Source organism: Rhodococcus sp. WS1 (assembly GCF_003797745.1).
Classification (GTDB): domain Bacteria; phylum Actinomycetota; class Actinomycetes; order Mycobacteriales; family Mycobacteriaceae; genus Rhodococcus_F; species Rhodococcus_F erythropolis.
Genome location: NZ_RKLZ01000002.1, coordinates 248,681 through 364,023, shown reverse-complemented (window position 1 = coordinate 364,023; position 115,343 = coordinate 248,681). Strand labels below are relative to the sequence as shown.

Here is a 115,343-nt window from a genome sequence, read left to right as displayed (position 1 = left end):
ATCGTGCTTGCCGTCAAGACCGATCCCAAGGCGGGCGCCAAGGGTGTCTCGCTCCTGATCGTGGATCTGCGTGACTGCGAAGGCTTTGCGGTCGGCCGCGTCCTCGACAAAGTCGGTCAGCACGGCGCCGATACGTCGGAGCTGTCCTTCACCGATGTTCGCGTTCCTGTCTCGAACCTCCTCGGCGAGTCCGAGGGGCTCGGTTTCGGTCAGTTGATGGCGCAGCTGGTGCAGGAACGCCTCATCATCGGCGCACAGGCCATCGGCACCATCGAGCGTGCCGTCGAGGAGACCGTCGCGTACACCAAGGCGCGTCAAGCGTTCGGGCACAGCCTCTTCGAGTTCCAGAACACCGCCTTCGAGCTGGCCGAGTGCCAGACGATCGCACGCACCTGCCGTGTCTTCCTCGACAACTGCATCGAGGATCACCTCAACGGCGAGCTGGACGGCGCAGACGCCGCGATGGTCAAGTACTGGCTCACCGAACAGCAGTGCGCCGTCGTCGACCGGTGCGTGCAGCTCTACGGCGGATACGGCTACATGCGTGAATACCCGATCGCGCGCATGTACGAGGACTCCCGCGTCCAGAAGATCTACGCCGGCGCCAACGAAGTGATGAAGGGCATCATCGCGAAGAGTCTTTGATCACCGGCGTCGAAAACCATTGACACCGACCAGGCACCCACCGAGCATTTCGGTGGGTGCCTTTGTGTGTGCCTACAAGCGGGATCGAGCTGTTCGGAAGGCAATCACTGATGAGCTTCACCATCGACGTCGGATCGGCGCGCGTCACCCAACTGACGGAGCTGGCGCACTGGCCGTTTCCGCCGCGAGAGCTTTTTCCGCACGCGGGTGATGCGGAGATCGAGGACGCGTCGGCGCGGCTGACACCGGAGTTCTTCGACGCGGGTAGCGGTGACCTCGTACTTGCCATCCACACCTACCTGGTGGAGATCGGCGGCAAGGCCATCGTCGTCGACACCGGCAACGGGAACAGCAAGCACCGGCCGAACCTCCTGCCGCACCACATGTTCGGTACCGACTACCTCTCGCGCTTCGCCGACACCGGCGTCGACGTTGGCGACGTCGATCTGGTGGTCAGCACACATCTGCACCCCGATCATTGTGGTTGGAACACCAACCTCGAGGCCGAAACCTGGCGGCCCACCTTTCCCCGCGCGACCTACATTTTCGACCGCACCGAACTGGCCGCGCTCGAACAACTCGCCGCCGACGGTCCACACGAAGGAGTGGTCTCGGATCTGGCGCAGACCTTCGAGGACAGCGTCCGTCCCGTTCTGGACGGGGCGAAGTGGGAGGCGGTCGACGACGGCCACGTTCTGGCCGAGTCCGAAGGCACACGCGTCGTCGTGCGCGGCGCGCCCGGTCACACGCCGGGTCACGTCGTGATCGAGATCCGCATTGCCGACGGCGGCGCCGTCATCGCCGGCGACGTGATCCACCATCCGATCCAGTTTCTGTACCCGGACCTCAGCCAGGGCGGCGACGCGGATCCCGAGATCGCCAGGGTCACCCGCCGCGAACTTCTCGAGCGCTGCGCGTCGGAGGGACTGCTTCTACTTCCCGCACACTTCCCCGTCGACGAACCGATCACGGTTCGGTTAAACGAGGACGATCGCCCGATGGCACCTTCGATATATGTTGCGAGGCCTGCATAGAATGGGCCAATGCCTGCGACCGAATCGACGCCATCGCTCTCCGGCAGGCCGCTTTCGAGTCGGATCGGATACGGCTTGGTCAAAGCCGCACTCCGCGTGAGGCAGTCGTACGCGGAGGCTTTGTCTCGCGTCGGACTGTTGCCCAATCATCACGCCATTCTCAGCACACTCGATGAACTCGGCCCATGCCATCAAAAGGAACTTGCTTCCCGAGTGGTGGTCGACCCCGGTGACATCGTTGCCTATCTCGACAGTCTGCAGGAGTCGGGATACGTTGTGCGCGAACGCGATCAATCTGATCGGCGTAGGCAGGTCGTATCGATCACGGACTCCGGAGTAGCGAAGTTGATCGAGGGCGATGCGGCCCTCGACGCCGTCGAGCAAGAGGTCTTCGAGTCGTTGACCGATCAGGAACGTGAGACATTGACGGTCGTATCCGCCAAGCTCACGGGGCCGACGGCGCGGCCGTCAGAGGCCTGATGATTCCGGGTACTCTTTTGCTCGTCTCAGCTGGACGCTTGTGGCCCCAGTAACTCGGTTGGTTGTAAGTTCTTGCCACCCAACTCAGATCGTCGACGGTGAGACCACCGAACCCGTACTCGATCTGCAGACCGGACGGGCTGCCGATGTAGATCGACGTCATCAGGTCATTGGTGTGGCGCCCCAGCGTTTGCATGACCTCGGTGTCGTGGCTGTCGAGAAGATCGATCAGGCGTCCGAGATCGTCCATGCATTCGACTTCGAGCATGAGGTGGTTGAAGCCGACGTGGCCGGGATATTCGGCCAGCGCAAGTGAATGATGACGCCCGTTGACGTGATAGAAGCGCACGGTGAATTGGTCGTTGGTGATCCGGTCCGAGAGTCGGAAACCCAGCACATCCACGTAAAACTTGTTGGCTTCCTCGATATTCGGTACCTGTAAAACGATGTGGCCCAGGCCTTGATCTCCGGTCACGAATCCACCGCGCATGACACGACCCGGTGTGAACGACAGTGGCGTCGATGCCTTTCCCCACGAGATTTCGTGTCGAGTTCCCCATGGGTCGGTGAACCACACGAGTTCGGCGACTTGCCGCTCGGCGAGCAGGTCGGGATTGCCGTCGTGCAGCGTGATGCCGTTCCGGTCGAGGTGTGCGGCAAACGAGTGAAGATCGGATTCATTGGCCATTGCCCAGCCGGCGTAAAGGAATTCGTCTACCTTGCCGGGGTGGACGGCAATTCGATAGTTGACGTCGTCTACTGCGAGCCGGATTGTGCCATCCGGTCCGTCTGGTGACAGTTTCGCGCCCAGAAGTCCCGTTCCGTACTTTCTCCAGTCCTCAGCCCTGGGTGACGCGACTCCGATATACGACAGTTCCTGAATCACGATGATCTCCTTCGAATGCACTTGATGGTCACTGTTCCCAAAATATAAGCAGTGTTGCCAATGATTGGCAAGACAATCGTTGGTATTGCCAAGTAATTCATGAGTAGTAGCCGCCAGGGATGCTGAAATCAGGAAACAAGGGCCATAGTCCCTGGTGACGCATCCAACCCTCGGCGTCCGAACAGGTCCGATACCCTGGTTCATCGTGACCGCTGCAAATTCAGAGACCGCCCGTGCCCAGTACGACCTGATCGTCGTCGGTTCGGGATTCTTCGGGCTGACCATCGCCGAGCGTGCCGCTACCCAGCTGGGTAAGCGTGTGCTGGTGTTGGACCGCCGTCACCACCTGGGGGGGAACGCATACTCGGAGGCTGAGCCGGAGACCGGCATCGAGGTCCACAAGTACGGTGCCCACCTGTTCCACACCTCCAACAAGAAGGTCTGGGACTACGTCACCCAGTTCACGGAGTTCACGAACTACCAGCACCGCGTCTTCGCGCTGCACAAGGGACAGGCGTACCAGTTCCCGATGGGCCTCGGCCTCGTGTCGCAGTTCTTCGGTCGGTACTTCACTCCCGAAGAGGCGCGCGCCCTCATCGCCGAGCAGTCCAGCGAGATCGACTCGAAGGAGGCCTCCAACTTCGAAGAGAAGGCGATCTCCCTGATCGGGCGCCCGCTCTACGAAGCATTCATGCGTGACTACACGGCAAAGCAGTGGCAGACCGACCCCACCGAGCTGCCCGCGGCGAACATCAGCCGCCTGCCGGTCCGCTACAACTTCGACAACCGCTACTTCAACGACACGTACGAGGGCCTGCCCGTCGACGGGTACACGGCGTGGCTCGAGAACATGGCGAAGGATCCGAAGATCGAGGTCCGCCTCGACACCGATTACTTCGACGTTCGCGACGAACTGCACACCGCGAGCCCCGACGCGCCTGTTGTCTACACGGGCCCGCTCGACCGCTACTTCGACTACTCCGAAGGCGCACTGGGATGGCGCACCCTCGACTTCGAGACCGAGGTTCTGCCCACCGGAGACTTCCAGGGCACCCCGGTCATGAACTACAACGACGCGGACGTCCCGTTCACCCGCATCCACGAGTTCCGTCACTTCCACCCGGAGCGCGAGTACCCGACCGACAAGACCGTCATCATGCGTGAGTTCTCACGTGCAGCGGAGGCGAAGGACGAGCCGTACTACCCGATCAACACGCCCGAGGATCGCGAGAAGCTCTCCGCGTACCGCTCCCGCGCCAAGAAGGAGACGGCGGAGAACAAGGTCCTCTTCGGCGGACGTCTCGGCACCTACCAGTACCTGGACATGCACATGGCGATCGCCAGCGCACTGACGATGTTCGAGAACACCCTGCGCCCGCATCTCGAAACGGGTGCGGAATTGGCAGGGGAGAGCGAATGAACGCACGTCATCTACTCGAAGGCGAAGACGCCGTCAGCGGCGACGAGGTGACCTACCTCGGCAAGTCCCTGCTCCAGCGGATCATCCTGCCCCGTGCCGGTGAGCCGCTCGACGTCCGCACGTTGTACTTGGAAGAGTCCTGGTCCAACAGTCGGCGGGCGCACTCGACCTCGCGCACGTCGGTAGCGCTCGGCGCCGAGACCGAGGTCTCGTTCGCGACCTACTTCAACGCGTTCCCCGCCAGCTACTGGCGGCGCTGGTCCATCCTGAAATCGGTGGTCCTTCGACTCGAACTGTCCGGACACGGCCGCGTCGACATCTACCGTTCCAAGGCCGATTCCTCGCGAATTCACGTGGAAGGTAAGGAATTTGCCGACGGCGATGCCGCGGTCGAGTTCGAGGTGGAACTGGCGCCGTTCGAGGACGGTGGCTGGATCTGGTTCGACATCACCACTGATACGGCCGTCGTCGTCGAGAGTGGCGGCTGGTACGCGCCCGTCGAGGCTCCCGGCGAAGCGACTGTCGCCGTTGGTATTCCGACGTTCAACCGTCCGACCGACGCGGTCAAGGCTCTCGCTGCACTTGCTTCCGATCCCCTGGTGTCGGACGTGATCAAGGCCGTCATCATGCCGGATCAGGGCACGCGCAAGGTGCGCGACGAACCCGGATTTGCCGAAGCTGCTGCAGCACTCGGTGATCGGCTCGCCATTCACGATCAGGGCAACCTCGGTGGTTCGGGCGGATACAGCCGAATCATGTACGAGGCACTCAAGACGACGCAGTGCCAGCACATCCTGTTCATGGACGACGACATCGAGATCGAACCCGACTCGATTCTGCGTGCGCTTTCGTTCTCACGTTTCGCGAAGTCGCCGATGCTGGTGGGTGGGCAGATGCTCAACCTGCAGGAACGAAGCCACCTCCACGTGATGGGTGAAGTGGTCAACCGCGGCATCTTCATGTGGACCGCGGCACCGAACGTCGAATACGACCACGACTTCTCGAAGAAGCCGCTGCGCGAATCGAAACTCCTGCACCGCCGCATCGACGTCGACTTCAACGGCTGGTGGATGTGCATGATCCCGCGCCAGGTCGCCGAAGAAATCAAGCAGCCGCTACCGCTCTTCATCAAGTGGGACGACTGCGAATACGGTTTGCGCGCAAAGAAAGCCGGATACCCGACCGTCACGCTGCCCGGTGCCGCGATCTGGCACATGGCGTGGAGCGACAAGGACGACGCCATCGACTGGCAGGCGTACTTCCACCTCCGTAACCGCCTGGTGGTGGCAGCGCTCCACATGCCGGGCAACGGCCGTGGCCTCGTGGTCAACACGGTGAAGGCAACGCTCAAGCACCTGCTGTGCCTCGAGTACTCCACCGTTGCGATCCAGAACAAGGCCATCGCAGACTTCCTTGCCGGACCCGAGCACGTCGCGAACATGCTGCCGACAGCACTCGGTGAGGTCCACGCCCAGCGCAAGGAATTCTCCGACGCCGTCGTACTGCCTTCGTCGACTGCGCTTCCGCTGCCCTCGGGTGCAGATGTCGGGGACGTGAGCCTGCCGTTGTCGACCGTCGCGAAGATCACCCGGGTTCTCAAGGCCGGAGTGCACAACGTGAAGCCGGCCAAGCCGGAACACCTCGAGCGCCCTCAGCTCAACGTGCCGACCATCGACGCCCGTTGGTTCCTGCTCTCACAGGTCGACGGCGTCACGGTCACCACCGCTGACGGTCGCGGCGTCGTCTACCGCAAGCGAAACCCCAAGCTTGCACTCGAACTGCTCAAGGAAGCCACACGGTTGCGCCGCGAACTCGCCGCGCGTTTCCCCGAGCTCAAGAAGCAGTACCAGGACGCCGTTCCTTCACTGACCAGCACGGAAAGGTGGGAACGTGTCTTCGGCATCTCCTGAAGTACAGATTCTGGCCGGTATTCAATCGACCGTCGGGCAGCTGCCGGGGGCCGTCAAGGTCGCGCGCGGTATGTCTCACTTCGGTGAGCACTCCCTCGGGTGGATCGCGATCGCTGCCGTCGGAGCTGCCGTGGACAAGCCGCGTCGACGTGAATGGGCCGGAGCAGCCGTCGGAGCATTCGGTGCACACGCCGCCTCCGTGGTGATCAAACGAGTCGTCAGGCGCAAGCGACCTTCCGATCCTTCGGTGCAGGTCAACGTCTCGACACCGAGCAAGCTCAGCTTCCCGTCATCCCACGCGACGTCGACGACGGCGGCGGCTGTGCTGATCGGTCGACTCACCGGGCTACCCTTACCGGCGTTGCTGGTGCCCCCGATGATGCTCTCGCGTCTGGTCCTGGGAGTTCACTACCCGACCGACGTACTCGCCGGAGCGGCACTGGGAGCCGCATCCGCGGCGGTAGTTCGCCGGGTCGAAGAAGCCAGAGCCGAACAGAAATGTGGAGATAAATGAGCGAGGAACCGGCTACGGTCAGCGGACCCCCGAAGTCCCTGCCCGCCGGCATCGTCAAGGCGCTTCGCCCACGTCAGTGGGTCAAGAACGTCCTTGTGCTGGCAGCGCCCATCGCGGCCGGAACCGCCACCGAAGCCGACGTGCTCCTACCCGTCGCGCTGGCGTTCGTCGTGTTCTGCATGGCGGCATCGGGCATCTACCTCGTCAACGACGCGATGGACGTCGAAGCCGACCGTGCTCACCCCACGAAGCGATTCCGTCCCATCGCGGCCGGAGTTCTACCCGTCAACATCGCGTACGGAATGGCAGTCGTGCTGCTTGCCGGTGCGATCGGGCTGTCCTTCCTGGCCAACTGGCAACTCGCCGTGGTCATGGGCGTGTACATCGTCATCCAGCTCGCCTACTGCTTCGGTCTCAAGCATCAGGCCGTCATCGACATCTGCATCGTCTCGTCCGGCTTCCTGCTTCGAGCGATCGCCGGTGGCGTTGCCGCCGAGATCGATCTCTCGCAGTGGTTCCTGCTGATGATGGCGTTCGGTTCACTCTTCATGGCGGCTGGCAAGCGCTACGCCGAACTGCAGTTGGCCGAGAAGACCGGCGCGAAGATCCGTAAGTCCCTCGAGAGCTACACCATGACGTACCTGCGTTTCGTGTGGACGATGGCAGCGACGACGCTGGTCCTCTGCTACGGACTGTGGGCGTTCCAACAGGACGCCATCAAGGGCACCAACTGGTATGCCATCTCGATGGTGCCTTTCACCATCGCGGTGCTGCGATACGCGGTGGACGTCGACGGCGGCGAAGCCGGAGAGCCTGAGGAGATCGCGCTCGGTGACCGGGTGCTGCAACTCCTCGCGATTGCGTGGATCGGAGTAGTGGGTGTCGCTGTCTACCTCGTCTGAGCCACGCACCGAGGCCGACCCGCACGTCGACACTGCGGCGAACCGCACCACCCTCAGTCGAGGAGTTTTTCTCGGCGGGGTGGTGCTTGCTGCTGCCCTCATGTTCTGGGGGGCGTGGGAGCGTCGCTGGATCGCCGACGACGGACTCATCGTCTTGCGAACCGTCCGCAACCTGCTCGCGGGGAACGGCCCGGTCTTCAATGCGGGTGAGCGTGTCGAGGCGAACACGAGTACCGCGTGGACGTACATCGTCTACGCGTTCAGCTGGCTCACGCAGATCCGCCTCGAATACGTCGTTCTGACGATCGCGCTCGTGCTATCGACTGCTGCCGTCGTGCTGGCGATGCTCGGCACCGGTCGTCTGTACCGAGGCGTTCGGCCGTCGGCGGGCGGAACGATCCTGCTGGTACCGGCAGGTGTTCTCGTCTACATCGCGGTTCCGCCTGCGCGAGATTTCGCCACTTCCGGGCTCGAGACTTGCTTGGTGATCTTCTGGATCGCGCTCCTGTGGCTACTGCTCGTTCGGTGGGCGCAGGCGTCGAAGCCGTCCACGGCGTCGATCCTGACTCTCTCGTTCGTGGCAGGCCTCGGACCATTGGTTCGACCCGAGATGGCAATTCCCGGTGCCGCCGCGTTGATGATGATCGTTCTCTCCGCAGGCCTGACCTGGAAGATTCGCGCACTGATCGTGGTCGTCGCCGGACTTGTGCCGGTGGGCTATCAGATCTGGCGAATGGGCTATTACGCCCTGCCGTACCCGAACACCGCGGTGTCGAAGGACGCCGGTGGCGCGAAGTGGGCGCAGGGTTTTGCGTACCTGTGGAACCTCGTCGGGCCGTACCTGCTCTGGCTGCCGCTGCTGTTCCTGCTCATCGGCGCGCTGCTGCTCGTGTGGCGAAGCCGAGCGGACGCACCTGCTACCGCCACCGATCAACCCGCACGCTCGCTGTGGCAGCGCTTTCAGCAGTTTCTGCGCACGCCGCGGGCCGTCGTCACGTTCATCCTCGGCAGCGGGCTGATCCTCGGGATCTACTCTCTGCGCGTCGGCGGCGACTTCATGCACGGCCGCGTCCTGTTGCCGGTGTTGTTCTGCCTGCTCATCCCGGTCGCCGTCATTCCGCTGCGGGTTCCGGCGCGGGCAGCGTTCGGCAGTAACCGCGACACCGCGATCTTCGGAGCCTCGGCGGTGCTGTGGATCGGGACGATCATCTGGGCCTTCTTCGCCGCCAACACGACGGGCATGCCGGAAGGCTCCGTGGTGGGTCGCTCGGGAATCGTCGACGAGCGTGCGTTCTATGCACTCAACACCGGTCACAAGCACCCGATTCTTGCCGAGGACTACCTCGACTATCCGCGAATGCGTGCCATGGTGGAGACCATCGCGCGGACTCCGGAGGGTGGGCTGCTGTTGCCGTCGGCGAGTTACGACTCCTGGTTCGTCGTCCCACCGCCAGGGCCGCTCGAGGAGCCTGCCGAGCACGTCGTCTTCTTCCTCAACCTCGGAATGACGAGCATGAACGTGGGCCTCGACGTTCGGGTGCTCGATCAGATGGGGCTGGCGTACCCCCTGGCAGCACACACCGAGCGCCTCGAAGACGGCCGGATCGGGCACGACAAGAACCTTTACCCGGACTGGGTGGTCGCGGATACCGGAATGATCGACGTTCGCCCGTGGCTGCCGTTCTTCCTCGACGAGGACTGGGTTGCCGACGCGAAGCTGGCGATCACGTGCCCGGAAACGCAGGAGTTGCTCACGTCGTACCGCTCCGAGCTGACCTGGGCCAGATTCAAACAGAACTTCCAGCAGGCTTTCGACTTCGCGAAGTACCGATTCGACCGGGTTCCGGCCTACGAATTGGAACGCTGCGGGCTCGTTCCGCCGGAGCCGCCGAAGTGATGTGATCAGCATCACCGACGGTTGAAGGTTTGAATATTTCGATTCAGTAACACCGAATCGATTGGCCACGATGTACTCGAAGACGATTCACCTAACCTGAATCACTCCCTGCGGGTGATGACGGCGTCGCCCGCGGACTGAGACGTAACGGTCTGTCTATTTGTCACAGCTGAACCTGTGACATAAAGTCCAGCGAGCGCAGTGTGACTTGGAAGAGGTCCGCTGCCGACCCGAACTTGTTCGGGCTGGCAGAAAAGCCTGTTCCCCGACGGAATCCGCCGGAGCCACTCCACCGAGTGAGTGCCGCAGACGAAGAGAGAGAGCAGTATCCATGCGTTTTGCCAGAAAGAGGCTGACCCAGCGCCTCAAGCACCGAGCGTTGGCCATCGGTGCCGCAGCACTTGTGCTACCCCTTGCTGCAGGAGTTGCCGGTAGTGCTGTCGCCTCTGCTGCGCCCGCGCACACTGCTCCCAGCCACACCGCCCCCTCGGGCGGATACGACGAGCTGTGGGTGCCCTCCTCGATGGGCAACATCAAGGTCCAGGTCCAGTGGGCCGCACGCGGCGGAAACGCTGCCCTCTACCTCCTCGACGGCCTGCGTGCGCGCAACGACGCCAACGCGTGGAGCTTCGAGACCAACGCGATGGACCAGTACCGCAACGACAACATCACCCTCGTGATGCCCGTCGGCGGCGAGTCCAGCTTCTACAGCGACTGGTATGCACCGTCGAACTTCAACGGTCAGCAGATCACGTACAAGTGGGAAACGTTCCTCACGCAGGAACTCCCCAACTTCCTCGCGAACTACGGCGTCTCGCCGAACAACAACGCGGTTCTCGGTCTCTCGATGGGTGGCAGCGCTGCTCTGACGCTGGCTGCTTACCACCGCGACCAGTTCAAGTTCGCCGGCTCGCTGTCGGGCTACCTGAACATCTCGGCTCCCGGCATGCGCGAGGCAATCCGCGTCGCAATGCTCGATGCCGGTCGCTTCAACGTCGACTCCATGTGGGGACCGCCGTGGAGCCCGTCCTGGCTGCGCAACGACCCGTTCGTCTTCGCACCGCGTCTGCAGGGCCTGTCGATGTACATCTCGTCGGCAAGCGGCCTGCCCGGTGAATACGACCACCCGCGCGCACCGATCGATTACTACAACACGGCTAACGGCATGGGCCTCGAAGCACTCGCCCTGGTCAACACCCGTGCATTCCAGATCCGCATGAACTCGCTGGGTATCCCGGCCACCTACAGCTTCCCGTCCAACGGCACGCACTCGTGGCCGTACTGGTCGGCAGAGCTGTGGAAGGCTCGCGGCCAGATCCTCGACACCATGAACGCTTGGTGATCGTGCGCCATCCCGTGACCTAGTCACTTCACCAGTGCCGTTCCGGACTCCCTCCAAGGGAAACCGGGACGGCACTTGTGTATTCAGGCGCTGCACGATCGCCAGAGGTCAGTAACAATTGCACCACCAGTAACAGCGCGGCTACCCCAAGCGGGGATCGTTTGCGTGTAGAAATAGTTTCAACGGGGGTCTGGCTGCTCAGGCGGCTACACGATCGACGCGCGGACCGAACGTAAGGAAAGAGAGTGAGCTCATGCGAGTAGGCCTTGCCACGGAGGACCGTCGCCGGTCCCGGGCAACCTTCCGGACAAAGGTCGTCGGCGCACTGGCAGCGATGCTGGTACTGCCGATCGCCGCGGGCTTGACGACGGCCGGAACCGCGGCAGCCGCGCCGGCACCTGCTCAGGCCGCACCGGCCGTGACCCAGAACCCCACCGGCGCAGCGGTCACGAAGGTCGACTGGCTCAGTGAGCGTCGCGTCGCGCTGTGGGTGAACTCTCCCGCGATGGGCACCCCGATTCAGGTGCAGATCCTCTTGGCTCGCGATTGGAACGTCAATCCGTCGGCCAGCTTCCCCTCGGTCTGGATGCTCGACGGTCTTCGCGCGACCGACAACGAGAACGCCTGGACCTACGAAACCGACGCCGAGTCCTTCTACGCGGACAAGAACGTCAACGTCATTCTTCCCGTCGGCGGTCAGTCCAGCTTCTACTCCGACTGGCTCGAGCCCGACAACGGCAAGAACTACCAGTGGGAGACGTTCCTGACCAAGGAACTGCCCCCGATCCTCGAAAAGGACTGGCGGACCACGCAGACGCGCGGTGTCGTCGGACTGTCGATGGGCGGAACGTCCGCGATGTTCCTCACGGCGCGTAACCCCGGCTTCTTCAAGTTCGCGGCTTCGCTGTCCGGCATCCTCACCACCACTTCGCTCGGCATGCCTCAGGCAATCCAGTTCGCGATGACCGACGCCGGTGGATACAACTCCGCCGCGATGTGGGGACCGCCGTCCAACGCGCAGTGGGCTGCACACGATCCGTATGCGCTCGCCGAGAAGCTCAAGGGCGTCAGCCTGTACGTCTCGAGTGGTAGCGGTACGACCGGCCCGTACGACCAGCCGTCGGGAATTCCCGGCGTCAGCACCAACTACGCAGGTATGGGCCTCGAGATCCTCGCTCGCCTGACCTCGCAGACCTTCGCGACCAAGCTCAACCAGCTCGGCATCCCCGCGCAGGTCAATTACCGCCCGTCAGGAACCCACTCGTGGCCGTACTGGCAGTTCGAGCTTCATCAGCTGTGGCCGCAGTTGGCCAACGCCATCGGCGTCGAGGTCGAGAAGCCGGCTTGCGGCACTTCGGGTGAGATCGGTGCGACGGCCGCAGCCAACGGTTGGATCGGCGACTGCATCACCCCCGAGTACACCGTCGCGGGTGGCCTGGCACAGGACTTCCGCAACGGTCGCATCTACTTCACCAGTGGAACGGGCGCCCAGCCTGTCGCCGGTCGTATCGCCGGCGCGTACATGAACACCGGAGCAGCGGCCGGCCCGCTCGGCTTCCCGCGTACTCCCGAACTCGGTACCCCCGACGGACGCGGACGCTTCAACCACTTCCAGAACGGCTCCATCTACTGGACCCCGCAGACCGGCGCTCACCCCGTCAGCGGCGACATCCTCGCCGAGTGGTCCGCACAGGGATGGGAAGGTGGCCCGCTCGGCTACCCGACCGCCGACGAGATCGCGACGCCCGGCAAGCCGGGCAAGGTTCAGGGATTCGAGATCGGCGCGATGTACAGCAGCGCCAACGGAACTCACGCGGTTCTCGGAATGATCATGGGCAAGTACGGCGAACTCGGTTGGGAAAACGGCTGGCTCGGATTCCCGAAGTCGAACGAGGTTCCGATCAAGGACAACGGACGCTTCACCGAGTTCGAGGGCGGCAACATCTACTGGAGCCCCGGCACCGGTGCATGGTCCGTCGAGAACGGCCCGCTCTTCGACGGCTGGAAGAGCGTCGGATACGAGGGCGGCCGCCTCGGATTCCCGATCAGTGACAAATTCGACATCCCCGGTGGTGTCCAGCAGAACTTCCAGTTCGGCTACATCACGGTGATCGGTGACAAGACAGAAGTTCACTAACTCACAGTGGTGCACGACGGGCGGGCCCGATCACGGATCGGTGCCCGCCCGCGTGCGTTGCGTAACCTGTTGATGGACTTTCGACTGAAGGCAAGGACGGACATTGATGTCGCTTTTCTCGGGTAACCGAAACACTTGTGCACGCGCGATCGCGGTCGGCGCCTTGGCGCTCGCCGCGGGCGGCGCGCTTGTCGCGTGCGGTAGTGACGACTCCACTGCAACCTCCAATCCGGTCACCACGACGTCCGCTGCGGCTTCGTCCTCGAGCGGTTCGGCGTCTGCGTCCGCCTCTGCGACCACGACGGCGTCGGCTGCGCCCACCAGTCCAGGAGCAGCAGCCACTGCGCCGCCGGAGCAGCCGCAGAGCATCGAAGGCTTCCCAGGCCCCACAGTCGTCGAGGTCAGTCCAGAGGCACAGAAGTTCCTCGACGGACTGAAGGCGAAGGGCATCACCCCAGCCGGTGACGGAAGCATCGCCGTCAACACGGCCAATTACATCTGCGCTGCCGGTCCTCAGACCGACGACGAGGTCCTGACCTTCGTGACTGCCTTCGTCGGCCAGGAAGCGTCGGCGGAAGGCAAGCAGATCACTCCCGAGCAGGCAGGTGCGAACGCTCAGATCTATATCGACGTCGCCAACACCACCTACTGCAAGTAGGCGCGGGTCATGGCGAGGTCTGGAAAGCGTCGTGGGTGCCTGATCCCGCTGCTGATCATTCTTGTGGTCGCAGCGGTCGTGATCGGCGGTTGGTACATCCTGGCCGGGCGGGTGCCTTCGCCGACTCCGATCCCGCCGAGTCCGGAGCCGCCGGTGTCTCAGCCGGCCAGTTGCCCCGATGTCCAGGTAGTAGCCATACCGGGTACGTGGGAGTCGAGCGCTACCGACGACCCGTACAACCCGACGGCCAATCCGGCGTCGTTGATGCTGAACGTGACCCGTCCTCTTCAGGAGAAGTTCGATAGTTCGAGGGCCGACGTCTACACCGTTCCTTACGTCGCACAGTTTTCGAATCCGGTTGCGATCCCGCCGGACGGACAGCAGTCCTACAACAACAGCCGGGCTGCGGGAACTGCTGCCACTAACGACTTTCTGATGAAGCGGCACGCCGAGTGCCCGCTCACGAGCTACGTCCTGACCGGATTTTCCCAGGGCGCGGTGATCGCGGGTGACGTCGCCGCGAGTATCGGCGACGGTACCGGCGCGGTGCCTGCCGATCTGGTTCTGGGCGTGGGCTTGATTGCCGACGGTCGGCGCGATCCGGCGTTCGGGAACACGGTTGGCCCGAGCGTTGCCGGTGTCGGCGCCGAGCTGTCGCTGAACGGGCTGAAGCTTCCCGGTCTCACGATGACCGGCCCGAGGCCAGGCGGATTCGGCGACCTCAACGACCGGACTTATCAGATATGCGCGCCGAGCGACGGTATCTGCGACGCTCCGGCCGCCGCTCTCAATCCGACCAACTGGTTGAGTTCGGCGCCGCGGCTTCTCGAGTACTACAACAACCCTGTGCACGCGATGTACAACTCCTTCCAAGTCGATCCGAACGGCACGACGGCCACCCAATGGATGGCACAGTGGGCTGCGGAGAAGATCGACGCCGCACCGACACCGCCCCACAGTTGAGTCACCGCCGCACTGTTGATTCGTCACAATCGGGCGTCTCGGGAGTTCGCTCGCGGGTAATCTGCTCGTTTGGTCCCGGTAGAGTGCTGCACGGTCCGGGGGCGTCCTCTACAGTGCTGTCACGTAAGTGACTGGCGAGTAGGTTCGATTTGTCCGGTTTCGAAGTCCGAGTACGACGTACGTGTCCATCACAGGAGAATCGCTATATGAGTTCCACCCACGGCAGCGATGCCCTACGCAAATTCCGGTTTGCGGCCGGTGGCGAGGGCAACGCCGAAGAGGGTGGTGCGCGACGTTTCGTCAAGCTTGCGCAGAAGGCCGAGGAACTCGGCTACGACTCGTTCATGATTCCGGACCACCTGGGTAATCAGGTCGGACCGATCGCCGCTCTGGGAGCGCTCGCAGTGGCCACGGACAAGATCCGTCTGGGCACTGCCGTGTTGGCCAACGGCTTCCGTCATCCTGCTGTGCTCGCGAAGGACGCGGCGACTATCGACGTGCTGTCCGGTGGTCGACTCGAACTCGGTATCGGCGCAGGCTGGATGAAGGAAGAGTTCGACAAGGGCGGCATCGCATACGAAAGCCCCGGCGTTCGCATCGAGAAACTCGAGGAGTCTCTGCAGATTCTCGACACACTGCTGCGCGGGCAGGAATGCACTTTCGAAGGCAAGCACTATCAGGTGCGTGGCCTCAAGGGCAGCCCGCGACCGCGGCAGGGCCCGCGGCCGCCGATCATCGTCGGTGGCGGCGGACCGAAGATGCTCGCTCTCGCCGCGAAGTACGCGGACATCATCTCGGTCGCCACACCGACCAACCGTGACGGGCGGCTTCTGCTCTCCGGAATCACGATGGAAAAGACCATCGAACGTGTCGAGCGGATCCGCGAAGCTGCCGGCGAGCGTTTCGATGAGATCGAACTCAACTGGACCATCACCATGATCATGATCACCGACGATCGAGAGCAGGCTGCCGAGATGGCAATCGCCGCTCTGGACCAAGGTTTTCCGCCGAACATCGAAGTGGATCGTAAGCTGAGCGTGGAGGAGTTGCTGAACTCTCCATACCTGGCTGTGGGCACTTTCGAGGAAATCGCAGACCAGATTCGACTGGTCCGTGAGAAGACGTCGATGTCGTACGTCGGGGTCTTCCCGACGCAGATGGAAGCGTTCGCCCCGATCATCCCGTTACTGGCGGGCGAGTAGGCCGGAGAATACGGACGATGCGAATCTGTAACATATCGATGGTTTGGGATCGATGAAGTGATTCAGGTGAGTTGCGCACAAAGTGCGATTCGATTGATCGAAGATGGACCCGAGAGAGCGAAGGAAGTCTGGGGCGCAGGCATGAAAGACAGTGCTTGTGTGATCGCTTCGGAGGAGATGGAATGAACGCGCTGTTCGATGGCTTTCTCGACGAGAAGGGCCAGATCCGCCTGCAACCAGGCTTCACGCTGGTCGACTACGTCGAGCAACACTCGCGTGTCAACGCGGACGAGCTCGCGTATCGGTACATCGATTACTCACGCGAGCGTGACGGTGAAGCCCTGGAGCTGACCTGGGAGCAGTTCGGTGTGCGTCTGCGCGCTGTTGCAGCCCGTTTGCAGCAGGTCACCAAGCGTGGCGACCGTGTCGCGATTCTTGCGCCGCAGGGGCTCGACTACGTCATTTCGTTCTTTGCCGCCATTCAGGCAGGTTCCATCGCGGTGCCGCTCTTCGATCCGGACGAGCCCGGCCACACCGACCGTCTTCACGCTGTTCTCGGTGACTGCAAGCCGACTGCGATTCTGACTGCCGCTTCGTCGGCTGCCGGTGTTCGTCAGTTGTTCCGCTCGCTTCCCGCTGCCGAGCGTCCGCGCATCATCGCCGTCGACGCGATTCCCGACACCGTCGGTGAAACGTGGGTTCGTCCCGACATCGAACTCGACGACATCGCGTACCTGCAGTACACCTCCGGTTCGACCCGAGTTCCCGCCGGCGTGGAGATCACCCACCGCGCTGTCGGAACGAACGCGCTGCAGATGGTCGACTCCATCGAACTCAACGAGGACTCACGCGGCGTCACGTGGCTGCCGCTGTTCCACGACATGGGCCTGCTGACGGTCATCCTGCCTGCTCTGGGCGGCAAGTACATCACCATCATGAGCCCGCGCGCTTTCGTGCAGCGGCCGTACCGGTGGATCAAGGAACTGGCTGCGGTTTCCGACGGCGCAGGCACCTTCGCCGCCGCTCCCAACTTCGCTTTCGAGCACGCTGCCGCGCGCGGCCTGCCGAAGGACGGCGAGACCCTGGACCTGAGCAACGTCATCGGCCTGATCAACGGCAGTGAGCCGGTCACGACGTCGTCGATGCGCAAGTTCAACGACGCTTTTGCTCAGTACGGTCTGCCCAAGACTGCGATCAAGCCGTCGTACGGCATGGCCGAAGCGACGCTCTTCGTCTCCTCGACCAAGCATTCCGACGAGGCCAAGGTCATCTACGTCGACCGCACGGAACTCAACAAGGGCCGCATGGTCATCGTCGACCAGTACTCCGAGAACGCCATCGCACAGGTCTCCTGTGGGTACGTCTCGCGCAGTCAGTGGGCGGCGATCGTCGATCCCGAAACTCTGACCGAGGTCCCCGACAATCACGTCGGCGAGATCTGGTTGCACGGCGAGAACATCGGCATCGGCTACTGGGGTCGCCCCGACGAGACGGCGGAGACCTTCCACAACAAGCTGGACAATCGGTTGAGTGAAGACAGCCACACCGAGGGCACGCCGGCGGATGCCAACTGGATGCGTACCGGCGACTTCGGCGTCTACGTCGACGGCGAGCTGTACATCACCGGCCGCGTCAAGGACCTCGTGATCGTCGACGGTCGCAATCATTACCCGCAGGACCTCGAGGCTTCGGCTCAGGAAGCCAGCCCCGCCCTGCGCCCCGGCTTCATCGCTGCGTTTGCCGTGCCGGCCAACCAGCTGCCTTCTGTCGTGTTCTCCAACACACACTCGGGTCTGAAGTTCGACGACGACGATTCCTCGGAGCAGTTGGTCATCGTGGCCGAGCGTGCTCCCGGCGCAGGCAAGGCCGATCCGCAGCCGATCGCGGACACTGTGCGTGCGGCGATTTCTTCCCGTCACGGTGTTACGGCCCGAGACATCCTGCTCGTCCCCGCGGGTTCGATTCCGCGTACGTCAAGCGGCAAGATCGCTCGCCGCGCGTGTAAGGCGAGTTATATCGAGGGAACGTTGCGAGGCGGCTATCAGCAGACCGCATTCCCCGATAGCGTTTGAGGAGCAGTCCCTTCATGATCGGTGGCTTGGTGAGTTGATGGTTGAACAAGATGGTGCGCAGAGCAAAGACGTTGTGAGCGAGATGAGTGTCGCGCAGTTGCGTGAGTGGCTTCGCAACTGGATCGCCGACGCGACCGGTCAGCCGGTGTCGACGATTGTGGACGACCGGCCGCTGGACGAGTTCGGACTCGCCTCGCGGGACGCAGTTGCTCTGAGCGGAGACATCGAGGATCTGCTCGGTGTCACGCTGACCGCCACGATCGTCTACCAACACCCCACCATCGCCTCGCTGGCTACTCGGATCATCGAAGGTGAGCCCGAGGCGCCGGAGGAGACCGTCGACGCGTCGTACTACGTCTCAGGCGCCACGACGGACGCCCACGACATCGCCATCGTCGGACTGTCCACACGATTCCCCGGTGCCGGGCACACGCCTTCGGACATGTGGGAAATGCTGGCGGCCGGACGCGACGGCATCAGCGACCTCCCCGAGGACCGCTGGGCCGAGTTCATGTCGGATCCCGCCATCAAGGCCGCGGTCGAGAACGCCAACACCAAGGGCGGGTACCTCGACGACGTCAAGGGCTTCGACGCCGAGTTCTTCGCGATGTCTCCGCTCGAGGTCGTCAACGTCGATCCGCAGCAGCGCCTCGCCCTGGAACTCGCGTGGGAAGCGCTCGAGCACGCGCGCATTCCGGCCAGCGGGCTCAAGGGCAAGCAGGTCGGTGTTTTCATCGGCAGTTCCGCCAACGATTACCAGTTGCTCGCGGTCAGTGATCCGACGACGGCGCACCCGTACGCACTGACCGGAACGTCGACGGCCATCGTCGCGAACCGGGTTTCGTACTTCTTCGACTTCCGTGGACCGTCCATCGCTCTGGACACCGCGTGCTCGTCTTCGCTGGTTGCCGTTCACGAGGCTGTGCGTTCGCTGCGCAGTGGTGATTCCAACATCGCGCTGGCCGGTGGCGTCAACATGCTGCTGGCCCCTCCCGGAACCCTCGGTTTCGATCAGACCGGGATGCTCGCTCCCGACGGAAAACTGCGTGCATTTTCCGCACACGCTCAGGGCATCGTTCGCAGTGAGGGTGGCGGACTCGTCGTGCTCAAGCGTCTCGAAGACGCCGAGCGTGACGGCGATTCCATCCTCGCGGTGATCGCCGGATCCGCGGTCAACCAGGACGGCCGTTCCAACGGTCTGCTCGCGCCCAACCCTGACGCCCAGGCCGACGTGTTGCGTTTCGCGTACCGCGACGCCGGAATCTTGCCGACCACAGTCGACTACATCGAGGCGCACGGAACGGGTACCGATCTCGGTGATCCCATCGAGGCCGACGCGCTCAGCCGTGTCGTCGGTCGTGGCCGTGACGACGACAAGCCGGCTCTGCTCGGTAGTGCGAAGACCAACTTCGGGCACCTGGAAGCAGCTGCGGGCGCCGCCGGCCTGATCAAGGTCGTTCTGGCGATGCAGGAAAACAAGATTCCCGCGACGATCAACTACCTGGGCCCGAACCCGCACATCGACTTCGAGAAGTCGCACCTGCAGGTGACGCCCGAGGCCACCGACTGGCCGCGTTACACCGGCAAGGCCGTCGCCGGTGTTTCCGGTTTCGGTTTCGGCGGAACCAACGCGCACGTCGTGGTCAAGGAATACGTGCCCGCCGACGTGGCAGTCGATGAACCAGTCGTGGATGCCCCGGTAGTTGACGAACCGGCAGCAGAGGACGAGAGCACCGTTGTGCTGGCTGTGTCCGGTGCGCTGCCTTCGCGTCGTCGCCGCGCAGCTGCAGATCTGGCCGACTGGCTCGAAACCGAAGAGGGAAGCAAGACGCCCCTCGCCGACGTTGCCCGCACACTCGCGCGTCGCAACCACGGACGCTCGCGCGCCGCTGTTCTGGCGAAGACGCGGTCCGAGGCCATCAGCTCGCTGCGCGCCGTCGCCGCAGGCAAGCCGGCTCAAGGAGTCTTCTCGGCCGACTCGCCGTCGCCCAAGGGCGCGGTGTGGGTGTTCTCGGGCTTCGGCTCGCAGCACCGCAAGATGGCCAAGCAGCTCTACACGGAGAACGCGGCTTTCAAGGCAGCCGTCGACGAGGTCGATGCGCTGATCCAGGACGAGGCCGGCTACTCGATGGTCGAGATGTTCCTCGACGATGCGATCGAGTACAACGTCGAGACCGCACAGGTGGGAATCTTCACCATCCAGGTCGGTCTGGCCGCATTGCTGCGTCACCACGGCGCTGAAGCCGAAGCCGTGGTTCCGCACTCGATGGGTGAGGCCGCTGCCGCATACGTGTCCGGTGGTCTGAACCTGGAAGACGCTGTGCGCGTGATCTGTTCACGTTCACGGCTGATGGGTGAGGCCGAGGGCGCACTCGTCGGTGACGACATCCGTCTGATGGCACTGCTCGAGTACAGCGCATCCGAGATCGAGGCGCTGCTGCCCACGTATCCCAAGCTCGAGGTCTGCGTTTACGCAGCTCCGACGCACACGGTGATCGGTGGACCGCAGCCGGACATCGAGGCGATCGTCGCGGCCGCCGAGGCCGACGGCAAGATGGCGCGTGTCCTGCAGACCAAGGGTGCCAGCCATACTTCACAGGTGGATCCGCTGCTCGGCGAGCTTGCCGCGGAGTTGGCCGGTATCGAGCCGACCACGTTGAAGCTCGGCGTCTACTCGTCCGTCGACAAGGACACCTTCTACCGTCCCGGTCACGAGCCGATCCATCAAGAGGCGTACTGGGTCAAGGGCCTTCGCCACAGCGTGTACTTCACCAATGCGGTACGCGGTGCAGTTGCCCACGGCCACACCACTTTTGTCGAGCTTGCACCCAACCCGGTGACGCTGATGTCGGTGGCGGCTACCGCGTTCGATTCGGGCCTGCACGACATGGAACTCATCCAGACGCTCAAGCGTAAGGAAGACGAGTCCGCGGGTGTGCTTGCCGCTCTCGCACAGCTGTACGTGCACGGCCATGCCGTGAACCTCGAGTCCTTGCTTCCTGCAGGCGATTTCGCCTCGGTTCCGCGTACTGCATTCCTGCGTAAGCCGTACTGGCTCGACATTCGCGTCAGTGCCGGCGGTTCGGCTCGCGTACCCGGTTCGCACGTCGCTCTGCCCGACGGCCGCCACGTGTGGGAGGTCGACGCATCCGCCGTCACCGATTTGGCTGTGCTCGTGAGCGCTGCTGCCGGACAGGTGCTCTCGGATGTCGCTCTCACCGCTGCCGTTCCGCACGGTGAACTGGCCGGCGCTGCGACCCTGACGACAACTCTCAACCCGCACCCGGGTGGAGCGTCGGTGCAGGTGCATGCTCGTGAGGGCGCTACGTTCCGTTTGCTGTTCGACGCCGTCGTCACGTCCGGTGAGCCGCTGCCCGAGCTGGTCGTCAGCGCGCCGGTCAAGACCAGCGCGCCGATGGAAACCCTGGCCGAGGTCGTCGAAGACGCCGGAGACAAGTGGGATCCGAACGGTTCGCAGAGCCTCGACGATCGCCTCAAGATCGTTGTGGCCGAGTCGATGGGGTACTCGCCGGAAGATCTTCCGGCCGAGGTTCCGCTCATCGAACTGGGTCTCGATTCGCTCATGGCGATGCGTATCAAGAACCGCGTCGAGTACGAGTTCGACATTCCGCAGCTCCAGCTCCAGGCAGTCAAGGACGCGAGCCTCAACGAGGTCAACAAGTACCTGCGCTACGCGATCGACAATCGCGAAGAGGTTCAGGCGATGGCCGACAAGCAGGCTGCCGAGAAGTTGGCGGCCGATGCGGCTGACGAGGACGCTGCTCCCGCTGAGGAGTCGGTGGAACTGCCGGCGACTGCTCCGGTTGCTGCTGCGCCTTCCGATCCTTCTCGAGCCGGAACTGCCGACGATGCCGGCTCCGATGTTCCGCCGCGAGATGCGGCCGAGCGCTTGACGTTTGCGACGTGGGCCGTCGTCACCGGGAAGTCCGCCAAGGGTATTTTCAACGATCTGCCGATCGTCGGTGACGAGGTCGCCGAGAAGCTTGCTGCTCGGCTTTCCGAGCGTGCGGGCGGCGAGATCACTCTCGACGACGTTCTCGATTCCACCACCATCGAAGAGCTCGCGGACGTCGTGCGCCAGTACCTCGAGGACGACGGCAAGATCGACGGACTCGTACGCACTCTGCGTGCCCGTCCCGAAGGTTCCACTGCCGTACCGGTATTCGTCTTCCATGCTGCCGGTGGTTCGACGGTGACGTACGAGCCTTTGCTCAAGCGCCTGCCCGCCGGCACGCCGATGTACGGGTTCGAGCGGGTCGAGGGCTCGATCGAAACCCGTGCTGCTGCTTACGTTCCGCTGCTGCGTGAGATCCAGGGCGACGGACCGTACGTACTGTGTGGCTGGTCGTTCGGCGGCGTGATGTCGTATGCGGTCGCGAAGTTGCTGCGTGAGCAGGGCGCCGACGTGCGTGTGGTCGGACTTCTCGACACCGTCATGGCCGGCGAGGTCGTGCCGGACACCGAGGCGGAACGACGCAAGCGTTGGGAGCGCTACGGCAAGTTCGCCAAGCGCACCTACAACCTGGATGTTCCGCTGCCGCTTGACGTTCTGGCCTCCACCGAAGCGGACGAAGATCAGATCCAGATCTTGATGGACATGATCAAGATGAGCGGCGCCAAGATTCCCGGCGGCATCATCGAGCATCAGCGGACGTCGTGGTTGGACAACCGCGCCATCCAGACGGCCGAGTTCAGCAGCTACGACGGCGACGTCGTGCTCTACATGGCCGACAAGTACCACGACGAGTTGATGACGCTCGAGCCTGCATTCAAGACCCGCAAGGCAGATGGTGGTTGGGGTGACTACGTGAAGAACCTCGAGGTCGTCTACATCGGCGGGGACCACCTGCAGATCGTCGACGAGCCGTACATCGCGAAGGTTGCGGCAGACCTCACCACCAAGCTGGCCCAGATCGAGACAGCTCAGACCAAAGCAGCGGAAACCGGAGTTCAGAAGTGACGACAACCACCGCGGAGAAGCTCGCTGAACTCCGCGAAAAGTTGGAGAAGGCAAAGGAACCCGGCTCGGCTCGGGCCATTGCGAAGCGCGATGCAGCAGGGCACAGTACGCCGCGCCAGCGCATCGACATGTTGCTCGATCCCGGTAGCTTCGTCGAGGTCGGCGCCCTGGTGAAGATGGCGGGCGAGGACAACCCGTACAGCGACGGCGTCATGACCGGTCACGGAACTGTCGACGGGCGTCCGGTTGCCGTGTTCGCGCACGATCAGACTGTGTTCGGCGGTGCCGCCGGAGAGATGTTCGGCCGTAAGGTCGCAGCCGTCAACGATTTTGCACTGAAGGTGGGCTGCCCGGTCGTCGGTATCAACGATTCCGGTGGAGCTCGAATCCAGGATGCCGTTTCCTCATTGGCCTGGTACGCCAACATGGGTTCACGTCAGGAGCCCTTGTCCGGCGTCTGCCCACAGATCTCGGTCATCCTCGGTAAGTGCGCCGGCGGTGCCGTGTACGCACCGATCAACACCGACGTCGTGGTCGCGACCGAAGAGTCGTACATGTTCGTCACCGGACCCGACGTCATCAAGTCGGTCACCGGCGAAGAGGTCAGCCTCGAGGATCTGGGCGGAGCGCGGAAGCAGGCGGAGTACGGAAACATCCATCACGTCGCTCCCGACGAGAAGGCTGCATTCGACTGGGTGCGTGAGTACCTGAGCTTCATGCCGTCCTCGTGCACGGAGAAGGCGCCGCTGATCAACCCGGGTCTCGAACCCGAGATCACCGAGTCGGATCTCGAACTCAACGCCTTCATGCCGGATGCCGACAATGCCGGCTACGACATGCACGACATCATTCTGCGGATCTTCGACGACGGAACCTTCCATGAAATCGGAGCCCAGGTCGCGCACAACGTGATAACCGGGTTCTCCCGCGTCGACGGCCTGCCCGTCGGTGTCGTGGCCAACCAGCCCACGTACCTCAGTGGCGCCCTCGATGCGGACAGCTCCGACAAGGCTGCCCATTTTGTGCGCCTGTGCGACGCTTTCAGCATCCCGCTCGTTTTTGTCGTCGACACACCAGGCTTTCTTCCCGGCGTCGATCAGGAAAAGGTCGGTGTCATCAAGCGCGGCGGGCGTTTCCTGTTCGCGTACATCGAAGCCACTGTCCCGAAGGTGACTGTGGTGGTTCGTAAGGCGTACGGCGGCGGTTATGCCGTCATGGGTTGCAAGCAGCTCGGTGCCGACATCAACCTCGCGTGGCCGACCGCTCGTATCGCCGTGATGGGTGCCGAGGGTGCCGTCAACATCATGGGACGTCGTCAGCTCGCCGAGGCGGGAGAGAACGCACCCGCGGTGCGTGCTCAGTTGATCAACTTCTACAACGAGTTCGTCGCGACGCCGTACATCGCGGCTGAGCGCGGATACATCGACGCGGTGATCGAGCCTTCGCAGACGCGTCTCGAAATCCGCAAGGCTCTGAAGTTGCTCAAGGACAAGACGATCTTCAAGAACCCGCGCAAGCACAACTTGATGCCGCTTTAGTACCTGAGGGGTACGGCCTCGAGGGTTCGGTCGGGGGTTGGCTCAATAGATGAGGTTGAGTTCTACCCCCGAATCAGGATTGTCCGATTCGGCACGTATCCCGTGACCGGCCGAGCGAACGAGGATCTGGGTGCGGTCGGCTCGGAACAGGTCGTTCGAACATTCGATGATTGCGCCGGCCGCGTCCCGCGCGGTTCGCTGAATCGAAATGAGTGGCGCGTCGGTGTGAACGGAAAGCAATCGAGCCTCTTCCGGTGTCGCCGAGGCTACTTCGAGTCTTTCCTCGCTGCTCACGACCTCGACTTCGTACTCACTTCGTAGAAGCTCGTAGACGGAGCCACCCAATGGCCGCTCCAGTAGCCCGGGGAAGCGTTGAGCGGGGAGCCATGCCTGCTCTATCGACAATGGAGTTCCGTCGGCAAATCGCAATCGGAGGATGCTGAACGCCAGTGAGCTTTCGTCGTCGAGGCCGAGTCGGATTCGAATCGACTGTTCAGGGTTTTGTAGGACAGCCGACAGTACCTGTGAACCGGATGTCATCCCCTGTCTAGCGAGATAGGACGGCAACCCGTCGACTCGATCAAGGTCGCGCTCGAATTTCCGCTGCGCGATGAAGGTGCCTCCCGCCCGACCTGGTATGCGATGCGTGATTCCTGCCTGGCACAGACCTGTCAGAACGCCCCGCAATGTGGATCGGCTCACTTGGAAGTGCTCGGCCAGTTCTCGCTCGCTCGGGAGACGATCCCCGGGTTTGAGAATCCCGGAACTTATGTCGCTCAGTATCTTTCGGCGAACCTGCTCGGCTACCGGCCCGCCCATACCAGTCGTCATCGGAATCGCCTCCCGCCCCGGCGCCGGAGTGCGGCACGTCCATCACCCATTCGCCAATCCCGCACACTGCTGGAGCCGCTGCGGTCTGTTTCGGCAGCTTATCGCATGGTGGGCGGTTGATCGGAGCTTCTTGCGTCTTGGCGGGGGCCGAGCGGTTGCCCCTTCCAGGTGAGCCTTGTGAAAGTTGGACCAAATACTGATTTTCCTCAACCAACAGCCATACCAAAATTCAATCCAATTGATATAACCGCAGTACATAGCCATATAAAAGGTTCAAACAAGTCTTGTTTTGGTATGTTAGGTGTGTCACACTCAGTCGATCGCAAGGTGCGCTGCGGCAGCAGGTCGCAGTTCGAGTCGTCGAATCTGTTCGGCAAATACTGAGAGGACCTTCGTCGTGACCGATGTATCCGAGGCCGACGGTGCGGCCGCCGCCGGTGAGAACAAGTCTGGTCAGCCGGTCCAACGTCTGAAGAAGAATTCAGTCGGCCTCGCAGGTGTGGTTTTCATGGCTGTGGCGACCGCTGCGCCGATTACTGCCATGGTCGGGAACGTTCCGATTGCTATCGGCTTCGGCAACGGCAGTGGCGCTCCGGCGGGGTACCTGGTGGCGACCATCGTGCTTGGCCTCTTCGGAGTCGGATATGCAGCGATGGCACGCCATATCACCGCAACCGGGGCCTTTTACGGATTCATCAGTCATGGGCTGGGACGGGTACTCGGGATGGCCTCGGGGACGATCATCACGATGGCGTACGTGGTGTTCGAGGCATCCCTCGTCGGCATCTTCAGCTTCTTCTCGCACAGCACGGTGGAGAAGTACACCGGCATATCCGTTCCGTGGATCGTGTTCGCTTTGGTGATGCTCGCGGCCAACGCGATCCTCTCCTACTTTGATATCAATTTGGCTGCAAAGGTTTTGGGAGCTTTTCTGGTAACAGAAATCTTGATGTTGGGACTGATGGCCGTTGCAGTGCTCGTTCACGGCGGTGGTCCGGACGGCTTCGCAGTGTCTTCGATCAACCCGGTGAATGCATTCGAGCCTGCGGCAGGCGTCGGCGGTGCAGTGGCAGGTATCGGACTGTTCTTCGCCTTCTGGTCGTGGGTAGGCTTCGAGTCGACTGCAATGTATGGCGAGGAGTCGCGCGACCCCAAACGAATCATTCCGCGCGCAATTCTCCTGTCAGTTCTGGGAATTGGACTGTTCTACGTATTCGTTTCCTGGATGGCCATCGCCGGCACCGGTCCGGCCCGGGCCATCGAGCTGGCGCAGGATTCCTCGACTTCCAGTGAGATATTCTTCGGTCCGACACGTGATTTCGTCGGTGGCTGGGCCGTTAGTGTCTTCGAGGTACTACTCATTTCAGGGTCATTCGCGTGCGGAATGGCCTTCCATCAGTGCGCATCTCGATATATCTATGCGCTGGGGCGTGAGGGTCTGATTCCCGGTTCCGAAGGCTCCGTTGGTCGAACCCACCCCGTGCACGGGTCGCCACACATCGCGTCGTTCGTCCAGACGGTCATGGCCACTGCGATTGTGATCGCCTTCGCGGTTGCCGGGATGGATCCGTACATCCACCTATTCGGGTTGTTGGCGATTCTCGGTACGATGGCAATCCTGATTGTTCAGTCGCTCTGCGCTTTTGCAGTCATCGGCTATTTCCATGTTTCCAGGAACCATCCGGAAACGGCCAACTGGTTTCGAACTCTTCTGGCTCCCCTCCTCGGCGGGTTGGGAATGCTGTACGTGGTGTACCTCTTATGGGAGAACCGCAGTTTCGCGGCGGGTGCTGCTGCGGATACCCTGCTGTTCCGCTTGAGTCCGTACATCGTGGGCGGACTGTTTCTTTTCGGAATGCTCGTCGCCGTTTGGTACAGGTACCGGGCTCCCGAGCGATACGCCCGAATCGGACGCATCGTCTTGGACGACACACCCGAATCGGAACCGGAAGCTGAACCTTCGATCAACTGATTTTCATTTGGTATGACCAATCGCGATATGGAGGGCATGTCTCGTTGCGAGAAGGCCGGTTGACGTTCGAATAGCGATGGCGTGCAGCACTATTGAGTCGTACGATCAGAAGATTCAACATTTTCCCACCCGTGCCATTGACTTTATTGGTCGGACCATTAATGATTTACATGTACGCAGAGAGTCGAAAGCCCGAACGAATCGGGCCAGAGTCAGGACAGGTGGGATATGTACGACTACGGCTCATTCAGCTTCGATTCCAAGAGCGAAGTGCTGGAGAAGGCCAAACGGTACTGGAACCCCGACAAGACTCAGTTCTGGACCGACAGTGGCATCGATCTGGTCATCGGCCGACGCGAGGGTTACGTGCTGTGGGATATGGAGGGCCGCCGCCTCATCGACCTTCATTTGAATGGCGGCACCTACAACCTCGGGCATCGAAATCCGGAGGTAGTGGCGGCAGTTGCCGAGGGACTCGAGCTGTTCGACATCGGAAACCACCACTTTCCCTCGGTCGCGCGCACCGCACTCGCTGAAGCATTGGTCCAGACGGCTCCTGCAGGTCTGACGAAGGTTGCGTTCGCGTCCGGAGGTGGAGAGGCGATCGATATCGCGCTCAAAAGTGCTCGGCATGCAACGCAGAAGAGAAAGATCGTATCGATCGTGAAGGCTTATCACGGTCATACCGGACTTGCGGTAGGCACCGGTGACGATCGGTTCGCGAAGCTCTTCCTCGCGGATCGACCGGACGAGTTCATTCAAGTGCCGTTCGGTGATCTGGATGCAATGGACAAGGCCTTGTCTGGCCGTGACGTTGCGGCGGTGATCATGGAAACGATTCCGGCGACGTACGGATTTCCACTACCGGAGCCGGGCTACCTCGAAGCGGTCAAAGCGATGACAGAAGCGTACGACGCTCTGTACATCGCAGACGAGGTGCAGACAGGACTGATGCGTACCGGTGAACTGTGGGGTATCACCAAGCACGGGATCGATCCCGACATCATGGTGACCGGTAAGGGAATTTCAGGCGGTATCTATCCGATCGCGGCTGTGCTGCTCAGTGATCGGGCGGGGCAGTGGCTCGAGCAGGATGGTTTCGGCCACATCTCGACGTTCGGTGGCGCCGAACTCGGTTGTGTCGCAGCGCTCAAGACACTCGAGATCACCACCCGCCCACAGGTGAGATCGATGGTGCATTACATATCCGAACTCATGGGTGCCGGGCTTCGCAGAATTCAAGATCAATACCCCGGGTGGTTCGCCGAGATTCGTCAGAACGGAGTGATCCTCGGTTTGCGATTCGACCACCCCGAAGGGGCGAAGTTCGTGATGCGCCAGTTGTACGAACTGGGGGTATGGGCGATCTTTTCGACATTGGATCCGCGTGTGCTGCAGTTCAAACCAGGCATTCTGATGTCGCGTGAGCTATGCGAAGACGTCCTCGATCGCGTTGAAGTTGCTGTCGGACGAGCACGCGACGACGTTCACAACTCTGACCGGAGGGCAATCTGATGAGTACGGCTTTTGCCGGACATATGCTCGAACGCGCCGTTTGGGCCGCCGAGTCATTCGCCACCTACGACGCCGACTCTGTGGGTCGAATTGCGCAGGCGGTAGCCGATGCGGCATACGAAGCGTCTGGGCACTATGCCGAATGGGCGGTTCGCGAGACGGGGATGGGCGTGGTTGCAGACAAGGTTCGGAAGAATCAGGCCTGCTCACGCGGAATCCTCGAGTTCTACCGTGGGCAAGATTTTGTCAGCCCCAGGGTGGACGAGCTCGACAAGATAGTCGAGATTCCACGCCCTGCCGGTGTCGTGCTTGCCCTCACTCCTACTACCAATCCTGTTTCGTCGGTGTACTTCAAAGTATTGATCGCGATGTTGACCCGAAATGCCATCGTGGTTGCACCACATCCGAGGGCAAAGCTGTCGTGTGCGGATGCGGCGCACATGCTCAGTGCTGCAGCGGTGGCAGCGGGCGCACCGGACGGCATCATTCAGGTGGTCGACGAGCCGACGATTCCGTTGATGGAAGCGCTGATGTCGGACGATCGAACCGACGTCATCGTGGCAACGGGTGGGTCCAGCGTTGTCCGCGCGGCTTACTCGTCGGGCAATCCGGCTCTAGGAGTGGGTCCCGGCAATGTCCCTGTGTTCGTGGACGCCACTGCGGATGTGCGTTTGGCCGCACAACGAATCGTCGACAGCAAGGCTTTCGACAATTCTCTTCTGTGCACCAACGAATCCGTACTCATCGCCGAGGATTCAGTTGCGGATGGCTTGACGCGCGAGATGCAGCGTGCGGGGGCTCACTTGCTGGATGTCGACGATGTGAATCGACTGCGCGAGTACATGTTTCCCGAGGGGCACCTCAACACGGACGTCGTCGGCAAGGATGCAGTGTGGATCGCGGACAAGATCGGACTGCGGCTGACCGCGAAAACCAGACTGCTCGTAGCTCCGTTCGATGTTGTTCGCTCGGAAGAGGTTCTGGCGCACGAGAAACTGTCACCGGTGATCGGGATGGTGCGGGTTCCTGACGCTGATCGAGGTGTACGAGCTGCGCGGGCAGTGGTCCGTATCGCCGGCGCCGGTCATTCTGCGGCGATTCACAGCGAGAATTCGCACACGATCATGAACTATGCGGCGCTGGTGCCGGTGCTGCGTATTTCGGTGAACGTCGGAAACAGTACGGGTAGCGCGGGACTCGACACGAATCTGGCTCCATCAATGACGATCGGTACCGGATTCGCCGGGCGCAGTTCGATCGGTGACAATCTCGAGCCGAAGCATCTACTGAACTGGGCTCGCGTCGCCTACAACTCGGACGAAAGTGTCCGCATGGCGAATCTTTCGGGTGTCGAAATCTGGCAGGTGCCGGCCGGCGCCGTGCCGGTTTACCCCATCGCCTCGAATGCTGCCCCCGGGTCGGGAGTGGCTGTGCCGAAATCGGTTCCGCGGACAATCCGCGCTGACTCGCCTGTTCGAGGCTCGTCGACAGATGCGGATCGGCTCCGCGCAGAGCTCCGTCGGATAGTCGTCGAAGAACTCTCCCAACTGAACAAGAGGTGACCCATGGCTGAACTTCGATCGTTCATTTTCATTGACAGGCTGCAACCACAGACGATGTCCTATCTGGGTACCTTCATTCGTGGAACGCTTCCTCGGGCCGATTCTGCCGCTCAGATTATCGAGGTTGCGCCAGGACTCGATATCGAAGGCATTACCGACGTTGCCCTCAAACACGCTGATGTGCAGGCTGGCGTGTTGGTTGTCGAAAGGCAATTCGGGTACTTGGAATTTCACGGTGAAACAGGGGCGGTGACGTCTGCCGCAGACGCGGCGCTGGACGCACTCGAGGCGACCAGATCTTCTGCGATCTCGCCGACAATTCTCGCTTCGAAGATCATTTCCAGTATCGAACCGCAGCATGCCTTCCTGATCAATCGCAACAAGATCGGATCGATGGTGCTGGCTGGAGATTCGCTGTTCGTTCTGGAAGTTCAGCCTGCCTCATATGCGATCCTGGCGACGAACGAGGCGGAAAAGGCAGCCGACGTCAAGGTGGTCGACTTTCGCATGATGGGTGCAACTGGTCGAGTGTACCTATCTGGTAGTGAAGCAGATGTGCGGCAGGCCGCCGAGGCAGCTCAGAGTGCTCTGGGAGGTGAATTCTGATGAAATTGCCTCCGCCCGAAGAGCTTCGAACTATGATTCGAGAGATCATCCGGGAAGTCGCACCTGAGGTCCCGAATAAACTCGCTCCGAGTAAACCCACCCCGAGCAAGCCCGCCTCACCTCAGCTCACTCCGGCGCCGACTGGTCCGACGGCTGGCTCTCATCGAAACAAGACCGAAGCAGTGCGGCTGAGCACCAGCGCCGAACTGCAGACCTTCGTGTTCAAGCTGCTGGAATTGTTCGAGAATCCGAAATCGCGGCAAGACCTGCGTGCCGGCCGATTGAAATTCACACTCGCCCCCGGCTCGAAGGCAGCGGGACCAACATCGGCAGTTCACCGTATCGACGAGGGTGTGGTGACCGAGCGGCATATAGCTCGCTTTGCAGAATCCGGTGCGCGCCTTGTTCTCGGGCGCAAAGCAGTGATAACCCCGCTGGCTCGCGAGAAGGCACGCGCACTCGGGGTCTTATTCGAAAAGGAGCGCTGATGATTGCCGCAGTTGTCACGGGAAACGTCTGGTCGTCACGACGCATCGACGGACTGCCGAACGGCGCGCTTCTGCGCGTCGAGGCTCTGGAGTCGGGCGACCGATTCATCGCGTTCGATGTACTGGGCTCGGGTGTCGGCGAGCACGTCCTCGTTGCGCAGGGCTCCGTCGCATCCAACTGGTTTCCCGGTACACCACCACCTGTGGACGCTCTCGTCATCGGATCGATCGATCGAGACGCCACACCCGAAGTTCCCCCGAACTCCGGTCACTGACCGGATCGTGATCCTCCTGTCTGCGTACCTCGCGACAGAACCGTCAATAAAGGAGTCGACAAATGTCCAGCACAGCAATCGGAATGATCGAGACCAAGGGATTCGTTGCAGCGTTGGCGGCCGCCGATGCAATGGTCAAGGCAGCAAACGTCACCATCACGGATCGGCAAGAGGTCGGCGACGGATTGGTGGCGGTCATCGTCACTGGTGAAGTGGGGGCGGTGAAGGCCGCCACGGAGGCCGGCGCTGAAACAGCTTCTCAGATAGGTGAATTGGTGAGCGTCCATGTGATTCCGCGTCCGCATGCCGAACTAGGTGCGCACTTCTCGGTGGTCTCCAAGTAGCTCGGTCGCATCCGTTAGGCCCAGCAGGATCAAATGTCCTGGCAGGATCAAAGTCTGAGGAGGAGGCACCTCGGTGTCCGCACAAGTGCAATCAACAACGGATATCCGTGTCTACCTGATGGTGCATGACCTGCAACGTCAGTTTGCGGCGTACATGGGTACACCCACTCGCGCGCGTGGGTACCCGCCGTATGAGCACGATTACGCACTCATCGTCGAGGTGTCACCAGCTCTGGCGATCGAACGTGTGATGGACCTCGCGCTGAGGGCGGTTCCTTCCGTCGAGCCCGGGATACTATACGTGGAAAGGCAATTCGGAGTTCTCGAGATTCATGCGAACAACCTTGCCGATGTGGAACGTGCGGGTCAGGCGATCTTGGACGGCACCGGTAGCGAGGCAGCTGATCAGCTGCGACCGAAGGTGCTCTACCACGACGTGATCGAGGACATCACGGATCAGCATGCGGTGATCATCAATCGGAACAGACAGGCATCCATGGTAATGCCTGGGCAGTCGCTGCTCGTGTACGAAATGACCCCGGCGCTGTTCGCGACGGTGGCTGCCAACGAGGCCGAACGCGCAGCTCCGGGAATCACTCTCGTGGACGTGCAGATGATCGGTGCAGCCGGACGGCTGTATATCGCAGGATCGACCGAAGAGGTCACGTCGGCCCGAGACAGGATCACGGACGTCTTGGCAGGTATCGAAGGCCGCGAACACGGCTGAGTCAGTTTCTTGAGAGGAGAGGAGGACCACCTGATGTTTGTCGAAGGTGCGGGATCGGCCGAGGACCTGGTCGCAGATCGTGCGATCAAGGAGTACACGTTCTCGCGAGATGCGCAGTGGCGCATGATCAATTTGTCGGAAAATGCGACCTATCTGGTCGAAGACCCGGGGACAGGCTCGGGTGGAATCCTCCGCGTGCATCGGGAGGGATACCACGATGCGCAGGCGATCGAGTCAGAACTGGATTGGCTCGATGCCCTCCATGAGGAGAACATCGTTGATGCCTCCACAGTGATTCGGACAGCAGACGGGCGTCGAATCGTAACGACGGAAGTTTCCGGACGTACGCGGCACGCAGTCCTTTTCGAGACGATGGGTGGCTTGGAGCCGGATGAAGCGGGAATTTGTGCGAACGACTTTCATACACTCGGAGCGGTGACAGCGAGGCTTCACTCTCATTCGAAGCGTTGGCGCAAGCCGACTGGTTTCGCTCGCTTCTCGTGGGATTGGACCAATACACTCGGCGAGGCACCGAGGTGGGGACGCTGGCAGGATGCTGTCGGCATCGGGACCAACGAGATTGCGACGTTGGAGCCTGCCGTGGATTTGATTCGCCGGAGGTTGGAACGATACGGGCAGGGCCCGGACCGATTCGGTCTGGTGCACGCAGACCTCCGACTGGCGAATCTTCTCGTTGATGCAGATCAGGTCAACGTGATCGATTTCGACGATTGTGGGTTCGGCTGGTTCCTGTACGACTTCGGTACCGCCGTGTCTTTCATCGAGCACGATCCGGCATTGCCGCGTTGGCAGGAAGCGTGGTTGTCCGGGTACCGAACCGTCGCGGAATTGTCCGACGAGGACGAAGACATGCTCGCTACATTCGTCATGTTGCGCAGGATGCTCTTGGTGGCATGGATGGGTTCCCATTCGCATTCCCACGAGTCGCGCACGAAGAGTTCGAGTTATGCAGCGGGAACGTGCGATCTGGCGACCAGGTACCTCGATTCCGCCGGTTCCTCACTCGAGCGAACAGGTTCTGTTCGCTGACCGACTAGTCCCGATCAATCAACTCTGATGAGGTCCAAATGTTCAACTCCATTGAAGGTCGTTCGGTCGTCGTCACCGGCGGTAGCAAGGGCATCGGCTTGGGAATGGTTCGGGTATTCGCGCGCGCAGGGGCAAATGTGCTCATGACCGCGAGAGACGCTCTGACTCTCGAACGTGCCGCGGAGGGTTTGAATGATCTTCCTGGCACTGTCTCCACACTTCAAGTCGACGTCACGAATCCTGACTCCTTGGCCGGTATGGCGGAAGTTGCGGCCGAGCGACACGGAGGAATCGACGTGTTGTGCGCGAATGCTGGGATCTTCCCGTCGAAGCGGCTGGGGGAGATGACCTCGGAGGACATGGACTGCGTATTCGGCGTCAACGTCAAGGGCACCATCCACGCCGTGCAAGCGTGCATGCCGTGGCTCGAAACTTCCGGGCATGGAAGGGTCGTCGTGACATCGTCGATCACCGGACCCGTGACCGGGTATCCGGGTTGGTCGCACTACGGGGCAAGCAAGGCCGCGCAGATGGGCTTCATCCGAACTGCTGCCATTGAGTTGGCCCCGAAGAAGATCACGATCAACGCCGTCTTGCCCGGCAATGTGATCACCGAGGGGCTCGACGGTTTGGGACAGCAGTATCTGGACGAAATGGCGTCCAGTGTCCCGGCCGGCAGTCTGGGCAGCGTCGAGGATATCGCCAATGCCGCGCTGTTCTTTGCCCTGGACGAAGCCGCGTACATCACCGGTCAGTCGTTGATCGTGGATGGGGGACAGGTCCTTCCGGAGTCGGCGATGGCGCTCGGCGAAATGTAAGACAAGCGACGACGGATTCACCTGTCCCCGGTGAATCCGTCGTCGCCGCGCACGGCTATTATTTGGTCAGACCGAATACCCGCCATGTTCAGGAGGCTGCCCCATGGGCGCGCAAACTGAGGAGGTCCGGCGGCGAATCGTGGCCGAGATCAATTCCGGAGCATTGCCTCCCGGGTCGCGGCTCGGGAGCGAGCGGGAACTGGCAGAACACTACGGAGTCAGCCGCTCGAGTCTGCGGCAGGTTCTTGCTGCATTGGAGGAAGCCGGGGTCGTTCGTCGAGCGATCGGGCGTTCCGGCGGCACGTTCATCAGTCATGCAACGGTCGAGCGAGATCTCTCCGGTGTCATCGGGTTGCCCGCGTATCTGGCGAGCCAAGGATACGTGGCCGGCAGCAGGATCCTGTCCACTCAAATGACCGTTCCCGACCGAAGCGCGCAAGATGCGCTGGGTTTGGGCGAGGGCGAGTTCGTGATCGATATTCGACGCATTCGGCTCGCCGACGGGTCTCCCATCTCGTTGGAACACGTACAACTCCCGGCTGGTAGGTTTCCGGGCCTGCTGGAGCGTCCTCTCGGCGGCTCGCTCTACGAATTGATGGAGCAGGCATACGGTTTGGTTCCCGGTGCCGCCGAGGAGCAGATCGAAGCTGTCAACGCCACCACGACTGAGGCGTCGGTTCTCGGGACCCGCGTCGATGCTGCTCTGTTGTTGATCACGCGCACCACCCGAGACCAGTCGGGCATTCCGTTCGAATACTCACGTGACCTGTTTCGCGCTGATCGAACTCGAATCTCGGTCACTGCCCGGGGATCGGTTGGACGAAGAGAGACAACAACCACCGTCCTGGAAGTTCGAACCGACTCCGAATCCTGAGTTCTCTTGTAATAGAACGAGATAGCGTCAGATTGCGTGATCAGGCTGCCAGTCGGTGCCGAAGCCTTGGTGGATCAGAGTGTGGGCTGTGTGTCGGACAATCCAGGGATCCGTTGGTTGACGGATGAACGTGTCCCCGTAGGTGCACATCTGGGGTCGAGTTGCTGATGTTGCGTGACCTTGTTCACATCTAGTCTTTGTCTACTCGCGGCGAATCTGCTGCCGCAGTGAGTATTCCGTCCACGAATGCACGGGACTCTTTCTGGTTCAAGTCGATTCACCTACATTCCAGGAGCACATGGTGAGCAATCCCACGGAGTTGTCCGGACCCTCATCCGAAGTGGCAGCGAAACGTCGCGCGTTCGACGCTGTCGATGCGTTGGCTGAGGACATGGTCACAGTGTTGTCGGAGATCATCGCTATTCCCAGCGTGAATCCGAAATATCCCGGCCAGAGCTACGACCAAGTCGTAGGTCTGGAAGGCAAAGTCAGTAACGTGCTGTCCGAGATCTATCAGGACAGTGGCGCCGATGTGGAGAGATGGGAAGTCGAGGCCAAGCGGACCAACGCTGTGGGGACTGTTTCCGGCTCCGGTGGTGGGCGTTCGTTGATCTACAACGGGCACGTCGACGTCGTACCCCCGGGAAATGTTGCGCGGTGGGAATCTGGAGACCCGTTCTCTGGCCGAATTGACGGTGACCGAGTGTGGGGGCGCGGCGCAAGCGATATGAAAGCAGGGCTGGTCGCACAGGCTTTCGCGGTCAAGGCTCTGCAACGTGCCGGCATCTCGCTTCGTGGCGATCTGATCATTCAGGCGGTTGTCGGGGAAGAGGTCATGGACCACGAGTGCGGGATCTCGTCGACCCTTGAGCGCGGGTATCGGGCTGATGCTGCTGTCGTGGCCGAACCGAGCGGTCCGACTCAACTCGGAGTAATCCCGGTGACCCCAGGTCTGCTCTGGTTCTCGGTGACAGTAGCGGGTAAAGCTACTCACTCGTCAATGCGTGGTCAGACGATCAGAGCCGGCGGTGGCGGATCCAAGGTTGGCGTCAACGCAATCGACAAGGGGTTTCTCGTCTTTCAGGCACTTCAACGCCTCGAGGAAGAATGGGCATTCACGAAGACGCACCCGCTCTTCGCTCCTGGGCATTTCTCGATTCATCCCGGTGTGGTGACGGGCGGTCCACACGGAGTGCTTGTGCCGTTCATCCTGTCGGAATACATGACCATCGAGTACTGCGTTTGGTATCCACCTCAGGACGACCCTGAAACAGTCAAGCAGGAGATCGAGGCGCAAATCGAATCGATAGCGCGGACCGACGGCTGGCTGCGGGACAATCCGCCGACCGTCGAATGGAAACTCAGTTGGCCGGCGAACGACCCGGGAGAGTCGGCAGCTGAGATCACCCAAGCGATCTCCCAGGCCCACATCGCTGCCGCAGGTGGGACACGGTTTGCCGGTGCGCCAACCGTTGCCGGCTTCTGTGCGGTTGAGGATACTTCCTTTCTCACGATGGCAGGCGTTCCCGCGATCAGTTATGGCCCCGGGGACCTGCGGGTGTCTCATGCAGATGACGAGTACTGTCTGATCGACGAAGTTCATACTGCTGCAAGAACTTTTGCCGCCCTTGCAATCGACTGGTGCGGACTAGAGGAGCAGGCAGAATGAAAAAGTTCATTCGGCAACTCGAGCCGCGAACAATTCATGTGACATTCGGTATCCTGTACGGCATAAGCCTTCTGCTTGCGCTGTTTCCTCCGTTGTATCTCGCAGCAAGTGGCGTCTCGACACGAATCTTGGGGCTGCCGTTCAGTATCTTCTACTGGCTCTTCGACGGGTTGTTGGTCGGGCTGAGTCTGTGGGCGCTCTATCTGGTCGAAGGCATCAGGGGCGAGTTGGACGAGGACTTCGCTGTGGTATCCGGCCCCTCCGTTGGGTCACCGAGTTCGCCGACTGGAGAATGACATGTTGATCATGCTCGGAATGTTGACAGTCTTCTATGCTGTCGTCGTCTATATCCTTTACGCCACCAAGCGCAGCGAAGCGCCGTCCTTCACCGAGTATTCGGTGGGTGGTCGTAGCTATGGTCCATGGTTCGTCGCGATGTCCTACGTCAATTCTTGGTGGCCGGGTGCGGTTTTCATCGCCTTCTTCGGTTTGGCGGCGGGTGCCGGAGTATTCGGATTCTACGGACTGGCCTACTCGGGGCTAGGCGTTGCGATGATGTATTTCATGGCCACAAAGGCCTGGCGATGGGGAGCTCGATACGAATTACGTTCACAACCAGACCTTCTCGGGCTGCGGTTCGACTCGACATTGGTCAAGAAGGTTGCCAGTGTGATCGGTGTGGTGTCGTTGTTCCCGTGGGTGGTGCTCGGAATGCAAGCGCTGGGGCAACTCCTCGAAGTTGCCAGCGAAGGCAAATGGTCCGTCACAACCTGCCTGTTGGTCGGCTTGGCACTCATCGTCGTTCGCCAGATCTGGACAGTCAAGATGGGCATGCGCGGGCTTATCATGACCGACCTGTTCCAGGGGATAGTCGCTTACGTGGTTGCCGGATTGGTGTGTCTGCTCATGCTCGTCGGATTTGGTGGATCACCCATCAGCTTCGGGGCGTTGGCGGAACTGCCGGTGGAGATGCTGCGGGTACCAGGCGACGGCGACGCATACGGGCCCTTCTACCTGTTTGCGTTGATCTTCACCGGTGTTGTTGGATCACTTTGTTGGCCAACAAGTTTCCAGCGCATCTACACAGCATCCGGAGTGCGAGCAGTCAAGGCGGGTACTATCCGCACCGTCTTGATCTCGGGGGTCTTCTACAGCTTGTTGATGCTTGTGGGACTCGCGGCGTCGACAATTGCAGAAGTGCACGAGGCGCCGCAGAATGGTTGGTTCACCCTGATGTACCAATATGGTGGAACATGGATGCTGGGACTGGCGGTCACGATTGTTTTCGCAGCATCGATGGGGCATATCGACGGCAGCGTCCAGGTGTGCGGTCTGCAGATTGCGAACGACATCATCAATTCGGAACAGCGTCCGCTCTCGGATCGACAGCTGACGGCAGTTGCAAAGTCCAGCATGGTCGTATTCATGGCGGTCGCCGGTGTCGTCGCGTATCTCACGTTCGACATGGCGCGTTTGCAGCTCCTTGCTCAGATCTCGTACCAGGGGATCGTGCAATTGTCGATTCCTCTGTTTCTGGGACTCTTCTGGCGCGGTGGTAACAAGCACGGTGCAGTTGCCGGCATGCTCTCCGGGTTCAGCGTCGCGGTGATCTTGACATGGATCTACCCTGACGACATTGCGGGCCTCGGTGGGCTCACCGCCGGTATAGTCGGAATGGCAGTGAACCTCGTTGTCTTCCTGTCGGTCTCGGCGATCACCGGTCGGACCGACGCAGATCGTCGTCGCGTCGACACCCTTTTCGAGGCCGGTCGGAGCCCGGTGCGTGTGCGACAGGACGGGGCACTGCGAGCGTCCTGACTGCATGGCGTTCACACCCATCGCCTAGTTCTCACTATTCGGTCGGAGTCGCTGTTCGGAGTCCGTTTCGCGGAATCCTCGGGCAGCGGCTCCGGCCGAGTGCGAGTGATCTGATGATGATCGCCCTGCGAGGCGGCCCACTGTCTTGGTAAGGCGGTCATTGTCACCCGAAAAGCGTGGTTCCGCGGTATCCTACGATGCTATCAGCCGATAAATCTTCGGTTGAATCCCGTGGAAAAGTCCTGATGCGCTTCAACTTTCGCTGGGATTGTGCACGAGAAACCGACTGGTCGATTGTCGTCACTTGGCGCGCATCGATCGAAGTGAGGATGACGACATGGCGCTCACTCATCACACGCTCGCCACTGTGGCGGACATCGCGTCGATATGCATAGAAAATGCACCTGTCAGCCAGAGGGCATCCGCGGTCATGGATCGGCTGAACGAGGAGATACCGTTCGAGGCCGCATCGATCGCGAGTTACGACATGGGAAAGCAGCGTCACTTCACCGTTGCAGCATCGGATTACCCGGGAGAAGTGAGTTCGTATCTCAATCAGGGGTTCACCGTCGACGACCCCGCCTTTCTCGCTATGCGATTTCGACGTTCGCGGCCGCTGCGCTGGTGCGATATTCCGAATTATGTTGACAACTTCAGTGCGCGAGAGGTCTTTCAACCTTCCGGTTTCAACGAAGGAGTCACGACTTGTCTGTTCACACGGGACGGTCGATATACAGGCTCACTTCATCTGAGCACAACGTTTCCGGTTCCGTTGAGTGACGCGGCCGTCGACTGTTTGCTCGCTGTTCAGCCCCTCATCGCGACGCTGACCGACGGTTTGCGGGCAAACGATGGGGGCAGTTGGGAACTGTTGGTCGATGGTTCGGAAGAAACTGCATTCTTGACCGACGAAGGATCGGTGTCCGATGTTCAGGGCACGGCGCGTGGAGAACATCTCCACGAGGATGGTGCGCTGTACCAACAAATGCGTATTGCAGTTGCCCTCGGCGGCCCTCGAAGTCTCTATTGGGTTTCGCCCGACGGACATACGATGCGTATGTCGGTTACGCCCGTAGCTGCAGGATCGCTGGTGACGCTTCGTCGCGAGAAGGCGCCCCGGAATCTGACGGCTCGTGAACTCGAGGTACTCACGTATCTCGCCCGCGGGCTCAGTAACGCCGAAATTGGCAGAGAATTACATGCGAGTCATCGCACTGTTGCAACACATGTCGAACGCATACTTGACAAACTCGACTGCCACTCACGAGTGGCGGCCGCGGGAATCGCGACAGCTGAAGGTATTGTCCTGCCGCTGCGGTGACAACGCACCGGTCTCGGCGTCGCTCGACACCGAGACCGCCCGACGATTTTGCTACTGTCCGCCCGTCGGAGTGCCGATGGTCCAACCCCCGTCGACCAGGATATTCTCTCCGACTACATGATCGGAGAGATCGGATGCCAGGAACAAAGTAGCGTTTGCAATATCTTTCGGAGTGGCCCACTGCCCCCTCGGGGTTTGGCCGGTCAATATCTCGCGTGTTGGTTGGTCGTAGGAATCCGTCATCGCAGTCGTCACGAATCCTGGGGCTACAGCGTTGACGTTGATGCCGAAAGGTGCGTAGTCGAGCGCTACCTGTCGTGTGAAGTTGACGATCGCGCCCTTCGAGGCGCAGTAGGCCGCGAAGCCGGGGTTTCCTCGAAACCCGCTGATGGAACTGATGTTCACGATCTTTCCACCTCGATTGATTGCGCGAAGCTGTCGGATCATCTCCCTGGTGCAATAGAACGTGCCGTCAAGATTGATCGACATCTGTCGACGCCACAGGTCGTCGTCGGTTTCGAGGACAGTCCCGGCGACGAGAATGCCGGCGTTATTTACGAGTATGTCTATTCCGTTGTGTCGCTGAGAGGTCTCGGCGAAGACGGTTGTCACTTCTGTGCTGTCCGAGACGTCGAGGTGGACGTGTTCGGACAGTCCTCCACGCGATTCGAGCAACTCCGTAGTCGTGGGTCCACCCTCTCGCGGTTGTTCGGAAAGATCGGCGACCACGATTCGCGCACCCGCTGCCGACAGCGTTTCAGCGATAGCCCTGCCGATACCCGAAGAGCCCCCCGTTACGAGTGCAACTTTGCCGGTCAGATCGATCATGATGCTCCTGGTGCTCGAAGGGGTGTATAACTCCGAGCCTAAAAGGCATGTATGACAAAGGGTATCGGTCGGTTGGCCCCCAAACATCATGCTGTTGGCCAGCGGTGTCCGTCATTCGACGGAACGGGTTGGCGAAGTGATCACTGAGGTTCATCCCAGAAGATCGAACTGGCGGCGTAGCGCTTCTATCGCCGCCAGGACGGCAGGTCTTTCGCTGTCGGTCCGCCAGGCGAGGTAGATGTCTCGGCCGAGCGGCGGAATCGTGTCGAGCATTCGAACACCTTCCGGCGGTACAACTCTCGCCAGGCGCGGGATCAAAGCGACGGCGAGGCCCTGAGCTACGAATTCGACCTGGGTGGGAAACTCGGCGACTTCGTACTCGATTCGTGGGTCGAACCCCTGCGCGCGCAGGGTCCTGACGGTGAAGGTGTGAAAGTCCGTTCCCCGTGTCCACGTAGCCCAGGCATGCTCGGACAGCTCGCTGAGCGCGACGACCTTGTTCTCCGCCAGCGGATGTGACGCGGGGAGAGCGAGCAGCGCCACGTCGTCGTACACGGGCGTGAAGGAGACTCCGTCGGGAAGTTCGACGGGCAGAGTGCTCCAACTGTCGACCACCACGACGTCGAGGTCGCGGCGAATCAGTGCGGGGAGCAGTTCTTCGGATTCGCCTTCGTTGAAGGTGATTTCGAGCTGGGGGTGCGCGTGCCTGATCTCGGCGATGGCTCGCGGCAGCACTGTCCTGCTGGGGGAGACCAGGGCCCCGATGCGTACGCGGCCCGTCACCTCGCTCTGCAGCGACGCGATTTCCGCCTCGGCCTGGGCGAGCGTCGAGAGAACCTCTGCGGTTCGGCGCGCGAGGATCCGGCCCGCTTCGGTGAGTCGTACACCGCGGCCCTGCGGTTCGAGGAGCGGAACACCGACCTCGCGCTCGAGCTTGTTCAACTGCTGCGAAATTCCGGAGGGTGTGACATGCAAGGTGCGGGCGGCAGCCGCTACTGATCCGTTCTCGGCGACAGCGTGCAGGGCGCGGAGTCTTTCGAGATTCAACACAGTAGAAATGCTACCGAATATACGGTCTGAACATTTGCTTGTGCTGAATAGTTAGCGGCAGGAACATTGTCGAGTGACCACTCTGACCTCCGCGACCGCGCAGACACCGACACCCACCCGAACTCCTCGGGGGCGCATCGACCCTCGATTGCTGGTCGTCGGAGGCGCAGCCGCGATCTCGATCAGTTCGCTCCTCATCAAGCTGGCTGATGTCGGGCCCTCGACGGCCGTCTTCTTCCGTTGCTTCCTGGCCTTGCCGCCGCTGTTGTGGTTGGCGTGGCGAGAGTTCCGCCGGGTGGGCAAGCCGAGCCGGCGGGCAGTCGTTCTGCAGGTGCTCGGCGGTCTGTTGCTCGGACTGGATTTCGCGTTGTGGTCGCAGTCGATTCTGATGATCGGCGCGGGTATGGCGAGCGTCGTCGTGAACGTGCAGGTGATCGTGGTGCCCGCACTGTCCTGGTTGGTGTTCGGCAATCGGGTGCCGATGCGCTTCGTCTTCGCCCTACCGTTCATGTTCACGGGAATCGCCTTGGCGGGCGGCGTGTTCGGGGGCGGGGGAACCGGCGACGACCTGCTGTGGGGAACGGCGCTCTCGCTCGTCTCCGGAATCGCGTACGGCGGCTACATCTTCGTGGTCGGTCGTACGGGCGAGGCGGATCGGGCCGCGAGCCAGGTGTTGATCTCGACGACATCCGCGGGCATCGCCGGCTCCGTCATCGGATCACTGTGGGGCCGGATCGATTTCGTCCCGGGTTGGGAAGCGTTCGGCTGGCTCGCGGCACTGGCGCTGGTCGGCCAGGTGTTCGGCTGGATGCTGATGGGGCACTCGCTCCCTCGGCTTCCCGCCGAGGTGGGCGCGACGCTCCTGCTCATGCAACCGGTTCTCGCCGTGCTGCTGGCAGTTGTGCTGCTCGGCGAACGGCCGGGCGTTGGGCAACTACTCGGGTGCGTCGTCGTTGTCGGAGCGGTCTCGGCCGTCTCCGTACGTCGCACCCGAGCAGTCACCCGAGTAGGTAGCGCAGGCTAGTGCACTCGCATCTCGCCGGGCATCCACATGCCCGAGCGGGTTGCGGTGCCCGTCTCCACCTCTGCCGGAACAGCATTCGGGAAGTACCGGTCGTAGCGCTCGAGTGATCCCCAGTCTCGTGCCCAGTCGTCCTTCAGATACGTCGGAACCGTCGTAGCACCGGCGAGGACCTCGGTGAATCCGAGCGGTCCACCGTTGTCCGCGGACTGCCAGGTATCGGTGGAGCTGACGGCCAGGGGACGGTCCGGGAGGATGCGGAAGTTCGGCATCTCGGCCACACCGTTCTGATGTGTGAACGGACGTTGGCACGGGAACTGAAGGCCGACAGCCCAGTCCAGGAGGACCGGCTGCTCGCTGCCGATGTACGAGTCCAGGGACTCGAGCTTGGGCACGCGCGGCGGCGTGAACGCCATCCACTGATCGCCCGTGAGGTTGGGATCGAACGCGACCACCCGAACGGCGTCGGCGTCCGGCGCGAGTTCGTCGATCGGGATACGGACGTTGCGCCACGACGGCGCCGGGCCGATGTCTCGCGGCATGTACGAACCCTGAACCTGCACTGTTCCGTCGGGCTGAGTCTTGCCGTACTCGACCAGAAGCGACTGGCCGTACGTGATCGCACCGGTGTTGTCGACGGACCACACGCGGCCCGCTACGGACATGACCACCAGCGGTGATTCTTCACTGCGAGTGGGCAATCCGTACCAACTCGAGATGAGGGAAGCAGGTTCCTGCACGCCGGGCTGGTAGCTGCCCATGACCGGCGTCTTCGACGGATCGAGGCCGAAGGGGAGCTTGGCCGTGCTGCCGTTGACGCCGAGGTTACCGGTGCCGCCGCTGGTTCCGGCGCCGGAACCGGTGGCGAAGGTGGGGCCGACACTCTGGCTGTCGGTATTACCCATGCCCTGCTTGACTTCGATGTAATCGGCGGTCAGATCGCTGGGAACCCCATTGGGGGAGAAGCCCTTCGAATCGACTCCGGACAACGGATCCTCCGCGTTGAATCCGGGAGCGGGCAGAGGCCGCAGATTCCCGGAATTGACGTCGGTCTCGACCAGAACATCCTCGGCCATGCCGCAGGTCTTGCCCGCGAGTGCCTCGATGTTGCTTCGGCCCAGCGAGTACGCCGGGTACTGCGACACAGCGCCCTTGAGTAGTGAGAGCACCTCGAACAGGACCATCAGACCGGCAATCACGGTGAGCGGAGCGGCCGCGAACTTGCGAATTCGTCTGCCCTTGGCCGTGTTCGGTTTCTCGGGCGGGGCAGCAAATCCCTCACGCAGGTACTGCCAGGCGGCAAAGGCCAAGGCGAGAGCAAAGAGCGCGAGGAACAGTGTGTTGGATTCACGGCCGTCGTAGGAGATGGTCTTGTCGAACCACGGAACGCCGTAACTCGAGACGTACCAGTAGCCGTTGATGCCGGCGAACGTCAACGCGAGCATCAGGAGCAGCCCGGCCACGAACACCGATCGGTTGCGACGCGAGCGCAGGGCAGACGCGGACACTGCCACGGCGGTCAGCGCGGCGAGAGAACCAGCGATGCCCGCGTACGCACCGAAGTGGTGAGTCCACTTGGTGGGGTTGAACATCATCAGGAACATCGTGCCGAAGACGACGCCGACCAGGCGCCACGACGGACCGGTTGCCGCGCCGGGGACGCGGCCGCGGCGCAACAACACGAAGAGCGTCGTGAAGAGGCACAGGATCATCGTCAAGAACGCGAAGCGTCGGGCAACCGAGCCGTCGACCGTCTGGACGAAGAGGTAGTAGTAGCGCAGGAAGTCCTGGTACCACTCGAGATTGGGCCCGATGATCGTTCGGACGCGCGTGGCTTCCATGACGCCGGCAAAGGTCTGGTCGGCGAAGATGACCACCAGCACGATGGTTCCGGCAGCGGCGATCGGAGCGAGAAGCGGCAGTGTGCCGACCAGTCGGTGACGCTTGACGACGATGCGCACCAACGGGCGCACACCGGCGAGAAGGGCTGCGATACACATCAATCCGGTGGGTGCGGCGGCAAGAGTGAAGGCGCCGATCAAGATTGCCGTGGCCGCGGGCAGCAGGCGTCCGGTGGCGATGGCGCGCTCGATGGAGCACCAGGTGAGCAGTGCGCCGAGAGCCACGATGGGCTCGGGGCGAAGACCGTTGTTGTACGCCAGCCAGAAGGACAGGAATACCAGACCGCCGGTCCACAGGGCGACGTTGCTCCGGCGGACCGCCCGGCCGAGACGCGGGACGACCTCGCGGCTGATCACCATCCAGCAGAGGATTCCGGCGAGCAGAGCGGGCAGACGCATGAACGGGCTCGCCGTCGAGATCTTCGCCATCACGGCCAGGACTTCGTAGTACCAGCCGAACGGGGCCTCGGGAACGCCGAACCAACGGAAGTAGTTGGCCATGTATCCCGCGTCCGGCGAGACTCGGGCCATGGTCAGGAGATAACCGTCGTCGGCGGTGTTCGCGCCGATGAAGTGCCAGACGACCAGCGTGCCGACCACAACTCCGTCGATACCGGAGAACTTCCACCAGCGTTCGGGCAGGAAACGTCGGTGCTTGCGGCCGTCGGTGCCGTCGAGGCGAGCCAGGGCGACCAGCGCGACGATGGTCGAGAGCACTGCCACGATCATCGCGACCAGCTTCAGGACGCTGGGGCTCGACGAGAAACGTGAGTCGATCGTCATCGAGAAGCCGAGGCCCTCGGGGGCAGCGCCGTCGGGCAGGTCGCTGAAGACGCCGACCACCTGCGGGCGGAAGTCGCCGTCGAGCTGGCCACGAATCGGGTTGCCGTCGGGATACGTCAGTCCGACGAACTCCGCCGAGGTCCGGTTGACGTCAGAGCTGAACGCGATGGCGCCGCAGCGACTCGACTCGACGTCCTCGCGCGCTGCCGAAGCGACGACAACGTTGCGATCGAGCACGTCGACGCTGGTAGCGGACACGCGGACGAACATCGACGAGAGCGCGGCACCGTCGCCCTGAGCAGGTGCCGTCGACATCAGGATGCCGCCGCCCTCGGGGAGTGAGCTGACCGCGGTGCAGGGGATCGACGCGTTGACGTCGATGGGAACCTGCGCCATCAGCGGTGCCTCGACGTCGCCGATCACGCCGTTCTGTGGCCAGTTGACCGTCGCCGTCGTCTGCACGACAGGAAGCAGCGGAGTTGCCAGTGCGAGTACGAAGCCGAGCAAGCCGGCGATGATCGCAACCCATCGAGTGCGATGGAAACGCTCGCGGGCATCCTGACCAGCAGGAGGCGGCGAACTCGAAGTCTGGGGTGAAGCTGTCACGGCGTCGGGCACGGCTACCGATGGTATGTCAGGGCTGAGCGTGGACCTACCGTGCCTGGGTGGTTGGTAGGTCCACGCGTAACAGTTACGACTGGTAACGAATCGGGCCCGGTGTCCAGGTGCCCGACCGGGTCTCGGTGGTGACGTTCATTTGCGCGGGAACTGCGTCCGGATCGAGCGGTGTGTACTGCTCGAGCGAACCCCAGTCCCGGTCCCAGTCGTTGTCCAGGTAGGTGGGCAATGCCCTGGCCGAGAGCAGTTCGCTGGTCCAACCGAGCGGTCCGCCGCCGTAGTGGTCCTGCCAGGCGTTGGTGGACTCCGCGCCGATGCGGTCGGGCAGAATGCGCCACTCGGGGATCTCGGCGACGCCGTACAGATGATCGACCGGACGTTGGCACGGGAAGGCCAGACCGACGGCCCAGTCCATCAGCACCGGATCGGTGGATCCGACGACGTCCTGCAGCGTGCGCATGGTCGGCACTCGCGGCGGTGTCACCGCCAGCCACTGGTCGGCACTGATGTCGGTGTCACTGGCCACCAGACGCACGGTGTCGGCGTCTGCGGGCAGTTGATCCATCGGAACGCGCAGGTTGCGCCACGACGGCGACGGGCCGATGTCGATCGGATCGACTCGTCCCAGCGCGTCGACGCTTCCGTCGGCCTGCTTCTTGCCGTATTCGACCTGCAAGACCGCGCCGGGGGTGACGATGCCGTCGGAGTTGACGTAGCGGATTCGTCCGGCCGCGGCGACGGTGAGGAGCGGCGCGGCGTCGTTGCGCTCGGGCAGTGAGTACCAACCGGTGGTCAGTGACGCGTTCTGGGGCGCTCCGTAACTACCGAGCACCGGCGTTTTTGCGGGGTCGAGCCCGAACGGGAGCGCGACGTTGCTGCCGTTGACGCCCGAGGTCGACTGCGAGCCGCCAGCGGTTCCGGATCCGGTTCCGGGCGTGCTGGTGGTGCCGGACTGAGAGGTCGTGGTGTCGAGGCTGTTTGCACTGCCCGCCGTCGAGTCCTCGGCGTCTGCGGTGAGGTCGCCGGCGACTCCGTCCGGCGAGAATCCGGTCGATTCGCTTGCACCGAAAGCTCCGGCGCCGGCGAGGTCGGTGGGCCTGTCCACCAATTGCAGGACGCCGGTGTTGGGATCGGACTCCACGAGTACCTCACCCGCGAGACCGCAGCTTCCGCCGAAGACGGATTCGATGTTGGACTTGCCGATCGAGTACGCGGGGTACTGAGCGACCGCTCCCTTGAGTAGGGACAGCACCTCGAAGAGCACGACGGCTCCGGCCGCGATGGTCAACGGTGACGGGGCGAGAAGGCGAAGTCGCCTTGTCTTCTTGACGCTGTCTTCCGCACCGTTTCGCTCGCGCGGCTCCATGACGTGGTACCAGGCTGCCAGCAGCAGCGTGAGGATCGTGAGGCCGAGGAAGGCCGTCGAGAATCCCTTGCCGGCGATTGACGGTGGCTTGTCCCACCACGGGACGCCGTAACTCGAGACATACCACCAGCCGTTGGAGCTGGTGAACGCCACAGCGAGGATGAACAGGATGCCCGCGGCGAACAGCGCGCGGTTTCGTTTGGAACGCATGCTCGACGCACTCACGCCGACGGCGGCGAGCACGGCAACCGTAGCGGCCAGACCGGCGTACACACCGAAGTGGTGAGTCCACTTGGTGGGGGTGAACTGCATCAGGAGCAGCGACGCGAACACGATGCCGAGGATTCGGCGCGAGGGCCCGATCGCGGTACCGGGGATCCGGCCCTTGCGCAGGATCATCATGACGCAGAAGACGAGTCCGACGATCATGACGAACATGCCGAAGCGGCGGGCCAGTGAGCCGTCGGGGGAGATGGTCATCAGTGCGTCCCACCGCAACCGCTCCTCGAACCACGGAACGTTCGGCCCGACGGCGGTTCGCACCCTGGTGGATTCGAGAACCGTTGCGAGGGTTTGATCTGCGAAGACTGCGACAAGAACCACGGTTCCGGCTGCGAGGATCGGCATGACCTGGGACAGGAAGCCGACGCGTTTGCCGCGGGTGATGAGGATCTGCAGGATCGGCCGGGCTCCGGCGATCAGCGCGCCGATGGCGATCAGCCCGGAAGGCCCGGCGGCCAGCGAGAATGCGGCGATCAGCACGGCCATCGCGGCGGGCAACAGACGTCCGGTGGCGATGGCGCGCTCGATGGAGCACCACGTGAGCAGGGCGCCGAGGGCAATGATGGGTTCGGGACGCAGGCCGTTGTTGTACGGCAACCAGAAGGCCAGGAACACGAGCCCGCCCGTCCAGATGGCAACCTTGTTGCGGCGCACCGCAACACCGAGTCGCGGTATCACCTCGCGGCTGATGACCATCCAGCACAGAATGCCGGCGATCAACGCGGGCAGGCGCATCCACATGCTCGCGGTGCTGACCTTCGCGAACAGCGCCAGCACGTCGTAGTACCAACCGAACGGCGCTTCGGGGACGCCGAACCAACGGAAGTAATTGGCCATGTACCCGGAGTGCTCCGAGACTCTGGCCATGCCGAGCAGATATCCGTCGTCGGAAGTGTTGGCGCCGAACACATGCCAGAGCGCCAGCGTGCCGATCACCAGGGCGTCGATGCCGGTGAACTTCCACCACCGTGCCGGAAGGAACCGCCGGGCACGACGGCCGTCGACGCCGTCGATCCGGTGCAGTGCGTACAGCGAGACGATGGTCGAGAGTGCCGCGACGATCATCGCGAACAGTTTGAGAAGTGTGGGGCTGGACGAGAACCGCGAGTCGACGTCCATGTGGGCAGACAATCCGGCGGGCGCTGCGCCCTGCAGGTCGGTGAAGATGCCGACAACCTGTGGGCGGTAGTCACCGGTCAGGGTGGTGCCGACGCCGTTGATTCCGGTGACCGCCGCGACGGTCTGCTCGGAGTTGGTCGTGATGGTGATCGCCGTGCACCCGCTCAGTTGATCGAGCGGAGCCGAGATCAGCACCGAATCGCGAGTGAGTGCTTCCAGGCGGTCGGCAGTGGTGCGGACGGTGAGGCCGCGGGCGTTTCGGTCCGGCGCACCGTTCGGCATGGTCGAGAGCAGTGTGCCGCCGCCGTCGCCCAATTGGTCCAGGGTGGAACAGGGAATGCTGATGTCGAGCGATGTGGGCGAGTAGGAGATCAGCGGCGACGAGACGCTGTTGACGGTCCCACCCTGCGGCCAGTCGATGCTCGCGGCTTCCTGCTTGACGGGCAGGAACGGCGTCGCGAGTGCAAGAAGCAGGCCAAGAAGGCCGGTGACTATCGCGATGAGTCGTGCCGTCCGGACTCTCTGGGAATCCGATTCTCGGGGAGCTTCGGGGCCAGTGGGCACGGGTTTCGGGGGCACTACTACTTCAGACGGCACAAGGAACGATGTTAGGCGAGTGCGGGCCCACACATCCTGAGAGAACTACTCAGGATGCAACTTCCTGTTCGGATTGTGGTGTTTCAAGTGTTCGGGCGATGGTGTCGAGTGCAATACCCAACACTTCCGCGACCGCGCTGATGGTGAAGAAGGCGGGTGTCGCGATGCGTCCGGTTTCGATCTTGCGCAGCGTTTCGACGGAGATACCGGCGTCGAGCGCTACCTGAACCATGCTTCGGTCCCCCCGCGCCGATCGCAGGAGTTCACCCAGTCGTAGTCCTCGTTCGAGTTCTTCCGCCGTCAGCGGCACGCGCACCATGTGCTTATAGTAATACCGGTATAGTTATTCGACAAGGAAGGTGTTCGAGATGGTCGAAATCAAGACCGCAGGGGAAATCGACGCGATGGCGGCGGCGGGGAGAATCACCGCGCAGGCGCTGGCTGCGGCGCGTGAGGCGGCGAGCGTCGGAGTGACGTTGCTCGAATTGGACGCCGTTGCCGCGGAGGTCATTTCGGCTGCGGGCGCCTCGGCGCTGTTCTTGAATTACCGGCCGGCGACGGCGCCGATACCCTTTCCCGGTGTCGCCTGCATCAGCGTGAACGATGCTGTGGTGCACGGTATCCCGAATGGGTACCGACTCCGTGACGGTGACCTGATCAGTATCGACTGCGGTGCGAGACTCGACGGCTGGTGCGGCGACTCCGCCATCAGCTTCACCGTCGGACAGGGAAGTAGTGAGGATCAGGCACTGATCGACGCGACCGATGAGGCACTAGCCCGTGGCATTGCCGCCGCCCAACCCGGTAACCGATTGGGCGACATCGGTGCCGCGATCGGACAGTACGCGCGCGGCCGCGGGTACGGCATGCTCGCCGATCACGGTGGGCACGGCATCGGCCGCGAGATGCACGAAGGCCCGGACGTGCCCAACGAAGGCCGAGCAGGCAAAGGCTTCCGGTTACGGCCCGGCCTGGTCATCGCCATCGAACCGATGCTCATCGCCGACGGAACCGACGACTACCGGCACGACGCCGACGGGTGGACCCTTCGCACCGTTTCGGGCGCCCGGGCTGCGCACAGTGAGCACACGGTCGCGATCACCGAAGACGGTCCGGTGATCATGACCCGCTGATCAACCCGTTCAGCTCTGGTTGGATGTCTTGCCGCTCACGAGGTCTCGTACGTCCCACACCCACACGTCGTCGACGCGCTTGGCGTCGAAGCCGACCAGTTCGTCGACCGTGTGGCGCAGGGCGTCGTCGCCGGAGAATCGGGGAAGCACCAGTACGTCGGCGTGCCAGTACCGCAGGTCGGTCAGGGCGTTCGCTCTGGTGCCCACATCGATCAACGGGACCTTGCCGGTTTGTTTGGCATTGACCAGCAGGGTCGAGGTGGGCCGGGACTCGGCGCCGTAGATTCCGGCGCGGGTCTTCGAATCCGGGCCGACGAAGTACCCGCCGGCGATGGGGAAGCCGAAGTCGGCGTCGACCTGCCAGCTCAGTGCGCGGGCGTCTTCGGCGCTCGCGACGGGGACCGTCACCAGGGTGCCGTCGCTGACGTAGTTCTCCCACGAGCCGCTGGTGATGAATTCGGGCGTCGCAGATCGCTGATCGGCGTCGATGGGGGTCGGGATGAGGGGAATCATCGCGACGGCGAGCGCCACCAGCCAGACACCGGCTGCCGTGCGTCGCGGTCCACGAAGTTCGACAAAAGCGCGGTAGGTGCCGAGGGTGAGCAGCAGCCCGATCGCCGGAATCGCGCCCATGGCGAATCGGGATTCGAGCACCGATTCGAACAACGGCAAGTCGGCGAGGAGTTTCCACGGCAGGGTGATGCCGGTCTTGTCACCGTCGATGGTCAGTTCGGAACCGAGCGAGAGCACACCCATCACCACGATCACGGCGGCGGCAGCGCGGGTCAGCCGGATGCGCCACAGCCACACCGTTGCACCGAGAAGCAGGAGCACCAACGGCCATCCGAAGTAGGCATTCTCCTCGGTCGGGTTCATCCGGAACTCCGCGCCCTCGGGATCGCCCGCAACCGATTCGGTCGGGAACGTGGTGAGTGCAGCGGTGTCGTTGCCGGCCTGACCGTGCGAGACGCCGTCGTAGCTCGCAGGGCCGAAGAACTGCGACCACAGCGGCACCGCGGTGATCAGGAGTGTGACCGCGCCGCCGATCACGAGACCGGGCATCGCGCGCTTGATCGCCTGGCGCGACTTGGCCAGGTCAGGCAGTGCATAGGCGGCGCCGAACACCATGGCTGACATCGTGAAGATGAGGAGCGGCTCTTCGCCGAGGAAGATCTGCCACGCGACGAGTAGGCCGAGAACGATTCCGTCGCGAACCGGACGCTTGCCGTTCGAGATGCGCACTACCTGCAAGAAGATGAACGGAAGTACGAAGAACGCGACGAAGTTCGGGTGGCCGTTGGCATGCGAGATCATGGCGGGCGCAAATCCGCAGAACCCCGCTCCGACGGCGGCGGCGATCTTGGAGCGGACGGAGACGCCGGTCAGTACGTGCCGCGAGAATGCCCAGTACCAAGCGATGGCGGTGCCGCCGAGGCCGGCGGTCAGCCCGATCGCATACGTGGCTGTCGGTCCGAAGATCAGCGTGATCGGGGCCAACGGGATGCTGATGCCGAACATCGCGGTATTGGCCATCAGGTTCACGCCGAGCGGGTAATTCTGCAGGTCACTGAACAGCGGGCTGCGGAACTGGGCGAGCGCGTGGGCGGTGTCGGCGAAGAACCATTCCCACATCGCCTGGTCGCGTCCTGCGTTGAAGAGGTAGCCGGACTGAAGATCGCTCCACAGGTTCGACATCACGTAGATCGCGGCGACGGTGAACGTCGCCATGATCGCGAGGTCCACAAGACGCCCGCGCTGGACGACCGAGCGCCGCACTGCTGAACGGACTCGCCCTGGACGTGCTTCTTCGAGCAGTTGGACGTCGGGCAAGGTCTCGGTCATGCAGTCGGTGCCTTTCGGTTCTGGCGCCCATCCCTGAAGTGGCAGTTCTCAGAAGTTCGGGGTGGCCTATTTAGGTCTCGATTCGATAACTTCCTCTGTCAGAGTAACGAACAAAACGGTTCGCGTCCGCGAGCGGGCGCAGTCGACGGGACAAACCGGGCCACCCGACTTGTCCGGAAAGTAATGTTTTCGTGCATCGTTTGACGGGTTCGTGACCGGGGTATCGCAACAAGGATCTTGCTCGCGTTTGTTCAGGCAGCCCCGACGAATCCCATCCTCGACGAAGAGTTGGAACCTACGTCCGGGGCCTATACCGGATGGGATGGTGCTTGTGCATGTCGAAGACAGCAGTTCGCAGTAGCGCAGTGGGAGCAGTGGCCTTACTGGCCGTTGTCCTGGGGGGTGGGACGGCGTCGGCAGGCGTCGACAACACCAGTTCGATCACCGACGTCAAAGGAAATCGGATAGAGGTCTATCAGGCTGATACCGCTATCCACGTCTTTCCGCCTCTCGACAGCTCACCGCTGAGCGTCGAGTTCTTCCACGACGGGGTTGCCGGCGTGAAGATCGACGGGCCGGACGCGGCAAGCTTCACCGGAACGAAGCTGACTATCGGTTATCAGATCGGCTATCCGATCGCGCTGACCGGTGCGACGGTTGTTCTCAACAGTCCCGGCCTCGACTGGGCAGTCGAGAGCGGAACGAACCTCGGTATCGGTCTGGTTCCGGACTTCGAACTGGGCCTGGACATTTCGAACGGGTTCGCCATCGGCGGCGACATCATTCCTTCACAGGAACTGGACGTCGATCTGGCGCCGGGCGGTATCACCGACGTCGCGCTACTCGAAGACCAGGAATTCGACGGACCTGAAGCAGCCGTCCGGCTCTCCGGAGTTCACGGATACGTACAGGGAGCAATCGGGCCGGTAACCATCAGGCCCTACGCGAAGGCTGTCACGTCGAATGGCGATACCGTCGTCACTTACGGTGTGCCGCAACGGTTGTAGTGCAGTACCGGCGCTCCCGCCCTCACGCTGCAACAGCGTGGTGGTGGGAGCGTTCCGCGTTGTGAGTTGTCGAATCGGTGCCACGAATAGGCTCGGCGTCCGCCCAATGGGCACTGCGGGAAACACTGACGAGTTTCGCGACCAGCCGTGCCGCGATCCACACGAGGTACACGGCGGTGATCAGAAGCAGAAGCGCCCAGTCGTGCGCGAAGAATCCGACTATCCCGCCGATCGTGAACGCGAGGGCGACGAAGACGACGCGTCCTCCCACGTCGGTCTCGACCAGATACTCCGGCTCGATCGGATCGTCGAAGTCGTTCGTTTCATCGGCGTCTCCAGCCGATTCGGCTCTGGACTTCTCGTGGTGTTCGGTCGGGATCTCGAGTAGCTCACCCCATTCGAGCACCGCAACGGTGTGTGCGGTGTCGGTCGGGATCGCGCGGTAGTCGCGGGACTCGGAAACGTCGATGAGAGCCCTTGCCAGGGTGAGTACTTCGATGCGATTGCGAATCGCGACACTCAACACTTCGTGGAAGGCCTGCTCGCGCCCGAACGGTTTGCCGCGCGCAATGACCAGAACATGTTCTGCGGAATCGAGAACTGCACGATGCGGTACAAGCTCGCGGCTTTGCGTAACGAGTTCGCTCACTGTCATCACCTACCCCGCCGGTGGTTGATGCGGCCGTTTGCTCGACTGCGCTTGGAGGGGCTGAGTACCCCGGCAGTTTCGGAAACAAACTCGCCGGACAGCGTGTCAGATTTGCGCAGCCGGGGCCGAGAGTGCTCCGAGGCAACTTTCGATCAGGTCGGCAACAATCACGTGAGCACGTTCTCGGCTGTCGACGCGACCCTCCCACGTGGCAAAAGTGACGACGGCGAGCACGGTCAGAGTTGCCGCCCGAAGTTCGGCGATCTCTGCCGGCAACGAGGACGCAGCGACTATCCGCCGCTGAACTTCGCGGAAACTCTCGGCCTGCATGTGATCACGGATGGTCGACGACATGGCCGGGTCGAAGATCGACTGCACCAGGAACCGTGCGTACAACGTGCCCTCGCGGTAGATGGTCTGTTCCGCCAACGGCAGGACGAGAGCCTCGACGAGGGCACGCATCGTCGGTGGATTCGCGTCGAGATCGATCGTGTCGAGCAACTCGCGTCGACGCTCACCGGCAGGTCGCATTCTGGACTCGACGACGGCCGCCAGCAAACCTTCACGTGAACCGAAGTGATACTGCGCAGCCGACTTGTTGGCCTGTCCGGCTTCGGTCTGAACATCACGAAGCGTCAGAGCGGCCAGACCTCGTTCGGCAACCAGACGCTCGGCTGCATCGATCATTGCCGCTCGGGCATCGGTTCGGGTCACGGTATGAAGTTAGGGGTGCGTCGGGGTCGCGTCAACGACCCCGACGGTAAGCCTTTTGTGACGTATCTCCTGGTTAGATCGCGTCAGAGCGGGTAACGACCACAAACGGGCCCTGCTCGGTGACTGTGAAACGAGGATCGTCGAACAGTTCCTTGGGGAACGTGACCGTGTAGCGGCGGACGTTCGGGTCGTTGGGGTAGACATCCTCGGCCAACCGCAGTGTGTACCCGTCGGCGCCCTGGCGGAAGACGAAGGCGTCGGGACTGCGCCACGGCGACGCGTCCAGCGCAGCTATCAGTTCGTCAGGGGTCTTCAGTTCCGACCACTGCTCGATCAGTGCGGCGCGGGCACGGAAATCGGCGAGGGGGTTTGCGTAGTGCGACGTCAGACCTTGGAAACCGAAGTACGGGTAGAAGCTCAGGAAGCCGATGTCGGCGGTGAGTACCACCGTGTCATGGGGTTCACTTCCCAACTGTTCGCGGATGATCCGGTCGATGTCCGCGTAATTGGCTTCGGCCCCGGGAGGTCGCTTGTCCCCGCGCTCGCCGTTGCCGTCGGTATCGCTGTATGCCACAGCGATATCCGGCGCCAGCACCTGCGGGATGTTCTGCGCGAAGGCGATGGCTCCGATGACACCGAGTGCAACCAGTACCGCTTTGACGCGGGGATTTTCGCTGGTGGCCAGGACGATCCAACCGGCGAACTCGAAGAATCCGAACACGCCGGCGGCCGCAAGGAGTCCGATCAGAACCGGCTCCAGTCGGAAACCGAGGAGCGTACTGCCGGCAACGGTGAACGTCATCGACAGCAGTGCCCACAGATACACGGCAATGACACCGATACCGAGTGCCCGGGCGCGGCGGGAGAAGAGGAAACGAGAAATCAGCCAGACCGTGCCGAGTAGGCACAGTCCGCCGACGAGGGTGAAGCTCAGCATCGGGAAGGGCAGTACCGCACCGGAATCGGGGAGGTAGTGCATTGCCGTGCCGGATTCTGCAGTGGCACCCGAGAGTGCCTTCAACAGGTAGGGCGCCCAGACCGTCAGAGCGACCAGTCCGGAGATCACGGCGATGACAGCGAGCCTGACAAGGGGACCCAGTGCGGCTTTCCACGTGTTCTGAGCGCGGGCGGCAAGTACTGCGGCAACGACTGCCATCAGAGTCACGGCGAATGCGGCGAATCCGAGGTACAGCGTGTAGACGGTTGCGGCGAAACCGAGGAACAGGCCCGTCCCGAGAATTGCGCCGGCTCCGGCAAATCGAGAGGCACCCGGGCGATCGAGAGCCCCCCACGCCAGGATCAGCACCGGCGGGATCAGGAGGTTGATGACGGCGCCGTACGCCTCGGGGGAGTTGTACGCCAACACGACGGCAGTGACGGCCAACGCTGCGACTACGGCCCAATCGCGTCGAATCAGCTTGGTCCACAACACGAGTGCAACGACGGCGACGACAGCCAGCGAGCCGATCGCGTAGGGCTTGAAGGCTTCCCAACCGTCCATGCCCAGCAGGTTCGCGACGCGTCCACCGATCCAGAACCAGCCGGCCGGGTAGAACGGCGGCAGATCCACGTACGTCATGTCCTGCAGCGCAGCCGAATCCGTCAGCCGGGTCAGGTACTCGGTCCGGAACTGCTGATCGACCGAGACGCCGTGCAGATACAGACTCGTCGCGGCCAGGGGAAGTCCGAGCGTCGTGGTGACGAAACCGGAGAGCCCGGCCCACGAGAGGAGTTTTGCGACCCGCTCGGCCTTGCGGGCGCGGAACATCAGAACCGCAACACCGACCACTGCGATGCAGAGCACCTGCAGCACCGTCGTGACGGCCTGCGTGACGTTGGAAGACGTGAACGCCGGCCACTGCACTCGGCCGAAAGCAAAGAGCCCGACAGCGGCTACAACAGCGGCGACCAGCGCTCCGAGGGCCATTTCCACCACCGTCGCCGCGGCATTACGCCACGGCGACGGGGTCGAAAGTTCTGTACTCGGAGCAGTTGTTGTTTCTGGCACGGGAGGAGCTTAAACCGGCAACTTCCGGAAGATCGGGCGCGGCACGTGGCGAAGACCCATCATGACGAAACGCCACGGGCCGGGAGTCCAGACGATTTCCTTGCCCTTGTCCGAGGCGGCAACAGCGAGCTTCGCGACGATGTCCTTGTTGACCGTCAGCGGAGCTTCCTTGACGTGGGCACTGAACTGCGTGCGCACCATGCCGGGACGGACGACGGTGACCTGCGGTCCGAATTCCGCGAGAGCCTCGCCGAGTCCGAGGTAGAAACCGTCGAGGCCCGCCTTGGTGGAGCCGTAAACGAAGTTGGCACGCTTGACGCGCTCGCCGGCAACCGACGACATCGCGATGATCTTGCCGAAGCCCTGAGCCTTCATCTTCTCGCCGAGAAGAACACCGACCGAGACGGACGCGGTGTAGTTCACGTTTGCGACCAGAACCGCCTTGCGCTGGTTCTGCCACAGCTCTTCGGAGTCACCGTCCAGTGCGAAGGCGACGATCGCGACGTCGACGTCCCCGTTCGAGAACGCCTGGTCGATCACCTTCGGGTGCGATTCGAAATCAACGGCGTCGAAGTCGATGAGCTCCACCGAGGTGGCACCCTTCGCTTCGAGCTGCTTGACCGCAGCTTCGCGTCCCGGATCGCCGGGAAGTGCCGCAAGAATGACGCGGAGCGGCGCCTTCTTCAGGTATTCCTCACAGATGGCGAGGCCGATCTCGGAGGTTCCACCGAGAAGCAAAACGGTTTGCGGGTTACCTACAGCGTTGATCACAGTTCCAGCCTTCTGGACATATCGGAGGCGAAAACGCCTGTGGGGTCGTACTTGCGGCGCGTCGCGATCCACTCGTCGATGCGCGGGTACATGGCGTGGAAAGTTTCCGCGGACGTCCGCGAATCCTTGGCCGTGTACAGGCGCCCACCGAATTCGAGGACACGCTTGTCGAGTTCGGTGACGAACTCGTTCAGGCCCGGCTTGATGCGGAAGTCGACGCAGATGTTCCAGCCCGGGATCGGGAAGCTCAGCGGCGCCTGGTTGCCCTCGCCGAACAGCTTGAATACGTTGAGGAACGAGTAGTGCCCGCTGCGCTGGATGTCGACGATGATCTTCTTGAATTCGTCGACGGCCTCCGGCGGAACCACGAACTGGTACTGCAGGAATCCGTTGGATCCGTACGCCCGGTTCCACTCACCGAACATGTCGAGCGGGTGGTAGAACTGCGTCAGATTTTGGACCTTGCCGCGGTACTTGCCGGACTTGCGGAACCAGACCTCACCGATCGCGGTGAAGTTGAACTTGTTGGCCAGCCCGTTGGGGAAGACGTCGGGGAACGTCAGCAACTGCGGCGCATCGAAGGCGAGCGGGTTCTTCTGCAGCTTGGCCGGAAGCTGGTCGAGCTTCGCCAGAGATCCGCGCGAGACTGCCGCACGGCCGAGCTTCGGGGGCGCGGAAATCGCGTCGAACCAGGCGCTCGAGTACTCGTAGTTGGCCTCGCTGCCGTCGCTGTGCAGCGCGATGGTCTCGTCGAGGCTGTTGGTGACGTCGCCGTCGGCGATGAAGTACGCCGTCTCGGTCGGTGTCATCTTGATGGTTGCCCGCAAGATGATGCCCGTCAGGCCCATGCCGCCGATCGTGGCCCAGAACAGTGCGGCCTTCGGGTCGTTGCGCCCGCCCTTGGGGGTGAGCGTGCGAACCTTGCCGTCGGCCGTCAGTAGATCCAACGACACGACGTGGTTGCCGAAGCTACCTGCGCTGTGGTGGTTCTTGCCGTGGATGTCCGATCCGATGGCGCCGCCGATCGTGACCTGGCGAGTACCCGGCAGGACCGGAACCCACAGGCCGAACGGCAGAGCAGCCTTCATCAGCTGATCCAGATTCACACCGCCGTCGACGTCCACCAGGGCGGTGTCGCGATCGATGCGATGAATGCGGCTGAGTGCATTCATGTCGATGACCAGCCCACCGGCGTTCTGCGCCGGGTCGCCGTACGAGCGGCCGAGGCCACGCGCGATGACGCCGCGTCGCAGATGCGATGGCTTGGAATCGTTCTGTTCCGCAACCTGGGCGACCGCGTTGGCGATCACTTCCACGTCGGGGGTGGACAGCACCTGTGCGGTGGTGGCGGCGGTGCGTCCCCAACCGGTGAGGGTGCGGGCTTGGGTGTGGAGAGCCGGCTGCGGCGTCTCTTCTGCTGTCGTGGACATCAAGGTAGAGGTTACCTGGGAGTAGTGCCGACGGCTCCGACTCGAGTGGTTACTCTCGTCGTCGTGCCCGAAACACCTGCAAGTCACCAGCACGAACCCCATGTCCCGCTGCCCGTCGAGATTCCTGTCACGACGGACATCGCCGACGACGCGATGGACCTGAAAACGCAGATCGTCCGGTTCGTCGCGACGGGTGGGCTGTCGGCGGTCGTGGACTACGGGCTGTACGCATTCCTGTTCAAGGTCGTCGGCCTCGATCTGAGCGTGGCCAAGTCGATCAGCTTTATCGCCGGCACTACGACGGCGTATCTGATCAACCGGCGGTGGACGTTCAAGGCCGAGCCTTCTCGCGCCCGCTTCATCGCTGTTGTCGTGCTGTACGCGGTCACTTTTGCGGTTCAGGTCGGGCTCAACGCGCTGATGGTGCATGTGCTCGCCGACGAGTGGTGGCGCATGCCGCTGGCCTTCGTCATCGCGCAGGGCACCGCGACGGTCATCAACTTCATCGTTCAGCGGGCAGTGATCTTCAAGATCAAGTAACGGTTCGGGGTGGATTAGCGCATTCGTCCGGTTTCTCGAGAGAGAATCGAGCCCATGATCATCGTTCTCGATTCTTCGGCCCTGACCAGGGGCGCACGGTTCGACGCCGCCATCGCCGACGCTCGCGCACTCGGACACCGCGTCGTCGTGCCGCGATTGGTCGTACTCGAGGTTGCGAGCCGCTACCGCGAGGAATCGGCGGAGATGATCGCGGCCCTGAGCGTCCAGGCGCGCATGTACGACCGACTGGGGTTGCGGCGCGACCTCACGAGGTTCGTCGACGCTGCTCACGACAAGGCCGACGGCTACGTCGACGACGTGATCGAAGACCTCGTGGCGATCGGCGTCGAAGTGGTCGATCCAGTCGACGTGTCGCATCTCGAGGTGGCCGAGAGGGCGATCTCGCTGCGTCGGCCCTATACCGACAAGAAGAAGCGAGACGGCTACCCGGCGACGCTGAACTGGCTGACCGTGCTCGATCTCGCCGACCGCAACCCGGAGGTCGACGTCATCTGGGTCAGTTCCGACGCGCGGGCATACGGCGACGGCGAAGACGGGGTCTGGCACGCGGATCTCGCACGTGAACTGGCGTCGCGCGGCCTCGAGTATCGGGTCCGCTGGGCGTCGGACATCCCGGTGATCGACGGACCGGTGCAGGTGGAGCAGGTGGCTGAGGTCGCTGAGGTCGCGCCCGAGGCCCCGGTTGCTCAGGGCTTCGTGGAGCCGGAAGCGGTCGTTCCAGCAGAGATTCCCGAACCCGAGGTTCCGGCGGCGCCCGTCGTTCCGGAGGCACCGGCATCAGCTCCCGCACCCAAGCCCGTACAGCGCGCAGCGCGGACGAGAGTTGCGCCGCAGCGCATCGAACCCGCCCCGAAAGCTCAGTCCGGTGGACTGCGCGGCCTGGGCAAGGTCATCGGCGGGCGGAAACGAAAGGTCACGATCGTCGACGATCTCGACGAAGTCGACCTCTTCGGTGCCTGATCGCTTCTAATCTGGACAGATGTCTCTGTTGCCGACAGTCAGTCGTAGGACCGGAACTCGATACGGCAGGCCGAGTATCGAATCGCAGGTCCTCTACAACGCGTGTCGATGGATGCTTCGGCCCGTAGTTGGGATCGCGCCGCTGACGCCTGGCGCAATGCGCCGCGCCGCAGTTCTGGACTCGGCCGCGGGTGTACGCATTCCCTCCGGGATCGATCGGGAAGCGATTCGTTTTCCAGGTTTCGACGGCGAACTCGTGCGCACGGCAGGCTCGACGGCTGATCTGCGCGAGGGTGTAGTTCTCTACCTGCACGGCGGCGGGTTCATGTGCTGCGGGCTCAACACGCATCGGCCGGTCGTTGCCGGCATCGCCAAGCGAACCGGCCTTCCGGTCCTGCACATCGCATATCGGCAGTTGCCGAGCACGAGCATCAGCGGGTCCGTCGACGACTGCCTGGATGCGTACCGGTGGCTCCTCGAACAGGGAGCCTTGCCGGAAAAGGTTGTCTTCGTTGGTGATTCGGCCGGAGGTTTCCTGGTCTTCGCGACGGCGCTTGCAGCAGTTTCCGCGGGGCTCGAGGTTCCGGCCGGTCTTGTCGGCCTCTCGCCGCTCCTCGATCTCGATTGCACCACCAAATCGGTCCATGCCAACGCTCGACGCGACGTGATCGCCCCGGTGTCGGCATTGATGGCGATCGGAAAGCTTGGCGGACAGACGAACTCGCCCGTCGACGGCGATCTTGCCGCTTTGCCGCCGTCGTTGCTGATTGCCGCCGAATCCGAGGTGCTCAGAGTCGATTCGGAGGTGATGGCGCAACGGCTCGCCGCCGCGGGGGTGCCGTGCTCGCTGCAGATCTGGAACGGCCAGGTTCACGCGTTTCCCGCCGTGTGGCCTGGCTTGCCGGAGAGCCGGGCTGCGTTACGCGACGTCGCCAGGTTCATTCGCACCAGGCTCGATGCGGTCCCACCCCAGGCTGCGGGCGAAAGTTGTTCGGGAAGTTGAACTTCCGGTTCGCCTATGGATTCTCGTGTGCTGCCGGATTCTCGTGCCCTGACGTTGCGGTAGATGCCATCGCGCGGGCATAGATCGATTCGAGTTCGGTTACCGCCGAACGTCGATCGACGTTGTCGGGATCGAGGCGATGTTGGAGGTTGATCCCGAGAGTGCCGGCCAGAAGGGTGACGGCAACCAACTCCGGATTGGCGACCGGTGTGTCGATCGAACGCAGGTAGTCCGCGTACAGCGTTCGCATTGCGACGTACTGCTCTGCGTAGGTCTCGCGGATGGTGGACCCGGGAATCACGGCTTCGATCAGGATGGTCGAGAAAATTCGTGCCTCGGGGTACGACATCAACACGAAGTTGGCTTCGATCAATGCTTCGATTCCGGTCGCCGAGGATGATGCCAACTCTGCGCGCAACTTCTCCATGCCCCACCGGAATGCGTCTTCGACGACGGCTCGTAGAAGCCCGTCTTTCGATCCGAAGTGCCAGGCCACAGACCCTCGGCTGATGCCGGATCTTTCCGCCACGGCTTGTACGGACATAGCGGCCGACCCGCCTTCCGCAGCCAGTTCGGCCGCGGCCTTCACCAGTCGCCGTCTGGTTTCCTCGGAAATCTCCTGCTTGCGTGTCGACGCCATTCGGTGTTCCTGCCTTCTTTCGTTCTCGAGTGCAGCCAATTCCGGCACGCGGTGACGTCGACGTGCCCGTCGGGGCCGAGACCTGCGCACCGGCACTCATGCTACGAGGCCGGTCATCGGACGGCCGTATTCCTCTCGCGACACCCTCTTGCCTATGTTGATCGTCCAGTTCTATGCTGAGCGTCCAATAACTTAACGGAAATGGGCGGACATGGAACTCATCGATCTGACTAGAACTCTCGATCCGGCCGATCGGGAACTGCTCCCCGAGGGTTTGAAGGCACTGGCTTCCGTCGTTGCCCCCTCGGTGACCTACTCGCACCCCGCAGGTGCCGGACGCGACGAGTTCGCGGCAGCACTGCAGTGCGGAGTTCATGATCTTCCGGACGGTGAGGGGTGGGGATCGGAGATGTTGAGTGAGTTCAACAGCCATCTGGGCACACACGTCGACGCGCCGTTGCACTACGGATCAACCTCGGAGGGTAAGCCTTCTCGCACGATCACAGACATCGCGTTGGATGAATTATTCTGCGAGACAGTGGTGCTCGACCTGCGCGGCCGGTGCGAGGCGAATCAGCCGATCTCGGTGGACGCGCTGAAGGCTGCCCTGGCGGAAAACGGTGCGTCCGTTCCCCAGGGTGGTGCCGTGTTGCTCCGTACCGGACAAGAGAGCTTCACCTTGGCCGATCCAGGGTTCTTTCAGTATCCAGGGATGAGTCGCGAAGGCACGCTATTTCTCGCCGAGCAAGGCGCAAAGGTGCTGGGCACCGACGCTGCCGGCTGGGACTTGAGCTTTGCAGTCATGGCGCAGAAATTTCGTGACACCGGCGACAACTCGGTTCTCTGGGACGGGCACCGGGCCGGACGCGAACGTGAAGTATTCATCGTTCAGCAGCTGTCGAACCTCGCCGCGCTTCCGCCCTCGGGATTTCACGTGGCGTTTTTCCCGATCAAGCTTGCGCGAGCCAGCGCTGCCCCGGCTCGTGTGGTCGCGTTCGTCTGAGCAGAATTCCCGCCTCACCTAACGAACAATTCAGTGAAAGGTATTGATTCACAATGAAACTTGCGACCGTCGAGTACGAAAAGACCCAGCAGACGGCTCTGGTGACGGGCAGCGGCGAGCAACTGTTGTTACTCGAGCGAGCTCATCATGATGTGACGGGAAAACCGGCTCCAGAACTGGAAACCATGCAAACCATCATCGAAGGTGGTCCGGCGGCACGGGAGATCCTGGATCGGCTCGCAGACGAGCAGCCGGCAAGTGCGATCGTCGACGCGGGTGATGTGCGCTGGATGTCGCCGCTTCCTCAGCCGGTCCAGATCCGAGACTTCGGCTGCTTCATGGATCACTTCCGCAACGCTCGCGCCCGAATTCAAGGGGTCGCACTCGAGGACGTCGAACTGCCGAAGATCCAGTTGGAGCGCCCGCTGTATTACATAGCGAACCGATTGGCGGTGACCGGACACGAATCTGAGGTCGTGTGGCCCGAGTACTCGAGCCTGCGCGATTACGAACTCGAATTCGCCTGTGTGTTGGGGCGCGGTGGAAGCGACATCTCACGAGCGGATGCCCCTGCGCATATCTTCGGTTACACCATCTTCAACGATTTCAGCGCCCGCGATACTCAGCTCGAGGAGATCTCCACCGGACTCGGTCTCAGTAAGAGCAAGGACTTTTCGAACGCGAATGTCCTCGGCCCCTGGATCGTGACGGCCGACGAAGTCGGTGACCCGTACCAGCTCGAGATGACCGCGAGAATCAACGGAGACGAGGTGAGCCGAGGAACCAGCGCCGACATGGACCATCGTTTCGAGGACGTGATTTCGTTCGCCTCGACTTCCACGCGGCTGTACCCGGGTGAAGTCTTCTGTTCCGGCACCGTGCCGAGTGGATGCGGCTTGGAACACGGGCGGTTCCTCGAACCGGGAGACGTAGTCGAACTCGAGGTCGCCGGCCTCGGTGTATTGAGGAATCGAGTGGTGGCGTGAGCGGCGAAGTCATGGTTCTCGGTGTCGGCGCGACTCCCTTCGGGCGGCACGCGGATACCTCGGCCTCGGAATTGGCGGGGCGTGCAGGGATCGACGCCGTCGAAGACGCGGGCCTGACCCGCGGTGACGTCGGTGCAGTCTTCTACGCGACCGTCAGTCAGAAGGCGATCGACCGGCAGCACATGATCCCAGGCCAGATTGCCTTGAGGCCTTACGGTTTCGGTGGAGTCCCGGTCGTCAATGTCGAAAATGCCTGCGCCGGCGGGGCAACGGCACTCTGGCTGGCGATCGCCCACGTTCGCGCCGGTCTGTCCGAGGTCGCATTGGCGGTCGGGGTGGACAAGCTGGTGTGCTCGGATCCCGCTCGAAGTCTGGAGGTGTTCGACGGTGCACTCGACGTTGCGCATCGCGACGAGACGCTCGCCGGCCTTGCCTCACTCTCCGCTCCGGTGCCGGGTGAACTCGGATCGCAGGGTGAGCGGTCGGTGTTCATGGAGATCTACGCTTCTCTTGCTCGGGCGCACATGGAGAGATTCGGAACGACCGAGTTCGAACTCGCGTCCGTAGCAGCCAAAAATCATGCGCATTCCGTGCACAATCCGTGGTCGCACTTTCGCAAACCCTTCACTGTCGACGAGGTGCTTGCCGCGAGGCGAGTCGCGTGGCCTCTGACCGTTCCGATGTGTTCGCCCGTCAGTGACGGTGCGGCGGCAATTGTTGTGACCACTGCAGACTTTGCGCGAAGGCATGATTCCTCTCGGCGGGCGGCGCGGATACTCGGTTGCAGCTTGGTGTCAGGCACGGATCGGGCCGCAGATGACGTGGAGAGTCACATCGGTCGCCGAGCGGCAATGAGCGCATACGAGGAAGCCGGAGTCGGGCCAGGCGATGTGGATGTGGCAGAGGTCCACGACGCCACGGCCTTCGGTGAAGTACAGCAGGTCGAGAATTTGGGGTTCTGCCCGATCGGTGAGGGCGGCGCGTGGTCTGCGTCCGGTGCGAGTTCATTGGGAGGCGTGCGTCCGGTCAATCCGTCAGGTGGGCTCGAATCCCGTGGTCATCCGGTCTCGGCAACGGGACTAGCGCAGGTCTTCGAACTTGTCACGCAGTTGCGTGGACAAGCAGCGCGGCGACAGGTCCCCGGGGCTCGAATCGCGGTCGCAGAGAACGGCGGAGGTCTCTACGGCATCGAGGAAGCCGTCGCCGCGGTCACGATCTTGGGAGGGCCACGATGAACGCGGACATGATGAACGATGAACCGATGGCGCCAGGCTTGCACGAGCAAGCGGGATATGCGGATCTGATTCTGTCGGCGCTGCGACGCCGACCAGACCACATCGCGTTTCGATTCACGGATCGGAACGGTGATCGGGCCGAGCTGACGTATCGGCAGACCGCTGAACAGATAGAGCGGATTGCAGGTGTCCTCAGTAGCCTCGCTCTGCCGGACGGAGGCGGGGTAGCCCTGCTTGCGGGTCCGTGTCCTGAAGCATTCACGGTCATGGCCGCGGCGTGTCTGGCAGGCGTGCGCTACACGGCCCTCCATCCGCTCGCGACCGAAGAGAACGACAGGATGGTGCTGAAAGACAGTGGTACCGATCTCCTGTTGGTTGCCGACGGACAGTTCCAGGCGCGCGCCGAAGCGGCGCAGACTCGAGTGATGTCACTGTCAGCCCTCGAATCAGCGTGTGAATTGGCTACGGCGGGAACAGGTTCAGGCTTCGGCGGTCAGGGTCGAGCTTTGTATCTCTTCTACACCGGTGGAACTACCGGTGAGCCGAAGGGCGTCATGCTCAGGGACCGATCTTTGGTCGCCAATGCCTGGGCCTGCACCACGTGGGAGTGGCCGGCTGATACCACCATGCTGCTCACCACGCCGATGTCTCATGCTGCCGGTCTGCTCGTCGCACCCGGTCTGCAGCGAGGTGCAAGCTTCGAGTTGCACAGGTCGTTCGACCCGGACAGGGTTGTCGACGCAATCGAAAATGACGGAGTCACAGCCACATTCGTCGTTCCTACGATGCTCTACGCCTTGCTCGACCATCCACGCCTGTCGGATGCGAATCTGTCCGGGCTGAACTGGATGCTTTACGGTGCTGCACCCATCGACCCCACCAGGCTCGCGCAGGCAGGGGCGGTGTTCGGGCCGATCCTGAGCCAGCACTACGGTCAGGCCGAAGCCCCGAATGCGTTGACGGTGCTCGATACACGTGAGCACACGGACGATCCCGCGGTTCTGGGGAGTTGTGGGCGCGCGATGCCAGGTGTCGAAGTGGTGTTGTTCGACGAGCAGGGAAACGAGACCGCGACGGGCGTACCCGGCGAGCTTTGTGTGCGAGGTCCGCTCGTGATGGACGGCTATTGGAACAAACCTGAACAAACCGCTGCAGCGCTCGCGAATGGGTGGTTGCACACCGGCGACGTTGCTCGGATCGACGAAACTGGGCTCATCTCGATCGTCGACCGCATCAAGGACACGATCATCAGTGGTGGATTCAACGTCTACCCGCGCGAAGTCGAGGACTCACTCGGACGTCATCCCGCAGTGGCCGCCTGTGCAGTATTCGGTGTCCCCGATCCTCAATGGGGAGAAGCGGTTACCGCGGCAGTCGTACTGAAGACGGGATGGTTGGTCACGCCCGAGCAGCTCGTCGCACACGTGAGATCACACAAGGGCCCGATCTGGGCGCCCAAGGAGATTTCAATTGTGGAAGCGTTGCCGCTCACTGCTTTGGGGAAGGTCGACAAGAAGGCACTCCGAGGCGCTTCACAGACCTAGAGACGCGACAACTGCCCGTGCGAGGGCGTCGGCAGATCCCGGGGCGAATGGCAGAAAGAGTTCGGGCTCGATCAGTTCCACTTCCATGAGCAGTGGTTGATCCACCGGCCCCACGACGTCCACACGCGCATAAAGCAATTCGCCGGGGCCGCATGGGGTCGCGGCCAGTGCCGCGTCGGCCACCGCGAGTTCGGCGGCGGAAGGCTCGTGGAGGTAGTTGGTTCCGCCGTGGAATTCCTGCACGCGGAAGTCGTTGGTGGCCGGGATCTTCCGGACGGCGTGGGAGTAGCGTCCGCCGAGGTGGATGATCGAGCGCTCGCCGTCGACGACGTCCGAGATGAAGGGCTGGACCAACGCGTCGTTGCCACTCTCGAGGATTGAGCTGAGGTGAGCGTGGGCCTGTTCGGACCCGGCGGCAAACTTTCCCACTCCGACAGCGCCGGCGGACACTGCAGGCTTGACGATGACCTCGGCACCCTCGAACGAAGGGAGGGTGAGTGTTTCGTGCTTTCCGGCAGCGATCACAGCGGTTGGAACGATAGGTACGCCGGCCGCGGCAAGTTCGGTGAGGTATCCCTTGTGGGCGTTCCACTCGACGATCGGGAGCGGGTTGGCGATCGGGGCGGTCAGCTGATCGAGAACGGCAAGAAATTCGTCGAGGCGCTGGGTGTAGTCCCAGGTCGACCGGATCAGAACCAGGTCGGCGTCGATATCGAGGAGGGACCGGCTCGACCACGGCGCCATCGTCGACGCGATGCCGTAGGAGGTGAGAGCTTCCATGACGAGTTTGCTTTCGACATCCGCCTCGCGGGCGGCGCCGTCACAGGTGAGCAGGAGAACCGTGGTCATGCCACGATGCTTTCACGGCTGGCGCCTTGTACGACTAGCGAGGTGGCCCCTCGTCGAGGACCAGGGAACCGGTCCCGGGTTGCCCGGTTGCGTCCACCCACGTCACCGCGACGGTGTCGCCGGGGCGGCGCGAGCTCATCGCCGCGTTGAGATCAGCGGACGACGCGATCCGGCTGCCACCGAACTCGGTGATGACCGCACCTTTGATCAGCCCCACCCGCTCGGCCGGCGAATCGAAGCTCACGGCAACAACTTCCGCGCCGGCCGGCATCTCCGCGTGATCCTTGACTGCGACACCGAGCACGGGCGTCGGTCCCACACGCACGGTTTCGGAGGAGCGGCCACCGAGTACCTGCTCGACGATCGGCAGCGCGGTGTCGATCGGTATCGCGTAGGACTGAGGCGCCGGCGAGGTTTCGGTGCGGTCGGTGACGGCGTTGCCCGCGCTGCTGACGCCGATCAGCTCGCCAACGGCATTGACCAGGGGGCCACCGGAATCGCCAGGCCGGATGTCCGCGTCCACCTCGATGAGGCCCTTCAACTGGTTTCGCGATCCGTCGGACACGTTGCGGGTGTTGACGGTGACACCGAGGTTGGTGATGACGCCGGGAGCTGGGACGGGTACTCCGCCGCCTTCCGCATTTCCGATTGCGGTGACGGCATCCCCACGAGTGGCTTCTGCTGATTTGCCGACCACAGCCACCGGCAGATCCGTGGCGCCCGCGAGTCGAAGGACGGCAAGGTCGCTGACGCTGTCGTACCCGAGGATCTCGGCGTCGTAGATCAGTCCGTTGGACATGCTGACGGCAGTGACGTCCGAGGCTCCGCTGATGACGTGGTGATTCGTGAGCACCACTCCGTCAGGGGAGAGCACGATCCCGGTTCCGGCGGTGGTGGTGAATCCGGCCGGCGCGGTGATGGTGACGATGGTGGGGACCACCTGGGCCGAGAGTTCCTCCGGGCTGAGCGGAACAACCGGCGCCGGTGGGGTGGTGGTGATGACTGTGACGGGGGCGGACTCGATCGTGCCCGGAGTCAGAGGCGGTGCGACCAGTGCGAGGGCGCCGAGTCCGGCTGCGAGAACGGCGGCCGTCCACAGACCGCGTCTGCCCGCACGTGTGGTCATCCAGCCGTCCGTCCCGCCGGTCGTCATCCCATCGAGTGTGAAAGGTGAAGATTACCGATTCGGCGAATCTTCGGCCACAAAACCGGGCAACAGGCCGTTCGTCCGGAGCGTCGCCAGGGACGGTGCGGCGGCGTCCTTTGCGGAGAGCTCGTAGGTCAGGGGGTCGCCATTACGGTCCGTCCTCGGCCATTCGATCGCGAGTTCAGGATCGAAGGGATCGAGGTCGCGGTCCAGGTTGGGGGAGTATTCGATGCTGCACAGGTACATCACTGTCGATCCGTCTTCGAGTGAAAGGATCGCGTGGCCGAGGCCTTCCGCCAGGAAGACTGCTCGTCGATCGACGTCGTCGATCACCACCGCATCCCACTCGCCGAAGGTCGGTGATCCGATCCGTAGGTCTACGACGACGTCGAGGAAGGCACCTTTCACGCAGGTGATGTATTTCGCTTGTCCGGGCGGATTGTCCGTGAAGTGGATCCCGCGGAGGCTGCCGGCTTCGGAAACGGAGCAGTTGGCCTGGGCCAGGTCGAGTGTGCGGCCGGTTGCGGCGGTGAAGGTAGAGCTTTTGAACCATTCGAGAAAGACGCCGCGGTGGTCGCCGAACTGCTTCGGCGTAATCTCCCACGCTCCAGCGATCTTCAGTGGACGAATTTCCACGTCACCATTCCTTGCCGTGCTCGATCAGTTCGAGTAGGTAGTGGCCATACCCGGATTTGCCCAATGCTTCTGCCTGAGTGCGCAATTGGTCGGAGTCGATGAATCCCTGACGCCACGCGACCTCTTCGGGTGAACCGATCTTGAGACCCTGGCGGTGTTCGATGGTCCGCACGTAGTTTGCAGCCTCGAGCAGGGAATCGGGTGTTCCGGTGTCGAGCCACGCGGTTCCGCGGGGGAGGACGTCGACGGTGAGTTTGCCTGCTTCGAGATAGCGCTGATTGATGTCGCTGATTTCGTATTCGCCACGCGCAGAGGGCTTCAGCGTGCGTGCGATGTCCACGACGTCGCTGTCGTAGAAGTAGAGGCCGGGGACTGCGTAATTGGATTTCGGTGACGTCGGTTTTTCCTCGATGGACACTGCTCGACCCGAGTCGTCGAATTCGACAACGCCATAGGCGGTCGGATTCGAGACCCAGTAAGCGAACACGGCTCCGCCGTCGATGTCGGAGAAACGCCTGAGTTGGGTTCCGAGGCCGGGGCCGTAGAAGATGTTGTCGCCGAGGACAAGCGCCACGGATTCCGATCCGATGTGATCCGCGCCGAGGGTGAATGCCGTTGCGAGGCCGTTGGGTTCGTGCTGGATCGCGTACGTGAGATTCACACCGAATTGTGAGCCGTCGCCGAGAACTCGTCGGAATTGCTCGGCGTCGTGTGGAGTCGTGATGATCAAGATGTCGCGAATGTCCGCGAGCATGAGAGTGGAGAGCGGGTAATAGATCATCGGCTTGTCGTAGACAGGCAAGAGTTGCTTGCTCACTCCGAGGGTGATCGGGTGCAACCGCGACCCGGTGCCACCGGCCAGAATGATTCCGCGCATGCGTGCAGTGTCCTGCACTCCTGCCCGCCGATGCAAACGGGACATGGCGAATTCTGCCGCTAAAGTGGGAGTTCGTTCGATGAACCTGAGGAGATGAAGTGCGACTACTGGTCACCGGGGGTGCCGGCTTCATCGGTGCCAATTTCGTTCATCAGACGGTGTCGACGCGTCCCGACGTGGAAGTCACGGTTCTCGACGCTCTGACCTACGCCGGAAATCGCGAGTCCCTGGCGTCCGTCGAGGACCGGATCACGTTTGTTCACGGCAACGTGGCCGACGAGCCGCTGGTCGACGATCTTGTCTCGCGCTCCGACGCAGTCGTGCACTTCGCCGCCGAAAGCCACAACGACAATTCCCTCGCCGACCCCGAACCGTTTCTGCGCACCAACGTCATGGGCACTTTCTCGCTCCTGCAGGCAGTGCGTTCACACGGGGTCCGTTATCACCACATTTCCACCGACGAGGTGTACGGCGACCTCGAACTGGATGATCCGGCGAAGTTCACGGAGACGACACCGTACAACCCGTCGAGTCCGTACTCGGCGTCCAAGGCGTCGAGTGATCTGTTCGTGCGTGCCTGGGTGCGCTCGTTCGGGATCGCGGCCACCATCTCCAACTGCTCCAACAATTACGGCCCGTTCCAGCATGTGGAGAAGTTCATCCCACGCCAGATCACCAATCTGCTCGACGGGGTGCGTCCGCGGTTGTACGGGGAAGGTCGCAACGTCCGCGACTGGATTCACGTCGAAGACCACAACCGCGCCGTCTGGGACATCCTGGACCGCGGAAAGTCCGGCGAGACTTATCTGATCGGCGCCGACGGTGAAACCGACAACCGGACGGTGATTGCGGCTCTGCTCGAAATTTTCGGACGCAAGCCGGACGATTTCGACTTCGTTACCGACCGCCCTGGTCACGATCTGCGGTATGCGATCGACTCGACGCGACTGCAGCAGGAACTTGGGTGGAAGCCGCAGTACCGCGATTTCCGAAGCGGACTGGAAGCCACCGTCGAGTGGTATCGCGACAACGAGCAGTGGTGGCGTCCGCAGAAGGCCGGCGTCGAGACGCAGTATTCCGCGTCCGAGAAAGTGGTCTGACCGAACGTCAGGCTTTGGTGGGGTCCGGCACCCGCGAGCGCTCGTGCACGAGTGCATTGCGCAGGCCCCGTGATCCCGACAACGCAGCCACGACGCCGGCAAAGACCTCACAGAGGGTGAACAGCAGCCTCGACGCCAGTGCGAGGCCGAGCGCGACGCCGGCATCCATGAACGGTGAAAGCGCTGCGACGATGACGGCTTCGCGGACACCGATTCCGGACGGGACGACAAAGACGAGGACCCCCGCGCACATACCGAGGGCGAGAGCGCCGATGCACTGGACGAGCCCACGGATTTCGAAGCCCGCCGAACTGGACGCGAGCAGCCACAACTGGATGCCGTAGAGCACCCAGCTTGCTGCGCACCAGCCCAAAGCGAGCGCAATCTTGTGCATCGTGAGCGGCTTGTGCAGCGGCGTGCGGCGGAGCAGTTTCAGCGCGAGATTCACCAGGCGTGTGAGCACCGGCGGGTAGGCGCAGACCAATGCGATCGGTACGAGGATGATCACGCCGACCGCTGCCGCCGTGCTGACCTCGAACAGGGCAGGTAGACCGAAGAGGCCGACGACCAGCGCCGAAGTTGTGCTCAACCCCACCGTGACCAGCACTGCGACAAAGCCTGCGGCACGGGACACACCGGCGCGCCTGACGAGTTCCGTTTGCAGAACGAAGGCCCAGACACTGCCGGGAAGGTACTTGCCGAGTTGGCCGACCAGATAAGCGCGAGCGGCGTCGAAGGCCGGGATCGGTTGTTCGAGGGCGCCGAGTGCGTGCTGCCAGGCCCGCACTGCGGCACCCATACCGAGGAAGATGAACACCGACGAGGCGGCAAGCGTCCACCAGTTCAGCTCGGTGATCGTGTTCTTGACCTCGGACCATTGGGACTTCACCGCGAAGATGATCGCGACGACGATCGCGAGGGTGACGAGCACCTTGAACCCGTTGACGAGAAGGCCGCGCAGAGCGTTCGGCTGTGCGGCCGGTTCGACGTCTTCGACCGGTTGTTCAGATTCGGGAGAGGTACTCACGCGCCTGCATCCCGCCCGTTCGTCATTTCGCAGACGATACCAACCAGGATTTGTCTCGCTAAACCACGAGCGGTTTGTCGGCGCGTTCCCGCCACCAGGTGAAGGCTTCCGAGAGTGAGTCCGGAATGGCCGGTGACGTGCCGAAGCTGCCGGCGGCGTAGAGGTCTTCGATTTCGGAAATATCCGCGTCCGAGATACCCGATCGGCTCATTCCGATCCGGTTGACACCGTTCAACGACACCGGGTTGCCGAATGCCTTCGAGAAGGGTGGAACGTCCTTGACCACGACGGTTCCCATCCCGATCATGGATCCGGAGCCGATGATGCGGCGTTGGTGCGCGACAGTGTGCATGCCTAGGTTGACGCTGTTTCCGACGCTGACGTGCCCGGCAAGCGTCGTGCCGGATGACACGACGCATCGGTCACCGATCTGCACGTCGTGCTCGATTCCCACTCTGTTCATCACGAAGCAGTCTTCGCCGATCTCGGTGCGGCGTTCGCTGCCCTGATGGACGGTGCTCAATTCGCGAATCGTCGTTCGAGCACCGATTCGAATTCCCAGACCGGCGCTGACCGACCAGGATGTCGGGTGTAGCGCGCCGAGGATCTCGGGGGGAGCTCCCAAGACCGCTCCCGCGCCGATCCAGCAATCGTCGCCGATCTCGAGTGGGCCGGTCAGCACGGCGTTCGGTCCGACCGTGACCCCTGCCCCGATCAGTACGTCGGCGCCGATGACGGCGGTCGGATGGATGTGGCAGTCGGCTCGTTCAGACATGCGGGTTCCGGAATCCTCTCGAAGTATCGAATCGTGTTTCGATACGCTTCCTGGGTTGTCGGGGTATTTCGTTCCGACGACGGTCGGATGAATCTATCGGAGGTAACTCAGTGATCGCGATATCCAGTATCTCGTTCGGGGAAGAAGTCGAGCGCGAGGTGCTGGACACTCTGCGATCGGGGATCGTCGCGCAGGGACCCAAGGTGAAGCGGCTCGAGGACGAGTTCGCGGCGCTGGTCGGGACGCGACACGCGGTGGCGGTGAACAACGGCACGACGGCGTTGATCGCGGCTCTGCAGGTCCAGGATCTTCAGCCAGGTGACGAGGTTCTGACCACGCCGTTCACGTTCGTGGCCACGCTCAACGCGATCCTCGAGGCAGGCGCGATGGCGAGGTTCGCCGATATCTCCGAGGCCGATTTCAATATCGACCCGGCAGTTGCTGCCGATCGAATCGGGGACCGCACGAAGGTTCTGATGCCGGTTCATCTGTACGGACAGTCGGCGGATATGGGCGCATTGATGCCGCTGGCATCGAAAAACGGTCTGACTGTCGTCGAGGACGCCGCTCAGGCCCACGGAGCGACGTACGACGGGCGAGGCGCCGGCAGTTTCGGTGTGGGTTGCTTCTCGTTCTATGCAACGAAGAACCTCACGACCGCCGAGGGCGGAATGATCACGACCGACGACGACGCGATCGCCGATCGACTTCGGGTCCTGCGCAACCAGGGCATGCGGGCGCGCTACCAGTACGAGATGGTCGGCCAGAACTACCGGATGACTGACCTCCAGGCGAGCTTGGCTCTGCCCCAGATGGCGACGTACATGCAGCAGGTCGAGGCGCGCCGCCGGAATGCGGAGGCCTTGCGTGTCGGCCTGAAGGACGTCGAAGGACTGATCCTGCCGAGCGAACTGTCCGGTCGTGGACATGTCTGGCATCAGTTCACCTTGCTGCTGGCCGAAGACGCACCTATCACTCGCGACCAGTTGAGTGAGCGTCTGGCCGCGAAGGACATCGGTAGCGGCATCTACTACCCGAAGGCCGTCTACGACTACGAGTGCTACCGCGAGCATCCGCGCGTCGTCATCGACGAGACGCCGGTGGCCACTTCGGTCGCGTCGCGGTGCCTGAGCATCCCCGTCCACGCTGCGTTGTCCGCCGGCGACGTCGATCAGATCGTTGCCGCGGTACGCGGCGCCATGGAGGCCTGAAAAATGACTGCTAGCAAGCCACGTATCGCTCTTGTCGGATCCGGTCAGATGGGCTCGCTGCATGCGCGGGTCATCGCGCAGTCGGCGCTGTGCGAGTTGGATCTGCTGATCGAGCCGCGCGAGGAGCAGGGCAAAGCTGTTGCTGCGCGGTTCGATACGCGTTGGGCCGCCGATTTCGACTCGCTCGACGGTATCGACGCCGTCGTGATCGCCGCTGCTACGCCGGCGCACTACGAGTTGGCCGGGCGGGTTCTCGATCTGGGTAAGCCTGTCCTGGTAGAGAAGCCGTTGGCTGCGACGTACGAGCAGAGCGTCGACCTGGTCGATCGTTCGCGCGCGTCCGGTGTTCCACTGATGTGTGGACTGCTCGAACGGTTCAATCCTGCTGTTCGCACCGCCCGCGAGTTCTCCGGCGATGTGTGGCAGGTGAACGGTATCCGCCACTCGCCGTTCGTTTCCCGCATTCCGACGGGTGTCGCGACGGACCTGCTGATTCACGATATCGACCTTGCCATCGGATTTGCCGGCTCGGAACCCAGTTTGGCAAAAGGGGAGTTCGGCTACTTCCACCCGACGTCCGTGCAGAACCGGTCGGAAGATTGCGCCGACGCCGTATTGCGCTTCGGATCAGGTGCTGTTGCAACGATTTCCGCGAGCCGGATCAGTCAGCGCAAGATTCGCCAGCTGTCGTTGCTCGAGGCCGATCGACTCATCGAGATCGATCTCTTGCGTCGCGACATCACGATCTACCGGCACATCGACGACAACATGCCCACCGATCGGGACGGCTACCAGCAGCAGACGGTCATCGAAATTCCGACGATCCGCTACAGCGAGGAACCGCTTGCCGCGCAGCTGACGCATTTCCTCGGATTGGTGCAGGGCACCGGTGACGCAGACGGTGAGCGAGCGTCGATTCTGCCCGCTCACCGCGCGGTTCACGAGGTGACGGAATCTGCGTTGGCTGCAGCGTTGTCGTCCTGACCGCTGCGTCGGCGTCGGAAGGCCCACGCTCCTTGAGACAGTGCCAGGAGCAGTCCGACGCCGGCGACAGTCCAACCGAAAGTACTTCCGGGTGGACTGAATTCGATGGTGAGGGTAGATCCGGATTCGGCGCTCGGCGGTAGATCCACCTGCAACAACCCGCCGGGGCTGGCCTTCGTCTCGACCGTCTGACCATCTACGGTCGCGCTCCAACCCGGCCAGGCCAGCAGGGCGAATGTGACCGTGCCTGATCCGGTGTATTCGACGGTTTCCCTGGTGTCCGTAGCGGCGGCATCGCCACGCACGTCGAGACCAGGCGTCGTTGCCGATACGCGACCGTCGGGCCACTGATGCTCGGTGGTGCGATGGCCGACCGTGACCACCCGATCCGGCGATACGGTCCACTCGCCCTCGGGTAGGGCGTCGAGGGCGCGTTTTCCGCCGTACGGTCCGGAATTCTGAACGACGACCGTGTCGACTCGCATCGCGTCGAGCCAGGACACACCCGTTCCCGGCGATTCGGCGAGCAGTCGGTCGACGCCGTCCGGACACTGGACGCCGCCGTAGTAGTTCAAGCACAGTGCTTGAACGAAATCGTTGTAGCTGATTCCGGCGTAGCTGTTGACGGCATTGACTCCGGCGGGCTGCCAGGCGTTGCCGAACAGGAGGTCACCCCACTGCCCGGTTTCGTTGTCCGGCGGGATGTTGACGGGGTCGGCAATCGCGAAAGTGGTTCCCTGGTAACGGTCCTCGAACTTGGACTCCAGGAATGCCACCTGCCTGGGGAACTTCCACGGTGTCACGTTGTAGTTTCCGGTGAACCAGAAATTGGTCTGAGCACTGAGCACGACGACGATGCCGACAGCGAGTGCACCGGCGAGGTAGCGGGGCTTTCGGTAGGCCACGACCAACGCGAAAACGGTGAGAACCACGGTGATGAGCAGCGATGCCGAGTGAATACCGATGTCTTCCGGGACATTCGACCAGGCAAGGTAGAACTGAAGTGCCAACAATCCCGCGGTGATGATTGATCTTGTCCGGATTCGATCACGATGCAGTCCGGCAGAGAGGGCGACCGCCGTGACCACGATTGCGGGCAGTTGACCGTACTCGAGCAGTCGCGCGGGCCAACGGAAAAGCCACAGATTCGACGGTCCGAGAAGTAGTACGACGTAGATTCCGCCGAAGACGAACAGCGAGACGCTGTGGCGGCCCAACTTCTTCAGTGACTTCCACTGAATCCACGGTGCGAGCGGTATGAGGAACCAAGCCAGGTACACCAGCGGAATCGTCATGGCAGGCGAAGCGAAAGCGGTGACGTACGGCTGGTTCGACGGGCCGGAGAGGTTGAGCAGGTCACCGAGATCGGGTCGAAGCGAACCGTCGTTCGCGATTCCGGACTGAGTACGCACCGACACGCCGGTGGTGAAGAGCAATGGTAGATACACGATCAGCGACATCATGATGATCGCTGCCGCGCTGATCATCAGTGATTTGATGCTGCCTGCGCGTTTGATTGCGATGCATTCCGCTATGACAGCGAGGTAGACGACCGCGACACCGACAGCGCCGTACGGGTTTCCGGTGGTCATCGCAAGATAGCCGAAAACGATCGGTACCAGGGGGTTCACTCGGCCGAGGGCGCTGGCGCGGGTAGACCACCAGACGTGGGGGATCCAGGCGAAGGCGATCAGCCCGGACGCCCAACTGGAGGCGTCGAAATAGAGCGTGTATCCGGCGAACGGCATGGCAAATCCGGCGATGAAAGCCATCGACCGATTGGCGCCGTACTGGCGGGCCACCAGATAAACGCCTACCGCGAGAATCGCCATGAATTGCATCTTGACCAGGGTGATTCCGATTCCCAGGTTCGGAATGAGTGCAATGGCAACCGAATCCAGAAGGATCACGGGATTGTATGTCCCGTAAAGGGCTTCGGCTGTGACATTGCCGCCGGCCCACAATTCGGGAATGAGCGTCGGCCATGACCCGGACAGGATTCGCTCGCCGATCGTGTGCCAACCAGGCGTGAAAGCTGCTGCGCTGTCGTCCCAGTAGTAGAACCACCGATTGGAGATCAGTGGGATGGCGGCGACGATCGACACCAGAGCGGCGAGAAGAATTGGCGGCACCACGCGTTGTGCGAGCGGTAAGTCAGATTTCACGATGTGCTTTCGTCTTCGAGTCGATGGCTGTTGTTCGGAGCCTGGGTCGTGCTCTTTTTCTCGGAGCCTGGGCTGCGCCTTGTTTCTCGGAGCGTAGTATTCCGACGAGTTCGAACTGCAGTCGGGGAAGTAAGGAGATCGGGACGTGGCGACATCGCGAACGGAACCCGTTCGTGGGGAACCAGCTACGCCGGAACTCTCGGTGATCATCCCCGCATACAACTCAGGCGAGGTGCTGGAGTCGACGGTGCGTCAATTCGCCGACTACTTCACCAACCGCCCCGCCGAGAGCGCCGGTCAGGTCGAGATCATCGTCGTGGAGAACGGTTCGACGGACAACACTGCCGACGTGTGTGCTGCTCTGGCAGCTTCCTGGTCTTGGCCTGGAGTGACCTTCCTGCCGATGAGCAGCGACAAAGGGATGGGCGCAGCGCTTCGCGCCGGGACGCTAGCTTCTCGTGGACGACGCGTGTTGCTCACCGCGGACGACCTTCCGTTCGGTTTCGGTGACATCGAAGGCGCCGACCGCGTGATGGCGGATCTAGGGTCCGTCCCGCCGGTGGTCATCGGTTCGAAGGCTCATTCGGACTCAGAGGTGGAACGTGGCTTGCTGCGTTCGGTGATGACGGGTGGATTCGCGACGCTGCGACGGGTGGTGCTGGGTACCCGCACGGGCGATCCCCAGGGAACTTTCATCGTCGACGGTGTCTTGCTGCGTCGAATCGCACCCTCGTTGACCGAGCGTGGCTTCCTTTTCACCACCGAACTGGACTACGCGCTCGAATTGGCCGGAGTACGCCCGGTCGAGGTCCCGATCCGACTCAGCGACGATCATCTGGCGCATGCGAGCCGTATCTCGCCCAAGGACGTGATCCAGATGGCGAAGGGTTTGTTGTCGCTTCGTCGGCGAAAGACCGAGCTGCGGGCGGCCGCTGCAGTGAGTGATCGCTAGGAGTAATCGCGGGTAGACCTGGTGTGTCTCGGTGCCCGGGGCGCCGAGGTGCGGATTCGCGATACCCTGCGGGGCGTGGATACCGTGAACACGACCGATGACCAGTCCGATTCCGGAGTCGAGTTGATCGAACGCAGCGCGACGTCGGATCGACTGCTGGCGCAGCGGACGTTGTTCACCGGAACTTCGCCCGTCGCCAGTGACGAACTGTATGCGGTGACCAAGGTCGGTATGTCGACGCGATCGCGGTTCGAGTTGCGGCTTCAGCCGGGCGCGGTCGCGCACACCAATACCTTCTTCGGTCGTTTTCCGGCCAGCTACTGGCAGCGCTGGACCAATGTCACCGAGGTCACCGTCACTGCACATGTCGTGGCCGATACCGCTTGCCGCATCCAGATCCAGGCCTCGGACATCGGTGGCCACCGTCGTATCGTGACGAACGTCGTCGTGACCGGCGACGAGCGAGTGTCCATGACCGCCCCGCTCGATACTTTCGTCGACGGCGGGGCACTGTGGCTGCAGTTCGAAGCGCAGGGTGGCGGCGCAGTGGTCGACGATGTGGAATGGACCGTCGTCTCGCCGGAGTCGATTCGCCCGGTAGCCGTGGCGATCTGCACGTTCAATCGTGCGGACGACTGTGCGCGCACGGTCGAGGCCCTCGCGTCCGACGAGCGTGTACTCGCGTTGCTCGACGCTCTGTACGTCGTCGATCAGGGAACGGATCCGGTAGAGAGCCGTGAGCTGTTCCAGGAAGTGTCGAAGAAGTTCGGTTCGCGGTTGCAATATCTGCGGCAGGCGAATCTGGGTGGTGCCGGCGGATTCACCCGGGGCCTGTACGAGGCTTCGGCGGCCGGGCCGCACGCCGACGTGATCTTGATGGACGACGACATTCTGTGCGAACCCGAATCGGTTCTTCGACTGAGTGCGTTCGCGAACATGACGACGGAGCCGGCGTTGATCGGTGCCCAGATGCTCTTCCTGTTCAACCCCGACTACCTGCTGGCTTCGGGTGAACGCGTGGATCTGGGCACGCTTCAGCGTGGTGTACCGACCGATGAGCACGGTGTTCGCAACCGGAGTGTGCTCGAGAAGCTGCCGGAACGTCGCGTGGACGCCGAATACAACGGCTGGTGGTCTTGCCTGATCCCTGCTGAAGCCATCGAGCGGATCGGCTTGCCACTGCCGGTCTTCTTCCAGTGGGACGACGTCGAGTACAGCTTGCGGGCTGGGCGGGCCGGGATTCCCACCATCACGTTGCCGTCGGCTGCTGTCTGGCATGCGGACTTCTATTGGAAGGACGTCGACGGTTTTGCGCACTACTTCAGTACGCGCAACGGACTGATCACCGCTGCGCTTGACCCAGGGTTTGCACCCAAAACCCTCGCGAAGCAGCTCTCCCGCGACATTTCGCATTCGATCGTGGGTTTGCAGTACGGCCTTGCACATACGCAACTCCGGGCGATCGAGGGATTTCTCGAGGGGCCGGCAGGTTTGGCGGACGGTGGGCAGAAGGCGCTTGCCGCGATCAACCAGGAACGTAAGCGCTTCCCTGAGACGGTAACTCGCCCGGCCTCCGAGCTGCCGGGGAGGCTGCCGATCCGTCGTGTTGCGCCGAGCCCGAAACCCGGTTTGTGGACAGACCTCGTTTTGGCGAAACGCGCTGTGATGCAGGCACGCAATCACCTCGAGCGGGGTCCGGTGGCGATCTCGTACGAAGACGCGCAGTGGTGGCACGTCGGACGTTTCGATCACGTCTTCGTCACCGATGCTTCGCAGGGAGGCGTGCGTGAACGCCGCTTCGACAGCGAGAAGGCCGCCGAGATGAGCGGTCGCCTCGCCGGCGTCATGAAGCGGTTCCTCGCCGAAGCACCAAGTGTGGCTGAAGCATTCGCTCGCGAGTTCCCGCAGCTCACCAGCCGCGAGAACTGGGCTCGACTGTACGAGAAGTGAGCCTCAACGCACTATCTTGGCGATGACCTGCTCGTTGTCGACGGTGTACCCGAGATATTCGAACGAGATGCCGGTGCGTGTGACGAACTCCGTCCACGCCCGGTACTCGTGCTGCTGCCACCCGGGATAGTTGAAGAACTCGTCGAAGACGACGATCGACCCGGGGACCAGTCGGTCGCCGAGGAGATCGAGCACGGTCTTGGTGGACGAGTAAAGGTCGGCGTCGAGGTGCAGGAACGCAACGGGGCCGGATTCGTCGTTCAGGAACGAGGGCAAGGTGTCCTCGAAGAGGCCCGGAACAAGTTGCGCTCCAGGCACTTCGGGGATGGATTCCTGTGCGAACTCGCCGACCGGGAACCCGGTGCGCCAGGTCTCCGGAAGGCCGGAGAACACGTCGAAACCTGCGACGGTCCCCTCGCGTTCGGGGAAAGCCTCCGCGACGATCCTGAGTGTGGTTCCGCTGGCAACACCGAATTCGAGTGCCATGCCGGGGATTTCGATCAAGCCCAGTGCATGGCGAAGCGTGTCGTGTGGGTGGGCGAACGTCTCGGCGACGCGAAGGTGTTCGAGGATGAACTCTGCGGTCGATGCCGTCGCTTGCAGGTCGACGGCGTAGGCCAGATCCCGACGCTGACGAAATTCCAGCTCGTCGATCCTGGACCGGAGGCCCGCGATGTCACCGCGGGCCTCGGCCAGTTCGTCACGTGAGAGAGCCAGCGCGTCGAGGATCTGTTGCGTGCGGTCTGCGTTGCGCCGGTCGGCGGCCTCGACCACCTCGGATACCGCACGCTGAAGCTTGGTCCTGGCGCTGGAACGGAACTGCTCGAACATGGCAACCTCTCGTCGGGATCACCCCCATGCTGCCAGGCTTTCTACGCTACCGGTCCCGACCGCGGTAGTGACTCTTGAGCTGTCGGGAGATCACCTTGATCGCCCGCGTCCTCTCTGCCTGCAGACGAGCATCGCTTCGCGCGGCGTTCCATGCATTCTCTCGCTGTAGTTTCCGGTAGCTCGCAAGTCTCCGTTCGTCGATATCGCCGCGCCCGAGTGCGCTCAGGACTGCGCATCCCGGCTCGGAGTTGTGTGCGCAATCGGAGAACCGGCACTCCGCAAGCAGTTCCTCGATCTCGGGGAACGTCTTGTCGATCCCCTCCGCCGCGTTCCACATGCCAACCCCTCGCAGGCCGGGTGTGTCGATCAACGTCCGGGCGCCGGAGAAGGGGATCAGTTCTCTCGTGACTGTGGTGTGGCGTCCCTTTCCATCGCCGATTCGAACGCGGCCGGTCTCGAGTCGATCGGCGCCTGTGGTGTCCGCGAGGAGTGCGTTCGCGAGCGTCGACTTACCGGCGCCGGATGGACCGAGTATCGCCACGGTGCCGTCCAGAACTGCATCGAGTACATCCATTCCTTCGTTGGTCTCGGCACTGACGGCCAGCACTGTTGCGCCGGGCGCAATGGCAGAGACCTCAGCTAGAGTGTCGGAGATATATTGAGCTGCATCCGATTTGGTGAGTGCGACGACAGGTGTTGCGCCACTTTCCCAGGCGAGTGCGAGTAGTCGCTCGATGCGCCCGAGATCGACGTCGCCGTCCGAAGCCGTGGCGATGACGACGGTGTCGACATTGGCCGCCAGAATCTGGCCTTCCGATTTTCCGGATGCCGAGGATCGAACGATGCTGCTTGATCGGGGGAGTATCGAAGTGACCGTGTGCATCTCGGGTTCGCGTGAGTCCCGTAACTCGGCCACGGCGACCCAGTCACCCGTACAGAGTGGATCGCTGCCGCTGAGTGCGCGAACTGTACCTTCGGCGATGGCCACGTCACACCGTCCGCGGTCGACGCGAAGAACGCGCCCGGGTACGGAGTCCGGTGGCGCCAGGGCAGTGAATGTGTTCGAGAGTGTTGCGTTCCAACCGTATTCGGTCAGGGGCGTGCTGTTTTCCGACATGGTGATTGTGTCCTCGAGTACGAAGAAGTGTGAATGTTGACGGCGCTGAAACTGCGGAACACGACAGTCATCAATACTCACTCCTCGAAAATCTCAGGACGCACCATGCGTCGGATCAGAATCGTCTCAGCCGCAGACGCGACTGTGCAACTGAATTAACTCGGGGCGGCCGACTTAACTCGGACGTTCGAACTTCTCTTCCCGGCCGAGCTTGCGCAATCGCATCCACTCGCGCAGTCCGGCCGGATCGCGGCGTGTGATCAGGAAGTACCAGCCGAACCGAACCCATTCCTGCGGAAGCAGTTTCCGCATTCCCGGTTGGGAGAGGATGTATCCACGGTTGCGGTACGTGAAGTAGCGCTTCGTGTCGTTGTCGGGGTACTGCGTGTGCATGCGTCCGCCGAGGATCGGCTTGAACTCGTCCGCGCCGTTGGGGTGGACGTAGGCAGTTTGCAGGCAGGTACCGAACTTCAGGCCGGAGCGCACGAGGCGACGGTGTACCTCGACCTCGTCGCCGCGGACGAACAGGCGTAGATCCGGAACTCCGACGGCATCGATCGCGTCGGCGGTGAACAGTGCGCCGTTGAAGAGGGACGCGATGCCGGGCAGGAGATCCTCGTCGCCGAGTTCGGAACGCAACCGGCGCCACGACGTACCGCGGCGAAGTGGGAAGGCGAGGCGGTCGGGGTTGTCGATGTCGCAGACGACGGGGGAGACCTCGGCCAGGTCGTTCCGAATTGCACAGTCGAGCAGTGTTTCCAGGACTTCGGGGCCCTCCGGGCGGCCGTCGTCGTCGGCGAGCCAGACGCGGTCGGCGCCGAGTGAAAGCGCGTAGAGAATGCCAAGAGCAAATCCTCCGGCACCGCCGAGGTTGTGCTGAGAACCGATGTAACTGGTCGGCAGTGGAGCGTTGTCGACGAGCTCTTTCACATCGGCTTCGTCGGCATTGTCGACGACAACCAGATGATCGAGCGGACGCGACTGGGTGCTGAGAACCTTCAAGGATTCGGCCAGCAGTTCACGACGCTTGTGAGTGACGACGACCCCGATGATTTTCTCGGGTGCGCTCACGGGGTGTTCTCCCGTTCCATTTCCTTGATCACGTGGCGCACGTGTTCGGCGGCGTCGTCACCTTCGTAAGCGCGCACGACGTCTTCGATGTCGCCTTGCATGCGGATCTGGCCGTGGTCGATCCACATCGCGCTGTTGCACAGCTGAGCGAGGAATTCGTTGGAGTGGCTGGCGAACACCAGGATGCCGGAGCGTTCCACCAGCTTCTGCAGCCGGATGCGGGCCTTCTTCATGAATTCGGCGTCGACGGCACCGATGCCCTCGTCGAGAAGCAAGATCTCAGGATCAATACTGGTCACGACGCCCATGGCAACGCGTACGCGCATGCCGGTGGAGTAGGTGCGCAACGGCATGGAGAGGTATTCACCGAGTTCGGTGAATTCGGCGATCTCGTCCATCTTCGCGAGCATCTGCTTGCGGGTCTGACCGAGGAACAGGCCGCGGATGATGATGTTCTCGTACCCGGAGATTTCCGGGTCCATGCCGACACCGAGGTCGAAGACGGGTGCGACGCGCCCGCGAATGCTGGCGGATCCCCGGGTGGGTTCGTAGATTCCGGAGAGCAGGCGCAGCAGGGTGGATTTGCCGGCGCCGTTGTGGCCGACGAGCCCGATGCGGTCGCCTTCCTTGAGCGTCATCGTGATGTCGCGGAGCGCTTCGACGACGACGACATCGGAGTCGTTGCGGCCGATGGATCCTCCGGCCTTGCCGAGGAAGGCCTTCTTGAGCGAGCGGGATTTCGCGTCGAAGATCGGGAAGTCGACGCACGCGTTCTGCGTGTGGATGCTGACTGGCTGACTCATGTGTTTCCTCTAGACCCAGTAGGGCACGCGTGCCCGGTACTTGCGGAGTGCCAGAATCGCGACGGCCCAGCCGACGACGGTGAAGGCGATGACGATGTACCAGTGGTATGCCTGCTGGTCGGCCCCGATGAGTGGTGCTCGGATGATCTCGAGGTAGTGGTACAGGGGGTTGAGCTCGGCGAGTCGCACGCGCCCTGCGGCTTCTGGACTTTGATCCTTGAGAGCCTGCGTCGTCCACATGATCGGCGTCAGCACGAACAGCAGCAGGGTGAGGCTGCCGAGGATGGGGGCGATGTCGCGGTACCGGGTGGAGAAGATACCGAAGACGATCGAGACCCACAGCGTGTTCGCGACGATCAGCACGAATGCCGGTATTGCCGCGAGCGCCGTCCAGCTCATGTTCTGCCAGATACTGAACGCGAACAGAAGAACTATGTAGATCGCGAAGTTGTGCGCGAAGAACAGCACCTGTCGCCAGACCAGGCGATAGACATGCACACTCAACGCCGACGGCAACTGCTTGATCAGGCCCTCGTTGGCGATGAAGACCTCGGAGCCTTCGAGGATGCTTGCACTGATCAGGTTCCACACGATCAGCCCGACCGTGACGTACGGCAGGAACTCCTTGAGCGGAATGTTCAGCAACGCGGAGTACAGAAGACCCATCGCGGCGGCCTGAACGCCGGTGGCGATCGTGATCCAGAACGGTCCGATCACCGACCGGCGGTAGCGCTGTTTGATGTCCTGCCAGCCGAGGCTGAGCCACAACTCACGCTGATTCAGACCGTCGCGAAGGTCTTTGAACGCACGACGGAACGTCTGGGAGTCGGACACGGGCGCAGGTGCGTCCGGCGTCTCGGATTCGATTGCGGATGCTGACACGGAGGTCGAGCCTACCGGCCTGGCGTCGGCGCCGGATTTCCCTCGGACCTAGTGGTGGTCCGAGTTACAGATACTGGCCGGTTCCTGGGCTCTGTTGGTCCGGATGTGCAGGCGAATGCGGAGCCCCGATGCTCATGCCGGGAGGCAGTGCGCCCTGACGCATTTGTTCGAGCTGAGCGCGCGCTGCCATCTGCTGGGCGAACAGTGCGGTCTGAATTCCGTGGAACAGTCCTTCGAGCCAGCCGACGAGTTGGGCCTGCGCGATTCGCAGTTCGGCGTCGGAGGGAATGGAGTCGTCGGTGAACGGGAGGCTCAGTCGCTCGAGTTCTTCACGGAGTTCGGGTGCCAGGCCCTGTTCCAGTTCTCGGATGGACGAGGTGTGGATGTCCTTGAGGCGCTTGCGGCTGGCGTCGTCGAGCGGCGCGGCGCGCACTTCCTCCAAGAGTTGTTTGATCATCGTGCCGATTCGCATGACCTTGGCCGGCTGCTCGACCATCTCGGCGACGGACTCGGCTTCGGATTCCGCGCCTTCGGTGGTGCCGGAGGTGGAGGCCTCTGCCTCGGCCGCCGGCATCGCGACGGGTCGACCGTCGGGTCCGATAACGAGTACCTGCTCTTTGTCGGGGTTCGTCATGCTTCCATCTTGTCGTGTGTGGGCGACAAACGCCGCGTAACCCCCAAAAAGTTAGCTATCGAATAACTGTACTGACGGGTAATTGGGTGACTGCCTTCGACTAAGCGGGCGTCTGCACCTAGAGTGTCGAGCATGGCTTACGACGTTGCCCGCGTACGGGGGTTGATTCCCTCACTCGGTGACGGCTGGATCCACCTCGATCCGCAGGCCGGAATGCAGATCCCGGACGCCGTCTCGCGGACGGTCTCCACCGCGTTCCGTGCCTCTGCGTCTTCTTCCTCCGGTCGCCACGTCTCGAACCGTCGTAGTGCTGCCATTCTCGAGAGTGCGCGCACCGCGGTCGCCGATCTGGTCGGCGGAGATCCTGCGGGAGTCGTTCTCGGATCAGACCGAGCGGTACTGTTGGCTTGGCTCGCCGAGTCGCTGAGTTCGCGGTTGGGACTCGGAACCGGTCTCGTGCTCTCGCGCCTCGACGAAGAGGCGAACGTCGCGCCCTGGCTTCGTGTGGCCAGTCGCTACGGCGCTCAGGTGCGATGGGCCGAGGTCGAAATCGAAACGTGTGAGCTCCCGAGTTGGCAGTTCAACGATCTCATCACCTCGACGACTCGCTTGGTGGCCTTGACGGCCGCATCACCGGTCGTCGGTTCGGCTCCGAACGTCCGTGCCGCAGCTGATCGTCTGCACGAATTCGGCGGACTGATGGTGGTCGACGCCGTCGGTGCAGCGCCATATGCGCATGTGGACATGGCTGATCTCGGGGCGGACATCGTTGCCGTCAGCGCGCCGTCGTGGGGCGGTCCACAGGTGGGCGCACTCGTCTTCCGCGATCCCGGACTGCTCGACCGGATTCCGGCCGTGTCGCTCAACCCGTACGCGCGTGGCGCCGAGCGACTCGAGGTGGGCGGTCATCAGTTCGCGCTGCTGTCCGGTCTCACGTCGTCGATCGATTTCCTGGCGGGCTTGGACGAATCGGCAACGGGAACCAGGCGTGAGCGCCTCGAAACCTCGATCAGCTCGCTGCAGGACTATCAGGACGGTCTGTTCGATCACCTCATGCGTTCTCTCGCAGCCCTGCCCAACGTGATGGTGATCGGCGGCGCACCCACGCGGGTGCCGACGCTCAGCTTCACGCTCGAGGGGATGGCGGCAGACAAGGTCGCCGCGCACCTGGCCGACAAGCGCATCGCAACGGTCAGCGGTACGCATGGTGGTTCCAGGCTGCTCGACGCCCTCGGTGTCAACGACGAAGGCGGCGCGGTCACCGTCGGCCTTGCGCCGTACACGACGCGGTACGAGATCAATCAGCTGGTCGCCGAACTCGGCGCCCTGGGCTGATCGATCCCGCTCGGCTCACTTCACGGTGAGGATGACCTTGCCTACGGTTTCCGGCGAATCCAGCAACTGATGGGCTAATGGCGCCTCGGTGATCGGAAGTTCGGTCGACACGATCGGTTGAACCGATCCATCGGCGATCAACGGCCACAACTTCGCACGGACGTCGGCGACGATGTCCGCTTTACCGCCTGGGCCGGTGAGCGGACGCCCGCGCAGGCCCGTCGACGTGATGTTTCCGCGCTTTCCCATCAGCTTGGCGATGTCGACCTCGCCCTTGCGACCACCCTGCATTCCGATGATCACGACGTGGCCGTCCATGGCGAGTGCGTCGACGTTGCGCCCGAGGTACGACGCTCCCATGTTGTCCAGAACCACATCGGCGCCGTGGTTGTCGGTGGCTTCGGCGAGTGATGCTACGAAGTCGCTGTCGCGATAGTTGATGAGAATATCCGCGCCCAATTCGCGGCAGCGGTTCAATTTGTCCTCCGAACCCGCGGTAACTGCGACGCGGGCGCCGAGGGCTTTGCCGACCTGGATGGCGTGGGTGCCGATTCCGCCGCCACCGCCATGGACGAGTAGTACCTGTCCGCGTCGTAGGCCGCCGCGCATCACGACGTTCGACCACACCGTGCACGCAACTTCCGGCAGAGACGCTGCGACACGGAGATCGACGCCCGCGGGAACGGGGAGAAGTTGTGTTGCCGGGACCGCAACCTTCTCGGCATAGCCACCGCCGGCCAGCAATGCGCAGACTTCGTCGCCGACGGACCAACCGGTGACGTCTTCGCCGAGTTCGGTGATCACACCCGAGCATTCGAGGCCGAGAATGTCACTCGCGCCGGGCGGCGGCGGGTAGAAGCCTTGACGTTGGAGCAGGTCGGCGCGGTTGACTGCGGTCGCGGCGACCTCGACGAGTACGTGCCCGCGAGGTAGTTCAGGATCGGGCTGCTGCGCCCATTTCATGACCTCGGGACCGCCGGGCTGATCGATCGTTATGGCGTACATGGATACGACGCTAGCGAATCTCCCCGCTGACGGGTGTTTTGCCGCTACCGTCGCGGACGTGACTTACTTCGGGAACATGCAGAACGAGATCTATCTGACGGGACTGAGCGGCGCGAAGCCGGCTTTGCCGATGACTGCGGCGGGCTTGGAAGATGCCGCGCGCGAGCAACTCTCACCAGAGGCTTTCGGGTACATCGCCGGTAGCGCGTCGACCGAACGGACCGCGGTGTCGAATCTGCGGGCGTTCGACAAGCATGCGATCGTGCCGCGGATGTTGCGGGGGACTGCGGCGCCCGACGCGCGCGATCTGAGCGTCGAGGTGTTGGGGACGCGGTTGGCCGCACCGATTCTGACGGCTCCGGTGGGAGTGCTCGGCTTGGTCCACGACGACGCCGAGGTTGCGGTCGGTTCGGTCACTGCCGAGTTGGGGATCGGATCGATTCTCTCGACGGCGGCGTCTTCGACCATCGAAGACGTAGCGGCGGCCTCGGGCGATAACTGGTGGTACCAGCTGTACTGGCCGGCCGACGACGAGCTTGCCGAGTCGTTTGTCCGTCGGGCGGAGACGGCGGGCGCGAAGGCTATCGTCCTGACTGCCGATACTCCCGGTATGGGTTGGCGTCCAAGGGATCTCGAACTCGGTCACCTGCCGTTCCTGCAGGCGAAGGGTATTGCCAACTACCTGTCGGATCCGGTGTTCCGCGCCAAACTGGCGACGCCGCCCGAGGAGAGCGCAGAAGCCCTGCAAATCGCGGTTCTCACGTGGGTGTCGTTGTTCGGCAATCACGCGGTGCGGATCGCGGATATCGCGAAACTTCGCCAGTGGACGACACTTCCGATCGCGGTGAAGGGAATTGTCCATCCCGACGACGCACGTGAGGCCGTCGCGGCCGGCGCCACCGGCATTGTCGTGAGCAACCATGGTGGGCGTCAGGTCGACGGGTCGATTTCGGCGCTCGACGCTCTCGGTCCCGTCGCTGATGCGGTGGGGCATGAGGTGGACATCCTGATGGACTCCGGAATTCGTTGTGGCGCAGACGTAATCAAGGCTCTGGCCTTGGGTGCCGATGCAGTGCTGTATGGGCGACCGTGGGCGTACGGATTGGGATTGGCCGGAGCTGACGGAGTGCGTCATGCGCTCCGAAGTCTCCTGGCCGACCTGGATCTGACGATGGGGCTGGCGGGCCTGGCATCGGTCGCCGAAATCGACCGTTCGATCCTGATGTCCAATTCGTGACTTTAGGGTGAGTCTTACTGTGACGGGCGGACACAGGTCTAAACTTGGAACCTGTGACAGCTGAAGCGACAACCGAGGAGACATCGCAGGCGGCGCACGGTGAGACACCGTGGCTGACGCCGTGCGAGATGCGTGCATGGCGCGGCTACATGGACGGCAATCAGCGCCTCATGGAGGTTCTCAACCGCGAACTGCAGGATTCACACGACCTGTCGTTGGCTGATTACCGCATTCTGGTCATGCTCTCGGAGTCAGCTGACGGGTCGTTGCGGATGAGTGACCTGGCAGACGGCGTGTTGTCTTCGCGTAGCCGCCTGACGCACCAGATCAGGCGGATGGAATCTCAGGGCATCGTCGTGCGCGACACTTGCGTCGAAGATGGTCGCGGCGTGCTCGCGCGGATCACGGAAGAGGGTAGGCGTCGCCTCGCCGAGGCGGCACCTACTCACGTGGCCGGGGTTCGGAACAATCTGGTCGATCTGCTGACTCCCCAGGAACTGGACGTGCTGGCAGACGTCTTCGAGAAGGTCGACAAAGCCATCGGCGAGCGCTGACGTCGGAGCCGTTTTCGCGGTCCGCGGGAACACCCGATAGGATCGCCCACGGAAGCGTGGCAGAGCGGCCGAATGCACTCGCCTTGAAAGCGAGCGTGGCGTTAAACCCACCGGGGGTTCAAATCCCTCCGCTTCCGCCAAAGCAAAGGCTCTGACCTCGGACTTCGGTCCAGGTCAGAGCCTTTACTGTTTTCGGAGTCACACTGCTTGGGTAGTGGGCGTCAGAACCGCACGGTGAACACCACGTGGTGATTCTCTCGGGCCGCGCGCTGGAAAAAGTCCGCCACTTCCTGCAACCAACCCCAGGCGTACCGGCGCTCGTCGGGACCGTACTCGGGGTTGCGGTCGTCGAGCGGCATCGCGTCGTAGCGCACGCCGAACTCGGATTCGGTGATTTCCGCCAGGTACGAGGAGACTTCGGCGACCCGATCGGGTGCCAGGTAGGTGACGAGTTGGTCGTCGGTGTCGGTGTTGAGGTCGTCGTCCCCCAAGATCACGCCGTAGGCCGGCCAGTTCTCGGACACGCGCTCGTACCCCGTGCTGGAGAGGGCGCACAGGATCGGATCCCACGCCTTGTCCGTGTCGCACGAGAACTCGGATCGGCCCGTCTCCTCGATGTCCTCGACCACTGCGCCGAGTTTGTCGTCGTCGCCGCGTGCGTCCAGAAGTTCCGCTGCCACGCTGTCTGACAGCGCGAAATGCACCCCAAGTTCCATGGCGTGATGCTAACGGCTGACCTTGCCGGCGTCCCCGTCCTCACTACAAGGCGAATCGACTTAGGTAACGATCCTGCTCTACCTACCGCCGAAGCTACCCATCGTGCGCTAGCTGTCATACATACTGCATCGGTGATTCCGACAAAACGGACCGGCCTTTCTGCTGTATCGCTGGTGATCCTCGTCGTCGCGGGGTTGCTGGTCGCAGCCCCTGCCAGCAGCGCCGCGCCGCCGCCTGACTGGAAATACACAATGGTGGCGTTCAGCAACGCCAGCGACCGTGACATGGATGTCTACGAGTCGGCCGACGGCACCGGCTTTCAGCTCGTCCAGCAGTCGGCGTACAGGCCGCCGTCTGGGCTCGTGCGTGATCCGAGCATCTTCCGGAACACGGACGGGCTGTACTACCTCACCTACACGACGGGTGGTGGGGCGAACATCGGTTTCGCACGCAGCAGCGACCGCATCAATTGGACACCGCTGGGGAACTATCCGGTTCCGTTTTGCTGCGCGTTGATGCCTGGAACGGGAGATGGCACCGGTTCTGCGAGCCCGCCGGGCTTCTCGGGTTCGGCCGGTTTCAGCGACGGACCGTCGCTGTCACCATTCGTTACCAAGGCCTGGGCGCCTGAATGGTTTGTGGACGGCGATCGTGTCAACGTCATCCTGTCGATGTCGACCGGTGGAGGATTTGTGCCGTATCTGATGACGGCGTTGGAACCGTCGCTCCGGTTGTGGAGCCCGCCTGTTCCGCTCGCCGGGATCGGTGCGGACCACATCGACACCACCGTGGTCAAAGTCGGATCGACCTATCATGCGTTCACCAAGAACGAGACGAAGAAGGTCGTCGAGCATGCGGTCGCTCCTTCGGTGACGGGACCTTATTCGTTTGTCCCGCCAGGGAATTGGGGTTCGCTTGTCGAAGGTCCGGCCGTAGTTCAGTTGCCGAGCGGCGACTGGCGGATCTATCTCGACGCCTATACCGAAGGTAAGTATCTCTACTCCGACAGCACGGACGGGCTGAATACCTGGTCGCCTGTGCAAGAGGTTCCTGGGGTGTCCGGGACTGCACGGCATCTCGGCATCATGAGAGAACCGGCATAACTTTCGACTCCGAGTTGGTAGGGCTCTGATCAAGGACTGCGGTCTTGGTCAGAGCCCTTTCTCGTACATGCGTACTACTTCTGCGCGTCGTCTGCACGTATCAGTGATTGACAAGCTAACGGTGCGACGCAAGTGGGTCTTGCGAGTTCGCGCCGACCACGAAGTGAACATCTCCGCGTGAACCATGCAGAGTTGCGCTCCTAGGCCCCGCTCAGGTGTCTTGATTGCGATCGATTGCCAAGTAGTGCCTGTTGGTTGCACATTCAAGTACGTGCACTGGCTGGATGTCCGCACTTTCGGCCTTCAAATGCCCTGAGGCCCACGAAACGTGGGTTCAGTTCGGTTTGCCACACCGTTTCTGAGGGTTCTTCTTACCTTCAAGCCGTGACCTTGCTCATAGTGGGACCTAGGTCCTTTTTGCTGATGATAAGCCTGTCGATATATATCTGTTACCGAAAGTTCACCCTAAATCCAAGATGGCGGAGTCGGCGCGCTGGCGGGCAAACAGGACGATTGGTACCGTCCGGTAACCAATTCAGTTAGTTGTCGGCTACCGCTCTGGTTGCTGTGTCACGTGGAGGAGCAGTTCATGTCGCTCGAATCGCAAAACGGCCTATCCCATCGTCGATCGAGGGTCGCAGTGGGGCTCGCGACGTGTGCGGTTGCCGCGCTGTCGTCTGGTGTGGTCTTCGCAGGGAGTGCATCGGCAACGCCGACGGCGTTGGCGGACAAATTCGCGAGCACTGTCACCGATGACGGTTGGTCGTTGGATCTTGCCGCCACGAAACTGTCGGCGAACCCGGTGCCGAATCTGGCGACGACGGCGTTCACCCGTGAGGGGTTCGTGTCGGCGAAGGTGACCGGCACGATCGGTGGTCAGGGCGATTCGGCAGTGAAGACCGGTTATGTCGAGCAGGGATTGCAGATCGGCTGCCAGATCGATGTTTCCTCCGGACTTGGCTTGGGGCTTGGTTTTTCGCTCGGCCCGTCTGTCGGTGTGAGTATTTCGGGTGTCCCGTCGGCGAACGTGGGTGTGAATGCGTCGGTGAATCCGAGTATTCAGTCGACGATTGCGCCGGGCACGATCACGACGATTCCGTTGGGGAAGAAGGATCTCGAGTCTTCGAAGGCGTCGATCACGGCAGAGAACGTGCACGTGAAGGTTGATGCGTGCATGGGGCCGGTGACGATCCGCTCGTACGCACAACTGTCGGTGTCGACGGCGACGTCCGACAACACGTTGTTCGTGTACTCCGATCCCGCCTGGCTCTGACCCTCGCAGACTTCGCCGGCGCTGCTGGCGAGTAATTCCTGATCCGTCCCGTCCCGGGGTGGTTACTCATCACGCTCACAAAGGAGAAATCATGAAGATTCGTACCTTGGCCACTGCCGGAACCCTCAGCGCAGGTATCGCCCTGATCGGTGTTCTCGGCGCCGGCGTGGCATCTGCTGCAACTCCGATCGTCGAACCTGAGCAGGGTCGGATCGGTCTGTCGCTCTCGAATGCGGAAACCGCGGCGTTGGCGGCGAGCCCGATCCCGGACGCCATCTCCGACATCGTTCCAGGCTCGCAGCGGTGGATTGAGCTCGCACCGGGCTCGGCGCTCACCGTCGGCCCCGATGGCAAGCTCAGCGCCCCCGACCGCGTAGTGATCGGCGAAGCCGCTGCACATGCTGGTGGCTACGTCGATGTCTACCTGGCTGATCCGAACAACCCGGCCAACGCCGGGTACGTCACCCTGGCCTACCAGTACTGGAACTGATACCGCGCCCAGTACCGGCGACTCGTTGTCCCCGCTCTCCCTTCCTGTTTGGAGTTCCAGCCATGACCGTCAACAACGCCGAACGTCGCAGTGTGCAAACGGAACCCGCTGCCGTCGACAGCAAAGACGTTGCAGACGTTGATGACTGGGATCCGGACAGCGAACTCAGTCCACTTTCCAAGGCTGTGATCGCCACCGCAGTCGGACTGGGGTTGCTGATCGCGGCATTCGCGGTGATCGGGAAGCTCGCCGGCTGGGCGAACGACTACGGGACGATCCTGGTTTACCTGGCATTCTTCTTGTGGATGTCGATCTCCGGACGGTTGTTCTGGTGGGGCGCAGACAAACTCATCGCGCTACTCCGAACGAAGAAGAGTGACAATCGTGGTGCGCACCGGTGAAGTCCGGTAGACGACTTCGCCGGACTCTCGCGGGAGTGCTTGCCGCCGGGGCGCTGTTGACTGGAGCGGCCGGAGTGATCGGTGCGGGAATCGCACTCTCCGCCGCTCCGGCGAACGCGACGCCGGAAGAAGACTGCGCGGCGGTGCGGGCACGTGATCATCAGATCTACCTGAATCTCATTGCGTCGCTGCCACCTGGTGCGCCCATCCCGCCAGAGATCATCAACCCGTGCCTGAGTGCGCCGTCCACGACGTCGACAGCTGCGCCGACGACCACTGTCGGGCTCCCCGGTGCGCAGGCTCCAGGCGGTGGCCCAAATGTCGGGGCCAATGCTCCGACGAACTTTCCCACCTACAACGGCACCCCCATCGTCCCTGTGCCGACGATCGAGGTTCCGCCCATTACTTCCGAGTCCCCGGCCTCGGAAACTGGTGTCGGTGCATTCCCCAATGCATCGGCATCAGCGGTTCCCTCACCCACACCCACCCCGGGTGAGGGAACCACCACCGATCGCGGTCCAGGACCGATCCCCGCGGATTCGGATTCGGATTCGAATATCGCACCGGCCCAAACGGTTCCGGATCCGGCAGCAGATGTTTCCACAACCGGGGAGGACTCGGGCCGTGACAGGTATCTCGAACTGGTCCTCGTCGGGGCCGCGGCGTTCACCGCTGCGGGTATCGGAGTGCGCGGGCGGCCGGGACCTTTCAGCCCCCGCACGCCCGAATCAGTGCTCTCCCAGGCGGTCGGGACTGTCGCGTCGCCGTTGACTGCGTACGCACCTGGCGGGCAGTCCTCGTTGCGGGTGTTCGATCCGATCACCGGCGGAAGCCGGTTCTTCTTCCTGATCCACGACGAAACGTCGTCGCACGAATCCGTGATTCCGGTGACGGTGCCGCCCGGCGGTCACATGAGTGTCAACCCCGATGGCACGGTCACCGTCTTCGACGCCGACGGGAATCCGGTCTCGACAATCGATGCCCCGTGGGCGTACGACGCCAACGGCACTCCTGTTCCGACGCATTACGAGATCCGGGACGGGCAACTCGTTCAGGTCGTCGACACCGCCGGTATCGAGAACCTGCTCTACCCGATCCTCGCCGACCCGGAGCTGACACCGGAAGAACGTGCTGCGCTCGAAGCGCAGGCGAACTTCATCGGCCCGATGACCCCGGAGGGCGAACAAGCACGCAGGGACGCACAAAACGTCCTCGCCGCCAACCCCCCGGAGCCGGCAGATTCAGACCTCGGCCAGCTCATGTCCGGTGACCCTAACTCCGAGGTCTCCGAACCGCCGATCACCGAAACAGGAACCGGAAACCCTGTCGGCGACGCGATACTCGCCGATCAAACCCAGGAGCCGATCACTTCGAACATCGGCGGGCGGGACTACACCACCGAACCCGCTGTCAGCGACGTCTCGTTCACGGACGAAAACGGAACCAACTGGTCCGGCACACCTTCGAAGGTGCCGAACGTGTGGAGCTGGACGTACACCGACGCGCAGGGAGAAGAGCACGACCTGCAGGTCACCTACGACGAGCAGGGACGCCCCTACCAGGTTTTCGACCATTCCAACTCGGAACTGTCCTTGTACGATTGGAGCACCGGCGAACCAGTTCGGATAGGCGACGCGCAGCATCTGGACCCCGGTGTCGCTTTCGATCAGCCCTACACCGACGAGATCATGAGCTTCGTCGTCCCACCGCTGCGCGGGGCCCGTCTGGCCGTCGGCGCGATCCGGGCTGAAGACCTGATCGTCTCGAACCGGACAACACCCACCCGGCCCCCGGTTACTTCACCATCGACCCCTGCTCAAAACATTCCCCGGCCGGGCACACTGCCACCGCGCGGCATACCCGTCATCGACGGCACAGTTCCACCTGCCGAACATGACCACCCCACGATCCCTTCCGTGAATGAACCTGCACGCCCGGATCCCACGATTCCGGAACCCTCGCAACCCACTTCGCCCGGCGATCCCGACCGCGGCCAGTGGGAACCATCCACGCCGGGGGAGATCGGTGATCCAGGGCCGAACCTGACACCAGGAATTTCTACCCCGAATGTTCCCTCGCCAGGTCAGGTCGAGGAACCGAGTGCGCCGACTCTGCCCGATGTCGGGCAGGTGCCGGTGAATCCGGACGCTCCCGGCGCTCCGCAGCAACCCGGACTACCGGAATTCGACCCCTTCGCCACCGATCCGAGCACCATTCCCAGCCCTGGCGTCATCGAGGATCCGACGCAGCGACCCGCGGTCACGATGCCTCCCACACAGCCTGACAGCCCGGAGGGACCAGGGGTTGAACAGGATCCGTTGTGGTGGATGCCGTTCGCACGAGAAAAACCACCGCAACTCGCACCCGGCGAAACACCGCCGGACATCGTGGAGGTCGAAGGAGTCGGCCCGTTGGATCTGCGTACGTTGCAGTCCCGGATCATCGGTGATCGGGATGGCACCGATGTCGGGGTATGGGGTGATGCAGGCGAAGGTCTCCGGTACGACGCCGCTCGGAGGTTGAGGCCTTCTCGGGTATTTCAGGAACTCGTCACGCTGGTGGACGGGCAGTTCGCGTTCATCTTGCCATTCGATGCCGGGAAGAACGGTGAGCTCAAGTTCGACGGTTGGTTCCCGGACATGAACGTCATCGTCGATGCGAAACACATCTACGACTTCATCTTCGACCGGAACGGTGAACCTTACGTAACGGACTTCCGGGGCCGTGTTTGGCAAAAAGATTGGCCCAAGACCGCTCAGGCGCAGCTCGATGCCCTCGCACAAGCCGGGATGGACGCTGAGCTCGTGTGGGTGATGCTCAACGAACAATATGCTGAACTCGCCTTGAGAGGCTTCGACGACGAGAACGTCGTCGGTGTCACGGTGGAAACTATTGCGCAATGGTTGGAAAGGACGGGGCGATGAGCTTTTTCGGGCGGCGGCCGACAGTGGGCGGGTATTGGGGCACGCGGGTGCAGTCGAGTCAGGAGGTGGCGCAGACGATGCGGGCCTTCCTCGACGATCTGGAAGCGATCGACCCGGGGTTGGCGTTGCCGTGGGTCTCGACTGCCGAGTTCGACAAAGTGCCAGCAGATCTCAGCGTGGACGGGTTGGTGCGAATCTTCGAGCATTCCCGCTCGAAGGAGATGGGGTATTCGGACACCCCGGGACCGGGCTACGACGTCGACTTGTCACCCGAAGACGGGACCGCGCGGCGGATCATCGCCAGGGTCGGCGGGCTGGAAACCAGTGCCCCCAACAGTGTCCGGGTGTCGTTGCCGACGGAGAAGGATGTTCCCCCCGAATTGCGACGGTTGCTCGAACCGGATGTCGGGGACGCGATCATGAAAGTGATCGTCAAGCATTGGGAACCGGATCGGGCTCGGTGGAGCATCGGCGACTACCTCGATCTGCAACCGCGAGTTAGAGGTCAGATCCAGGTGGGATGGGAAACGTACTTCCATTCCGGAGTTACGTTCGATCGCAGCGCGCTGCCCCAATCTGCGGCGGTAGAGGAGCTGCCCACTGGCACGTTGATTCGGTTGGGGGACAAGCCAATGGAGGTCGATGCCGCCGACATCGTGGCGGTGCGGGCGGCGTTGGGTTACCCGGTGTAGCGCCAGAGACTGTTCCGATTGGTCGATCGTCTTCGAGCAGGAGTGACGTTGTCTGCTTCATCTTTACGTCGCGATCCGGCGTCCGGGTTGACCGTGAAAGTCATGGCGCGGAAGGGGCCGCCGGAAGCCGAATCGGTCACCGCAGTGCTGGCAGCGCGGTCACTGCAGTTCCTTCGAAAGCTTGACCCAGTCTTTGACGTCGACATGTATCGCTCCGTGAGGAATGACCTTCCCGACGGCGTTACGGTCGAGCAGGCTCTGGCATTGAATGGTGGGCGGATCCTCACGCCTCAGGCAGAAGGCCTCCTCGAGGCCGCAATGATCGAGAGCAGAAAGTCTCCTGATGCCGCAGGCGGGATTTACCCACTCTCATTCGGGCATCAACTCAGGTTGTTCACCGACAACGGAAACATCGAAATTCTCATCGGATTCGGGAGTACGGCAGGAGCAGGTTCCTTACTTTGCACCTTCATCTGGCCGTACCCAGGGGGCTTCGCCGATGAATCTCTGATCTCACTGTCATTGAAACTCGTCCAGGGTATGGCCGATATCTGGGACGCTCCCACGGCCGTGCTCTACCGGGATGCGGAGCTCACACCTCAGTACAACGTGCCCGGCGACGCAACGGTGGGCAGTTGCACCTACTTCGGCCCTGAGATGCCGATCAACGAAACGCAGATCCCACCCACTGTCGAAGCTTTTCCGTACAAGAGAAGGAGCGATCGTCATCCAGCGTGATCCACGCGCCCCGTTGGTTGCCGACGATATCCGAAGCATCCGTGCAGCAGTCGGCCTGCTGACCGAACGACCGGAGGTTCGCCTACCGAAAGGCTCGCGCCGGCTGTGACACCAGAAGTTACGGCCAAGCTCACGTCCGCAGGTGATGGTGTTCTTAAGAACAAGCTGCTCAGATAATGGAGGATGCGTTCGACGAGGTCATCGGGATGGAGAACATCAACATCATCGTATTTGGAGGGGAGTGAAAGTGCCTACGTCATCACTGCGCCGCAATCCTACGGTGGGCTTGACAGTGAAGGTCATTCCACGAAAGGGTGCGCCTGAAAGCGAGGCCGTCACGGCCGCGCTCGTTGCACGTTCGCTACGATTGCTTCGCGACATCGATCCTGTCTTCGACGTCGACTTGTACCAAACAGTAGGCGATGCCCTCCCCGACGGTGCCGGACTCGAGCAAGCCTTGGCGTCGAATATCCGTCAGATCCTTGTACCTCCGACGGAAAAATCGATCGAAGCCGCATTGATCGAGCGCAGACGATCCCCTGATGCCACCGGCGGTATGTATCCCCTCTCATTGGGACGACATATGACCCTGTATTCACCCGCTGGAGACGTCAAAGTCGTTGTTAGTTTCGGGGGCACCTCAGGGTCCGGCGCATTCGCATGTGCCTTTGCCGACGAATCACTGATTTCGCTGGCATTGAAGCTCGTTCAGGGGCTAGCCGATATCTGGGACTCGCGTGTCACCGTGCTCTACCGCCGAACCGAATCATCGCCTCAGTTCAACGTACCGGGTGACGCGATCGTGGGCAGTTGCACCTACTTCGGTCCTGAGTTGCCGATCGAGGAAACGCAGCTCCCGCCCAGCGTGGAGGCATTTCCCTACCAGGACGGCACAATCGTCATCCAGAAGAATCTGTCCACGCCGTTAACAGTCGAGGACATCCGAAGCATCCGCGCAGCAGCAGGACTGCCGACCGAACGACCGGAGATTCCTCTACCCAAAGGTTTCAGACGGCTGTGAGCCCTACGTTGGGCGCACTCGGGGCTGCCTGCAGGTAGGGATGGCGCGGACCGACCAGCCTGCCCGCAATTACCGCGCCGCGGTCCCGATCCGGCTACGCACCAGCTGATCGACGCTCCGGGTGGAGTGCCACCGCGCGGCATACCCGCCATCGACGGCACAGTTCCACCTGCCGAGCATGATCAACCCTCTGTTCCGTCCGTGAATGAACCTGCACGCCCGGATCCCGCGATTCCGGAACCCTCGCAACCCACTTTCCCGGCGATCCCGATCGTGGCGAGTGGGAATCACTCTCGCCCGGTGGGATTGGCGATCCGGGGTCGAACCCGAGACCCGAGAACTCCACCCTGGAGGCTCCCTCGCCAGGTCGCACCGAGGAACCAAGTGTGCCGACTCTGCCTGATGTCGGTCAGGTGCCGGTGAATCCGGATGCCCCCGGCGCTCCGCAGCAACCCGGACCACAACTGTTCAATGACAATGATTTGCCGAGAACGACTATGACGATCGCAGAGTGGCTGGAAAGGAAAGGTCGATGAATTCGGATCGTGGCGCGACAGTGATCGGGTATTGGGGCCCTCGGACGCAACCGGTAGAAGGCATTGCAGCGGAGGTGTTCTCGTTTCTTCATAGTCTGAGGAACATTGATCGAGCACTTGGAGAAGCTTGGGTGTTTTCGCCCGAGACTGCCTTCGAGTCGACCGATCTAAGCGTGGAAGTCCTAGCGAAAATCTTCCGGGCAGCGAAGGATATCGAAGGGCAATCCGTTGCTGCCTTCGACCTTGGCTACATCGTGAGTTTGTTGCACCCGGACAGATATCAGTTCTTGAGAATCCAATTCTCTCTCGGCCGGAATGTTCCGAGGGTTCCGAATCTCGTCAACGTCACCCTCCCCCCGGAGAAACAAGCAATCGGGGAGGCGTCGCAGTTGCTGACTGCACGCGTCGGGGACGCGATCATGAAAGCGATCATCGAGCATTGGTCGCCGGAGTCTGCGCGGTGGGGGACGCGGGAGTACCGCAATGCGCAGGGAAATGAGGTCAGCGAAATCGAAGTCGGGTGGGAGACATACATCCAGTCCGGGATCGATCTCGATCACAGCAAACTGCCCGTCGTCGCCGTACTGGAGGAACTCCCCAACGGAACGCTGATTCGGTTGGGCGAGAAACCGTTAGACGTCAACTTCGACGACATCCTGGCGGTGCGGGAAGCACTGGGTTACCCGGTCTAAGACGCCGCGTGACCGCCGACCCTTGCTCATGTCGCGACACGTAGTCGGACGGAGACTATTACGCAGTGGTTGGAAAGGACGGGGCGATGAGCTTTTTCGGGCGATGGCCGACGGTAGCCGGATATTGGGGCACGCGGGTGCAGTCGAGTCAGGAGGTGGCGCAGACGATGCGCGCTTTCCTCGACGACCTGGAAACGATCGACCCGGAGTTGGCGTTGCCGTGGGTGTACACCAAAAAAACTGGACAAAGGCCCCGCGGATCTCAGTGTGGACGGGTTGGTGAAAATCTTCGAGCATTCCCGCTCGAAGGAGGTGGGATACTCGGACACCCCCGGACCGGGGTACAGCATCGGTTTGTCGCCCGAGGACGGGACCGCGCGGCGGATCATCTCCAGGGTCGGCGGCTTAGAAACCAGCGCCCCCAACAGTGTCCGGGTGTCGTTGCCGACGGAGAAGCAGCTCACCGACAGTACCCGGCGGTTGCTCGACCCGGATATCGGAGACGCGATCGTGAGAGTGATCGTCAAGCATTGGGATCCGGATCGGGCTCGGTGGAGCATCGGCGACTACCGGCACCTTCAGAATCGGTCGAAAGGTGAGGTGGAGGTGGGATGGGAAACATACTTCCATTCAGGAGTTACGTTCGATCGCAGCAAACTCCCCCAATCTGCGGTGGTGGAGGAACTGCCCATTGGCACGTTGGTTCGGTTGGGGGACAAGCCAATGGAGGTCGCTGCCGCCGACATCGTGGCGGTGCGGGCGGCGTTGGGTTACCCGGTGTAGGCCCCGCAACGGGTCTGGAATTCACCATTGCATCAGACGGCGAGAAATGTGTTAACCGGATGGCCTGCTTCGCCTTTCGATAGTATTGCCAGATGGCATCCCGAATCGACTTGCTCGCGTGGCTCCTCGATTCGGATCCAGCGATTCGGTGGCAGGTGGAGCGCGACCTGGTGAACGAAGCGCCCACTGTGTGGGCGGCGACGCGCGCGTCGATCGCCACCGAAGGATTTGGTGCACGCCTGCTTTCATTGCAGGACCGAGACGGCCAATGGGCGGGTGGGGCGTTCTTCCCGGCTGAATTCGACTTTGCGGGACCCGAAGCAGCAGAACAAAGTTCGCAACCCTGGACGGCAACAACCTGGACGCTCAACTCATTGCGGGAGTGGGGCCTCGACGCCAGTGTTCTGCGGGAGCGTCGTACCGCAGAACTGCTCGCGGAGAACTGTCGCTGGGAGTACGAGGGCCGGCCGTACTGGGACGGTGAGGTCGATTGCTGCATCAACGCCTGGACGGTGGCAAACGGTGTGTGGCTCGACATGCGCGTTGATGAACTGGCTGATTGGTTTGTGCGGCATCAACTTCCGGATGGTGGTTGGAACTGCGAGTGGATCGAAGGTTCGACCCGATCGTCGTTCCATTCGACCCTCAATTCACTCAAAGGGCTTCTCGCGTACGAGATCGCGACCGGGGGAACAATTGAGACGCGCGCGGCTCGACGATCCGGTGAGGAATTCTTGCTGCAGCGCGGTCTGTTCCGGAGACTCTCGACCGGGGAACCGGTGGGGGACTGGATCGGCCGGTTCGCGTACCCGTTCCGGTGGCGTTACAACGTGCTCAACGCAGCCGACTACTTCCGCGAAGCGTCGTTGTCGGATGGAAATGAGCCTGATCCGCGAATGGCGGACGCGATCGAGATGATCCGGGCCGCTCGAGCCTCGGATGGGACGTGGCTCCAGGCCGGTCGCCAACCGGGGCGGGTGTGGTTCGAGGTCGACACAAAGGCGGGGGAGCCGTCGAAGTGGCTGACTTTGTCCGGCATCCGAGTGCTCGCCTGGTGGGATCAATCCTCCCCTCTAGGGTTCTGCATAACAAAAGAGTTACAGCGAAAGTCATTTCACCTTCAAAGGTTATCGAAAGGTGATCTTTGATCTTCCAGTCGAAATATCCAGTACGGATTAAGAACATATTAACGACAGGATTGCCCTCAGTGCGGTGAAGGTTAATCATCTGAACAGGTGAGAAGATGTTCGGTGAAATTACCTACCCGATTGGATAGGCGGGTCACCGACGTTGGTAATCGCATAAGGTGCTCGCGATTGTCTTGGTTAGGGAGCTAAGTCCCGAGCTGGAAACGGCATTTCTGCTCCGAAAGTGGCGCTCACCTGCGGCTACGTTCCCCATTTTGCAGGACTTAAACCACTTTCGGCGAGATTTAGTCTCGCAATTGCAGGTTGTGGAGCGTCCGCAATGTTTAGGCAAAGTCCCATCTTTTCCCAGAACAATGCTCTACTAAACGTGAAAACCGGATGTTCCCCCGATTTTGCTGAGAAGGTGCAACTATGGGGCGTAGCGTAACTGTCGCAGCGAACCGGAACATCGCGAATTGCTGCTCTAACCAATGACTTTGTTCAGGTCCGAATAATGCTCGGAGGTCGTCGATGTCGATGGAAATGGTGTTAGCCGAAGCAGTGATAGACAGTGGGGACACGGCGTGGGTGCTGATCTCCGCGGGTCTGGTTCTCTTCATGGTTCCCGGACTCGCCTTCTTCTACGCCGGTCTGGTGCGTGGTAGCAGTGCGCTCGTCATGTTGCAGCAGAACCTCGTCCCACTCGGACTCGTCTCGATTACCTGGGTCGTGTTCGGATACAGCTTCGCGTTCAGTGGAGACTGGGGTTCCGGCTTCCTCGGTGACCTCAAATTGTTCGGCTTGCAGGACATACACACAGCCGCCGCCCCGGGCTTCCACCTGATCGAAGGTGCAGTCGCGGTACCGACTCTGGCGTTCGTGGTCTATCAGATGATGTTCGCGATCATCACGCCCGCGCTGATCACCGGTGCGACCGCAAACCGGCTCAAGCCCTTGGGCTGGGCCGTTCTGCTCGTGTTGTGGTCGATCATCGTCTACCCCCCGATTGCGCACTGGCTCTTCAATCCCGAAGGCTGGTTGGCGCTCCGCGGAGCTCAGGACTGGGCCGGCGGAATTGTCGTCCACGCATCCGCCGGCGCCGCCGCTCTGGCAATCTTGCTGGTGGTCGGCAAACGTCCGGGATGGCCCAACGCCGAAGCAGTCCCGCACTCGGTGCCTCTGGCGTTGATCGGCGCAGGCATCCTGTGGTTCGGCTGGTTCGGATTCAACGCAGGCGACGGATTGGCCGCCGATGGTGTTGCGGCACAAGCCTTGATGAACACTCACATCGCCGCAGCGGGCGGCATGGTCGTCTGGCTCGTCATCGAAAGGTATACCGAGGGCAAGGCCACGGCGATCGGTGGGATCACCGGCGCGGTAGCCGGTCTCGCGACCGTCACCCCCTGCGCCGGCTTCGTCAGCACCTTCTCCGCGTTGGCGATCGGCGCGCTTGCCGGACTGGTCTGCCACTTCGCGCTCGCGCTCAAGTCGATCTTCAAGTTCGACGACGCGCTCGACGTCATCGCGGTCCACTTCATCGGCGGCATCCTCGGTTCACTCCTTCTCGGTTTGTTCGGCGAAAAAGCCATCAATTCGATCGGCCGCGACGGACTCTTCTTCGGCGGCGGGGCAGGACTACTCGGCGAGCAGGCGCTGGCGTTGATCGTCGTCATCGCTTTCTCGTTCGTGGTGACCTGGCTGATCGCCACGGGCATCGAGAAGACCATCGGTCTCAAGCTGGCTCCGAAAGACCAGGTGGACATCGACCGTCGTCAGCAAGGCATGGACGCATACCGCTACAACGCCGCGTTCGTCGACGCCGGTGGTGCGCCGCAGACCAGCGGGTTCGACTCGGGGGTCCTGGTCGAGGGGACAAAACTTGTTCCGAACCTCGCCGCCCCGAAGCACGAACTCATCACCGCGGTATTGCAGACCATCGAGTCCGAGAAGCTTCGGGAGGCGCTGCTGGCTGCCGGAGCGGAGTCGATAGTCGTATCGGAAGCGCATGTCTCCGCGAGTGACTCGGCCTCGCTCAAGTTCCGCGGGCAACGCAACGACGTCGTGTTCACCGAGCGGTTGCGTGTCGAGGTGTTGGTCGCCTCGGAACATGCCCAGGCGGTCCTGGACGCGATCAACGAGTACTCGGGCGGCAGGAGGAGCGGTTTTGTCCAGCAAGCGGCCGAACCACTCACCGAAGCGACGGAACAGGGGAGCTGACATGTATTCGACGACAGGGAGTTACCGCATGATCGACAAGGAGCGTTCGGAATGCATCTGACACCGCGAGAACTCGACAAGCTGACAATTCTCATGTTGGCGGATGTCGCACTGAGGCGAAAGGCAAAGGGACTCAAACTCAATCATCCGGAGTCCGTCGCAGTCATCACTGCAGCCGCTCTGGAGGGAGCTCGGGAGGGCAAGACTCTCGAGGAGGTCATGGCCGACGCATCGCACGCCTTGACGGTCGACGACGTGATGGAAGGTGTCGCGGAGATGATCCCGCGCGTGCAGGTCGAGGCGGTGTTCCTCGACGGTAGCCGGCTCGTCACCGTGCACTCTCCGATCCAGTAGCCCGACCGAGATGTCAGGAGCACTCCAAGATGGCAAGCAAATCGACGAAGAAGGATTCCGGCGGCGAGAAGAAAGTACCGGTCGGCGGATACGTGTTGCGGGACGAGCCGATCGAACTCAACGAGGGCCGTCCACGTTTGAAGTTGCGAGTCCGAAACACCGGTGATCGTCCCATCCAGGTGGGTTCGCACTACCACTTCATGGAAGTCAATCGCGCGTTGTCCTTCGATCGTGAACAGTCCTTCGGCTGGCGCCTCGACATTCCAGCGGGCACGGCGGTCAGATTCGAGCCGGGCGACGAAAAGGAAGTGACGTTGGTGCCGTTCGGCGGCAAGCAACGGGTTCAAGGCTTCAACGGACTTGTCGACGGTTGGGCGCCGACCCACGCCGCATACCGCCCTCGGCTTCCCGGAGCCGTCCAGCGTGCCGAAGAACTCGGCTTCCTGTCCGAACCTCAAACCGACTGATTCTCGTTCACGGCGGACGAAGGAGAGCGACACCCATGACAAGCATTTCGAGACAAGAGTATTCGGGCCTTTTCGGGGTCACCACGGGTGACCAGATCAGGCTCGGCAACACCGACCTGTACATCGAGGTCGAGGAAGATCTTCGAACCATCGGAGACGAGTCGATCTACGGCGGCGGCAAGACGCTGCGCGACGGCATGGGCCAGGATCCGGAGTCGTGCAGCATCGACGGTGCGCTCGACCTCGTGATCACCAACGTGGTCATCGTCGATGCGACCATCGGCGTCGTCAAAGCGGACGTGGGAATCAAGGACGGCAAGATCGTCGGCTGGGGCAAGGCGGGAAACTCCAGCACGATGGAAGGCGTCACCCCGGGGCTGACCACCGGTCCGGCGACCGACGCGATCTCCGGTGAGCAGATGATTCTCACTGCCGCCGGCATCGATCCGCACGTGCACCTCGTGTCACCACAACAGGCGTACCACGCACTCAGTGGGGGAGTGACGACGCTGATCGGTGGTGGTATCGGCCCGACCGACGGAACCAACGGCACCACCATCACTTCCGGTATCTGGAACATGGAGATGATGCTCAAGGCCAATGAGGGTTTGCCGGTCAACGTATGCATGCTGGGCAAGGGCAACTCGTCCGGGCATCAGTCGTTGGTCGAACAGATCAAGGCCGGTGCGGCCGGACTGAAGGTCCACGAGGACTGGGGCGCAACCCCGGCCACAATTCGTGAGTCTCTGCGGGTGGCAGACGAAATGGACGTTCAGGTCGCCATTCACACGGACACACTCAACGAGGCCGGATACGTCGAGGACACCATCGCGGCCTTCGAAGGCCGTACCATTCACACCTATCACAGCGAGGGCGCGGGCGGCGGTCACGCACCCGACATTCTGCGGGTGACGGGAGAGGACAACGTACTTCCGGCGTCGACCAATCCGACGTTGCCGTACGGCATCAATACTCAGGCCGAACTCTTCGACATGATCATGGTCTGTCACAACCTCAATCCCAAAGTGCCCTCCGATGTTTCGTTTGCCGAGTCCCGCGTTCGCGCCGAGACGATCGGGGCCGAGAACGTACTGCAGGACATGGGCGTCATCTCGATGTTCTCGAGTGACTCACAGGCGATGGGCCGCGTCGGAGAAAACTGGCTACGCGCGATCCAAACAGCGGACTGCATGAAGCGGTCCCGCGGGAAGCTGCCCGAGGATTCGCCGACGCACGACAACTTCCGCGTGTTGCGTTACGTCGCGAAGGTCACGATCAATCCCGCGTTGACGTTCGGTCTTTCGCATGTGGTCGGGTCGATCGGTGTCGGGAAGATGGCGGATCTTGTTCTCTGGGAGCCCGCATTCTTCGGTGCGAAGCCGAAGACGATCATCAAGAACGGTCTGATCAGCTGGCACGCCATGGGAGATCCGAATGCGTCGCTCCCGACACCACAACCGGTGATCTACCGGCCGATGTTCGGTGGATTCGGCAAGGCGTTGCCGCAGAGTTCGGTCTCGTTCGTCTCGCGAGCGGCACTCGACGACGGCATCAAGGACCGGCTCGGTCTCGAACGTCAGGTTGTTGCTGTCGAGGGGACCAGAACAGTCACCAAGCGTGATCTGGTTCGCAACTCGGCCACTCCGGAAATCAAGGTGGACCCGGAGACCTTCGCGGTGACTGCGGACGGCGTCCACGCATACGTCGAACCTGCCGAATCCATTCGCTTGAACCAACTTTACTTCTTCAGTTAGGGGTCTCCTGTGTCGGGAACAATCACACACACGCACGGCGCCGATGCGACGCCACACACGCACGGCGAGATGACCGCGCCGAGCGGAAAGCCGACGCGAGTCGACGCGCTGCTCGGGAAGGAGACCGACGAGGAGTGGGCCGGTCGACTCGACAATGCGGTAGTCGACGTCTTGTCGCTCGATCAGTGGGAAGCGCAGAAGAGTCGGTTACGACGCACCACGATCGGTGGCCGTGAATTGGCCGTCTCGCTCGATCGGGGTATTCAGTTGCAGGACGGCGACATTCTGCTGTGGGACGAGCCGGCGAACACCGTGGTCGTGGCCAGGATCAACCTCAAGGACGTGTTGGAGATCGACCTGAGCGCGCTGGTCGACGTTACGCCCGAGAAGATGATTCAGACGTGCTTGGAGTTGGGACATGCCGTGGGTAACCAGCACTGGCCTGCGGTGGTGAAGGGAATGAAGGTCTACGTTCCGTTGACGGTCGACAAGGCGGTCATGGGCTCGGTGATGCGGACACATGCTTTCGAGGGCATCGAGTACACCTTCATCCCGGGCGCCGAGGTCATTCCCTACATCGCTCCACACGAGGCACGCCGTTTGTTCGGTGCGGCCGCGCGTGAGGGCGAGGGGCATACCCATGACCCTCTCGTCTGAGGGATCCGGGCTCAGCATCAACCGCGCGATGCGGATGATGCAGTTTTCCGATTCCATGTTCCCGGTCGGTTCCTTCTCGTTCTCCAACGGTTTGGAATCGGCCGTGGCGCAGGGAATTGTCACGGGTGGTCCGTCGCTGCGGGAGTTTGTGCTCTCGGCCGCCCATCAGGGCGCGACGTGCGACGGTATCGCCGTACTCGCGGCGCACCGGGGCGCGACCGCCGGTGACTTCTCGGCGATCCTCGCCGCTGATCATGCAGTGATCGAACGCAAGCTCAACGAAGAAGCACGCACGATGAGTACCCGGATGGGTAAGAAGTTGGCCGAACTCGGCGGGCGCTTGGCCGGTGAGACCCTGTTCAGCAAGTGGTTGGCCGCGATCGCATCGGGGGAGACGCCGGGTACCTACCCCGTCGGCCTCGGAATTGCTTTCGCGGAGATGGGTTCTCCGGAGGAGGACGCTTTCACGGTCAATCAGTACGGTGTCGCGATGACGTTGCTCGGCGCTGCCCTTCGCATCGTCCGAGTAGATCACCTTGCGACACAGGAGATTCTGTTCGAGGTCAATCAGAGCGCCGGCCGTGAGTACGCCGCAGTGCGTGATTACGGACTCGACGACATGTCCAATTTCGCCCCGATGATCGACATTCTGGCTGCGGTTCACGTCAAGGCGCACGTCCGAATGTTCATGAACTAGAAGGAGAACGATGAAGAAGACAACGCGCATCGGAATCGGCGGACCCGTGGGTTCGGGTAAGACCGCACTCATCGAGGCGATCACGCCGGAGTTCATCAAGCGGGGCACCAGCGTTCTGATCATCACCAATGACGTGGTCACCACCGAAGATGCCAAGCACGTGCGTAAGGCTCTCAAAGGTGTTCTCGTGGAGGAACGCATCGTCGGCGTCGAGACGGGGGCCTGTCCGCACACCGCCGTTCGCGAAGACCCGAGTATGAACCTCGCGGCCGTCGAGGACATGGAGAAGACGTTCCCAGACACCGACGTGGTCTTCATCGAAAGTGGTGGCGACAACCTCACACTGACGTTCAGCCCGGCTCTCGTCGACTTCTTCATCTACGTCATCGACGTAGCCGCAGGCGACAAGATTCCGCGTAAGAACGGTCCGGGAATCTCGCAGTCCGACATCCTGGTCATCAATAAGACCGATCTCGCACCGTACGTCAACGCCGATCTCGGAGTCATGGATCGCGACTCCAAGGGAATGCGGGGAGACAAGCCGTTCGTCTTCACCAATTGCATGACCGGGGAAGGCATCAAGGAAGTGGTGGACCTCATCGTGCACGGAGTCCTCTTCGACGAAGAGGAAGTGGGAGCGAGCGCACCGTGAGCGCACCGCCCGCCCCGGGAGCATCGCGGGCGCTCCCGGGTCCGATCCCGACCATCCCGGAACTCGACCAGTACCAGGACCAGCCGAAGCAGGCTCCGGCCGGCAAGGTCGGGAAGACCGGCGTTCTCGAGATGCGATTTGTCGACCGTGGCGACAAGACGATTCTGCGGGACATGTACCGCAAGACACCGTTGCTCGTTCAGCAGGCGCTGTACTGGGACGAAGCGTTGCCGACCATGCCGTGCGTCTACATGATCTCGACGTCCGGCAGTGTGTTGCAAGGTGATCGACTGTTCCTGACCATCGAGATGGAGCCGGGTTCTCTCGCGCACGTGACCACTCAGTCGGCCACCAAGGTTCACCGGATGGATGCCAATCACGCGTCGCAACTCCAGAAAGTGGTGCTCGCGGAGAATTCGTATCTCGAACTGATGCCGGGGGTGACGATCCCACACCGCAACGCGAGGTACTACGCGCGCACCGACATCACGGTGGATCCGACTGCAACGCTGTTGTTCTCGGAGATCGTGATGTCGGGTCGCAAGTACCACGACGGCGGAGAGATGTTCGTCTACGACCTGTACTCCACAATGATCAAGGCGGAGCGTCCGGACGGGAAGAACCTCTTCACCGAGAAGTTGGTGATCGAACCGGCACGCTTCCCCGTGCGATACGGCGGAATCATGGGTGACCACGACGTGTTCGGCAATGTCATCCTGCTGACACCGAAGGAGCACGCCGACGCCATTCTCGAAGAGGTAGTTCCGGGCCGTGACGGCAAGGTCGTTTCCGGAGCGAGTCGGCTACCGAACGACGCCGGTCTCATCTTCAAAGTCCTCGGTCCGGAGAGCGAACCCGTCAAGGCGAAGGTTCGTGATTTCTGGGCTCTGGTGCGAAAGGCAGTTCTGGACACCACCATTCCGCCCGTCCCGCTCTGGGGATGACGCGGATCGTCGGATATGGATCGAGGGACGTGCGATGACCACCATCACCAAACCCTGGGACGACGTCGCGGACAAGAACGTCGTGCTCAGATTCATCGACACCAATCTCAAAGGCTCCGGGCAGGTGATGTTCCAGGGCAATGCGCTGACCGGCCTGCTGTTTCTGGTCGGTATCTTCTGGGGAGCGATAGCCGCGGACACGATCACCGTCGCGATCGGTGCCGTGGTGGGTCTGGTGGTATCCACCGTCACCGGCATGATGCTGCACTCCGACGACGATTCGATGCGTATCGGCCTGTACGGATACAACGGAATTCTTGTGGGAGCTGCATTTCCGACGTTCCTTGCCGGTGGCGTGATGCTGTGGATCTACCTCGTGGTGGGAGCTGCCGCGTCGACCATCGCGTTCCTGGCTGTCGCCAATGTCTTCAAGACCTGGGGCGTACCGGCGCTGACCTTTCCGTTCAACCTCGTCAACTGGTTTTTCCTCCTCGCGGCGTTCCAGTTCCTGCGGATCGAAACGTCGGACCTCAGCGCCGGCCAGTTTCCCCAGCACATCGGGGACGCGTCGGTTCATGCCGACATCACTTTCAACTTCTTGTGGGACACGCTGTTTCGCAACGTCTCCCAGATCTTTCTGATCAACAACACTGTCACCGGCATTATCTTCGTGATCGCGCTGCTGGTCGCGTCGCGTTGGGCGGCGTTGTTCGCGCTCATCGGTTCCGCGATAGCGATGGGTTCGGTACTGGCGCTGGGCGCCAACACCGTCGACATCGGGAATGGTCTCTACGGGCTCAGTTCGGTGCTGACGGCAATTGCTCTCGGATCGGTGTTCTACAACCCGTCGTGGCGTGTGTTCGTCTACACCGTCTTCGGAGTGTTGGTCACTGTTGTCATCCACGGCACGCTGGTGTCTGCGTTCGCTCCGATCAGCCTGCCGGCCGGAACGGGCCCGTTCGTCTTCGCGACGTGGCTGTTCCTGCTGCCGAAGAAGAAGTTCGTTCCCATCCAGCACGACACCATCGAGGGCGGAGCGGCCGAAGGCAAGGATTCGATCGCAAAGGCGAACGGCTAGGCGGGCCGAATTGGCGAGGCGCCCGTACGCTGGGGCACACCGATGAGTTGATCCGATCGCCCCGCCACTCTCGAAGGAACGCACCTAAATGACAGACTCCAGCGCCCCTCGCATCCATCTCGGCCCCGTCGAGGATCCGCACATTGCCGACGGAATTCGCGGAGTCGGTGGGGTTCTCGTTCCACTCGCCGAGGCAGAGGGCGTGGTCTGGGTACATGGTCCGGACACGTTCCCGTCGTCGCTACCTGACTCGGTTCGTTGGGTGCAGTTGCCCTTCGCCGGGATCGAGCCATGGTTCGATGCCGACGTGATCGACGACAAGCGGGTCTGGACGTCCGCTGCCGGGGCTTACGCGGGCAATGTGGCCGAACATACGATGATGCTCCTCCTCGCCGGAGTGCGTTCTCTCCCCGAACAATTGGTGGCGCAGTCGTGGCGAAAAGAAGAGTTCGATCCACGGGTGGGCACCTTGCAGGGCTCGACAGTGGCGATCATCGGTTGCGGCGGAATCGGCCGTGCGCTGATCCCGTACCTCGCCGCGTCCAAGGTCAGAGTCATCGCCGTCACACGCTCGGGAATCCCCGTCGAAGGTGCCTCCGAAACGCTCTCGGCCGATCGAACCGGTGAAATCTGGTCCCAGGCGGATCACTTCGTGATCGCAGCACCGTCGACGTCCGCGACGCGGCATCTGGTCGGCAAGGCTGAATTGGACCAGATGTCGGAGTCGAGCTGGATCGTGAACATTGCACGCGGCAACCTGGTCGACACGGACGCGCTGGTCGATGCTCTCGAAGCTGGTTCGATCGGCGGGGCGGCACTGGACGTCACCGACCCCGAGCCGCTGCCGGACGGGCACCGGTTGTGGAAGCTGCCCAACGCGATCATCACTCCGCACGTCGCCAACCCGGCTACGACGCTCACGCGTGTGCTGGCAGATCACGTGGCCGCCAACGTCGCTCGATTCGCTGCGGGTGAGGACCTTGCTGCGGTAATCGATCCGTCGGCGGGCTACTGAACCGACAGAACACGCAAATCCTCGAGACCGTCCACGACGGGAACGCGCCACGAGGCAAGCTCTTCCGGTCCCTGCTCGTCCCACAGTTCGAACAGTTCCGAATCGGTCGAGGAGATGGTGCGCTCCACCATCTCGATCAGCCAGGTGAGCCGTTCGCTGGTCAGGGCCGAGGTGAAGGAATCGAGATCGAGGTCCTGGGCGGCGGGGTCGCGTTTGCGATCGGCGCGCACGATCAACACCAATTCGAGCAAGGCGACGGCGATTTGGCCGCCGTCCACCTCGAGGTAGTCGTCCTCGAATGCCCACTCCACCGATTCGAAGGTGAAGTCACCGTGTCCGATGGACGCGATCAAATCCCCTGCACCGTCGTTATCGAACGGTCCCGATCCCCACGCGCCCACTGTCTACTCTTTTCCGATTGCCGTGTCAGCGCGCTTCGAGCGCGATCTTCGCTCCGAATCCTAGAAGAACTGTTCCGGTTATGCGCTCGAGTGCCTGTCGCACTCGGGGCTTCTCGAAGGTGCTACGCGCTCGCGAGAGAAGGACAACGTAGCCACTGAGCCACACGATGGTGATCGCTGCGTGGATGAGCACCAGCAGCGCAAGCGATGGTCCCGTCGGCCACCCGGCCGGAACCAGCTGCGGCAGCAGTCCGGTGTAGAAGACGGCGATCTTGGGGTTGAGCAGGTTGGTGGTGAAGCCCGTCTTCCACGTTCCGGCCTTCTGCGAGCGTGGAGCGTCGGCATTGTCTTGCATCCGCGACGTCCGGCTCTCCCACAGTGCTCGTACACCGAGATAGATCAGGTAAGCAGCACCGGCGAGCTTGACCACGGTGTAGGCCTCCGCCGACGCTGCCAGGATCGCCGACAGCCCGAGGACGGTCAGCAGCCCCCACACCAGAAGGCCCGAGACGATGCCGGCCGCTACCCGGAAACCGGCGGATCTGCCGGCGCCGAGAGCAGCCTGTGTCACGACGGCCATGTCGGGCCCCGGGACCAGGGTCAGTAGGGCGAGCACAGCTGTGGCGGCGAGGAGAGCGGTCAGCATGCACCAAGTATGAAGCTGGGGTGGGGAGCGTTCTCGGTCGGTGTTGTCGTCCCTGTGAACAAAGAGTGGCGCGGTGGAGTGAACTGCATGGACACGCCCGGAAACCGCTGTCGTGCCCGGCATGTTCGTCAAAGTTATGCACACTGTGGGGAAACGAAAAGATGCAGGTAGAAGGAATGACTTCGGTGTAATTCATTCTTTAGTCCACAGGTTATGCACAACTGGGAAGTGGATGTGAATGAAGTTATCCACACCTGTGTGTGCATCGGTGGAGAACTGTCCAACTCCATTGGATACCCGCGAGTAATAAATCCCAACCAGTGGGTTGACCTCGGGACGTTCGTCCTGTCCAATCGAGGGTTAGCGATAGTCGTGCGATGCTCAGGGGGCGCTTGACGGATGCGGAGATTTGGGTTTGTCGGGATTGTGTTGGTCGTGCTCGCGCTTGTTGTGGGCGGAGTGGCGTATGCCGAACCGGCGCCCGAAAATCCACCAGGAGATCTGACAGGTCAGACCGGGGCTCACATCAATCGCATCGAGCAATTGTCGCCCACTCGTAGCGCCGTGTTCGTCGATTCGCCGGCTATGCGGCGCGAGGTGCAAGTGCAGGTTCTGCATCCAGCGTCGAGCGCCGGTTCGCGTCCGTCCTTCTACCTACTCGACGGCGTCAGTGCCGGTTCGGAATCCGGATACTCCGAAAGCACCTGGACTCAAAAGACCGACATCGAAGCGTTCTTCGCCGACAAGAACGTCAACGTCGTTCTCCCTGTTGGCGGTACCGGCAGTTTCTACACCAACTGGAAGAACGACGATCCGAACCTCGGTGTGAACAAGTGGGAATCGTTTCTCGCTGAAGAGCTTCCGGCGTTGATCGATTCTGCGTTTTCCGGAAATGGGACGAATGTGGTCGGCGGGGTGTCCATGGGTGCGCTCGGCGCGGCCAACCTCATCACACATCACCCGAAGCTCTATACCGGATTAGCCTCGTACAGTGGCTGTCTCGACAACTCCGAGTCGTCTTCGCAGGATTCCGTGCGGCTCACCGTGGCCAGTAAGGCAGGCGACGCCACCAACATGTGGGGCCCGTCATCGGACCCCGACTGGCAAAAGCACGACCCGTCCACCAATGCTGAAACGCTGCGAGGAAAGACGATCTACGTTTCCTCGGGCACGGGCGCACCCGGAGAATACGACAACATTTTCACCCCGGGCGGCCTGCAGACGGCCATCGAAGGCGGGCCGCTCGAGGCACTGGCAAACACGTGCACGCAACTGTTCGAGGCGAGGTTAGGGGAGTTGTCGATTCCCGCAGTGTTCGCG

General features: G+C 62.2%; 102 protein-coding genes and 1 tRNA gene (2 of these 103 running past the window's edge). 72 read left to right on the top strand and 31 right to left on the bottom strand.

Going from position 1 to position 115,343, the window contains the following annotated elements:
* From EEB12_RS14220 to EEB12_RS14210, 3 genes are all read left to right on the top strand, one after another.
* On the top strand, window positions 1–645 hold the 3' portion of the coding sequence (locus EEB12_RS14220; RefSeq protein ID WP_007731824.1) for an acyl-CoA dehydrogenase family protein. 507 nt of this gene lie to the left of the window's left edge; 645 of the gene's 1,152 nt are visible here — the last part of the coding sequence; its start codon lies off the left edge, out of view; it ends in the stop codon at window positions 643–645.
* Window positions 646–755: 110 nt separating this feature from the next.
* Entirely contained in the window at window positions 756–1,679 is a 924-nt protein-coding gene (locus EEB12_RS14215; RefSeq protein WP_141487974.1) for an MBL fold metallo-hydrolase, read from the top strand.
* Window positions 1,680–1,688: 9 nt separating this feature from the next.
* The gene (locus tag EEB12_RS14210) at window positions 1,689–2,159 is read left to right on the top strand and encodes a MarR family winged helix-turn-helix transcriptional regulator (RefSeq protein WP_021342452.1); all 471 of its coding nucleotides are present in this window, start codon (window positions 1,689–1,691) and stop codon (window positions 2,157–2,159) included.
* Here the strand turns inward: EEB12_RS14210 and EEB12_RS14205 are convergent.
* On the bottom strand, window positions 2,125–3,045 hold the full coding sequence (locus EEB12_RS14205; protein ID WP_181447569.1) for a VOC family protein: 921 nt from the start codon (window positions 3,043–3,045) through the stop codon (window positions 2,125–2,127). The two genes, EEB12_RS14210 and EEB12_RS14205, sit on opposite strands and share 35 nt — an antisense overlap.
* A gap of 205 nt (window positions 3,046–3,250) precedes the next feature.
* On the opposite strand from EEB12_RS14205, the gene glf reads away from it, so the two are divergent.
* The 13 genes from glf (at window position 3,251) to EEB12_RS14140 (ending at window position 24,581) form a co-directional block, all read left to right on the top strand.
* Window positions 3,251–4,465, top strand: a complete 1,215-nt coding sequence (glf, locus tag EEB12_RS14200) for a UDP-galactopyranose mutase (protein ID WP_141487972.1) — start codon at window positions 3,251–3,253, stop codon at window positions 4,463–4,465.
* Complete coding sequence (locus EEB12_RS14195; RefSeq protein ID WP_019746404.1) at window positions 4,462–6,375, top strand: glycosyltransferase; 1,914 nt, start codon at window positions 4,462–4,464, stop codon at window positions 6,373–6,375. Before glf ends, EEB12_RS14195 begins: the two co-directional genes overlap by 4 nt.
* The gene (locus tag EEB12_RS14190; protein ID WP_003943893.1) at window positions 6,356–6,889 is read left to right on the top strand and encodes a phosphatase PAP2 family protein; all 534 of its coding nucleotides are present in this window, start codon (window positions 6,356–6,358) and stop codon (window positions 6,887–6,889) included. Before EEB12_RS14195 ends, EEB12_RS14190 begins: the two co-directional genes overlap by 20 nt.
* Window positions 6,886–7,791, top strand: a complete 906-nt coding sequence (locus EEB12_RS14185) for a decaprenyl-phosphate phosphoribosyltransferase (protein ID WP_003943808.1) — start codon at window positions 6,886–6,888, stop codon at window positions 7,789–7,791. Before EEB12_RS14190 ends, EEB12_RS14185 begins: the two co-directional genes overlap by 4 nt.
* Window positions 7,769–9,688, top strand: coding sequence for a flagellar motor control protein ZomB (gene zomB, locus EEB12_RS14180; protein WP_141487971.1), 1,920 nt, complete (start codon window positions 7,769–7,771; stop codon window positions 9,686–9,688). Before EEB12_RS14185 ends, zomB begins: the two co-directional genes overlap by 23 nt.
* A 331-nt stretch (window positions 9,689–10,019) precedes the next feature.
* The gene (locus EEB12_RS14175) at window positions 10,020–11,030 is read left to right on the top strand and encodes an alpha/beta hydrolase (protein WP_020905770.1); all 1,011 of its coding nucleotides are present in this window, start codon (window positions 10,020–10,022) and stop codon (window positions 11,028–11,030) included.
* A 253-nt stretch (window positions 11,031–11,283) separates the two neighbouring features.
* Window positions 11,284–13,167 (top strand): alpha/beta hydrolase-fold protein, encoded by a 1,884-nt coding sequence (locus EEB12_RS14170; protein WP_141487970.1) that lies wholly within the window; start codon window positions 11,284–11,286, stop codon window positions 13,165–13,167.
* A 106-nt stretch (window positions 13,168–13,273) separates the two neighbouring features.
* Window positions 13,274–13,825: a DUF732 domain-containing protein gene (locus tag EEB12_RS14165; RefSeq protein ID WP_021342459.1), complete on the top strand. Its 552-nt coding sequence runs from the start codon at window positions 13,274–13,276 to the stop codon at window positions 13,823–13,825.
* Window positions 13,826–13,834: 9 nt separating this feature from the next.
* Window positions 13,835–14,788, top strand: coding sequence for a cutinase family protein (locus EEB12_RS14160; protein WP_019746409.1), 954 nt, complete (start codon window positions 13,835–13,837; stop codon window positions 14,786–14,788).
* A 206-nt stretch (window positions 14,789–14,994) separates the two neighbouring features.
* The gene (locus EEB12_RS14155) at window positions 14,995–15,990 is read left to right on the top strand and encodes an LLM class F420-dependent oxidoreductase (RefSeq protein ID WP_019746410.1); all 996 of its coding nucleotides are present in this window, start codon (window positions 14,995–14,997) and stop codon (window positions 15,988–15,990) included.
* 182 nt (window positions 15,991–16,172) lie between these two features.
* The gene (gene fadD32 / locus EEB12_RS14150) at window positions 16,173–18,062 is read left to right on the top strand and encodes a long-chain-fatty-acid--AMP ligase FadD32 (protein ID WP_003943899.1); all 1,890 of its coding nucleotides are present in this window, start codon (window positions 16,173–16,175) and stop codon (window positions 18,060–18,062) included.
* A gap of 37 nt (window positions 18,063–18,099) precedes the next feature.
* The gene (pks13, locus tag EEB12_RS14145) at window positions 18,100–23,043 is read left to right on the top strand and encodes a polyketide synthase Pks13 (RefSeq protein WP_141487969.1); all 4,944 of its coding nucleotides are present in this window, start codon (window positions 18,100–18,102) and stop codon (window positions 23,041–23,043) included.
* Window positions 23,040–24,581: an acyl-CoA carboxylase subunit beta gene (locus tag EEB12_RS14140; protein ID WP_019746413.1), complete on the top strand. Its 1,542-nt coding sequence runs from the start codon at window positions 23,040–23,042 to the stop codon at window positions 24,579–24,581. Before pks13 ends, EEB12_RS14140 begins: the two co-directional genes overlap by 4 nt.
* A 42-nt stretch (window positions 24,582–24,623) precedes the next feature.
* Here EEB12_RS14140 and EEB12_RS14135 read toward each other — a convergent pair whose 3' ends face one another.
* Window positions 24,624–25,412: a GntR family transcriptional regulator gene (locus EEB12_RS14135; RefSeq protein ID WP_134998596.1), complete on the bottom strand. Its 789-nt coding sequence runs from the start codon at window positions 25,410–25,412 to the stop codon at window positions 24,624–24,626.
* 397 nt (window positions 25,413–25,809) lie between these two features.
* Here EEB12_RS14135 and EEB12_RS14130 point away from each other — a divergent pair, with 397 nt between their 5' ends.
* The 15 genes from EEB12_RS14130 (at window position 25,810) to EEB12_RS31045 (ending at window position 40,451) form a co-directional block, all read left to right on the top strand.
* Window positions 25,810–27,384 carry an APC family permease gene (locus EEB12_RS14130; RefSeq protein ID WP_141487968.1) on the top strand — a complete coding sequence of 525 codons (1,575 nt, stop codon included), beginning with the start codon at window positions 25,810–25,812 and terminating at the stop codon, window positions 27,382–27,384.
* Window positions 27,385–27,612: 228 nt separating this feature from the next.
* The gene (locus tag EEB12_RS14125) at window positions 27,613–28,899 is read left to right on the top strand and encodes an aspartate aminotransferase family protein (protein ID WP_003943881.1); all 1,287 of its coding nucleotides are present in this window, start codon (window positions 27,613–27,615) and stop codon (window positions 28,897–28,899) included.
* Window positions 28,899–30,461, top strand: coding sequence for an aldehyde dehydrogenase family protein (locus EEB12_RS14120; RefSeq protein ID WP_042950304.1), 1,563 nt, complete (start codon window positions 28,899–28,901; stop codon window positions 30,459–30,461). Before EEB12_RS14125 ends, EEB12_RS14120 begins: the two co-directional genes overlap by 1 nt.
* A 3-nt stretch (window positions 30,462–30,464) precedes the next feature.
* Complete coding sequence (locus tag EEB12_RS14115) at window positions 30,465–31,067, top strand: BMC domain-containing protein (protein ID WP_003943811.1); 603 nt, start codon at window positions 30,465–30,467, stop codon at window positions 31,065–31,067.
* Window positions 31,067–31,555, top strand: a complete 489-nt coding sequence (locus EEB12_RS14110) for a hypothetical protein (protein ID WP_042950305.1) — start codon at window positions 31,067–31,069, stop codon at window positions 31,553–31,555. Before EEB12_RS14115 ends, EEB12_RS14110 begins: the two co-directional genes overlap by 1 nt.
* The gene (locus EEB12_RS14105) at window positions 31,555–31,830 is read left to right on the top strand and encodes a EutN/CcmL family microcompartment protein (RefSeq protein ID WP_042950306.1); all 276 of its coding nucleotides are present in this window, start codon (window positions 31,555–31,557) and stop codon (window positions 31,828–31,830) included. Before EEB12_RS14110 ends, EEB12_RS14105 begins: the two co-directional genes overlap by 1 nt.
* Window positions 31,831–31,892: 62 nt before the next feature.
* Window positions 31,893–32,174: a BMC domain-containing protein gene (locus EEB12_RS14100; protein WP_003943829.1), complete on the top strand. Its 282-nt coding sequence runs from the start codon at window positions 31,893–31,895 to the stop codon at window positions 32,172–32,174.
* A 118-nt stretch (window positions 32,175–32,292) separates the two neighbouring features.
* The gene (locus tag EEB12_RS14095; protein WP_050794046.1) at window positions 32,293–32,901 is read left to right on the top strand and encodes a microcompartment protein; all 609 of its coding nucleotides are present in this window, start codon (window positions 32,293–32,295) and stop codon (window positions 32,899–32,901) included.
* A gap of 33 nt (window positions 32,902–32,934) precedes the next feature.
* Window positions 32,935–33,951 (top strand): phosphotransferase enzyme family protein, encoded by a 1,017-nt coding sequence (locus EEB12_RS14090; protein WP_134998592.1) that lies wholly within the window; start codon window positions 32,935–32,937, stop codon window positions 33,949–33,951.
* A gap of 38 nt (window positions 33,952–33,989) precedes the next feature.
* Entirely contained in the window at window positions 33,990–34,769 is a 780-nt protein-coding gene (gene fabG / locus EEB12_RS14085; protein WP_042950308.1) for a 3-oxoacyl-ACP reductase FabG, read from the top strand.
* A gap of 103 nt (window positions 34,770–34,872) precedes the next feature.
* Complete coding sequence (locus tag EEB12_RS14080) at window positions 34,873–35,643, top strand: GntR family transcriptional regulator (RefSeq protein ID WP_141487967.1); 771 nt, start codon at window positions 34,873–34,875, stop codon at window positions 35,641–35,643.
* Between the two features lie 301 nt (window positions 35,644–35,944).
* Window positions 35,945–37,312, top strand: coding sequence for an ArgE/DapE family deacylase (locus EEB12_RS14075; RefSeq protein ID WP_187326678.1), 1,368 nt, complete (start codon window positions 35,945–35,947; stop codon window positions 37,310–37,312).
* Complete coding sequence (locus EEB12_RS14070) at window positions 37,309–37,608, top strand: hypothetical protein (protein ID WP_141487965.1); 300 nt, start codon at window positions 37,309–37,311, stop codon at window positions 37,606–37,608. The genes EEB12_RS14075 and EEB12_RS14070 overlap by 4 nt, the downstream gene beginning before the upstream one ends.
* 1 nt (window position 37,609) lies before the next feature.
* A complete protein-coding gene (locus tag EEB12_RS14065; protein ID WP_134998589.1) occupies window positions 37,610–39,130 on the top strand; it encodes a sodium:solute symporter in 1,521 nt (506 codons plus the stop codon).
* A 337-nt stretch (window positions 39,131–39,467) separates the two neighbouring features.
* Window positions 39,468–40,451 carry a helix-turn-helix transcriptional regulator gene (locus EEB12_RS31045; protein ID WP_141487964.1) on the top strand — a complete coding sequence of 328 codons (984 nt, stop codon included), beginning with the start codon at window positions 39,468–39,470 and terminating at the stop codon, window positions 40,449–40,451.
* A gap of 51 nt (window positions 40,452–40,502) precedes the next feature.
* Here the strand turns inward: EEB12_RS31045 and EEB12_RS14055 are convergent, their stop codons facing one another.
* Together EEB12_RS14055 and EEB12_RS14050 are read right to left on the bottom strand one after the other, a co-directional pair.
* Window positions 40,503–41,279, bottom strand: coding sequence for an SDR family NAD(P)-dependent oxidoreductase (locus tag EEB12_RS14055; RefSeq protein ID WP_141487963.1), 777 nt, complete (start codon window positions 41,277–41,279; stop codon window positions 40,503–40,505).
* A 150-nt stretch (window positions 41,280–41,429) separates the two neighbouring features.
* Complete coding sequence (locus EEB12_RS14050) at window positions 41,430–42,329, bottom strand: LysR family transcriptional regulator (RefSeq protein WP_141487962.1); 900 nt, start codon at window positions 42,327–42,329, stop codon at window positions 41,430–41,432.
* Window positions 42,330–42,402: 73 nt separating this feature from the next.
* Between EEB12_RS14050 and EEB12_RS14045 the strand changes: the two genes are divergently transcribed.
* The gene (locus tag EEB12_RS14045; RefSeq protein WP_141487961.1) at window positions 42,403–43,353 is read left to right on the top strand and encodes a DMT family transporter; all 951 of its coding nucleotides are present in this window, start codon (window positions 42,403–42,405) and stop codon (window positions 43,351–43,353) included.
* Here EEB12_RS14045 and EEB12_RS14040 read toward each other — a convergent pair.
* The 3 genes from EEB12_RS14040 to EEB12_RS14030 form a co-directional block, all read right to left on the bottom strand.
* A complete protein-coding gene (locus EEB12_RS14040; protein WP_020968115.1) occupies window positions 43,350–46,652 on the bottom strand; it encodes an arabinosyltransferase domain-containing protein in 3,303 nt (1,100 codons plus the stop codon). The two genes, EEB12_RS14045 and EEB12_RS14040, sit on opposite strands and share 4 nt — an antisense overlap.
* A 73-nt stretch (window positions 46,653–46,725) precedes the next feature.
* Window positions 46,726–49,983 (bottom strand): arabinosyltransferase domain-containing protein, encoded by a 3,258-nt coding sequence (locus EEB12_RS14035; RefSeq protein WP_141488678.1) that lies wholly within the window; start codon window positions 49,981–49,983, stop codon window positions 46,726–46,728.
* Window positions 49,984–50,065: 82 nt separating this feature from the next.
* The gene (locus EEB12_RS14030; RefSeq protein ID WP_141487960.1) at window positions 50,066–50,335 is read right to left on the bottom strand and encodes a helix-turn-helix domain-containing protein; all 270 of its coding nucleotides are present in this window, start codon (window positions 50,333–50,335) and stop codon (window positions 50,066–50,068) included.
* A 49-nt stretch (window positions 50,336–50,384) separates the two neighbouring features.
* On the opposite strand from EEB12_RS14030, the gene map reads away from it, so the two are divergent.
* Complete coding sequence (gene map, locus EEB12_RS14025) at window positions 50,385–51,149, top strand: type I methionyl aminopeptidase (protein ID WP_070796571.1); 765 nt, start codon at window positions 50,385–50,387, stop codon at window positions 51,147–51,149.
* Window positions 51,150–51,158: 9 nt separating this feature from the next.
* Here the strand turns inward: map and EEB12_RS14020 are convergent, their stop codons facing one another.
* On the bottom strand, window positions 51,159–52,991 hold the full coding sequence (locus EEB12_RS14020; RefSeq protein ID WP_019746419.1) for a glycosyl transferase: 1,833 nt from the start codon (window positions 52,989–52,991) through the stop codon (window positions 51,159–51,161).
* A gap of 335 nt (window positions 52,992–53,326) precedes the next feature.
* Between EEB12_RS14020 and EEB12_RS14015 the strand changes: the two genes are divergently transcribed.
* A complete protein-coding gene (locus EEB12_RS14015; protein ID WP_020968119.1) occupies window positions 53,327–53,998 on the top strand; it encodes an MspA family porin in 672 nt (223 codons plus the stop codon).
* Between the two features lie 22 nt (window positions 53,999–54,020).
* Here EEB12_RS14015 and EEB12_RS14010 read toward each other — a convergent pair whose 3' ends face one another.
* The 5 genes from EEB12_RS14010 to EEB12_RS13990 form a co-directional block, all read right to left on the bottom strand.
* Complete coding sequence (locus tag EEB12_RS14010) at window positions 54,021–54,653, bottom strand: hypothetical protein (RefSeq protein ID WP_019746421.1); 633 nt, start codon at window positions 54,651–54,653, stop codon at window positions 54,021–54,023.
* A 99-nt stretch (window positions 54,654–54,752) separates the two neighbouring features.
* On the bottom strand, window positions 54,753–55,361 hold the full coding sequence (locus tag EEB12_RS14005; protein WP_019746422.1) for a TetR/AcrR family transcriptional regulator: 609 nt from the start codon (window positions 55,359–55,361) through the stop codon (window positions 54,753–54,755).
* Between the two features lie 73 nt (window positions 55,362–55,434).
* Entirely contained in the window at window positions 55,435–57,288 is a 1,854-nt protein-coding gene (locus EEB12_RS14000) for a galactan 5-O-arabinofuranosyltransferase (protein WP_141488677.1), read from the bottom strand.
* A 90-nt stretch (window positions 57,289–57,378) separates the two neighbouring features.
* Window positions 57,379–58,140: a decaprenylphospho-beta-D-erythro-pentofuranosid-2-ulose 2-reductase gene (locus EEB12_RS13995; protein WP_019746424.1), complete on the bottom strand. Its 762-nt coding sequence runs from the start codon at window positions 58,138–58,140 to the stop codon at window positions 57,379–57,381.
* Window positions 58,137–59,570 (bottom strand): FAD-binding oxidoreductase, encoded by a 1,434-nt coding sequence (locus EEB12_RS13990; RefSeq protein WP_141487959.1) that lies wholly within the window; start codon window positions 59,568–59,570, stop codon window positions 58,137–58,139. The genes EEB12_RS13995 and EEB12_RS13990 overlap by 4 nt, the downstream gene beginning before the upstream one ends.
* 63 nt (window positions 59,571–59,633) lie before the next feature.
* On the opposite strand from EEB12_RS13990, the gene EEB12_RS13985 reads away from it, so the two are divergent.
* From EEB12_RS13985 to EEB12_RS13975, 3 genes are read left to right on the top strand one after another with little or no spacing between them, the layout of a single operon-like run.
* The gene (locus EEB12_RS13985) at window positions 59,634–60,110 is read left to right on the top strand and encodes a GtrA family protein (protein WP_078377459.1); all 477 of its coding nucleotides are present in this window, start codon (window positions 59,634–59,636) and stop codon (window positions 60,108–60,110) included.
* 54 nt (window positions 60,111–60,164) lie between these two features.
* On the top strand, window positions 60,165–61,091 hold the full coding sequence (locus EEB12_RS13980; RefSeq protein ID WP_029254218.1) for a PIN domain-containing protein: 927 nt from the start codon (window positions 60,165–60,167) through the stop codon (window positions 61,089–61,091).
* Window positions 61,092–61,110: 19 nt separating this feature from the next.
* The gene (locus EEB12_RS13975; RefSeq protein WP_070385940.1) at window positions 61,111–62,094 is read left to right on the top strand and encodes an alpha/beta hydrolase; all 984 of its coding nucleotides are present in this window, start codon (window positions 61,111–61,113) and stop codon (window positions 62,092–62,094) included.
* 13 nt (window positions 62,095–62,107) lie between these two features.
* Here EEB12_RS13975 and EEB12_RS13970 read toward each other — a convergent pair whose 3' ends face one another.
* Window positions 62,108–62,734: a TetR/AcrR family transcriptional regulator gene (locus EEB12_RS13970; RefSeq protein WP_124566830.1), complete on the bottom strand. Its 627-nt coding sequence runs from the start codon at window positions 62,732–62,734 to the stop codon at window positions 62,108–62,110.
* A gap of 211 nt (window positions 62,735–62,945) precedes the next feature.
* Between EEB12_RS13970 and EEB12_RS13965 the strand changes: the two genes are divergently transcribed.
* From EEB12_RS13965 to EEB12_RS13950, 4 genes are read left to right on the top strand one after another with little or no spacing between them, the layout of a single operon-like run.
* Complete coding sequence (locus EEB12_RS13965) at window positions 62,946–63,737, top strand: cyclase family protein (protein ID WP_021342480.1); 792 nt, start codon at window positions 62,946–62,948, stop codon at window positions 63,735–63,737.
* Window positions 63,738–63,790: 53 nt separating this feature from the next.
* Window positions 63,791–64,723 (top strand): fumarylacetoacetate hydrolase family protein, encoded by a 933-nt coding sequence (locus tag EEB12_RS13960; RefSeq protein WP_019746428.1) that lies wholly within the window; start codon window positions 63,791–63,793, stop codon window positions 64,721–64,723.
* Window positions 64,720–65,958 carry a thiolase family protein gene (locus tag EEB12_RS13955; RefSeq protein ID WP_141487958.1) on the top strand — a complete coding sequence of 413 codons (1,239 nt, stop codon included), beginning with the start codon at window positions 64,720–64,722 and terminating at the stop codon, window positions 65,956–65,958. Before EEB12_RS13960 ends, EEB12_RS13955 begins: the two co-directional genes overlap by 4 nt.
* Window positions 65,955–67,502, top strand: a complete 1,548-nt coding sequence (locus EEB12_RS13950; protein WP_141487957.1) for an AMP-binding protein — start codon at window positions 65,955–65,957, stop codon at window positions 67,500–67,502. Before EEB12_RS13955 ends, EEB12_RS13950 begins: the two co-directional genes overlap by 4 nt.
* On the opposite strand, the gene EEB12_RS13945 is transcribed toward EEB12_RS13950, so the two are convergent.
* From EEB12_RS13945 to rfbA, 4 genes are read right to left on the bottom strand one after another with little or no spacing between them, the layout of a single operon-like run.
* Window positions 67,491–68,351 carry a RimK family alpha-L-glutamate ligase gene (locus tag EEB12_RS13945; protein WP_141487956.1) on the bottom strand — a complete coding sequence of 287 codons (861 nt, stop codon included), beginning with the start codon at window positions 68,349–68,351 and terminating at the stop codon, window positions 67,491–67,493. The two genes, EEB12_RS13950 and EEB12_RS13945, sit on opposite strands and share 12 nt — an antisense overlap.
* 34 nt (window positions 68,352–68,385) lie before the next feature.
* Entirely contained in the window at window positions 68,386–69,477 is a 1,092-nt protein-coding gene (locus EEB12_RS13940; protein ID WP_031332682.1) for a S1C family serine protease, read from the bottom strand.
* Between the two features lie 51 nt (window positions 69,478–69,528).
* Window positions 69,529–70,134, bottom strand: a complete 606-nt coding sequence (locus EEB12_RS13935) for a dTDP-4-dehydrorhamnose 3,5-epimerase family protein (RefSeq protein WP_021342484.1) — start codon at window positions 70,132–70,134, stop codon at window positions 69,529–69,531.
* Between the two features lies 1 nt (window position 70,135).
* Window positions 70,136–71,011, bottom strand: coding sequence for a glucose-1-phosphate thymidylyltransferase RfbA (gene rfbA, locus EEB12_RS13930; protein ID WP_031332684.1), 876 nt, complete (start codon window positions 71,009–71,011; stop codon window positions 70,136–70,138).
* A 98-nt stretch (window positions 71,012–71,109) separates the two neighbouring features.
* Between rfbA and rfbB the strand changes: the two genes are divergently transcribed.
* On the top strand, window positions 71,110–72,111 hold the full coding sequence (gene rfbB / locus EEB12_RS13925) for a dTDP-glucose 4,6-dehydratase (RefSeq protein WP_019746435.1): 1,002 nt from the start codon (window positions 71,110–71,112) through the stop codon (window positions 72,109–72,111).
* A gap of 7 nt (window positions 72,112–72,118) precedes the next feature.
* On the opposite strand, the gene EEB12_RS13920 is transcribed toward rfbB, so the two are convergent.
* The gene (locus tag EEB12_RS13920) at window positions 72,119–73,072 is read right to left on the bottom strand and encodes a YbhN family protein (RefSeq protein ID WP_153211149.1); all 954 of its coding nucleotides are present in this window, start codon (window positions 73,070–73,072) and stop codon (window positions 72,119–72,121) included.
* A 124-nt stretch (window positions 73,073–73,196) separates the two neighbouring features.
* Window positions 73,197–73,913 (bottom strand): DapH/DapD/GlmU-related protein, encoded by a 717-nt coding sequence (locus tag EEB12_RS13915; RefSeq protein WP_019746436.1) that lies wholly within the window; start codon window positions 73,911–73,913, stop codon window positions 73,197–73,199.
* A 110-nt stretch (window positions 73,914–74,023) separates the two neighbouring features.
* On the opposite strand from EEB12_RS13915, the gene EEB12_RS13910 reads away from it, so the two are divergent.
* Together EEB12_RS13910 and EEB12_RS13905 are read left to right on the top strand one after the other, a co-directional pair.
* On the top strand, window positions 74,024–75,124 hold the full coding sequence (locus EEB12_RS13910; protein WP_019746437.1) for a DegT/DnrJ/EryC1/StrS family aminotransferase: 1,101 nt from the start codon (window positions 74,024–74,026) through the stop codon (window positions 75,122–75,124).
* Window positions 75,125–75,127: 3 nt separating this feature from the next.
* Window positions 75,128–76,108, top strand: coding sequence for a Gfo/Idh/MocA family protein (locus tag EEB12_RS13905; RefSeq protein ID WP_019746438.1), 981 nt, complete (start codon window positions 75,128–75,130; stop codon window positions 76,106–76,108).
* Here the strand turns inward: EEB12_RS13905 and EEB12_RS13900 are convergent.
* Window positions 76,063–78,273, bottom strand: coding sequence for a hypothetical protein (locus EEB12_RS13900; protein ID WP_141487955.1), 2,211 nt, complete (start codon window positions 78,271–78,273; stop codon window positions 76,063–76,065). The two genes, EEB12_RS13905 and EEB12_RS13900, sit on opposite strands and share 46 nt — an antisense overlap.
* Before the next feature lie 145 nt (window positions 78,274–78,418).
* Here EEB12_RS13900 and EEB12_RS13895 point away from each other — a divergent pair, with 145 nt between their 5' ends.
* Together EEB12_RS13895 and EEB12_RS13890 are read left to right on the top strand one after the other, a co-directional pair.
* A complete protein-coding gene (locus EEB12_RS13895) occupies window positions 78,419–79,225 on the top strand; it encodes a glycosyltransferase (protein ID WP_141487954.1) in 807 nt (268 codons plus the stop codon).
* A 75-nt stretch (window positions 79,226–79,300) separates the two neighbouring features.
* Entirely contained in the window at window positions 79,301–81,175 is a 1,875-nt protein-coding gene (locus tag EEB12_RS13890) for a glycosyltransferase (protein WP_037249282.1), read from the top strand.
* 3 nt (window positions 81,176–81,178) lie between these two features.
* Here EEB12_RS13890 and EEB12_RS13885 read toward each other — a convergent pair whose 3' ends face one another.
* The 6 genes from EEB12_RS13885 to EEB12_RS13860 all read right to left on the bottom strand — a co-directional run bounded on the left by EEB12_RS13885 (window position 81,179) and on the right by EEB12_RS13860 (window position 86,513).
* Window positions 81,179–82,006 (bottom strand): TylF/MycF/NovP-related O-methyltransferase, encoded by an 828-nt coding sequence (locus EEB12_RS13885; protein ID WP_141487953.1) that lies wholly within the window; start codon window positions 82,004–82,006, stop codon window positions 81,179–81,181.
* A 46-nt stretch (window positions 82,007–82,052) separates the two neighbouring features.
* Window positions 82,053–83,123: a ribosome small subunit-dependent GTPase A gene (gene rsgA / locus EEB12_RS13880; RefSeq protein WP_141487952.1), complete on the bottom strand. Its 1,071-nt coding sequence runs from the start codon at window positions 83,121–83,123 to the stop codon at window positions 82,053–82,055.
* Window positions 83,124–83,297: 174 nt separating this feature from the next.
* Entirely contained in the window at window positions 83,298–84,194 is an 897-nt protein-coding gene (locus EEB12_RS13875; RefSeq protein ID WP_113683459.1) for a glycosyltransferase, read from the bottom strand.
* Window positions 84,191–84,997: an ABC transporter ATP-binding protein gene (locus EEB12_RS13870; RefSeq protein ID WP_007731776.1), complete on the bottom strand. Its 807-nt coding sequence runs from the start codon at window positions 84,995–84,997 to the stop codon at window positions 84,191–84,193. Before EEB12_RS13870 ends, EEB12_RS13875 begins: the two co-directional genes overlap by 4 nt.
* Before the next feature lie 9 nt (window positions 84,998–85,006).
* Window positions 85,007–85,879: an ABC transporter permease gene (locus EEB12_RS13865; RefSeq protein WP_019746445.1), complete on the bottom strand. Its 873-nt coding sequence runs from the start codon at window positions 85,877–85,879 to the stop codon at window positions 85,007–85,009.
* Window positions 85,880–85,943: 64 nt separating this feature from the next.
* A complete protein-coding gene (locus EEB12_RS13860; RefSeq protein WP_003943894.1) occupies window positions 85,944–86,513 on the bottom strand; it encodes a bacterial proteasome activator family protein in 570 nt (189 codons plus the stop codon).
* Between the two features lie 132 nt (window positions 86,514–86,645).
* Between EEB12_RS13860 and EEB12_RS13855 the strand changes: the two genes are divergently transcribed.
* Window positions 86,646–87,848 carry a cysteine desulfurase-like protein gene (locus EEB12_RS13855; protein WP_007731767.1) on the top strand — a complete coding sequence of 401 codons (1,203 nt, stop codon included), beginning with the start codon at window positions 86,646–86,648 and terminating at the stop codon, window positions 87,846–87,848.
* Between the two features lie 15 nt (window positions 87,849–87,863).
* On the opposite strand, the gene EEB12_RS13850 is transcribed toward EEB12_RS13855, so the two are convergent.
* Complete coding sequence (locus EEB12_RS13850; protein ID WP_007731765.1) at window positions 87,864–88,853, bottom strand: NAD(P)H-quinone oxidoreductase; 990 nt, start codon at window positions 88,851–88,853, stop codon at window positions 87,864–87,866.
* Between EEB12_RS13850 and EEB12_RS13845 the strand changes: the two genes are divergently transcribed.
* The 3 genes from EEB12_RS13845 to EEB12_RS13835 all read left to right on the top strand — a co-directional run bounded on the left by EEB12_RS13845 (window position 88,852) and on the right by EEB12_RS13835 (window position 90,784).
* Window positions 88,852–90,090: a lactate 2-monooxygenase gene (locus tag EEB12_RS13845; RefSeq protein WP_021332842.1), complete on the top strand. Its 1,239-nt coding sequence runs from the start codon at window positions 88,852–88,854 to the stop codon at window positions 90,088–90,090. The genes EEB12_RS13850 and EEB12_RS13845 overlap by 2 nt on opposite strands.
* 128 nt (window positions 90,091–90,218) lie before the next feature.
* A complete protein-coding gene (locus EEB12_RS13840; RefSeq protein ID WP_020968140.1) occupies window positions 90,219–90,644 on the top strand; it encodes a MarR family winged helix-turn-helix transcriptional regulator in 426 nt (141 codons plus the stop codon).
* Between the two features lie 50 nt (window positions 90,645–90,694).
* Window positions 90,695–90,784: transfer RNA gene (locus EEB12_RS13835), tRNA-Ser, on the top strand.
* An 81-nt stretch (window positions 90,785–90,865) separates the two neighbouring features.
* Here EEB12_RS13835 and EEB12_RS13830 read toward each other — a convergent pair.
* Window positions 90,866–91,360, bottom strand: a complete 495-nt coding sequence (locus EEB12_RS13830) for a DUF1877 family protein (protein WP_021332843.1) — start codon at window positions 91,358–91,360, stop codon at window positions 90,866–90,868.
* A 252-nt stretch (window positions 91,361–91,612) separates the two neighbouring features.
* On the opposite strand from EEB12_RS13830, the gene EEB12_RS13825 reads away from it, so the two are divergent.
* From EEB12_RS13825 to EEB12_RS13720, 21 genes are all read left to right on the top strand, one after another.
* Entirely contained in the window at window positions 91,613–92,464 is an 852-nt protein-coding gene (locus EEB12_RS13825; RefSeq protein ID WP_223257880.1) for a glycoside hydrolase family 43 protein, read from the top strand.
* 589 nt (window positions 92,465–93,053) lie between these two features.
* Window positions 93,054–93,737 carry an MspA family porin gene (locus EEB12_RS13820; protein ID WP_029537404.1) on the top strand — a complete coding sequence of 228 codons (684 nt, stop codon included), beginning with the start codon at window positions 93,054–93,056 and terminating at the stop codon, window positions 93,735–93,737.
* A gap of 91 nt (window positions 93,738–93,828) precedes the next feature.
* Window positions 93,829–94,227, top strand: coding sequence for a hypothetical protein (locus EEB12_RS13815; RefSeq protein WP_019746452.1), 399 nt, complete (start codon window positions 93,829–93,831; stop codon window positions 94,225–94,227).
* A gap of 62 nt (window positions 94,228–94,289) precedes the next feature.
* A complete protein-coding gene (locus tag EEB12_RS13810; protein WP_019746453.1) occupies window positions 94,290–94,628 on the top strand; it encodes a hypothetical protein in 339 nt (112 codons plus the stop codon).
* Window positions 94,625–97,552 (top strand): hypothetical protein, encoded by a 2,928-nt coding sequence (locus tag EEB12_RS13805; protein WP_141487951.1) that lies wholly within the window; start codon window positions 94,625–94,627, stop codon window positions 97,550–97,552. The genes EEB12_RS13810 and EEB12_RS13805 overlap by 4 nt, the downstream gene beginning before the upstream one ends.
* A complete protein-coding gene (locus EEB12_RS13800; protein WP_223257874.1) occupies window positions 97,528–98,244 on the top strand; it encodes an Imm52 family immunity protein in 717 nt (238 codons plus the stop codon). Before EEB12_RS13805 ends, EEB12_RS13800 begins: the two co-directional genes overlap by 25 nt.
* A 42-nt stretch (window positions 98,245–98,286) precedes the next feature.
* Window positions 98,287–98,982: a hypothetical protein gene (locus EEB12_RS13795; protein WP_223257881.1), complete on the top strand. Its 696-nt coding sequence runs from the start codon at window positions 98,287–98,289 to the stop codon at window positions 98,980–98,982.
* A 247-nt stretch (window positions 98,983–99,229) separates the two neighbouring features.
* Window positions 99,230–100,003: a hypothetical protein gene (locus EEB12_RS13790; RefSeq protein WP_225989407.1), complete on the top strand. Its 774-nt coding sequence runs from the start codon at window positions 99,230–99,232 to the stop codon at window positions 100,001–100,003.
* 532 nt (window positions 100,004–100,535) lie between these two features.
* Window positions 100,536–101,231, top strand: a complete 696-nt coding sequence (locus EEB12_RS31145) for an Imm52 family immunity protein (protein WP_326839284.1) — start codon at window positions 100,536–100,538, stop codon at window positions 101,229–101,231.
* Window positions 101,232–101,354: 123 nt separating this feature from the next.
* The gene (locus EEB12_RS13775) at window positions 101,355–102,014 is read left to right on the top strand and encodes an Imm52 family immunity protein (RefSeq protein WP_410055713.1); all 660 of its coding nucleotides are present in this window, start codon (window positions 101,355–101,357) and stop codon (window positions 102,012–102,014) included.
* A 92-nt stretch (window positions 102,015–102,106) separates the two neighbouring features.
* On the top strand, window positions 102,107–103,162 hold the full coding sequence (locus EEB12_RS13770) for a squalene cyclase (protein ID WP_229757070.1): 1,056 nt from the start codon (window positions 102,107–102,109) through the stop codon (window positions 103,160–103,162).
* 516 nt (window positions 103,163–103,678) lie between these two features.
* Complete coding sequence (gene amt, locus EEB12_RS13765; RefSeq protein ID WP_230091063.1) at window positions 103,679–105,358, top strand: ammonium transporter; 1,680 nt, start codon at window positions 103,679–103,681, stop codon at window positions 105,356–105,358.
* A 51-nt stretch (window positions 105,359–105,409) separates the two neighbouring features.
* Window positions 105,410–105,712, top strand: coding sequence for an urease subunit gamma (locus tag EEB12_RS13760; protein ID WP_003943837.1), 303 nt, complete (start codon window positions 105,410–105,412; stop codon window positions 105,710–105,712).
* A 29-nt stretch (window positions 105,713–105,741) separates the two neighbouring features.
* Complete coding sequence (locus EEB12_RS13755; protein WP_003943812.1) at window positions 105,742–106,179, top strand: urease subunit beta; 438 nt, start codon at window positions 105,742–105,744, stop codon at window positions 106,177–106,179.
* A 35-nt stretch (window positions 106,180–106,214) separates the two neighbouring features.
* The gene (locus tag EEB12_RS13750; protein WP_003943847.1) at window positions 106,215–107,933 is read left to right on the top strand and encodes an urease subunit alpha; all 1,719 of its coding nucleotides are present in this window, start codon (window positions 106,215–106,217) and stop codon (window positions 107,931–107,933) included.
* Between the two features lie 9 nt (window positions 107,934–107,942).
* Window positions 107,943–108,590, top strand: coding sequence for an urease accessory protein UreE (gene ureE, locus EEB12_RS13745; protein WP_007731715.1), 648 nt, complete (start codon window positions 107,943–107,945; stop codon window positions 108,588–108,590).
* Entirely contained in the window at window positions 108,574–109,287 is a 714-nt protein-coding gene (locus tag EEB12_RS13740; protein WP_021342506.1) for an urease accessory protein UreF, read from the top strand. Before ureE ends, EEB12_RS13740 begins: the two co-directional genes overlap by 17 nt.
* 10 nt (window positions 109,288–109,297) lie before the next feature.
* Window positions 109,298–109,939, top strand: a complete 642-nt coding sequence (gene ureG / locus EEB12_RS13735; RefSeq protein ID WP_007731713.1) for an urease accessory protein UreG — start codon at window positions 109,298–109,300, stop codon at window positions 109,937–109,939.
* A complete protein-coding gene (locus EEB12_RS13730; RefSeq protein ID WP_021332850.1) occupies window positions 109,936–110,883 on the top strand; it encodes an urease accessory protein UreD in 948 nt (315 codons plus the stop codon). Before ureG ends, EEB12_RS13730 begins: the two co-directional genes overlap by 4 nt.
* Window positions 110,884–110,917: 34 nt before the next feature.
* On the top strand, window positions 110,918–111,961 hold the full coding sequence (gene yut / locus EEB12_RS13725) for an urea transporter (RefSeq protein ID WP_020905834.1): 1,044 nt from the start codon (window positions 110,918–110,920) through the stop codon (window positions 111,959–111,961).
* A gap of 88 nt (window positions 111,962–112,049) precedes the next feature.
* Window positions 112,050–112,976, top strand: coding sequence for a D-isomer specific 2-hydroxyacid dehydrogenase family protein (locus EEB12_RS13720; RefSeq protein ID WP_021342507.1), 927 nt, complete (start codon window positions 112,050–112,052; stop codon window positions 112,974–112,976).
* On the opposite strand, the gene EEB12_RS13715 is transcribed toward EEB12_RS13720, so the two are convergent.
* Both EEB12_RS13715 and EEB12_RS13710 read right to left on the bottom strand, forming a co-directional pair.
* Window positions 112,970–113,377: a DUF4259 domain-containing protein gene (locus EEB12_RS13715; RefSeq protein WP_020968164.1), complete on the bottom strand. Its 408-nt coding sequence runs from the start codon at window positions 113,375–113,377 to the stop codon at window positions 112,970–112,972. The two genes, EEB12_RS13720 and EEB12_RS13715, sit on opposite strands and share 7 nt — an antisense overlap.
* 25 nt (window positions 113,378–113,402) lie before the next feature.
* Entirely contained in the window at window positions 113,403–114,023 is a 621-nt protein-coding gene (locus EEB12_RS13710) for a LysE family translocator (RefSeq protein ID WP_021332853.1), read from the bottom strand.
* 399 nt (window positions 114,024–114,422) lie between these two features.
* Here EEB12_RS13710 and EEB12_RS13705 point away from each other — a divergent pair, with 399 nt between their 5' ends.
* Window positions 114,423–115,343 carry the 5' portion of an alpha/beta hydrolase gene (locus tag EEB12_RS13705; protein WP_020905848.1) on the top strand. 90 nt of this gene lie beyond the right edge of the window, so the window shows 921 of its 1,011 coding nt (coding positions 1–921); it begins with the start codon at window positions 114,423–114,425; its stop codon lies beyond the right edge, outside the window.

Coding starts and splice junctions, on each gene's coding strand:
- EEB12_RS14215 (WP_141487974.1), top strand. CDS start 756: ATGAGCTTCACCATCGACGTCGGATCGGCGCGCGTCACCCAACTGACG.
- EEB12_RS14210 (WP_021342452.1), top strand. CDS start 1,689: ATGCCTGCGACCGAATCGACGCCATCGCTCTCCGGCAGGCCGCTTTCG.
- EEB12_RS14195 (WP_019746404.1), top strand. CDS start 4,462: ATGAACGCACGTCATCTACTCGAAGGCGAAGACGCCGTCAGCGGCGAC.
- EEB12_RS14185 (WP_003943808.1), top strand. CDS start 6,886: ATGAGCGAGGAACCGGCTACGGTCAGCGGACCCCCGAAGTCCCTGCCC.
- EEB12_RS14175 (WP_020905770.1), top strand. CDS start 10,020: ATGCGTTTTGCCAGAAAGAGGCTGACCCAGCGCCTCAAGCACCGAGCG.
- EEB12_RS14170 (WP_141487970.1), top strand. CDS start 11,284: ATGCGAGTAGGCCTTGCCACGGAGGACCGTCGCCGGTCCCGGGCAACC.
- EEB12_RS14165 (WP_021342459.1), top strand. CDS start 13,274: ATGTCGCTTTTCTCGGGTAACCGAAACACTTGTGCACGCGCGATCGCG.
- EEB12_RS14160 (WP_019746409.1), top strand. CDS start 13,835: ATGGCGAGGTCTGGAAAGCGTCGTGGGTGCCTGATCCCGCTGCTGATC.
- EEB12_RS14155 (WP_019746410.1), top strand. CDS start 14,995: ATGAGTTCCACCCACGGCAGCGATGCCCTACGCAAATTCCGGTTTGCG.
- fadD32 (WP_003943899.1), top strand. CDS start 16,173: ATGAACGCGCTGTTCGATGGCTTTCTCGACGAGAAGGGCCAGATCCGC.
- pks13 (WP_141487969.1), top strand. CDS start 18,100: ATGGTTGAACAAGATGGTGCGCAGAGCAAAGACGTTGTGAGCGAGATG.
- EEB12_RS14135 (WP_134998596.1), bottom strand. CDS start 25,412: ATGACGACTGGTATGGGCGGGCCGGTAGCCGAGCAGGTTCGCCGAAAG.
- EEB12_RS14125 (WP_003943881.1), top strand. CDS start 27,613: ATGTACGACTACGGCTCATTCAGCTTCGATTCCAAGAGCGAAGTGCTG.
- EEB12_RS14120 (WP_042950304.1), top strand. CDS start 28,899: ATGAGTACGGCTTTTGCCGGACATATGCTCGAACGCGCCGTTTGGGCC.
- EEB12_RS14115 (WP_003943811.1), top strand. CDS start 30,465: ATGGCTGAACTTCGATCGTTCATTTTCATTGACAGGCTGCAACCACAG.
- EEB12_RS14110 (WP_042950305.1), top strand. CDS start 31,067: ATGAAATTGCCTCCGCCCGAAGAGCTTCGAACTATGATTCGAGAGATC.
- EEB12_RS14105 (WP_042950306.1), top strand. CDS start 31,555: ATGATTGCCGCAGTTGTCACGGGAAACGTCTGGTCGTCACGACGCATC.
- EEB12_RS14100 (WP_003943829.1), top strand. CDS start 31,893: ATGTCCAGCACAGCAATCGGAATGATCGAGACCAAGGGATTCGTTGCA.
- EEB12_RS14095 (WP_050794046.1), top strand. CDS start 32,293: ATGGTGCATGACCTGCAACGTCAGTTTGCGGCGTACATGGGTACACCC.
- EEB12_RS14090 (WP_134998592.1), top strand. CDS start 32,935: ATGTTTGTCGAAGGTGCGGGATCGGCCGAGGACCTGGTCGCAGATCGT.
- fabG (WP_042950308.1), top strand. CDS start 33,990: ATGTTCAACTCCATTGAAGGTCGTTCGGTCGTCGTCACCGGCGGTAGC.
- EEB12_RS14080 (WP_141487967.1), top strand. CDS start 34,873: ATGGGCGCGCAAACTGAGGAGGTCCGGCGGCGAATCGTGGCCGAGATC.
- EEB12_RS14070 (WP_141487965.1), top strand. CDS start 37,309: ATGAAAAAGTTCATTCGGCAACTCGAGCCGCGAACAATTCATGTGACA.
- EEB12_RS14065 (WP_134998589.1), top strand. CDS start 37,610: ATGTTGATCATGCTCGGAATGTTGACAGTCTTCTATGCTGTCGTCGTC.
- EEB12_RS31045 (WP_141487964.1), top strand. CDS start 39,468: ATGGCGCTCACTCATCACACGCTCGCCACTGTGGCGGACATCGCGTCG.
- EEB12_RS14055 (WP_141487963.1), bottom strand. CDS start 41,279: ATGATCGATCTGACCGGCAAAGTTGCACTCGTAACGGGGGGCTCTTCG.
- EEB12_RS14030 (WP_141487960.1), bottom strand. CDS start 50,335: ATGGTGCGCGTGCCGCTGACGGCGGAAGAACTCGAACGAGGACTACGA.
- map (WP_070796571.1), top strand. CDS start 50,385: ATGGTCGAAATCAAGACCGCAGGGGAAATCGACGCGATGGCGGCGGCG.
- EEB12_RS14020 (WP_019746419.1), bottom strand. CDS start 52,991: ATGACCGAGACCTTGCCCGACGTCCAACTGCTCGAAGAAGCACGTCCA.
- EEB12_RS14015 (WP_020968119.1), top strand. CDS start 53,327: ATGTCGAAGACAGCAGTTCGCAGTAGCGCAGTGGGAGCAGTGGCCTTA.
- EEB12_RS14010 (WP_019746421.1), bottom strand. CDS start 54,653: ATGACAGTGAGCGAACTCGTTACGCAAAGCCGCGAGCTTGTACCGCAT.
- EEB12_RS14000 (WP_141488677.1), bottom strand. CDS start 57,288: ATGGCCCTCGGAGCGCTGGTCGCCGCTGTTGTAGCCGCTGTCGGGCTC.
- EEB12_RS13990 (WP_141487959.1), bottom strand. CDS start 59,570: ATGTCCACGACAGCAGAAGAGACGCCGCAGCCGGCTCTCCACACCCAA.
- EEB12_RS13980 (WP_029254218.1), top strand. CDS start 60,165: ATGATCATCGTTCTCGATTCTTCGGCCCTGACCAGGGGCGCACGGTTC.
- EEB12_RS13975 (WP_070385940.1), top strand. CDS start 61,111: ATGTCTCTGTTGCCGACAGTCAGTCGTAGGACCGGAACTCGATACGGC.
- EEB12_RS13970 (WP_124566830.1), bottom strand. CDS start 62,734: ATGGCGTCGACACGCAAGCAGGAGATTTCCGAGGAAACCAGACGGCGA.
- EEB12_RS13965 (WP_021342480.1), top strand. CDS start 62,946: ATGGAACTCATCGATCTGACTAGAACTCTCGATCCGGCCGATCGGGAA.
- EEB12_RS13960 (WP_019746428.1), top strand. CDS start 63,791: ATGAAACTTGCGACCGTCGAGTACGAAAAGACCCAGCAGACGGCTCTG.
- EEB12_RS13950 (WP_141487957.1), top strand. CDS start 65,955: ATGAACGCGGACATGATGAACGATGAACCGATGGCGCCAGGCTTGCAC.
- EEB12_RS13945 (WP_141487956.1), bottom strand. CDS start 68,351: ATGACCACGGTTCTCCTGCTCACCTGTGACGGCGCCGCCCGCGAGGCG.
- EEB12_RS13940 (WP_031332682.1), bottom strand. CDS start 69,477: ATGACCACACGTGCGGGCAGACGCGGTCTGTGGACGGCCGCCGTTCTC.
- rfbA (WP_031332684.1), bottom strand. CDS start 71,011: ATGCGCGGAATCATTCTGGCCGGTGGCACCGGGTCGCGGTTGCACCCG.
- EEB12_RS13915 (WP_019746436.1), bottom strand. CDS start 73,913: ATGTCTGAACGAGCCGACTGCCACATCCATCCGACCGCCGTCATCGGC.
- EEB12_RS13905 (WP_019746438.1), top strand. CDS start 75,128: ATGACTGCTAGCAAGCCACGTATCGCTCTTGTCGGATCCGGTCAGATG.
- EEB12_RS13885 (WP_141487953.1), bottom strand. CDS start 82,006: ATGTTCGAGCAGTTCCGTTCCAGCGCCAGGACCAAGCTTCAGCGTGCG.
- rsgA (WP_141487952.1), bottom strand. CDS start 83,123: ATGTCGGAAAACAGCACGCCCCTGACCGAATACGGTTGGAACGCAACA.
- EEB12_RS13870 (WP_007731776.1), bottom strand. CDS start 84,997: ATGAGTCAGCCAGTCAGCATCCACACGCAGAACGCGTGCGTCGACTTC.
- EEB12_RS13860 (WP_003943894.1), bottom strand. CDS start 86,513: ATGACGAACCCCGACAAAGAGCAGGTACTCGTTATCGGACCCGACGGT.
- EEB12_RS13855 (WP_007731767.1), top strand. CDS start 86,646: ATGGCTTACGACGTTGCCCGCGTACGGGGGTTGATTCCCTCACTCGGT.
- EEB12_RS13845 (WP_021332842.1), top strand. CDS start 88,852: ATGGATACGACGCTAGCGAATCTCCCCGCTGACGGGTGTTTTGCCGCT.
- EEB12_RS13850 (WP_007731765.1), bottom strand. CDS start 88,853: ATGTACGCCATAACGATCGATCAGCCCGGCGGTCCCGAGGTCATGAAA.
- EEB12_RS13840 (WP_020968140.1), top strand. CDS start 90,219: ATGCGTGCATGGCGCGGCTACATGGACGGCAATCAGCGCCTCATGGAG.
- EEB12_RS13830 (WP_021332843.1), bottom strand. CDS start 91,360: ATGGAACTTGGGGTGCATTTCGCGCTGTCAGACAGCGTGGCAGCGGAA.
- EEB12_RS13825 (WP_223257880.1), top strand. CDS start 91,613: ATGGTGGCGTTCAGCAACGCCAGCGACCGTGACATGGATGTCTACGAG.
- EEB12_RS13820 (WP_029537404.1), top strand. CDS start 93,054: ATGTCGCTCGAATCGCAAAACGGCCTATCCCATCGTCGATCGAGGGTC.
- EEB12_RS13815 (WP_019746452.1), top strand. CDS start 93,829: ATGAAGATTCGTACCTTGGCCACTGCCGGAACCCTCAGCGCAGGTATC.
- EEB12_RS13810 (WP_019746453.1), top strand. CDS start 94,290: ATGACCGTCAACAACGCCGAACGTCGCAGTGTGCAAACGGAACCCGCT.
- EEB12_RS13800 (WP_223257874.1), top strand. CDS start 97,528: ATGGTTGGAAAGGACGGGGCGATGAGCTTTTTCGGGCGGCGGCCGACA.
- EEB12_RS31145 (WP_326839284.1), top strand. CDS start 100,536: ATGAATTCGGATCGTGGCGCGACAGTGATCGGGTATTGGGGCCCTCGG.
- EEB12_RS13770 (WP_229757070.1), top strand. CDS start 102,107: ATGGCATCCCGAATCGACTTGCTCGCGTGGCTCCTCGATTCGGATCCA.
- amt (WP_230091063.1), top strand. CDS start 103,679: ATGGAAATGGTGTTAGCCGAAGCAGTGATAGACAGTGGGGACACGGCG.
- EEB12_RS13760 (WP_003943837.1), top strand. CDS start 105,410: ATGCATCTGACACCGCGAGAACTCGACAAGCTGACAATTCTCATGTTG.
- EEB12_RS13755 (WP_003943812.1), top strand. CDS start 105,742: ATGGCAAGCAAATCGACGAAGAAGGATTCCGGCGGCGAGAAGAAAGTA.
- EEB12_RS13750 (WP_003943847.1), top strand. CDS start 106,215: ATGACAAGCATTTCGAGACAAGAGTATTCGGGCCTTTTCGGGGTCACC.
- EEB12_RS13740 (WP_021342506.1), top strand. CDS start 108,574: ATGACCCTCTCGTCTGAGGGATCCGGGCTCAGCATCAACCGCGCGATG.
- ureG (WP_007731713.1), top strand. CDS start 109,298: ATGAAGAAGACAACGCGCATCGGAATCGGCGGACCCGTGGGTTCGGGT.
- yut (WP_020905834.1), top strand. CDS start 110,918: ATGACCACCATCACCAAACCCTGGGACGACGTCGCGGACAAGAACGTC.
- EEB12_RS13720 (WP_021342507.1), top strand. CDS start 112,050: ATGACAGACTCCAGCGCCCCTCGCATCCATCTCGGCCCCGTCGAGGAT.
- EEB12_RS13710 (WP_021332853.1), bottom strand. CDS start 114,023: ATGCTGACCGCTCTCCTCGCCGCCACAGCTGTGCTCGCCCTACTGACC.